Genomic DNA, 115,343 nt, shown 5'->3' on the forward strand with positions numbered 1-115,343 from the left:
CGATGAAGAAGACTCCGATTACCGAGCTCGATATTGATAGTCTTGATGAAGCCACGCTGATGGAATTGAACCGGCACATCGTTGAGCGATTGCAGTTTCTCCATCAACAAAAGACAGCCGCTGTGCTGCAGGAGATTAAGATCGGCAGTGGCGTGATGTTTGAAGGGCCAGATGGTACGATGGTTCGAGGCTTTGTTATTCGTCGCAATCGCAAGACGGTGACGGTGCACACGGATGACGACAAACAGTGGAATGTTTCACCGTCATTACTGAGCTTGACGGGTGGTCATATTATGGATGAAGCACCAACAAGAGCAGGTCGGGTGGTGCCATTCTCAAAGCCTGACAGTCGGAAGTAAGTGGGATCAGGCTTTGGCGATAATGAGGCCTGCAAGCTCCGGAATGGCTGTTTGTTGACTGGATATACCAAGCCGGTCGCCGAGATAATGCCAGAAGGAAAGCCGAAGCTTTTTGCAGGTCTTCATAAGGCCCAGCATGGTATCGCGGGCAATGCGTCCATCGTTGCTCATGGTGCCACCCGAGATTTTGCGTTTGGTGACGCAACTGCGCAGATCGTTCTCGGAGGCGTTGGTGTGCAACGGAATTTCCGGGCGTTCGAGAACCTTGAGCAGTTCTTCCTTGCGGCGTAGCAGGCGTGCCAACAGCTTGTCCAGCTCCATACAACCCGTCCGGATAGAGAAGATGCGGTCAAACCGTTGCCGGAAAGCGCTGATTGATCCTGGTGAGGGGCTCTTCTGCCTGAATGCCTTGAGCGCCTTGTAGAAGCTCCAAATGAGATCGCGTATATTTTCCACCCACCGGACGTGCTGTGGCGTCGCCGGCATCAGCTTTTGCAGCAGCCGCTCCGCATGCACCCAGCACAGCGCATGATTGCCAACCCGGAACTGGCCGGCATCGTCGGAGATAATGACGGCATTGCCCAGCAGGCCGTGGTGGCGAACAGAACCCCAGATGCCCGCTTCCGCGACGACCCGAACCATGTCCTTATCGAAGATGTCGACACCTTTTTGCGCCAGGTGTTCCAGAAAGGGGACCTGGTTGCTAAAGCGTTGAGGCGTGCGTGTTTGCAGCCTGGCGATGACTGTCGGATCCACGCCATGTCGCGTCTTCAGATAATCAGAAGTAGCATCGTTAAGCACATAATCCTGATAATTGCCGCGCAAGAGCGACAGGAAGTTCAGGCGGGATTTTGTTTTCGTGGTGCGAAAGACGGTAAAATGCTCGCCGCCAATATGGGTGGTATAGAAGTTATCACGCGCATGACGGGCCCCGGTGTCATCGACCGTTACATAGGCTTCCGACACCAGGCCAGCATGCAGAACGGCAGCATCCTCAGCAACAAAGCCATCCAGCCCCTTGGTGAGCAAACGCACAACCTGGCGTTTGGAGATGTCCATGCCGATGTCATTAAGCAGGGTCGACAACCGTTGCGCTGTGACCTGACCTTGCGCATGCAGCATCAGGCAGAGCCGCCTGAGGTTTGGGCCATAACCACCGACGATTCCGGCAGGTAACGGCGCAAGAATAGTCTTACCGTTCGGAGCAACCCAGCATTCGCGCCGGTAGTGAATAACCTCAGCGCGCAAAACTATATCGCGCACGTAATAGCTCTTGTAGCCCTTGAAGCGTGAACCGTCCGGAACACGGGCATGAAGAACCACATCCCGATCAACGCGCTCGACATCCAGTTTCGGTCCACGCGGCTTCTTCTTGCCCGCCTGCTTGTCCTGAGCTTTCGCGTCCGTTGCCTTATCCATGCCCGACGGTTTGAACGGCGGCCGTGGCGGCAGGTTTTTCAGTCGCGCAATTTCATCGCGAAGGAGTTGGTTCTCAACTTTAAGCCGGGTGTTTTCCAGACGGAGCTCGGCATTCTCCTTACGGAGTGCTGTATTCTCAGCTTCCAGTTTTTCAAGCCGAGCCTCTGCACGTTCGGTTTTCTCAACCAAACCCGTGACCAGACTGCGCAACGCGTTCAGTGAAAGCGTGTCAGCATGCTTGGGCGAGGGAAGCATTCTCTTCGGCATCGCAAAAGAGAATCATGATTTGCCAAAATCAGGAATCCCATAGCCATGAAATATCGATGCGGAACTCACGATATGCACAGTGTTTAATTTTTCTGACTTGGAATCAGAAACAGGGTCTTGGCCACCAAATTTGCCCCGCTTACCCGACAGGGTAAGCGGGGCATATCCGTTGGCGGTGCCATTTTGTTGTGCAGTTGCACGGTGAGTTGCAATCTACCATAATTCCTTTTGCCCAAGAAGGTCGTATAGATTGCACGATGAAGAAGACTCCGATTACCGAGCTCGATATTGATAGTCTTGATGAAGCCACGCTGATGGAATTGAACCGGCACATCGTTGAGCGATTGCAGTTTCTCCATCAACAAAAGACAGCCGCTGTGCTGCAGGAGATTAAGATCGGCAGTGGCGTGATGTTTGAAGGGCCAGATGGTACGATGGTTCGAGGCTTTGTTATTCGTCGCAATCGCAAGACGGTGACGGTGCACACGGATGACGACAAACAGTGGAATGTTTCACCGTCATTACTGAGCTTGACGGGTGGTCATATTATGGATGAAGCACCAACAAGAGCAGGTCGGGTGGTGCCATTCTCAAAGCCTGACAGTCGGAAGTAAGTGGGATCAGGCTTTGGCGATAATGAGGCCTGCAAGCTCCGGAATGGCTGTTTGTTGACTGGATATACCAAGCCGGTCGCCGAGATAATGCCAGAAGGAAAGCCGAAGCTTTTTGCAGGTCTTCATAAGGCCCAGCATGGTATCGCGGGCAATGCGTCCATCGTTGCTCATGGTGCCACCCGAGATTTTGCGTTTGGTGACGCAACTGCGCAGATCGTTCTCGGAGGCGTTGGTGTGCAACGGAATTTCCGGGCGTTCGAGAACCTTGAGCAGTTCTTCCTTGCGGCGTAGCAGGCGTGCCAACAGCTTGTCCAGCTCCATACAACCCGTCCGGATAGAGAAGATGCGGTCAAACCGTTGCCGGAAAGCGCTGATTGATCCTGGTGAGGGGCTCTTCTGCCTGAATGCCTTGAGCGCCTTGTAGAAGCTCCAAATGAGATCGCGTATATTTTCCACCCACCGGACGTGCTGTGGCGTCGCCGGCATCAGCTTTTGCAGCAGCCGCTCCGCATGCACCCAGCACAGCGCATGATTGCCAACCCGGAACTGGCCGGCATCGTCGGAGATAATGACGGCATTGCCCAGCAGGCCGTGGTGGCGAACAGAACCCCAGATGCCCGCTTCCGCGACGACCCGAACCATGTCCTTATCGAAGATGTCGACACCTTTTTGCGCCAGGTGTTCCAGAAAGGGGACCTGGTTGCTAAAGCGTTGAGGCGTGCGTGTTTGCAGCCTGGCGATGACTGTCGGATCCACGCCATGTCGCGTCTTCAGATAATCAGAAGTAGCATCGTTAAGCACATAATCCTGATAATTGCCGCGCAAGAGCGACAGGAAGTTCAGGCGGGATTTTGTTTTCGTGGTGCGAAAGACGGTAAAATGCTCGCCGCCAATATGGGTGGTATAGAAGTTATCACGCGCATGACGGGCCCCGGTGTCATCGACCGTTACATAGGCTTCCGACACCAGGCCAGCATGCAGAACGGCAGCATCCTCAGCAACAAAGCCATCCAGCCCCTTGGTGAGCAAACGCACAACCTGGCGTTTGGAGATGTCCATGCCGATGTCATTAAGCAGGGTCGACAACCGTTGCGCTGTGACCTGACCTTGCGCATGCAGCATCAGGCAGAGCCGCCTGAGGTTTGGGCCATAACCACCGACGATTCCGGCAGGTAACGGCGCAAGAATAGTCTTACCGTTCGGAGCAACCCAGCATTCGCGCCGGTAGTGAATAACCTCAGCGCGCAAAACTATATCGCGCACGTAATAGCTCTTGTAGCCCTTGAAGCGTGAACCGTCCGGAACACGGGCATGAAGAACCACATCCCGATCAACGCGCTCGACATCCAGTTTCGGTCCACGCGGCTTCTTCTTGCCCGCCTGCTTGTCCTGAGCTTTCGCGTCCGTTGCCTTATCCATGCCCGACGGTTTGAACGGCGGCCGTGGCGGCAGGTTTTTCAGTCGCGCAATTTCATCGCGAAGGAGTTGGTTCTCAACTTTAAGCCGGGTGTTTTCCAGACGGAGCTCGGCATTCTCCTTACGGAGTGCTGTATTCTCAGCTTCCAGTTTTTCAAGCCGAGCCTCTGCACGTTCGGTTTTCTCAACCAAACCCGTGACCAGACTGCGCAACGCGTTCAGTGAAAGCGTGTCAGCATGCTTGGGCGAGGGAAGCATTCTCTTCGGCATCGCAAAAGAGAATCATGATTTGCCAAAATCAGGAATCCCATAGCCATGAAATATCGATGCGGAACTCACGATATGCACAGTGTTTAATTTTTCTGACTTGGAATCAGAAACAGGGTCTTGGCCACCAAATTTGCCCCGCTTACTTGGTTATGCGTGTTCGGTAAGACGATGCTCGCAGGAGTGCTATGCAAGAGAAGAAGCGGGCGACGGCTTCATTGCATATGGCCATTGCTATCTCTGGCTGCGAAGAGATGCGTTATGCCAGGCTCATGCTTTCAAGCTGCATAGGCTGTCCGTTCGTCAGCCCTGCTCTCTTTGCCTGGGCCGACAAGTGTTGAGCGTAGGAAAAATTGTAGGGAGCGCTTGTCAGCAATGGCGCGCCGAACTTCGCCACGTCCTTCGGTACCAATCCAAATCGCGCCTTGAATGCCTTCGTAAATTGTGTACCGTCATTAAAACCGCATTGATAGGCTATTCTTTTCAGCGAGGCCGACGGTCCTGTCTGCCTCACCAGCGTTTGGTATGCACTGTCGAGCCGTTTATCGCGAATGACCTTCGCGACGCCTCCATCGGGTTCAAAAGCGCGATAGAGGTGTGAGCGCGAAACGCGAAAGTTTCGCATGATGGATTGGGGGCTGAGCGAGGGGTTGTTCAGGTTTTCATTGATGTGAGCGAGGATGCATTTACGCATCGTGAGGTTCACGGCTGCATTTTCGATGGCGTCGCCTTTGATGCTGGCATTCAGCAGAGAAAGCATCGCTTCTTGCGCTGAATAGACCTCTGACGCACTCAATTTGCTGGCTACGTCGTGCAGTCCTCGTAAATAAGCAAACAGCAGACGCGTCATTGGTTCATGGGCACGCAGAACGACGCCGTGCAGATTTCGCCACCCAACCACCTTTTCCAGCTCGTCGCGCGCAAGCATCACGGTGATGCGGCTTCCTTCATATGCCGTGCTTTGAACTGTCTGTGTGAAATCTATGATGACGATATCGCCAGGCTTGGCCCAGACGTCGACGCCGTTGAAATCGCCGCGTAAATCCCCAGCGGTTATGAGCTGGAGAATATATTGGTCGAGACCTCCATGTGCGATGATCTTAGGCGTGCGTAGATAGTTTTGGGTGTTGAAACGGGTCGAGCCAATTTGAAGGGAAGAGCTGATCGCACTGCCCCTTGCGAAGCCAAAAAGCTGATAATTTCGTATTTCTCCATCCAATGTGATTTCATACATTGGCTTCAGAACTTCACGCCAAAAATCGTTACGTAATTGATCTTCGATCATATCTGTCGAAAAAGAGATCTGATTCATTATGGCTTGCCGACATGCCCAATCCGAGAAACAGTGGCTATCATAGCCCTGTTTATAGGGAGTTTGGAAGATCGATTATTGGTTCAGCTGCAAACGGATTGCTCGGGATCGCGTCGTCGTCATTTTGGCGTTTCAGGAGCTGCAATTTTTGATGTAATGAGGCTGCCAATTTGATCAGTTCTTCGTTCTTTCCTGAAGACATAGTCAGCACCGGAGCGGACATGCCGGTGCCAAACGTGTTCTTAGGCAGGTGGTCAGCTGCTTTCGCATAAGCCGAGACACGTTCGGTGAAGCAAAAAAATGGGGCCGCTGAGATGCAAACTGATATTGGTACAGCTAATTTTCAGTATATAATAATCTAGAAAATTATTGCTCTATTCAAGATAGATGTACTTGTTCAATATAAGTCAAATAAAAAGAGGAGAAATTAATAAATATAGAACGAGTATATAATCTTTTATATATATAATTTTTATTTATAAATCATTTTAAGCTAATTGATGATCATCAATCGATGATAGTATAATTGCAGAATTATTTAATGCCATTGTAATGATGGAATTTTTAAAAGGGAGATTGCAATGAATAAATTTGCATTGATGCCATTGGTTATTGCTTCCATCCTTTGGGGAGCTGGCGGAGCTTTCGCGGTAGAAATGAGCAATATGAGCGTTCAAGTTGTGAACACATCAACCCAGAATAGCTCTTTTGCGCAGATTGCCGATGGTAGCAATCAACAAGAGTGCCGGCAAAAGGCGCGAACCATTTGCTATCCGTTGAGAGAGGTGCCCCACGAATATAATAACTGCATCAAGCGTGAAGTGGCAAAATGCATGGGCACGCCCTTCAAGTTCTGATCGGATACTTGCTTCAGGATGAATGAATGCCTGGCACCGGAACTCCGGTGTCAGGTTTTGCCGAATCGTACCCAATTTATGAGGCGGCAGATGACGCAGTTGAGCTCCCACCGCCTCGATTGCTTCTGTAATGCCTGCAATCCTGTGAGCAGGCAGACTATCTAAACAAGCAGAAATCTTATCGACCCGCGTTTCGCATCGATCGGATCATGCTTTAATTCTTCGAAACGGTGGTTAGCGGAACGACGATCTCTTTCCAGAATTTGTCTTCATCGATGTAGTTCTGAATGGCAGCTTTCTGAGTGCCGACCGGTCCCGGTTTTGCCTCCGCATTACCTCCTATATCATTGTTGGTGAAAGCAAGGCTTCGGCCATAGTCGAGACCCATCTCGGTGTTCACGTCGACATAGACACCGGTGGCAGGTACAGCTGCGCCATCTTTGGGGCGAGGGGCGTTGTTCCAGGCAAGGACAATCGACGGGTCGATGACATAGGCGGCCGCAAACAGGTCCCAGACGTTATCGGGTCCGAATGTGGTTCCGCCTTGCGCCTTGATCTGTTCTTCGCGTGCAAGCCAGAGTTTCTGAATGCCGGGAGGGCTATTGTCGACCATTTTCCGATAGAGGTCCTCCGGCATTCCTCCCGTATGTTCATTGGCTTCCAGACCGGAGATCACCTGATTGCCATATGCCTTGAAGGATTCGGAATTCGGATCGCCCCATTTCGACCTGACACTGATCTTGGCGGCTTCAGGGTCTGCCCACCAGTTGAACTCTGCCGATGCCGACGAATTCCCCGGAACGTAGAAGGCGCCGCCCATATAGACGATTTCAGCGACCTTCGATGGAAAGCTCGGATCCTTCAGGATGGCGCGTGCAATATTGGTGAGTGGACCAATTGCCACCAGCTTGACCTGGCCGGGATACTTGTTGACGGTGTCGACGAGAAAATCCACAGCGTCTCTGTTGCCATCCGGGTCCGGATTATCCAGGCCATACACCCGTTTATAGGATGGGGCCTCGCCATATTTATGCTTGTAGACGTCGGACCATTTTGCCGTCGGATCGGCATCGATCTCATTGCCCGCATCCGGCCGCAGATAACCGCCCCAACCGGTGATAGGGCTGATTTGCAGTTCGGCTGCCAGCACTTCCGGGGTGGCTTTGTTTCCTCGCCAGTTGCGAATGCCGTAACGGCTGCCTTCGTAGATTGGCACCTCAGAGCCGAGCGCCTCCAGTTGTCGCGCGCCCGCGGCGACACCGGCTGGCATGGGTGTGTTTCCTGAAACGACGGTTACGCCCAGCAGGTCGATGTTGGGAGCGCGCTCCAGTAGAAGCATGGCGGTGCCATCATCGAATAGCTCGACCATATCCGCGTCTAAAATGACTTTCGTGCGCGTTTCTTGAGAAAATGCAACGCCTGATACTGCCAGCGAACAAGTCAAAGTCCAGGCAAAGATAGACGGCCTGATATCCATTCTGTCCTCCCTTTGTGTTGATCGGTTCTCACAGATCGAAACAGGATGAATAAAATATTACACAGTTTTTTTGTCAACATGAGGCGGTGATGTATAGCGAAACATTATAGAACAAATCAGCAGTCTAAATTATGGAGTTACAGTTAGAGTTTGGTCTGTGTCTATTAGAGTGCCGACGCGCCTACATATTCTGTAGCAATTATTTTTTCAGTGAAGGTTGCTACGGAGTTTCGGTTTTTTTGAAGTCGAGCGTCCCGGGCGTTTGTTGCATACTGGCGTCAGTTCCGGCGAGGCGAAAAATACTCTAACGAAATAGTCCAATGATTTCCGTCGTTTATGAAGTGGCTGGATATTGATGGATGCTATCCCGAGAGAACAAGAGGCTGTTTGGGATAATTTCCGCGCCAGCAAATTCAATGACTTACGTTTAGAAAATGCGAACGGGTTAAATTGAGACAGTTAAACGTACCATTTAGCCCTCTGCCGGAACCGACCCAATCAGCAAATGGAAAGCGTCTTTGGCTGCCGGGCGCTCGATCGTATGCTGAGCTGTGTACGTACCAATTCCGTTCGCACCCATGCACTAACGTCTTATTACTCCTTTTCGCAGGCATATTTTCCATTACCTGAGCAATATATGCACAGCGAGGTTCCGCAGGCTGCTATGCAATCTTGCCAAGTCTTATATTGACAGACTCGTGGCTTAGCAGCTTCCAGCTGCGCTGACGTTGCCCCATGGACGATTGTCTCTGCTGGATCAGTCGATGGTAATGTGGACGTGCTTTGTAATGCTGTGTTTGAACCCGCATAAGCAATTGTGGCATTCATTAACGCCAATCCAGCAACAACGAATAGTGAGTACGGTTTCATGATGGTCACCTTACTGTTTCTGAAGAGCCTCCCGTTCTCATATTATGCGCCCGCTGTCTTGCGAACACACACCCAAGTCTGCGGTAGTGTGTCGTATGATGAAAAGATATATCTGGCCAACGTGGGGCAAAGCCGAGTATCTCTTTGTGTTGGCCAAACTGGGCAGGGCTAAGGCCGACGGTTCTTGATCCGCTTGCATTTTCTAAACGTAAGTCATTGAATTTGCTGACGTGAAAATTATCTCAAACAGCCTCTTGTTCTCTCGGGATGGCATCTATCAATATCCAATCAATCATAGATGTCGAAAATCATTGGACTATTCCGTTAAAGTTTTTTCCGCCCCAGCCGAAACCGACCCAATAATCCGATCTGCTTCAATCAAATTGAATCGCACCCCGATTGTTTGACGGGCACAAGACATTCTCCGACATAAAAACGTTTTTATTTTTCTTGAAAACGTTTTTATATGTTGTTACCGTTTTGATATGACGATTGTGGGAGCTTGAAATGTCGAGGTCGATTGACCGAATAAAAACGCGTGTGCGACCGACGATCAAAACGCTCGCGGAACACACGGGCTATTCGATTGCGACGATTTCGAAGGCATTGCACGGTTCGCCGGTCGTGACGGAAGAGACACGCAAGATTATTCTCTCCGCTGCAGACGAGCTTGGCTATCAGGCCAATGCCCGTGGCATGGCGTTGCGTACCGGCAAGACCTATCAAGCCGCCGTATTGATGCCGATGAATTCGGTGGCGGGTTATGAATGGGACGGTGTCGAATATACGCAGATTCTCAGCGGTCTCAGCCAGATTCTCGATGATAGCGATTATCAGCTTTCCGTTTATGGCTATCGCAGTTTTGACGATGCCTGTGCCATCACGCGCCGCATCGTCGATCAAAGCCTCGCCGATGGTCTGATCTTTTCAGGCGTTCTGGCCGACGATGCGCGCATCGACATGCTGGTCGAGGCTGACTTTCCTTTCGTGTCCCTGGGGAGATGCCGCAAATCGCTCGTTTATGCCCATGTCGACGTGGACAATGAATGGGCCGCACATGCCGCAACTGCACGACTGATCGCTGGCGGGCACCGGCGCATCGGTCTGGTGAATGCGGATGCGCGTTTTTCCTATGCTCTCGACAGGATCGATGGTTTTACGCGTGCCTTCACAGAGGCAGGTGCTGCGCCATGTACCGATCTGGTTATCGGCGGCGACTTGTCCACACGCTTCGGACGCGATTCTGCGCTGGCTCTCCGGGAAGAGCGTGATCCACCGACGGCGCTGGTCTGTGTCAATGAAGCGACAACGCTCGGTGTGTTGTCCGCATTGCGGTCGCTGGGGCTGGAAGTCGGGCAGGACATCGACGTCATCGCCTATGACGACATCAATGTCAGCGCCTATTTCACTCCGCCGGTCACGACCCTCTATCAGCCGATCGAAGTGTTGGGGCAACGGCTGGGGGAATTTCTGTTGCGGCGTATGGGAGGGGAAGACCCTGCGCAATTGAGGGAGGTTTTTCGTCCGGAGCTCGTCGCGCGTCAGCCCGACGATCTGGGCGGGAAGCTTAATTCCTAGAGCGGTTTGGCCTTCTCACGGGGTGGCGGGAACCGCTCCGGCGAACAGCTTTCAATGCTGTTTCAGAGGCGCAACCGCTTCGTGCATTCGTCGAAAGTGTTCTAATGGGAGGAGTACACATGAAAAAGACAATTCTGACTTTGGCGCTCGCGCTGATGTCCTCTGTCGCCGCACATGCGGCCGATCTTGAGGGAAAAATGCTCAAGGTCGGTTCCGACACGACCTCGCCGCCGATGGAAAGCGTCGATCCGGCTACGGGGCAGATCGTCGGCTTCGATGTCGACGTGGTGAATGCAATCTGCGCCAAGATCAATTGCAAGGCGGAATTCGTGACCACGGGCTGGGATGGCATTTTCGCGGCTCTGGAGCAGGGCAATTTCGATCTCGTTGCATCGGGAGTCTCGATTACCGATGAACGCAAGAAGGCGATGGATTTCTCCGAGCCTTACATCGTCAACAGCCAGGCCGTTTTGATGCGTGCCGAAGATGATGGCCTGACACTTGATGACTTCAAGTCGAAAGGCAAAAAGCTGTCGGCGCAGGCGAATACGACCGACGCTCAGGTAGCCGAAGGTATTGTCGGCAAGGATAATGTTGTTGCCTATGACAGTTTCAGCGCCTCCGTCATCGCGCTCAAGAACAAGGACGTCGACGGCGTGGTGATCAACGGGGCCAATGCACCCGCCTATGAAAAGGAATTCGCAGGCGAGCTCGTCGTTCCAATTCGCGACCTGCAATCCGATCCGCTGGGGCTGGTCTTCCGCAAGGGCGATGAAACTGCTGCCGCCTTCAATGAAGGGATCAAGGCCATCAAGGAAGACGGCACGCTCGATGCACTCATCAGCAAATATTGGGGCGCAAAATAGTCCGGAACATTTCTGGCGGTGAACCTGCGAAAGTAAAGCACGTGCTGCCGAGATGATGCGCAAAACCAAGAAGGTGAGCCTATCCCGAAGAACGCATGGCGGTTTTCGGGATAGGCAAAACAGATAGAGCAGTTCCAACGACTCCAACTCCGTTGGCCTTGGCCCACACGCAACGCCTCTGGAACATCGCATCCAGAGGGTCGGGAGACGGTTCAAATGTATTTTTTGATGCGCTTGCGTCCGAGCAACATGATCGTGCTCGCCGCACTGCCATTTGTCGTCTATCTCTTCGCCAGTTCAAACGACTACCAGCGTTCGCTTCTGGCTATCCTGGGCGTCGAGCCGGGATCATCAGCTTTCGTGCCGGGTTTTGTGCTGCTTTGCGCAGCCTTTGCCTCCGGTCTTGCCACGATGTTGTTCATGCGCAGGAACAATACGCGCTGGGGGATTCCTTGCGCGGCGCTCAATCTCCTGTCGGCTGCCGCGCTCGTGGCAACACCTGTTGTGTATCCCTATCTGCACTCGGTTGTGGCCAATGGGGTCGATCCGTTCACGTCCGATCTCGTGGTGAAAGGCGTCACACCGCGGCGCCTTACCGAGGCCGCGGCACTAGCGACGGATCGGTACGGGTTCATCATCCTGTTGAGCTATCTCGGTGCGACCGTTCTGGGTCTGCTCCTGAGCCTGACGGGGCGATCCGGGAACGGATTGTCGGGATCGCGCAAGGCGGGTTTCATCCTGCTGGCAACGATCAACGGGCTTGGATTATTTCTTGTCCTCTTTGCAGCGCATGTGGCATTTGCCGCCGGGGTTGCAACGACCATTCGGGCGGCCATTTCGGCCTATATCATTGCGGCGCTTCTGGCCCTGCTTTGGGTTGGCCTGCAAAAGCTTCAATATAGCAGCCGGGGAGACTTTATCTTCATCGGCCTGACGTTGCTGATGGCCTGCATGGCTGCCTGGTTTCTGTTTCAGCCGCGCCAGGCCTATACGCTCGCCGGCACCCTCGACGGCAAGATCGGCGTGGTAACCGGCACGCCATCGAGCATGATCGGTACGGTGCGATACGGCCAGTTTCCCGATGGTCCCGAAAACGAAGTGCCATTGCGCACATTTCGCGGTCCGCCTGAAGCGCTCGCCGCCCTTGGCAAGAAGGCGGATGTCAGCGCGGTTCTGCTTCCGGCGGCTTCAGTCCCGGCGAACGTGCCTGTCCTGTGGCAGACGGAAGCGTTGAACGACCGCGACAAGTCGGCGGGCATTGCCTTCGTCGTTCTGGCCATTGCGCTCGGATTGCTGACGGCTTGCGGTCATATCCATCGCCGTCATCCTCTCTCCATCGGCTCAGAATTCATCGTGGATACGATCCGGGGCATTCCCATGCTCGTCATCGTACTCTATGTCGGCCTGCCCTTGAGTGGCGCATTGAAGGACGCCACGCAGGGCGTGATCGATCCGCCGAATATGGCTCGCGGTGTGGCGGCGATGGCGCTGGCCTACTCGGCCTATCTGGCGGAAATTTTCCGCTCCGGCATCAACGCAATTCCGCGGGGACAAATCGAGGCGGCGCGGAGCCTCGGTCTCAACGGCTGGCAGACCGCCCGTCTGGTGATCCTGCCACAGGCTTTCCGTATCATCATCCCGCCGCTCGGCAACGAACTGATCGCTATTCTCAAGGACACGTCGCTTCTGTCGATCCTGTCCATTCGGGATATCACGCAGCGCATGCGCGAGTTCCAGTCAGCAAGCTTCCTGCCGTTCGCGCCGTATAATTCGGCTGCGATCTTCTACATCCTCCTCACGCTGGCTGCGGCCAGTCTCGTCAGCACAATCGAGAGAAAATATGATGCCAACAAACATCGTTAAAGCCCGCCAAGACCTGCAGCAGCGCGCCTCCGGACTGGTCTTTCCGAAGGACTTTGCTTTTGGTGCCGCGACCTCGGCCTATCAGATCGAAGGCGCCCCTTATGAAGACGGCAAGAGCGAGAGCATCTGGGACCGTTTCTGTAAAAAGCCGGGCGCCATCATCGACCAGTCCAGCGGTGACGTTGCTTGCGATCACTACCATCGCTGGCGCGAGGACATTGCGGTGCTGAAAGCGATGGACCTCAAAGCCTATCGCTTCTCCCTCGCCTGGACCCGGATTCTGCCGGGGGGGTACGGTGCGGTCAATTCCAAGGGAATAGGCTTTTACGACCGTCTCATAGACGATCTGCTGGAGGCGGGCATCGAACCCTATGCGACGCTTTATCATTGGGATCTGCCGCAGGTCTTGCAGGACAAGGGCGGCTGGTATGTTCGGGAGACTGCGGATGCGCTGGCCGAATATGCCTCGGTTGCCGTTCGCAGTTTCGGTGATCGCGTCAAGAAGTGGACGACGCTCAATGAACCATGGACCTTCTGTTGGTCAGGCCATGCCAGCGCCGAAGATGCGCCGGGCTTGGCTGATGGCGTAAAAGGCGGGGTCACGTCAAGCCATCATGCACTGCTTGGCCACGGCAAGGCTGTTCAGGCCATTCGTGCAGAACGCGCGGATGTCTCCGTGGGCATTGTGTTCGATCTCAACGTGGCGGAACCGGCCAGCGACGATCCGCGCGACGTTGCGGCAGCGAAACGTTTCGATGGTGCACAGAACCGCTGGTTTCTTGATGCCGTTTTCAAGGGTGCCTATCCGCAGGACATGCTGGAGCTTTACGGCGATCTCCTGCCGCCCATCCATCCGGAAGACAACAAGACGATTGCGGAGCCGCTCGATTATCTGGGCGTTAACATCTATCGCCGGTCTGTGATCGCGGCAGGTGACGAACTGCCACCGCTCAACTATCGTCGCGTACAGCCGGAAGGCACCTATTCCGCAGTTGGTTATGAAGTCTGGCCGCGCTGCATCTATGACATTCTTCATTATGTAAATGACGGTTATGCGCCAAAGGAAATCTATATTTCCGAAAGCGGCGTGGCAACGCGGCCGGAAGATGTGGGGCCGGATGGAAACGTCTGGGACGATCTGCGAGCGAAATATTATGTCGATCATCTGGAGCAGGTGGCCAAAGCCATTGATGAGGGCGTGCCGGTGAGGGGTTACTTCGCTTGGACACTGACAGACAATTTTGAGTGGGCCTTTGGTTACACGACACCGTTCGGCATTACCCATATTGATTTCAAAACCCAGGAGCGTCGCGTCAAATATTCTGGCGAGGTTTATGCCCTCATTGCAAGGCAGGACGGAAATATTGAAACGAGGAGCGCGGCGATTGGCTGACAACGGGCACAGGACCGTCCTCATTACTGGAGCCACACGCGGCCTTGGCCGCGAACTGGCATGGCAATATGCCAAGGATGGCTGGCGTGTGATCGCCTGCGGTCGTCGGCCGCCTGAAACGCCATGCGCCCCCGGTATCGAGTTTCAGATGCTCGATACGGCTGACCCGGTTTCGGTGGCAGCGCTTGGTGATCGTCTGACCATGCGTTCTCTAGACCTTGTCATCAACAATGCGGCTGTTCGCAGTCGCATTGCTGGCCTTGCGCCGCTCGATCCGGATGATTTCATGGCAGTCGTCAGGACAAATATGCTCGGCCCTGTTCTGGTAGCGCGCGCATTGCGGAACTGCCTGGTGCGTGGCACGGAACCGATGATTGCCAATATCAGCAGCCGGGCCGGCTCGATCTCAGAGGGTCTGCTGGACGATGACGATGACGATTATGCCTATCGGTGCTCCAAAGCCGGATTGAACATGGCGACCGCCCAACTGGCCTTGGATCTTCGGGCTGAAGGCATAAAGGTGATTGCACTTCACCCCGGCTGGGTAAAGACGGAAATGGGCGGTGAAGGAGCAGTCGTGAATGCGGAGAACAGCGCGTGTGGATTGAAAACGGTAATCGCCGGTGCTCCCAAAACCGGGGCCTTCCTGTCCTATAATGGCGACAAAATCAGTTGGTAAGCTGAAAGATCAGGACACTACGCCCGGCCATCATCTTCGACAAGAAGTGGGCGACGGCCGCTACAATTCTCCGAGTTTGGTTTTCAGTTGCTCCTTAAAAGGAGTTTGAGCCGGGCATTTTCGGCTGCCAACGCTTTCGGTTCTTCAATTTTGTAACGAGACGTTTGCCGGTAGTCGCATCGTCGGGCGACCTTCCTGCTCGCGCTGGAATGGATTGAATAGATGCTGTTTGTCTAAGACAGGCGGCACGACGGCCTCAGCGACGATAACCGATCACAGCTGCTTGAGCGGAACGCAAGGAACGTGTTGGTAGAACTTGCCTCCAGTGAGACGATACGGATTCAATCACAAGATTCATGATTATATCGATTCACAGTTCAGTGTATTTATTCAATATAATAAATATAATTATTAGTAATCTAAGTTTTACAATAGAATTGTTTTTTTATTGGAATGGTGGATTATACTCATATACATTGATCAAAAATCAATTATTTTCTATGGAAATATTATGAGCAAATTATATACTTTATTCTTAAATAGCGCATCATATTTGGCTCTGGCCATTTCCGTTGTGTCTCCACTAACGGTTGCGCCTCTCATTGGCGGCGTCAGTATCGCTTACGCTGACGATTTGCCGGGGAGTGCCGGAGGAACGGGAGATACCTTGGATTCGTCGAGTCTGCCGGATTCATATTCGGCCGCAGGCGGCAAGGGGAATGGCTATGGCGGCGGCGGTGGTGGCCTTGATGCAATTAACAGGTTCGGTGGAGCAGCTTCTGTTGACGGGGTAGGTGGGGACGGTGCTACCTCTATTATGAGTGGTGTGATTACCGCCGGAGGTAAGGGCGGCGACGTTGGGGCGACAACCGTAGGTTCGGATCCGGTCAATCTCCAAGGCGGAAAAGGCGGTGACGGTGTAAAGAATAGAGGATCCGGCGGCGGCGGCGGCGGAGCAGGGTTGTTTCTCAAAAACAATGATTCCTATTCACTGTTGAGTGGTTCAACCGTAACCGGCGGTGCCGGCGGGCTTGGCGGCGTGGGTGCTTATCAGAAAGCTGCAGGCGGCGGCGGTGGTGGTGGTGCCGGCGTTGTCTTGCGCGGGGCAGCACTTAGAATATCCACTGGAGCTACAGTATCCGGCGGTGCCGGTGGCGCGGGTGGTTCCTCGCCGGCAGCCTACAAGGCTGGCGGCGGCGGTGGCGGCGACGGCGTGGTTGTGCAATCCAGTTCTCTTATAAACGGAGGTTCCATAACTGGTGGCGCTGGAGGGAACGCCTCGAATGATTCCTCTGACGTTAACCCTGGAGCTCACGGGGGAGCGGGCGGTAGCGGCGTATATGTAGCAGGCGGAAACTTCATCAATCGGGGACAAGTCACCGGTGGCCACGGTGGGTTGGGTTATCAGCATGGTGTAAAGGGTGCTTCCGGTTCTGGTGTTCGCATCGATTCTGATGCGCATGTCGTCAACGAAGGTGTTATTTCTGCAGGCGGGGCCGATGCCAACGCGATCGATATTCTCGGCAGCAATAACACATTTGAGATTCATGATGGCTCGTCCATCACAGGAAACGTTGTGGTGGCAGGTGGCACACAGGGAAATACCTTTGTGCTTGGCGGTTCAGATGACGGCAGTTTCGACGTATCTTTGATTGGTACGCAGTATCAAGGATTTCAATCCAATCGCAAAGACGGTTCCGGTACCTGGACACTGACCGGAACAGGCAATTTTACTCAAGGTTTTACCATTGCCGATGGTGTGCTTTCCGTTTCTTCGGATGCGAGCCTTGGTGCGGCTGCTGCCGGTCTGACGCTTGACGGCGGCACGCTGCAGGTGACGGGTACGAGCTTCACCTCCACCACCCGGTCGCTGAATTTGGGTGAGCATGGCGGCGGGCTTGATATCGCGGATGCTGGTAACACCTTCACTGTTTCACAGGCATTGTCGGGCAATGGGTATCTTCGCAAGCAAGGCGATGGCACTTTGGTATTGTCCGGCAATAACAGCTTTACCGGTGGCCTGACTATTGAGAAAGGGACAGTTCAAGCTGGAACTGCCGATCATGCTTTCGGTTCAGGTCTGTTGACCGTCAATGAAGGTGCGAAGGTCGATCTCGCGAATTTCAATACGACGACAGGTGGTCTTGCCGGTGCGGGCGATGTCGCCATGGGCAGCGGCAATCTCAACCTTGACCAGAGTTTCGATACGCTGTTCTCCGGTGTGGTCGATGGCTCCGGCGCTTTGACCAAGACTGGTTCCGGCACACTTACATTGGCTGGCGTCAATAGTTACACAGGCCAGACGGTGGTTTCCGGCGGCACTTTGAAACAGGGCGCACAAGGCGCTTTCAACGCATCATCTTCGGGCTATGAAGTTGCCAGCAACGGCACACTTGATCTTGGTGGCTACTCCACTTCGCTTGCCAGCCTTGGCAACACCGGGAACGTCAATTTCGGCGGCACAGGCGGAACCGTGCTCAACGTTGCGGGCAATTACACGGGCAATGGCGGCATGATGACCGTCAATACGGTTCTGGGTGGCGATGATTCCAAAACCGACATGCTGAAGGTCGATGGTGATACATCGGGGTCGACAAAGCTATATGTGAACAATGCAGGTGGTTCCGGCGCACAGACTGTCAACGGCATCAAGGTTGTCGATGTGTCAGGCTCATCGAATGGCTCGTTCTCGCTGGCAAACAGCTACAAGACCAAGGATGGCCAGCAGGCAGTTGTCGGCGGCGCCTATGCCTACACATTGCAGCAGGGCAGCAAGAGGACGCCGACTGACGGTGACTGGTATCTCGTCAGCCATGTCGATGGACCCAATTCCGGCTCCAACCCGAGACCCCGTTACAGCGCTGGTGTTCCTGTTTACGAGGGCTATGTTCAAAACATGCTGGCTCTCAACAAATTGCCCACCCTCCAGCAGCGTGTCGGCAGTCGTTACTGGACTGGTGAGAACGGCAATGGTTCAGACAACGGCGCAACGGTGAATGAGTATGGTGTCTGGGCACGCGTCGAAGGCGGGCATAATCGTCTTGAGCCAGACACGTCAACGTCGCAGATGAAGCAGGACATCAATACTGTCATCATGCAGGCCGGTGTCGATGGCCAGTTCTATGAGGGCGAGAATGGCAAGCTGATTGGCGGCATCACCGGACAATACGGCCATGCCCGCGGCGATGTCTCTTCCTTCCATGGCGATGGTGATATCAGCACGGATGCATGGAGCCTTGGAGCGACCGCGACCTGGTACGGCAATAACGGCTTCTATGTTGACGGTCAGGGTCAGGTGACGTGGTTCGACAACGACCTCAACTCCTGGACCGCCAATACCGGCCTTGCCGATGGACGCAAGGCGACAGGCTATGCACTGAGCATCGAAGCCGGGCAGCGTATCCCGATGCAGGGCAGCTGGGCACTCACGCCACAAGCACAGCTGATGTGGTCATCCATTGATGCAGATGAATTCAGTGATACATGGGGCAGTCGCGTCAGTTTGCATGATGGTGACAGTCTTTTGGGACGCCTGGGCCTCGCAGCGGATTATCGCTCGGACTGGAAAGGCAATGACGGACTGATGGTCAATACCAGCGTCTATGGCATTGCCAATGTCTATCAGGCATTCCTTGGCGGGACGACGGTCAACGTGTCCGGCATCGACTTCGAAACCGACAATGACCGGACCTGGGCTGGGATCGGCGCTGGCGGCACCTATGCCTGGGCAGACAACAAATATGCTGTCTACGGCGAAGGCTCTATCAACACTTCCCTCAATCACTTCGCCAACAGCTATGCCGTCAAGGGGAGTGTTGGCTTCAAGGTGAAGTGGTAGGTGCTGGCTTCGACGATAACCTTCGCAGCATGAGACTCCCTATCTCCATCAATGATATGGGAGTCTCATTCTCGCACTCTGGAAAGATTAAAAGAAAAATGCACCGCCATCAACGCGATGGGGAGTATAATCTCGATATTGAAAGAGTTTGAGCGGGAGCAGCAACTACCTCATTCTATTCAGCCTATCGAGACAAGCTCTTGTGAAAGAACGTTCATGGTTTCAGCGCCATCGGCGGTGATGAGGAACTGTTCTTCGATCATGAGGGCTCCTAGTCCGTTTGCGTAAAACGGCGCCTCCACGGCCAGCACCATGTTCGGTTCGATGGCCATGTCGTTGCCATGCGAGATGAAAGGCCATTCCTCGATCCCGAGCGCCGAGCCGACCGAGTGCCCGAAATGCCCACGATAATATTCGCTAAAGCCATGACGACGCATGGTGGAGAGCATCGCTTCGTGAACCTGACCGAATGTGTTGCCGGGTTTCAGCAGAGCTGTTCCGGCTTGAAAGGTCTCCTGGAGCGCTTTGTAAATCTGCTCTGCAAGAGGAGCAGGCTTGCCATAGACGAAGGTGCGCGCGCCATCCGAAGAATAACCATTCACAAGCGTGCCGACATCGGCCTTGATGAGGTCGCCTTGCGCCAGTTGTGCGGCAGGGTTTTGAAGGTTCGGCCCGACCGAAATATAGGCCCAATGGCCGGACAGGCTCTGGCCGTTTGCTTTGGCAGCATTGGTCGCTCCGGTCAGCCAGGCATCGGAAAGCTCGGCGGCTGTGGAGCCCGACCGCGCTGCAGTCGCCATATTCTGCAACCCGCTTTCCGCATAACGGGCGGCATTGCGTAGATATCCAATCTCGCGGGGGCTCTTTATCAGGCGCAACCGCCTTACGATGCTGGAAGCATCGCGCCATTGGGCAAAAGGCAGAATTTCTTTCAACAACACAAAATCAGCCACAGGCATGAATTCAAGGTCGACGCCGAGGCTGGCTTGAGCGAGACCACGTTCGGCAATCATATCTGCAAGCAGTTGAAAGGCTGCTTTCTGGTCGAAGGTTTCCGGGCGGGGACCGATATTACCACTGTTGCGATAGGCAGCGTTGAGGTCTTCTATCGAGTGGGCGTCTCGAACCGTGACGGCGTCAATCCAGATTCGATGCGAGCGGAAGTCGATCTCATCAGCCGTTGCGCGTGCTGCTGTCAGCGCCTGATCGCTGACAATAGCGCCAGGACGTGCCGAGGCATCCGCTGGAACCAGCGCTATGGCCGAACCGGCGCGCCCCCACATTGTCGCCACGCCCGCAGCAATTCCGGTGGCATAACGAAAGTTTTCCGGCTGAAAAAGCACCAGTGCATCCAGTCCTTCTGCAGTGAGCAGATCCTGTACGCGGTTCCGATCCATATAAGTCATGGCTGATCTCTTGAGGTTATGCTTTGTCAGTGCGCCTTATATCGGACGGCTTGTGCTGCAGTCCGGATGGTTTGTCCAATAGATTGACTCTTTATGGAATAAATTTCTAATAATTCTCGCTATCTCACGGTGCCACCGCTTACCGATGCTCTCGCGGTCGCGGTATAAGCGTTGCTAACGGAGAGCCTGATAGGGCGCTTTCCACGCAGGAGAATAATATGGGCGGCTTCAACATTCGTGATCGCAAATCTGGATTGGCTTACTGGAGCTTGAGCGCGGCATTGGCCGTGACGCTCGGTATCGGATCGTTCAGCCAGGCGTTGGCGCAGGAAAGCGACCCGGACGCGACAATCAATATCGGCTCGCTCTACGAGCCGCAAAACCTCGACAATACCGCCGGTGCAGGGCAGGGCATCAACGAAGCCTTCAACGGCAATGTCTATGAGGCCCTGTTCCGGCTTGCCGACGACGGCAAGGTCGAGCCGGTCCTGTCGAAGGATTACAGCGTCAGCGACGACGGGCTGACCTATACGTTCAAGCTGCAGCCGGGCGTGACTTTTCACTCTGGAGCGCCGTTGACTTCCAAGGACGTCAAATTCTCCATCGAGCGCGTTGCCGCGCCGGAATCGAAGAGCTCACGCAAAAGCAGCCTCAAGACTATTTCGGCCGTTGAGACTCCGGATGATGAAACCGTTATCGTCAAGCTGTCTTCGCGCTCAATCTCGCTGCCGTACAATCTAAGCTATGTATGGGTGGTGAACGACGAAGCGAAGGATCTGCAGTCGAAGGAAGACGGAACCGGACCTTACGAGCTGGAAGACTGGCGTCGTGGGTCGTCTCTGTCGATGAAGCGCTTCGATAAATATTGGGGCGCCAAGCCGAAAAACGGCGAGGTGGTCTTCCAGTATTTCACCGATGCAAGCGCGCTGAACAATGCTTTGCTGACCGGTTCGGTTGATATCATCACGTCGGTTCAAAGCCCGGATTCGCTAGCCCAGTTCAAGGACAATCCCGATTTCACCGTCAGCGAAGGGCAGTCGACCACCAAGCTGCTGCTGGCCTATAACGACCGTATTGCGCCATTCGACAATGTCAAAGTGCGCAAGGCGCTCGCCCGTGCAATCGACGACCAGAAGCTTTTGAAGGCTGTGTGGGGCGATTATGGCACGCTGATCGGCTCATTCGTACCGCCGACCGATCCGTGGTATGTCGATCTCACCAAGGTCGACGCCTATGATCCTGAAAGTGCCAAGGAACTTCTCAAGGAAGCTGGTTACCCGGATGGCTTCACCTTCACTATCGATACGCCGAACTATGATCCACACCCGATTGCCGCGCAGTTCATCCAGAGCGAGCTGGCCAAGGTCGGCGTAACCGTCAAGATCAACGTCATCACTGCCAATGAGTGGTACACGAAGGTCTATAAGGCACACGATTTCCAGGCCACCTTGCAGGAGCATGTGAACCATCGCGATATCGTGTTCTATGGCAATCCCGATTTCTATTGGGGTTATAACAATCCGAAGGTTGTCGAGCTCATCAAGGAAGCGGAAGCAAGTGCTACGACGGATGAACAGACGGCCAAGCTGACTGAGGCGAACAAGATCATTGCCGAAGATGCGGCCAGCAACTGGTTCTACCTCTATCCGCAGATCGTTGTTTCGAAAAAATCAGTGAGCGGCTACCCGATCAACGGCCTGAACTCCCAGTTTTCTGCCTATGACATTGTGAAAGCGGAATAATAACCGCCAGTCGATATCGAGAACATCAACTCGACAGATCGCGCCGCCTGAATTAATTTCCGGCGGCGTTGTCGCATTTGCATGAGGGTCCGAGCGCTGCCCTGACATCGGAGAGGTAAACGCTATTTTCGCCTATATCATACGCCGTTCAGCCATATTGGTTCTGTCGGTTTTCATCGCATCGATCGTGTTGTTTCTGCTGTTGCGCCTTCTGCCGGGCGATCCCGCAAATGCGCTTGTTTCTGTCGGCGCGGATGCGGCGCAGATCGAGGCAGCGCGCAAGCAGGTCGGTTCGGACCTGCCTCTCTACGAGCAGTTTCTGCGTTTTATCGGTAGCCTCCTGCGCTTTGATCTTGGTAATTCCTTTGTGAGTGGAGCACCGGTTCTTGCCGAAATCGGCAAGCGGCTGATTGTGACCGTGCCTTTGACGCTGATGGCATTCGTCGTTGCGATCATGATCGCGGTGCCACTCGGCATTCTGTCGGTTGTGCGCCAGAACCGCTGGTATGGAACGGTGATATCCGTCATCTCCCAGCTCGGCATCGCCGTGCCTGTGTTCTGGATAGGCATTCTGCTGGTCTGGTTTTTTGCAGTTAAGCTGCGGTTGTTTCCTTCGGGTGGTTTCCCATCACGAGGATGGCAGTCGGCACCAGCTGCTTTTCAATCGCTGGTATTGCCAGTCACAACCATTGCCATCGTCATGTCGGCATCGTTGATCCGTTATGTCCGTTCGGCCACGCAGGACGTGCTTGGCAGCGACTATCTTCGTACCGCACGGGCGCTTGGCGCGACATTCTCGCAGGCTCTTGTCCGTCACGGTATTCGCAACGGCGCGGTGCCGGTGATCTCGATCCTCGGTATCGAGCTTGCCTCGACTTTGCTTGGTGCTGTGGTGGTCGAACGTGTGTTCTCGTTGCCGGGTCTCGGTTCGATGCTTCTGCTCGGCATAGAGCAGCGCGACTATCCCAATGTTCAGGGTGTTCTGTTTGTATCGACGCTTCTGGTGCTGCTGGTCGGCTTTGCCGCAGATCTCCTGCAACGACTGATTGACCCGCGCTTGCGCCAGCGGTCTGCGGGAGATCGTGCATGACGGAGCCTGCTGATATGACGCCTGCCGTCGGGGATGAAAAGCCGGCTTACCGACTGCCATGGCCCCTTATTGTGGGTGGATTGCTGCTGGGGTTGCATCTGGCCGTCGCTCTTCTCTCGCTGGTCTGGACACCTTACGGTGCTGGCGAAATGGTCGGTGGACGACTGGAGGCTCCGTCCTGGCTGCATTGGGCCGGTACGGATCGTCTGGGACGCGATTTGATGACACAAATCATGATCGGTTCGCGCATTGCGCTTATCGTCGGCTGTGGAGCCATCGCACTCAGCGCAGTGATTGGCGTCACGCTGGGTGTGCTTGCGGCGTTTGCAACGCAGACGCTTGATGACGTGCTGGCGGCAACGCTCGATATTCTCATCGCCTTCCCAACCCTGTTGCTGGCCATGTTGATCGTGGCTTCCAGCGACGGTGCAAGCCTGACGACCGCCATCATGGCCATCGGTATCGCCGGATCGGCCATCGTGGCACGTCTGACCCGCATCCTCGCAAAGCGGGTTCTGGCGATGGATTACATTACGGCATCGCGCATTTCCGGCACATCACGGCTCGGGTTGGTCCGCATCCATGTGCTGCCGAACATCTGGCCGACGCTGATCGTCAATTTTGCGCTTCAGTTCGGTCTGGCGGTGATCGCGGAAGCATCGCTTTCCTATCTTGGTCTTGGCGCTCCACCGCCCAATTCATCCTGGGGACGGCTTCTGCAGGAGGCGCAGGCGTCGGTTTATACGGCGCCGTTCGGTGCCATAGCACCCGGTCTGGCGCTTGTCTCATTGGTGATCGGGCTCAATCTGTTTGCCGACGGGCTGCGTGACGTGGCCGACCCAACACGGAGGAGACAACGTTGAGCATTTTGCTGAATGTGGAGAACCTCCAGATAGAAACGGCTGGCAGGTCTCTGGTTTCCGGCGTCTCGCTGTCGGTTGGACAGAGTGAACGGGTCGGTCTGATCGGTGAATCCGGTTCGGGCAAGTCGTTGACGGCTCTTGCCATCATGGGACTGTTGCCGGACGGCATGCGGGCAAGCGGATCGATCACGCTCGACGGCCACCAAGTGATAGGGGCGCGAGACCGTGAGCTGGTGCCATTGCGCGGGCAGAGCATTGCAGCGGTTTTTCAGGAACCGATGACGGCGCTCGACCCGCTGATGCGGATTGGCAAACAAGTCGGTTTGGTCGTCCGTCGCCGCGCGCTTCGGGATGGTCGCAGAATTGGGCAAGCTGACGTGAATGCCGAGGTTCACTCGCTTCTGGAGCGTGTATCCCTGCCGGACCCGGAACGCATTGCCCGTTCCTGGCCACACGAAATATCGGGCGGTCAACGCCAGCGTGCGGCTATCGCAATGGCTCTCGCCTGTCGCCCCAAGCTTCTGATCGCGGACGAGCCGACGACGGCGCTCGATGTCACCACGCAGGCCGAGATTTTGAAGCTGCTGGAGCAATTGGTGCGGGACGAGGGAATGGGGCTTCTGTTCATCAGTCACGATTTGCCGGTGGTTGCGGCCGTTACGGAACGCGCGCTGGTCCTGCGATACGGAAAACTTATAGAAGAAGGGCCGGTTGCGACGCTTTTCACCGATCCGCAGCAGCCCTATACGCAGGGGCTCGTGGCCGCTGCACGGGCGTTCGATGCCGCTCTGGAGGTTGCGCGATGACTTTGATGGACCTTTCGGGCGTTTCCTTTGCCTATGCCGGTGGTAAGACGGTTTTGCATGACGTCGATCTGAAACTTGAGACCGGAAGCAATCTGGGCATTGTCGGTGAGTCCGGTTCCGGCAAAACAACCATGTTGAAACTGCTGCTTGGACTGCAGCGCCCGTCTTCGGGGAAAGTTTCGTTTCGCGGCAAGCCTCTGGATATTGGCAATCGCGGTTTCATGCGCGATTTTCGCCGTTCGGTGCAGGCGGTGTTTCAAGATCCCTATTCATCGCTCGATCCGCGCCAGCGTGTCTTCGACATCATTGCCGAGCCGCTGCGATCTTTGAAAATCGAGACCGATATTGCGCAGGCTGTTGCGCAGGCGCTCGATTCCGTCGATTTGCCAGCGGATGCCGCCCGCCGCTATCCGCACGAGTTTTCAGGTGGCCAGCGCCAGCGTATAGCCATCGCTCGGGCGATTGTCTCTAAACCTGAGCTCGTCATCGCCGACGAAGTGGTCAGCGCGCTCGATCTGACAACACGGGCCCGTATCATCGATCTCATGCGCTCTCTTTCAGAACGCACGACTTTTGTGGTGGTGTCGCACGACATCGCACTGGTTGCGCTCTTGTGCGAACGGCTGATCGTTCTGGAAAGTGGCCGGATCGTGGAGCAGGGCAATACGCGGGACATTCTGGCCGATCCGCAGCATGCCTATACGAGGAAACTGCTGACCAGTTTGCCGAGAATGCCTCAACCCGCTTGAGGATCGAAGCATCATTATATCATCGCGATGCCGGCTCATTGATCTGCAAATGATGTGATATTTTAGGTACATCCGGGCAACAAAGTTTCCGCCGCCGCCCTCTTGTTTCCAATGAAAGCGGGCGCGAGTTCCCCGCCGAAGCCAATGTTTTAAAACGATAAAAGATGAGTATTTGACGCATGTTTGTTTTCTCTGCCTGGAACTCTTCTAAATCATTGTGATTGCGCGATATTTTCCGGGCCTTTATCGCGTGAATGAGTGTCTGTTCGTCCGCAGATGCTGGAGCATATGTTTAGTTCGGAGCACGCGAACAAATGACTTCCCGGTTGTGGGATCTGGCAGAACTCTATGAAAGCGAGCAGATCAGTCTGCGGGCTTTTGTGCGTCGTATTGTCGGAAATACCGCCACGGCTGAAGATGTCGTTCAGCAAGCCTTCCTGAACCTGCTTTCCCGCTATGAAGATACGGCACAGGCGCCAGGTCCTGCTTATGTAAAGCGCACAGCGCGCAATCTTGCGCTCAATCACTTACGCGATGCCCGCCGCAGGGCGGATGTCGAAATCGAGGTCGATGAGCCCGAGCGCTTTGCCGATGCGCGACCATCGCCGGAAATGACGGTGCTTTATCGCAGCGAGCTTCATCGTCTTTTACATTCCGTCGCGCAGCTTCCGCCGCGTCGGCGCGAAGCCTTTGTTCTCAACCGGATCGAGGGGTTGAGTTATGACGAAGTTGCCGAGCGTATGGGAATTTCCCGAAATACGGTTATAACGCAGATCGTGTCAGCGCTGGCTGAACTCGACTGGCGGCTTTCAGAGTAATTATAAGCGGGAACATCAAGACGCCCATGAAGGAGTTTGAAACCGATCCGGTTTACATGAAGGCGCTGGAATGGTTTGTGCTGTTACAGGACAAAACCGTCAGCGCCGATGACCGGCGTGCGTTTTCAGCCTGGATTGCATCTGACCCTGCGCATCGAGTGGCCTATGAGCGTGCGCAGACGCTGTGGCAACGCTTCGATGCCGTGAAGCCTGAATATGACCGCATCCGCCAATCGGGCCATAAATCGGACGGTCGTGTGGGCCGGCGCGGCGTTGTTCTGGGTGGCCTTGCCGCTCTCGTTCTTCTGCCTGGCGCTTATCTCTTGTCGCGTCCCGGTCTGTTTGCGACTTATCAAACGGGTGTCGGTGAACGTCGCAGCTTTACGCTTGCCGATGGAAGCACTGTCGAGCTTGGCAGCTATTCGGCGCTTTCCCTCGATTTTTCGGGCAACGGGCGCAACCTTGTGCTCCATGAAGGGCAGGGGTTCTTTCAGGTCGCCTCCGATCCGTCGCGCCCCTTTGTGGTTAGCGCCAATGGCGGCACGATCACTGCGCTCGGGACTGCTTTTGACGTGAAACTGATCGATCGGGCGGTCACTGTTTCAGTGGTTGAGCATGCAGTTTCAGTGGCTTTTGGTCAAAGCGATCCGGTGCGCCTTGATGAGGGCTGGCAGATAACTTATGGCGGTGATGAAGCGGCTTTGCCGCAACGGGCCGACCCGCAGACGGTTGAAGCCTGGCGCAATGACAGGATTATCTTTGAGGACGTTCCGCTCAGCCGCGTACTGAGCGAGCTGGAACGCTATCGTCGTGGCAGGATTTTCCTCACCGACACAGAAATCGGCAATATGCCGGTTACGGCAATTTTTGATACGCGTGATGCCGAAGCGGCTCTTGCAACCATTGCCGAAACCTTGCCGGTCAGAGTCCTGAACGGTTCCGGCTGGGTGACCGTCGTTACACGGCGATAATAACTGGATTAAAAAAATCAAATTTTTTAAGCTACCGATCATTAGATCGCGTTTCCGAGGTGTCTAATCCTCTGAGGGGCTGCGTGGCAGCCATGAAGTAACAGGAAAATCCTGCCAAAAGCAGGGGTATCAGACATCGGGGATTAAACTATGCGCGTCGATATGAAGAGCCGAACTCAGACTGGTCGTGGCCAAGGTTCTCAGGCTCTTCTTAAAACCGGGCTGTCAGCGCATCTGCTCGCGGCAAGTGCGCTGGTTGCGGTCGCGGCACTCACGCCAAGTACGGTTTGGGCGCAAGCCGCTGCAAATAGCCAGGTGCAGCGCACGTCGTTTGATATTGCAGCACAGCCGTTGTCCAAAGCGCTGGTGCAATACTCAAACAAAACCGGCGTTCAGCTCTTCTTTGATGCAAATATTGTGCGCGGCAAGAACTCCGGCGGTGCACAAGGTTCGCTGACACGTTCGGAAGCACTGGGCCGTATTCTTTCCGGTTCTGGCCTCACATATAGCCTGCGCGGCAATACTGTCACGATATCGGTGCAGCAATCAGTTAATGCTGGCGCAACTGTCCCTGAAGGGGCTTTGCTTCTCGATACGATTACCTTTGAAGGCAATAGTGGCAGCGACACGTCGAGGAGCGTTGTCGTTGAAAGCTCTGGCGGAGCCACCAAGACCAATACGCCGCTTATCGAGGTGCCGCAGTCAGTATCTGTTGTCAGCCGCAAGCAGATCGAGATGCAGAATGCGCAAAGCGTCACGGAAATGCTGCGTTATGTCCCCGGCGTAAGCATTGAAACCTATGGTCCGGATCCAAAAGGCTATGACTGGATTTTCATGCGCGGTTTCAACGCGCAGTCGACCAGTTCCTATCAGAACGGCCTGCGTCAGCTCTCCAATTCCTACACCTTCTTCCGTACCGATCCATACGAGCTGGATTCCATCGAAGTGCTGCGTGGTCCTGTTTCGTCGCTTTACGGACAGAGCGATGCTGGCGGTCTGGTCAATCGCGTTACCAAGAAGCCGCAGGCTGAAGCTTCGCATGAAGCATCGGTCGAATATGGCAGTTTCAATCGCAAGCAGATTGGCGTCGACCTGACCGGGCCGGTCAATGAAGACAAGACGCTGCTCTATCGTCTCATCGGCGTGGTTCGCAAGGGCAACACGCAGTTCGAATATTCCAATGGCGACGAGGTCAAGGACGATCGCTATATGATCGCGCCTTCGCTCACCTGGGCACCCGATGCGGATACGTCGTTGACGGTTTCGGGCCAGTTGCTGCGCGACGATAGTGGCGGCAGCGTGCTGCCTGCGACGATTAGCAGCCTCTATCCGAATTACCCAAACATTCTGGTTGGTGATCCTGATTTCAACCGCAGCGTCCAGAAGCAGGGCAGCATCGGCTATGAGTTTGAACATCATATCAACGACACCTGGACGGTGAAGCAGAACCTTCGCTACGGACAGGTCAGTTTCCTGCTCGACAATGTGCTGGCGCTTGGGCTCGGGCCGACCGGGATCACGCGGCAGGCGCGTCGCTTCGATGAGAATATGAGCGGGCTGGTGGTCGACAATCAGGCCATCGCAGAATTTGAAACCGGCAATATTTCGCATCAGGCACTGTTCGGCCTTGATTACTCCTATTCGGATTCCGATGTGACGCAGTATCGTGATCCGGCCCCAACGCTGAACCCGTTCAATCCGTCTTATGGTATTCCGATTTCTGTTCCGACCACGGTAACGCAGAGCTATCGCCAGAAATACAACCAGACCGGGCTTTATGCGCAGGACCAGATCAAGTTCAACGACAACTGGATTATCACTTTGGGCGGGCGCTATGACTGGCTGGACCTCAATAGTCATAATCGTCTCGATTCCAGTGATACAGATCAGAATATCGGGAAATTCAGCGGTCGTGCAGGTGTCACCTATGTGACGCCATGGGGCATCGCGCCCTATGTCAGCTATTCGGAATCCTTTGTGCCCAATCTCGGCGCGGATAACAGCGGCAATACTTTCGATCCGTCGGAAGGTCGTCAGTGGGAAGTCGGCGTAAAATATCAGCCAAAGGAAATCGACGCGCTGTTCACGCTGGCGTGGTTCGACATCGTGAAATCGAATGTCGTTTCCTACAGCTATATCGATGGGCCACAGGCGACGGGCGAGGTGCATTCGCGCGGGCTGGAACTCGAAGGCAAGGTCGATCTGAGCTATGGCTGGGATTTTGTCGGTTCCTACACCTATACCAAGGCGGAAATCACCGAAGATGCTGCGGCGTTTATCGGCAAGCAGGTGACGATGGTGCCGGAACACCAGGCTTCGGCTTGGCTCAACTACACGTTCAACAGCGGTATGCTTGAAGGTCTCAGCCTTGGCAGCGGCGTGCGTTATGTGGGTGCAAGCTATGGCGACAAAGCCAATACGATCAAGGTCGATGGCCGAACGCTCGTCGATGCTGGTGTGAGCTACAAGTACAAGGACATGACCTTCCAGGTGAATGCCACAAACCTGTTTGACAAGAAGTATTTCACCACCTGCGAGGATGCGTTCAGCTGCTACGAAGGCGATCGCCGCTCGGTCATAGGCCGTGTGAAGGTCAGTTTCTGAGGCGAGCGTTTTGCTGACACGTCGCCAGATAATGTTCGGTTCGGGCCTCGCGCTTTGCGCGGGGCTTTCTGGCTTTGGTTTCAGAGCCGCCGCCGCATCTCCTCCACGTGTGGTGGCGATCGACTGGGCAGCGGCAGAAGCCATGCTTTCATTCGGGATTGTGCCCGTAGGGCTTTCCGATACAGCATTCTATCGTCAGCGCATGGCAGCACCGGTTTTGCCGGAAACGGTTGTTGATGTCGGGCCGTTCTGGGAGATCAATCTTGAAGCCCTTGCAGCGCTGAAGCCCGATTTTGTGATAGCAACGGATTATAATCTCGTGATGACGCCGCGCATCGCGGATGTTGCGCGTGTCGAGCTTGTACCGAGTATCACAACGCCGAATGTCGAACGATACCAGTTGGCGATCGAGATACTGAACCGCGTCGCGGACTTGTGCGGTGTTTCGCCTTCCGTGCCGTCTTCTGTGGTTGAGGACGCGGAAAGCCGTTTTGCAAAGGCGCGTGAGACTGTCTCGAAGCATGATTATGCGGTGGGTATCATGCTGCCTGATATCGGCGGGCGTGAAATGACCATGTACGGCGAAGGCACGCTTCCCGATGCCGTGTTGCGAAAACTCGGACTTGCGAATGTCTGGAAAGGCCCGGTCAATGGAACCGGCATGGCGCGTGTTGGACTTGATCGGCTGATGGAAAGCGCTGATGCGGCGTTTCTCGTCGTGGATATTCCCTCGCAGCGGGTTCAGACCGAACGCTCCTTACAACAGAACACGATGTGGAAATTGCTCCGACCAGTGCGTGACGGGCGCGTGGCATGGCTCAATCAATTCCATCCTTTTGGCGGTGTACCTTCTGCGGCCCATCTGGCGGATCTCATCGCCTCGGCATTGGAGAACATGGCGTGAGCGGCCTTGAAGCAACCTGCGGCCACACGCGACATTCCCCGCTGCGCTGGGCAATGCTGGCTTTGTCGGTCGCATTTGTATTGTTGCTCGTTGTTCAGGGCTTTCTCAGCATTGCTGCGCCGGCGGAATGGCTGCGCATCGTGGCAGCTCCCAATCTGGACGATCCACGCCATGTGGTCGGTTATTACAGCTTTCTGCCGCGTCTTGCGGTTGGCCTGCTTGTGGGTGGTACGCTCGGGCTTGGTGGCGCAGTGTTTCAAACCGTTCTGCGCAATCCGCTGGCTGAACCCGGACTTCTTGGTGTTGCCTCCGGCGCACAGATCGCACTGGCTTTCACGCTGGTTTTCGCACCCGGCCTATGGATTGCGGGCAACGAAGTCATCGCGCTCATCGGTGCCGGAGTGGCACTCAGCCTTTCGCTGTTTATCGCCTCTCGCGGACGATTTTCATCGACAACTGTGGTGCTGGCCGGCTTGATGGTCGGGCTTTATTGCAATGCAATCTTCAGCCTGCTCGTACTTTTCAATCATGATTACCTCATTAACCTGCTGACGTGGCAGGCCGGTTCTTTGCAGCAGGGGGGCTGGGAAGTCTGTCTTTATCTTCTCCCGCGTCTCCTGCCGCTTGCTGCACTCATCTTCATCCTGCAACGACCGCTCAATCTTCTTTCGCTTGGCGATAATCAGGCGAAGGGACTTGGTATTTCGCCAGCAATGATGCGGCTGGTTCTGCTGGCTGCAGCGGCGGCGATGGCTGCGGTTATCACCAGCAGTCTTGGGCTGATTGGTATGATCGGACTTGCCGGACCAAATCTTGCACGCACTTTTGCGCCCGGACAGGATGGACGCAGGCTCTTATGGTCGACCTTGCTTGGCGCGTTGTTGCTTGTCGGTATCGATCAGCTGCTGCGCGCCGTAGCGCCTTTCATCGGCAACATTCCCGCGGGTGCCGCTGCAGGCCTTTTCACAGGCCCAATTCTTGTCATTCTGGCAAGCCGCGTTCGTCTGCCTGCTGTGCCTTCAACGCAGGAAATCACCCCGGCGAGAGAGCAGATCAAGAAACCGCTTCGCCTGCTTTTAGCGCTTTCATGCGCTCTTGCCCTTTGCATGATCATATCGGTGTTGGTGTCGAGAACACCTGAAGGCTGGAGCTTTGGCGCACCAGAGGCCGTAACATGGTGGCGTGTGCCACGTATTTTTACGGCGGCCGGCGCAGGCATATGTCTTGCGGTTGCGGGCCTTGTTCTACAGGGTACGCTCCGAAACCCGATGGCCAGTCCCGACTTGCTTGGCATTGGTTATGGCGCGGGCTTCGGGCTTGCAATCGCAGTGCTCTTCATTGGCGATGCAAGCGGCCTTTCCAAGCTTGTGGTTGCCACCATCGGCGCTTTGGTGGTGCTCAGCGCCATTGCCGGGATCGGCTGGCGTATGGCGTTCCAGCCAGAGCGTGTTCTTCTTGTCGGCGTCGGCTTGGGAAGCATGTTCCATGCTCTGATGATCCTGCTTCTTGCCAGCGGCAATCCACGTGTAGCTGGCCTCCTGAACTGGTTTTCCGGTTCCATGGGCAATATCGGCTGGAATGATGCGGCCTTGGTTTGCATCTGCGCGATTATCGTTCTGCTTGCGGCTCTTCTTTTCAGGCGCCCACTCGACATCTTTCCGTTGGGCGATGTGACAGCGCGCGCTGTTGGCCTCAAAGTCTCGTCAAGCCGTGCGATCCTTCTTGCTCTTGCAGGTGTTGGAACAACAGCGGCAACGATCACTATCGGGCCTGTCAGTTTCATCGGTCTTATGGTGCCGCATTTTGCTGCCCTGCTCGGGTTCAAAAGCGTGACGACGCGCCTGCTGGCCAGCGCTCTGCTCGGCGCATTGCTGCTCGTTTTTGCGGATTGGCTTGGGCGCAATCTCGCTTATCCGTGGCCCATGTCTGCAGGGTTGCTCGCATCCCTCATCGGGGGCGGCTTTTTTCTCAGGTTACTTTCCAAACCAAATTAGCCAAATCAAACTAGCCAAGTAAAACTAGCCAAGTAAAATTGGATTGACCTTTAGTCTGAAAACCATTCCGGCTTTCAATCATTCCAGACAGATTGAAGAAGTGGGTGACACTATTCGCTTTTCGCGTAAGGTCGACTGACTTCTACTGGATTTCTAGAACTCGCATTCATCGGCAAAAAATCCGTGACGAGATAATCCATCGGAGGGGCTTGACTGACAAGGACCCGATACAGAAAACCTAAACCATAAAAAGATGCATGCCTTCTGAGAAACGGGAGAAATAAACTTTGGCAGTCGGTCGTCAATCCATGCCGCCGCTCAACGCGCTGGTAGTTTTCGACAGTGCGGCTCGGCTCGGGAGTTTCTCTCGCGCAGGTTTGGAGCTCGGCCTCACCCAAAGCGCCGTCAGTCGGCAGATTGGCAAGCTGGAAGCCTTCATAGGCTCGAAACTGTTCAATCGTCTGCCTGTCGGCGTGCAGTTGACTGCTATCGGGGAGAGCTATGCCTCGGAGGTAAGCCGACTTCTGGGCGATCTGAGCGCTGTCACAGACGGCTTGCGGGCATGGATTGGGCCGCGACAAATCACGATCGCCTGTTCACGCGGGATTGCCGACCAGTGGTTCCTATCGCGAATAGGCAGGCTGAAGGCGGAAATTCCCGGAATCGAAATCCGGTTGCGTGTAACGGATGACGTGGCACATCTGCGCCTGGACGAGTTTGATCTCGCGCTATTCTATCGCAAGGAGCGGCCCATCGGGGTCAATCTGACCGTGCTGGGTCGGGAGGAAGTCGTACCCGTCTCAGCGCCAGGCGTGCCCGGCATCATGGAACAGGAGGCACCGGTTCTGCTCGCCATTGAAGACACGATGCGCGAGTGGCAGGGTTGGCCGGAATGGTGGCATGATGCCAGACTTTCTCGTCCAGCCGGTGCACTGGAATGGCGGCTCGGTGACTATGGTCTTTGTGTTGCCGCCGCAACGCAGGGCATCGGTATCACGTTAGGCTGGACTTGGCTTATCAAGGAGCAGCTTGCGAGCGGAACATTGGTCCCGGCGCATAGCCACATGATGCGGTCGGACGCCTATTTCTATCTCATGCGACCAGCTGATCGTCACCAGCGTAAAATCGTGCGGGAAGTGTCCGACTGGCTGATAGCAAGCAATGGAACAGATCCAATCACATAAAGATGATCGGATCTGTTAAACATATCATTCCTGCGGAAGAGCGACGCGGCGACGCGCAACCATGCGGAAACGGATGTATCCGATAACGGTGATGATCAGCCAGGCAACCTGTGAGATGAAGGAGCCGAGGTTGAAATTCCAGGCAAGCGAATAGATCAGCGCGACCCCGCCCAAAACATTCAGCAACGGAATGACCGGATCATCGACGGTAAAAATACGCAATTGAATCAGCGCATAGCCCAGAAGGTAAAAGAACGCGCCCACCAAGCCGACCACATCCGGCAAACCCATTTTCGATCTCCAGGATCATCAAAATCTGAAAAAGCAGGGATTGCTTTCCTGAACGAAAAGCACCCCTGCCATCACTGTTGAACGCTCCTTTATTCCTGTTCGTGCAAATGCCAAGACACACATTTCGCATGGGGGTATGCACAAAAGTCATACCCAGAAATTCGACATCAACCCTTGAAAATAAGGGCTCCAGTGAGCTACCCCACCCGCAAAAGCCAATAAGCTATGACTTAAACACAGGGGTACAGAATGCCTGAGCAAAAAAGCCAGTTTCAATTGACACGCCGCTCTTTCATGTCGGGCGCAGCCGGCTTTGGCCTTGTTGCGGCAAGTGGCATGAGTGGCCTTATCAATTCTGCAATGGCCGCAGAAGGTGATGGCACACCAAAGAAAGGCGGAGTGCTCAAGCTCGGCATTGGAGGCGGCTCCACCACAGATAATTTCGATCCGCGCCTGCTGAAGGATTGGGTTCCGGTCAATCAGGCTTACATGCTGATGAACGGCCTTGTCGAAATCGACGCCAACAACAAGGCTGTGCCTGAGCTGTTTGAAAGCTGGGAACCGTCTGCCGACGCCAAGGAATGGACCTTCAAGGTTCGTCAGGGCGTGACCTTCCACAATGGCAAGACGCTCGACGCTGACGACATCATCTATTCGATCAACCTGCATCGCGGCGAAACCACATCCGGTGCTCGTTCGCTCGCTTCGGAATTTACCGATGTCGTCAAGGTTGATGCCGCTACAGTCAAGATTACGCTGACGAGCGGCAACGCCGATCTGCCTTACATCCTGTCCGATTATCACTTCCTCGTGGTTCCCAAGGACTGGACCGATTTCAACAAGCCGGTCGGCACCGGTCCTTTTGTCTTCGAGCGTTTCCAGCCGGGCGTGCGTTCGCGTTTCACGCGTAATGAAAGCTACTGGAAGCCCAATACGGCCTGGGTCGATGCAGTTGAAGTCATCGTCATCAATGATGTGTCGGCCCGTACCAACGCCATGATGTCCGGTCAGGTGCACGCCATCAATCAGCTTGATTTCAAAACCGTCGATCTGCTCAAGCGCAATCCGAACCTCAACATTGTCCAGTCGTCCGGCGGCCAGCATTTCTCCTTCCTGATGGACTGCACGCAGGTGCCGTTCACCGACAACAACGTCCGCCTTGCCGTCAAGCACGCCATCGACCGGGAGCAACTGCTCAAGACAGCCTTGCGCGGCTACGGACGCTTGGGTAACGACAATCCGATCCCGAGCACCGACCCGTTCTTCGACGCTGCACTGCCGCAGCGTGCCTATGATCCGGAAAAGGCAAAGTTCTATCTGAAGCAGGCTGGTATGGATTCGCTGAAAATTCAGCTTTCGGCTTCTGACGCAGCCTTCACTGGCGCCGTCGATGCAGCCGCGATCTTCCGCACTGCTGCAGCCAAGTCAGGGATCGAGATCGATATCAAGCGTGAGCCAGCCGACGGATATTGGGACAATGTCTGGATGAAGGCACCGTTCTGCATGTCTTATCGTGGTGGTCGCCCGACTGCTGATCAGGCCCTGTCGGTCGCTTATGCATCCAACGCATCGCAAAACGATACGCATTGGAAGAGCGCTGATTTCGACGCCAAATTGCTCGAAGCCCGTGCAATGCTCGATCAGGCCAAGCGCAAGGAAATCTATGCCGAGCTGCAGGCCATGATCAGCAATGATGGCGGCGCGCTAATCCCAATGTTCGGCGACTATCTCGACGCCACCTCCAAGAAGCTCAAGGGCGTCACCACGCATCCGATGTTCAATCTGATGGGCGCTCGCCTTGCCGAAAAAGTCTGGCTGGAAGCATAATGTTCGTTCTAATTCTCAAGCGTGTGGGGCTCGGGCTCCTCACGCTGTTCCTCGTGTCGGCGTTGATTTTCGCCGGCACGCAGATTCTGCCGGGTGATGTGGCGTCCGCCATTCTCGGTCAGAATGCCACGCCGGAAGCGCTTGCCACTTTGCGCGAAAGCCTCGGTCTCAATCAACCGGTCCTCGCACGCTATTTCGCGTGGCTTGCAGGTTTCGTGACCGGTGATCTTGGCACCTCACTTGCCAACCAGCAGCCAGTTGCCGATCTTTTGTGGCCACGCTTCTGGAATACGATGGCACTGGCAGCCTTTGCCGCGGTCGTCAGCGTTCCAATCGCCATCCTTCTCGGCCTTGTCACCGCGGTCAAACGCGGCGGTATTTTCGACCGTGTTATCAACATTGTGGCGCTGGCCTTCGTTTCACTGCCTGAATATTTCCTCGGCCTGTTGCTGATCCTGTTCCTGTCGATCCGCTTCAACCTGCTGCCAAGCCTCGCCGACACCTATGAAGGCATGACCTTCCTCGAATGGATTCAGGCCACGGCCCTGCCCGCATTGACGCTGGTTCTCGTGACCGTTGCGCAGATGATGCGCATGACCCGCACGGCCGTTTTGTCGGTGATGGATCAGGCCTATGTCGAAACGGCATATCTCAAAGGACTTCGCACCAAGCGCGTTGTGACCAAGCACGCCTTGCCCAATGCGGCGGCGCCTATCGTCAATGTGGTGGCGTTCAACATCGCCTACCTCATCACCGGTGTGGTGCTTGTCGAAGCTGTTTTCAACTATAACGGCCTTGGCCGCTTCATGGTTGATGCCGTTTCAAAGCGTGACCTTCCGCTCGTGCAGGCTGCGGCCCTCGTCTTTGGCGCGGCCTATGTCATTCTCAATATCATCGCCGATGTCGCTGCCATCGCGCTCAATCCGCGTCTGAGGCACCCCCGATGAAAAAGTCTATTCCCCTGACGGCGTGGGTCGGTCTTGCGATCGTCGCGCTCTGCCTCCTGATGTTTCTGTTCGGCCCGCTAATCGCGCCTTATGGTCAGGAAGAAATCGTTGGTGCACCGTTTGATCCGCCATCGGCACAGTTCTGGTTCGGTCTCGATCAGAATGGTCGCGACATGCTCTCGCGCTTGCTCTTCGGTGCGCAGATGTCGATTGGCGTGTCGCTCGCAGCGTCGCTCCTGTCGTTCAGCGTTGGGGTGCCGCTCGGCTTCCTTGCAGCCATCTTCGGCGGCTGGGTCGATACGATCCTTTCGCGCATCGTCGATACCGTCATGTGCATTCCGGTGCTCATTTCGGCGCTCGTCATCCTGCAGGCGCTCGGCTCGTCACTGCCGGTTCTGATCATCACCATCGCATTGCTTGATTCCACCCGCGTGTTTCGTTTGGCACGCATCGTGGCGCAGGGCGTCAATGTGCTGGAATATGCTGAAACCGCCCGTCTCCGTGGCGAAGGTCTTGGCTGGTTGATCTGGCGTGAAATCCTGCCGAATACGCTGCCGCCGCTGATTGCGGAATTCGGCCTGCGTTTTTGCTTCACCTTCCTTTTCGTGGCCGGTCTGTCGTTCCTTGGCCTTGGCATTCAGCCGCCATTCGCGGACTGGGGCGGCATGGTGAAGGACAACCAGCAGGCTATTCTCTACGGCCTCTACGCACCGCTTTTCCCGGCGGCTGCAATCGCCATCCTCACCGTTGGCGTCAACCTCGTCGCTGACTGGCTTTTGGCCGGACGCACGACCACGCAGGGAGCTGATCGATGAGCAAGGATATCGTTCTTTCAATCTCCGACCTCGTCGTCAAAGCACCCAATGACGCAACGCTTGTCGATCATGTCGATGTGACGCTGAAGCGTGGCGAAGTGCTTGGCCTTATTGGCGAGTCCGGCGCAGGCAAATCCACCATTGGCCTTGCCGCGATGGGCTATGGCCGTGGCGGCTGCAGGATCGCTGAAGGCACAGTTGTCGTTGACGATATTTCGTTGATGGACGGCACCCGCGAGACCCGTGAAAAGGTGCGCGGCGCACGCATCGCCTATGTGGCACAAAGTGCGGCGGCGTCGTTTAATCCGGCGCACCGCATCGGCGATCAGATCATGGAAGGCCCGCTCTATCACGGCCTCATGACCAAAGCCGAAGCAAAGAGCTGGATGCTGGAGTTGCTGCATACATTGCAGCTTCCCGATGCCGAAACCTTTGGCGATCGCTATCCGCATCAGGTTTCCGGCGGACAGTTGCAGCGCGCGATGGTTGCTATGGCCATGTCCTGCCGCCCGGATATTCTGGTGCTGGACGAGCCGACAACCGCGCTTGACGTCACGACCCAGATCGAAGTGCTGGCACTTCTGCGCAGCCTGATCCAGCGTTACAACACTGCCGCTCTTTACATTACGCATGACCTTGCAGTCGTGGCCCAAATTGCCGACCGCATCATGGTTCTGCGTCACGGCAAGATGGTAGAGCTTGGTTCTGCAGAAGAAATTCTCGAAGCGCCAAAGCAGGACTATACCCAGCGTCTGGTGTCTGAGCGTGAATCGAGTATTTCGGGCGAGCAGGCCGAACACAAGACCGGCGAAATCCTGCTCGAAGTGAAAAACGCAACCGCCTATTACGGCAAGAAGCTCGTCCTGACCGATGTGGGTTGCTACATCCGTCGCGGCGAAACGCTCGCGGTCGTGGGTGAATCCGGTTCCGGAAAATCAACGCTTGCGCGCATTATTGCAGGCCTGCCGCCACACTCAAGCGGTATCATCACGCTTGCCGGGCAGCGGCTGGAAGCGAACTACAAAAAGCGCACGCGCGAAGAACTGCGCCGCATTCAGCTGGTTTACCAGCTTCCGGACGTGGCATTGAACCCACGCCAGACCGTTGGTGAGATCATCGGTCGTCCGATGAAGTTCTATTTCGGCATGAATGAGGACCAGCGCGAGATCGAGGTCAAACGTCTGCTTGAACTCATCGGCCTGCCTGCCGACTTTGCGAACCGCCTTCCGGGCGCACTTTCAGGCGGGCAGAAGCAGCGTGTGTGTATCGCCCGTGCGCTGGCAGCAAAGCCTGATCTCATCATCTGCGATGAAGTCACCTCGGCGCTCGATCCGCTCGTGGCTGAGGAAATTCTCAGACTTCTGCGCAAGTTGCAGGACGAATTGCACGTGTCATATCTCTTCATCACCCACGACCTTGGCGTCGTCCGTCGGCTCGCCGACCGCACCATGGTGATGCAGAAGGGCAAGGTGGTCGAAACCGGCACCACGAAGGCAATCTTCGAACCGCCTTACGAGCCCTATACGGAGCAGCTCATCACATCCGTTCCGGAGCTGCGCCGCGACTGGCTGGACGACATACTCAAGGCTCGCGCCGCCAGCTAAACTACCGATGCGGCGCTAATGCCGCACCGGCTCCTCTTTATTGAAATTGGAACCGATCATGACCGTCAATATCACCGAGCACCTGTGGATCACTCTGAAAGATGGCACCCGTCTTGGCGCGCGCCTGTGGCTGCCTGAAGGTGCCGAGGCAAATCCCGTTCCTGCCGTGCTCGAATATATTCCATACCGCAAGCGTGATGGCACCCGTGGCCGCGATGAGCCAATGCATGGCTATTTCGCACAGAACGGCTATGCCGCAATCCGCGTCGACATGCGTGGTACGGGCGAATCCGATGGACATATGGCTGACGAATACATCCAGCAGGAGCAGGATGACGCGCTCGAAGTCATCGCCTGGATTGCGGATCAGCCTTGGTGCAGCGGCAATGTCGGCATGATGGGCAAGAGCTGGGGTGGCTTCAACGGTCTTCAGGTCGCAGCCTGCCGTCCACCAGCATTGAAGGCGATCATCACCGCCTATTCGACCGACGACCGTTTCCGCGACGACATCCACTACATGGGCGGCCTGCTGCTCAACGATAATCTGTGGTGGGGCACCATCATGCTCGCCTATCAGTCGCGTCCGCTCGATCCGGCGATTGTGGGTGCCGGTTGGCGCGATGCATGGATTGAACGTCTGGAACGCCTGCCATTCTTCCCGGCGCTCTGGCTTGAACACCAGCATTACGATGAATACTGGAAGCATGGCTCGGTCTGCGAAGACTGGTCAGCAATCCAGTGCCCGGTTCTCGCCATTGGCGCATGGGCCGACAGTTACACCAATGCTGTTCCGCGCCTGCTCGAAAACCTGCAGGTTCCTGCGCGCGGTATTATCGGCCCTTGGGGCCATGTCTATCCGCAGGACGGCCTGCCGGGTCCGGCAATCGGCTTCCTGCAGGAAGCAGTGCGCTGGTGGGACCAGTGGCTCAAGGGCAAAGACACCGGCATCATGGACGAGCCGAAGCTGCGCGCCTATGTCTGCGACACCATTGAGCCGACTGGCTCCCGCGACTTCACCAATGGACGCTGGGTTGGCGAACAGAACTGGCCTTCGACGGAAATCACGCCTAAGTCCTTCGCGCTTGGTGCAGATTTCACGCTGGGCAAGGCCGATGCCGCCAAGGCTGTGCTTTCGATTTCCTCGCCAAACAGCCACGGTAAGGCTGGCGGCGAATGGATGGCAACGGGTTGCCCTGGCGAACACCCGACCGATCAGCGTCTTGACGATGGCGGCTCGCTCAACTTCGACACAGCCGTCCTGACCGAAGACCTTGAAATTCTGGGTGCGCCGGTTGCTCGCCTGACATTTACCGTTGATCAACCGGTTGCACAGGTTTCGCTGCGCCTGAGCGACGTTCTGCCGGATGGCCGCATCACCCGCGTCAGCTATCAGGTCTTCAACCTCAACCACATCAACGGCCATGACAAGCCGGAAATGCTGGTGCCGGGCAAGACCTATAAAATCGCGATCAAGCTCAACGATAGTGGCTATAGCTTCAAGAAGGGCCATCGCATCCGTCTTTCGGTTGCAACGGGTTACTGGCCGATGGTCTGGCCATCGCCAAAGCGCGTGATGCTGACGCTCGACACCGCCACATCGGTTCTCGATCTGCCCGTGCGCCTGCCGTCTGCTGACGATGCGAAGGTTTCCTTCCAGAAGCCAGCGCATGGCCCGGCAACACCGATGACCCAGCTTGATCCGGGCAGTGTGCGCCGCTGGACCGAACAGGATCACGTCACCGGCGAAACGCTCTATGTGACGGAAGGCATCGGCGGTCTGTTCGGCGAAGGCATCTTGCGCTTTGACGATCTCGGCACACAGTTGAGCCACAGCCTCAAGCGCGAGCTGCGCGTCAATGACAATGACCCGCTGTCGGCATCCTATGTGCTGACACAGGCCTATCAGATGGGTCGTGAAGGTTGGATGATCGACATCGAAAGCATCACGAAGATGCATTCAGATGCTGAGAGTTTCTACATTTCCGGCGTACTGACGGCGAAGGAAAATGGTGAGACGGTCAAAATCCGCGAATGGAACCAGACTATTCCGCGCGACCATCTTTGAATGGTCACCACCAGCGTCAGTCCACTTTATTGGATTGACGCTGGTGATGAAACGTATGCCGGACAGCACAATGCCAGTTCAATTCAGCTGAACAAAACGTCGTCGGACGTCAACTCGCTCAGCAAGACACCTTCAATTACAATCCCATTCGTTGCGCCATCGATGCTGACGAAAACACCGTCTGGTGTATCAACTGACGCCGCGACGAAGCTGGCGAAATCAGTTATGACCTCAGTATCCCGGAACAAAAGCACATCGCCACCTTGGACATCAAAGTCGGTGACGTGATCAATATCGTTGGATTGCAGTGATGCATTGTCCCAAATGAATGTATCGGCTTCAGTTCCACCGCTGAGAGTGTCTGCACCGGTTCCGCCCAATAATCGGTCAGAGCTTGCGCCACCATACAGTTTATCATCGCCCTCGCCACCGAGAAGGCTGTCCAGCCCAAACGCTCCATGGATCACGTCGTTGCCCCCGCGACCATTATAGGTATCGTTCCCACTCAAACCTTCACGATAACTCTCGATGCTGACGATGCGGTCGTCGCCGTTTCCGCCGAATACCTGAGCACCCTGATAGGCGGAGATGACGCTGATGTTGAACACCTCGGTCGAGTTATAGTCGGCGGCGTCGAATTTGAAACCGGCTGCCACATCGTCGAAAGTGACGGCCAATGTATCAATACCGTCGCCTCCATCAATGGTGCCAAGTCCTCCATCCGAATAGATCGAAAACGTGTCGTTTCCGGCACCGCCGTGCATTTCAAACCAATAGCCACTATAGCCGCTGTCTATTGATCCTGCGGTGAAGTAGTCGTTTCCGTCGCCTCCAAACAAGGTATCGCCGTCCGTGCCCGTGTTTTGTAAATAGTCGTCGCCTGCTCCACCCAATAATATGTCGGTTCCAGCTCCGCCGTAGAGACGGTCATTGCCATCTCCTCCATTCAGCGTGTCGTTACCTTCGTCGCCCATCAGGGTATCGTTTCCCCTGCCGCCGCTGAGCTTATCGTTGCCATCATTACCGGACAGCGTGTCATTGCCATTACCGCCGTCGATCACATCATCACCGCTGCCGCCCTTGATCTGGTCGTCACCATCCCCGCCCAGTAGATTGTCGTGGCCCGCTCCACCAGTTATCTGGTCGTTGCCAGTACCGCCTCGCACATAATCATTGCCCGCGCCTGCATGTATGTTGGCAAACTGGAAGCCCGTAGCGTCGATAGTATCATTGCCCGCGCCGGTCTTGAGGTTGAGGCGTTCCAGATCGGTGAAGTAGAGGTGATCAAAGCTTGAGCTGCCATCTCCCCAATAGGCATGCCCCTGCATTGCGTTAAACGCAACTGAGTCTGAACGATTGGATAAATCGGTAACGAGCGTATCAACCCCTTCACCACCTCTTGCCGCACCGCCCGAAAAATTGAATATGAGGCGGTCGTTGCCGCTGGCGCCGTTTAATTCATCGAACTCCGGCACATTGCGCCATGTTGTTGTCAGGACGTCATCGCCCGCACCGCCGTCGATGATATCGCTACCAAGACCTCCGTCGACGATGTCATTTCCCGCAAGGGCCCAGATGCGGTCATTCTCTTCCGTGTCAAATATAGTATCGGCGTCATTGGTTCCAACGATCTTCGGCATCGCATGTCCTCCTACTGAAGATAGCAGAAGTATGGGCGAATATTTCATCATAGTTAAATAAGATAATATTACATTCAAAACTATTTTGATTATCAAAGTAATTTAATGATAGATATTATGGTATACGGAAGGTAATTGTAAATTATAAGTCGACTTGGTTGTTAGCCGATATTCTCATCGAAGCGAAGTGCGATTTGGAACGGGAACTTCGATTATTTTCATCCAGATGGATGCTTCATCGACCGCAACTGACCGGTGTATGGACGGTACGATTAGGCTTCGTACTCAGTCCCTATTGCAATAGCAGTGCGCGCTTGCTTAATTGAAAAAATGGCGTTTACCCTGCGGCAGTTACAATATTTCATCGCTGTGGCCGAACAGGGGTCTGTGACCCGTGCGGCGCAGAAATTATCCATTTCCCAATCATCTGTCACGGAAGCCGTCAAGGAACTTGAGACGGACCTGAACGTAGAGCTTTTCGAACGACACCCTCGCGGCCTCACTGTCACACATAACGGTCATCAGTTTTTGCGCTACGCAACGAAAATTCTGGCAGACGTATCGGATGCCCGTCGCTCCTTCACGGACAATCGCATTCAGGAAAAAGGTAAACTCAATCTCGGCGTCACCTCGCTCGTCGCGGGTTATGTGCTGTCGGACCTGCTTGCCCGCTATCGCCGGGCTTTTCCCGGCGTTGAAATCAGTGCCATCGAGGATAATGGTTCCTATCTTGAACATCTCCTGGTCGGTGGTGAACTGGACGTGGCAGTGATGGTTATCTCCAATCTCCGGGACCGTATGGCACTTCACGCGGAAATTCTCGAAACCTCGCCCTATCGATTGTGGTTGCCGCTCGGCCATCCGCTGGTCCCGACGGACAGCATTTCGGTAAGCGACATTGCGAAAGAGCCGCTGATCATGCTGACAGTGGATGAAATCGAGGAAAATACCGGCAAGCTGCTTGCCGCTCTCGGCGCCCGTCCGCATGTGGCTTTCCGCACGCGTTCAGTGGAAGCCGTGCGCAGTTTGGTAGCCACCGGTGCAGGCATCGCGCTCCTTCCCGACCTTGTCTATCGCCCATGGTCGCTGGAAGGCGATCGCATCGAAAGCCGCGATGTTTCGGGGTCGCTGCCCGTCGTGCAGATCGGCATGGCCTGGCGCAAGGGATCGAGCCTGCCCCAATCCGCGCGTGACTTTATTGGCATTGCCGAAGCTGCCCGTTCCGGCAGGCTGCGTTAGTCTTCGATATCGGAAAAACCGATATCAGCTTTTCGATAAATGAATTTGCGAAAGGCAAGGTTTCAGCACACCATCCACTCCGGGAACAAAATCACTGAATGTGAAAAAACGGGAGTGGTCGATGAAAAAGATTCTGCAATCCTGTACCGCTTTGATGGCTGTCGCAAGCTTTGCGACGCAGGCCATCGCCGCCGAACCGCTGAAAGCGATCGGCGAAGGTGAAGGCGCGCTGAGCATCGTGGCCTGGGCGGGCTATATTGAACGCGGCGAGACCGACAAGAACTACGACTGGGTTACGGATTTCGAGAAGGAAACCGGCTGCAAGGTCAGCGTGAAGACCGCCGCCACTTCCGATGAAATGGTCGCGCTGATGAATGAAGGTGGCTTCGATCTGGTCACCGCTTCCGGTGATGCCTCACTTCGCCTTGTGGCTGGCAAGCGTGTTCAGCCGATCAATACCGACCTTATCCCAAGCTGGAAGACCGTAGACGAACGGCTGCAAAATGCGCCGTGGTTCACCGTCAAGGACGTGCATTACGGTGTGCCCTATCTCTGGGGGCCGAATGTGCTGATGTACAACACTGATGTTTTCAAGGACGAAGCGCCGAAGAGCTGGAACGTGGTGTTCGAAGAACAGAACCTGCCGGATGGCAAGTCCAACAAGGGCCGCGTGCAGGCCTATGACGGGCCGATCTATATTGCGGACGCTGCCCTTTATCTCATGAAGCACAAGCCGGAACTCGGCATCAAGAATCCGTACGAACTCAATGAAGACCAGTATAAGGCAGCACTTGATCTCTTGCGTGGACAGCGCAAGCTCGTCAGCCGTTATTGGCATGATGCCATGATCCAGATTGACGATTTCAAGAATGAAGGCGTCGTGGCTTCCGGCTCATGGCCGTTCCAGGTCAATCTTCTGAAATCGGAAAACGCAAAGATTGGCTCGACTTTCCCGGAGGAAGGTGCGACCGGCTGGGCCGACACCACCATGCTGCATGTGGATAGCGAGCACCCCAATTGTGCCTATAAGTGGTTCGAACATTCGCTAAAACTGAAAGTTCAGGGCGATGCCGCAGCCTGGTTCGGTGCTGTACCGTCCGTTCCGGCAGCCTGCAAGGGTAATGCGCTCCTGACCGATGAAGGTTGCGCGACCAATGGCTTCGATAATTTCGCCAAGATCAGCTTCTGGCGCACGCCGACAGCCAAATGCGAAAGCCAGGGCGAATGCGTGCCCTATCATCGCTGGGTATCGGATTATATCGGCGTCATTGGCGGTCGCTGACATCGACTATCATAAGCTCGAAGATCGCCCTTCCTTCTGTTGAAGGAAGGGAACGGAAAGACGTGCCCGCCCGCCAACAGAGGCTGGCGCTCCATGATGGATAGAACCATGACAGCAGCAGTTCGTTTCGAAAATGTGAGCCGTTACTTCGGCGAAGTCCGTGCCGTCGATCATGTCAATTTGACCATCGCGTCCGGTGAATTCTTTGCCATGCTAGGCCCTTCCGGTTCTGGCAAGACAACCTGTCTGCGGCTAATTGCAGGCTTCGAGCAGCCGACTGACGGCAAGATTGAGATCTTTGGCGAAAGTGCTGGCGGCGTGCCGCCCTACCGGCGCAACGTCAACACGGTCTTTCAGGATTATGCGCTGTTTCCGCATCTCAGCATTCTTGACAATGTGGCCTATGGGTTGATGGTGCGGGGCGCCGGAAAGGCCGAACGACACCGTGCCGCCGAGGACATGCTGGAACTGGTCAAGCTGCCCGGTTATGGCGCACGCAAGCCGAGCCAGCTTTCCGGCGGACAGCGACAGCGCGTCGCGCTGGCCCGAGCGCTGGTCAACAAGCCGAAAGTGCTGCTTCTCGATGAGCCGCTTGGTGCCCTCGACCTCAAACTGCGCGAGCAGATGCAGGAAGAGCTGAAGAGCCTGCAAAAGGCGCTTGGTATCACCTTTGTTTTCGTGACCCACGATCAGGGCGAGGCGCTGTCCATGGCGGACCGTATCGCTGTCTTCAACAATGGTCGTATCGTTCAGGCCGGAACGCCACAGGAAATATATAACCGCCCGCAAACCAGGTTTGTTGCCGATTTTGTCGGCTCCTCCAATGTGGTCGCGCCGGAGGTTATGGCTGCATTCGGCGGCGAACGACGTTGGGCAAGCCTCCGACCGGAATCCATTCGCCTTGCAGACAAGAGTGATAAGGTTGGGGTCGCGGCGCGGATCGAAACCGCCAGCTTCCTTGGGTCAGCTACACGTCTCGGTGTTGAAGCTGAAGGCGCCAGACTGCATGTCATGCTGCCTGCTGGTGCAACCGTTCCCGAGACCGGATCGGATATCCGTATTGTCTGGAATCCGGGTGACGTTCATTACATGGATCAGGCGGCATGAGCGGCGCGCAGGCTTCCACACTCGGAAACTCCGGAGCAAATCCGACCTCCATCATGCCGCAGCGCGGCGGACTCTTTGGGCGCTTGTCGGACCTGTTCTGGCGTCGCCCTGGCCTGCTTTTGTTTCTCATGATTACGCCACCACTGCTGTGGCTGGGCATCATCTATATCGGCTCGCTGATAGCGCTTCTCTTGCAGAGCTTCTTTTCGGTCGATGATTTCTCCGGTCTGATCGACTATAATTTCACGCTCGCCACCTATGCTCAGCTGCTGAATTCCGCCAATCTCGACATCATCATACGCACCGTCCTCATGGCTACGCTGGTCACGGTCGCTTCGGCTTTCGTCGCCTTTCCCATCGCCTATTATGCCGCCCGTTACGCACGCGGACGCTGGAAGGCGCTGTTCTATCTCGGCATCATGCTGCCACTCTGGTCGAGCTATCTGGTCAAGGTCTATGCGTGGAAACTGATCCTCGCCAAGGAAGGCATCCTGACCTGGATATTCGCAAAACTGCACCTGTCCTGGCTGCTTGACGGCATCCTGTCCTTACCCGTCATCGGTGGCAATTCGCTGTCGGTCAGCTATCTCGGCACCTTCATCGTCTTCGTCTATATCTGGCTGCCCTATATGATCCTGCCGACGCAGGCAGCACTTGAGCGTGTGCCCGGCAATCTGGTCGAGGCGTCGTCCGATCTCGGCGCGACGCCGGCGCAGACTTTCCGAACCGTGCTCATGCCGCTTGCCATGCCGGGCATCATCGCCGGCTCGATCTTCACCTTTTCGCTGACACTTGGCGATTACATCATTCCGCAGATCATCGGTTCGTCGCGCCTGTTCATCGGACAGGCCGTCTATACCCAGCAGGGAACGGCAGGCAATGTGCCGCTGGCGGCTGCCTTCTCCGTCGTGCCGATCGTCATCATGGCCGTCTATCTCTGGATCGCCAAGAAACAGGGGGCTTTTGATGCGCTCTGATCGCAACAACCGCGCTTCTTTCGGATTGAAGCTTGCTGCCGGATTGGGCCTCGCCTTCCTGCATCTGCCGATCCTGCTCATCTTCGTCTATGCCTTCACGACGGAAGAAAAAAGTTATCAATGGCCGCCGCCGGGCTTCACGCTGCAATGGTTCGCAGTGACATGGAACCGTGCCGATGTGTGGTCATCGCTTGCGCTCTCCGTGCAGGTGGCCACGATTGCGACCGTGATCGCGCTCGTGCTTGGAACGCTTTGCGCTGCCGCCGTCAGCCGAACCCACTTCTTCGGACGCGAAAGCATTTCGCTGCTGGTCATCCTGCCCATTGCTTTGCCCGGCGTTGTAACCGGCATCGCCTTGCGCTCGGCCTTCTCGCTGTTCGACATTCCGTTTTCGATGTGGACCATCGTGCTCGGTCACGCGACCTTCTGCGTGGTGGTCGTCTACAACAACGCGGTTGCACGTTTCCGGCGCACCTCCGGTTCGCTGATTGAAGCCTCGATGGATCTTGGCGCCAACGGGTTCCAGACATTCCGCTATGTGATCCTGCCGAATATCGGAACGGCCCTGCTCGCAGGCGGCATGCTCGCCTTTGCACTGTCCTTCGATGAGGTGATCGTCACCACATTTACTGGCGGCCAGCAGATGACCCTGCCGATCTGGATGCTTCAGGAACTGATCCGTCCACGCCAGCGCCCCGTCACCAATGTGGTGGCTATGGTGGTGGTTCTGGTGACCTTCCTGCCCATCCTCGCAGCCTACTATCTCACTCGTGATGGCGATCAGGTCGCCGGTCACGGGAAATGACACAAGGGAGAACGACATGAACACCGAAATGTTGATTGGCTCGCGCTTTGAAGCGGGTACGGAGACGGAAGAAAACGTCCTCAATCCCAAGACCGGAGAGACCGTTCTCAAGCTGCCCGAGGCATCGCTAGGACAGATCGACGCTGCAGTCGCCGCAGCAGACAAGGCATTCAAGACCTGGTCACGCACCACACCCGCCGAACGTTCCAATTATCTCCTCAAAATCGCCGATGCGATTGAGCGAGACGCTGAAGGGTTCGCTACGCTGGAAGCGCTCAATTGCGGCAAGCCGATCAATGCTGTCATCAATGACGAGATTCCGGCCATCGTGGATTGTTATCGCTTCTTTGCGGGTGCAGTGCGTAATCTTCATGGACCGCTTGCCGCCGAATATATCCCGAACCACACATCGATGATCCGTCGTGATCCGGTTGGCATTGTCGGCTCCATCGCTCCTTGGAATTATCCTTTGATGATGATGGCATGGAAACTGGCGCCAGCCATTGCGGGCGGCAATACGGTGGTTTTCAAACCGTCCGAACAGACCCCGCTGACCGCGCTGAAAATGGCCAGGCTGCTGGCGGATATTCTGCCCGAGGGCGTCGTCAATGTCGTTCTGGGGCGCGGTGAAACCGTGGGCAATGCGCTGATCAACCATCCGCGGATCGACATGGTGTCGATCACTGGCGATGTCGCCACCGGAAAGAAGGTCTTGCAGGCCGCGGCCAAGACCGTGAAGCGCACTCATCTGGAGCTTGGCGGCAAGGCACCGGTCATTGTTTTCGACGATGCGGACATCGAGGCTGTTGTCAACGGTATCCGCACCTTCGGCTATTACAATGCCGGACAGGACTGCACCGCTGCCTGCCGCATCTATGCAGATGCACGCATTTACGACCGTTTCGTCGCTGACCTGTCGTCGGCCGTTTCCAGCATTCGCTACAATCTGGACGACGACAGCCAGAACGAGATCGGACCGCTCATCTCCCGCCGGCAGCGCGACCGCGTCGAAAGTTTTGTGGCTCGCGCTCGCGAGCACAAGCATATCGAAGTGACGACCGGCGGCAAGACATCGGGTGCCAATGGCTTCTACTTCGAGCCGACCGTCATTGCAGGTGCATTGCAGGAAGACGAGATCGTGCGACGCGAAGTATTCGGACCAGTCGTATCGGTGACGCGCTTCAGCGATGTCGATGAAGCCGTGCGATGGGCCAACGACAGTGATTACGGCCTTGCCTCGTCGGTCTGGACCAAGGATGTCAGCAAGGGCATGCAGGCCGCAGCCCGCCTGCAATATGGCTGCACATGGATCAACACCCACTTCATGCTGACAAACGAGATGCCGCATGGCGGCCTGAAACAGTCGGGCTACGGCAAGGACATGTCGATTTACGCGCTGGAAGATTACACTGCCGTGCGTCATGTCATGATAGCTCATTAGGGGAAATGCCGGGAAGTGAGAGGCATTGTTCGGAACGAGATGCGCACCCAAAACCAAAATAGTTAGGGCGTTGATCCGATTGTAACAGATCGACGCTCTAACGCTCGCGACGGATGTGTTGATCGGTGTGGATAGCGGCGGGTTCCGCTGCTATCCACAAGTCGTTAAGCGCGCATATCTGGTTTTGCCATGAATTTCATCAGATCAGAAGTATACTTATATCCGTGTGTAATTTTTCTGAGATTTAGTTAATTTATTATAAGTTTTATTTATATTATACCATTCTAAATTTGTGATAATTAAATTTAATTATGTATTAAGTATTCAATATTGTCATTATCTTCGTAATTATTTTGATAAATCGACGATGCACCTCAAGTGATATTCAAGGTATCCGCTTTGAAGACCGCTGAATAAAGTCGAAAAGTCAATCCGTGATGATATTTTCCAATGTTTCAGAGCCGTCGCGCTTTGCAGAAAATCAATAAGTAACACGTGTTGGACGGGTTCTGTATAGACATTGCATTGCCTGATCGTGCAGGAGGAGAGCCGCCGAAAGGCGGACCTCCTTATAGTTCAATGTGGAACCACACATTGCATTTGCGAGCGTTACAGTTCCCATGGCAAGGGAGGTAAGCAAAATTTGTCAGTTTTGAGACTATTGATCTGGTTAGTATTTTCAATTAAGCTATTGGTGGTTCTATTTAATAGATTTCTCCTATTTGTTAGGCGAGATTGAGTATCGTTATAGTTAAATATGGACCTTTCATGAAAATCATGAATTTGCTCCCGCGACATACCATCCCTAAATCTGGGACGTAAATTATTGGCGCGATAGTTTAGTTCTCTAGACAGAGACTCTACATCATTGTTGGCAACAGAATACTGATTCAGAAGTTTGCGGCGTTCATTGTGCAATTGATTTATATTCTTTTCAGGCACATGATCGCTGCCACTGCCACCCGGGGCATCGCCACCGCCACTGCCACCCGGGGCATCGCCACCGCCACTGCCACCGGGAGCATCGCCACCGCCACTGCCACTCGGGGCATCACCGCCGCCACTGCCGCTTGGAGCGTCACCGCTGCCACTGCCACTCGGGGCACCGCCACTTGGCTCGTCGGGTCTGGATTTTTTAGCAGGCGGTTCATCGCTGTCGACGTCTTTTGCGGCATCTTCCGCGCCATCCTTCAGAGCCCTGTCACCGGCTTTCTCGGCATCTTTTACCAGCGGTTCCTCATCGCCATCTGCCACCTCAGCTGCTTGAACGCCAACTCTAACTGCGTCATTCAACACCGGCGCCACGGGCCCTAATACTTTATCCTCGACATCCACTACATCTCTTTCAACTCTTCTTACATCTTTCCTTATCGCTTTAAATACACGGATATGCCCGGTTGGATCGGTGTTGTTGATTGGATCGCCCGCACAATAGGCATAGGGATTGATGCCGCCTTGACCGAAAGGACTAAGACTGTCGGGAGCTGTGAAGCGGCGCAATATGGGGCTGTAGAGCCGATATCCATTGCCCAGATGATAGCCGTCGAGGAGCACAGATTTGCGTTCGCCATTGTAACCAAGCAGGCTGGTATCGTCGGCATCAGTCGATTGCTCCCCATGCGGACCATAGGTCAGGGGGTGGGACGTATTGCTGCTGTCAACGCTGAGGATGGATCCGCTGGCATCAGCACCTGAAAGCCAAACACCTGCATTGCTGCCCGTGCGCACCTGAGCAAGATTGCCGCCCGGCCCGGCAACGAAACGCACGTTGTTGGCATCCTGGATTTGATTGACGAGCGTGGAGCCCCGATAGAACAGTTTGGTTCCATCTTCATCGATGAGGCGGCCCAGGGGGTCATGGGCCAGGTTCGATGTCTGGCCTGCTTTCGTGACAGACAGGAGCGCGCCGCAATTGATGCCGATATCGTAAGTAAATATACGCCCCTCGCCATCGTTCACAAGACACCCGGCTTCATCATAGATGAGCGTGGTGACAACGGGCATTGTGGTCACGCCGAAAGAACTCGTCTGTATATGGGTGACGGTTTTCAGTTGACACGGATCGGTAGCGTCGTAGGCGCAAAGCATTTGATCGTACGACTTGTCCTGATAGGTCGTGGAAAGTTGCGTGATGTTGTCGTATGGATCATAAGTGAACGTCTGTTTTTGTATGGCCAGTCCCTTGGAATCCTGGGCAGGCTCTGTGCCGCTGCAGTCATACTCAGTGAGACGATTGCGCGCGTCGTAAGTGTAGGTTTCAACGCGAACTGAGTTGCCATTGCGCTTCAATGTTTTGCCGGCAAGCTGATGGTTGACATTATAGGTGGACGTAAGGGACCAGCTATTTCCAGATGAGCTGCTGGTGACCGTCCGGGTGTCTTCACGATCAAGCGTGTCCCAAGCGAGCGTTGTGGTCAGGGTTGGTTTATTGCCGGTGGAAAGATCGGTCGCTTTCCAGCAATTGAGGCGGCCCAGCACATCATAAGACAGGTCAAGCTGGACATCCGTGTCAGCCACTTGTGTCGGGCGGCCATAGTGGTCACAATTCTTGATACTCCATGTAACGCCGGTCACATCGGTATAGCTTTTTGTCTTTCCTGCTGTGGTGTAGGCGTATGCGGTAGCAGCAGAACCACCCTGAGAGAAAGTTTCACTTTGAAGGCGGCCCGTTGCCTCAAATGTGTTGGAAATACTGGAGCTGCCTTGCGCGTTCGTACTCGTGGCGGTTTCCAGTGCTCCGGTCCATTTTTGGTAGGTCAGGGTTTTGCTGTCTGCGCCCGGACCGGTGTTACCTGTTACTGAACTGGACGCGATCTTTTTGCTGGCAAGCTTGCCACCCAATTCCGCTTGGTAGATATAGTCTACGGTTACGCCATAAGGCGAGGTGACAGAGGCTGGCGCAGTCAGGCTGCCGCAATCACTATCGTAGGCTGCTGTAAAGCTGCGGCCGCCTGAGGTCTGGCTGGTACAACGCCCTAACCCGTCCACAACACGCTTGCCCATCGAAACGCCATTCACACAGATATCAATCAGAATTTGCGCTGGAGAGTCCGGACTGTATGCGCGCGTCACCACAGTCGCGCTCGTCTCTCCATCCGCCTGCGGTAATGTCGTTTTGATGACCCGATCAAAAGCGTCGTAATCGTAGGTGGTTGTCCGACCGAGCTCGTCCGTGCTTGAGCGCAACCGGTTCCATCCGTCATATTTCTGGGTCACGGTGCTATAGGCTGATGCACCACTTGCAGCATCGGATGGATAAAGTGCGGTGTGGGTAGCGTATAGGGAGACATCCTGCGTCGAAACTGTTTTGCTGGTTTTCTTGTCGTCGTTCGTAGTATCTTCATACAAACTATCTTCATACACACTATACTTGGCTTTTGTCAGTGCAATGGGATCCATTGAGGCAAAATGCTGGATATTCAACGCAGTCGTGCAATCGGAATTGCCCCAGTCATCATAATTCGTGCTTGTTGTAATCTGGCCATAGAAGGTGGTGCTGGTAAGCAGATCAAAATCCTTGCTGGTTGTGCTCGTCAGGCGACCGGCATCATCATAACTGCGCGTTTGCATGACTTGCCAGTCCGAACCGCCCTTCAGCATTACCTGCCCGGTAAGGAAGCCACCCAGCCCATCCATTACGGTCTGGCCTTTATTGCCGAATGCATCGGTCGCCGTGATTGTATACGGGGCAGTACTATTGCCGATCACATAGTCGAACGAACGGGTATTTTCGTAATCCGTTCCAACGGCTGTTGTAGCAGCTACAACGCGGCCAAGCTTGTCATAACTTGCCTGCGAGACAACGCCGAGGGCGTTGACGATTTCCGTAACACGACCTGTAAACCGTGAAGCCGTTTGCTTCTGACTGGTGCCGATGCCGTCGTGTGTCGTGACGGTTGTGGTGCGCGTGATTGTAGGGTCAGAGGGCGTCGTTTTCATAACCGCAGTGGTCACATAACTATCGGAAGCCTCTCCTTGCGGATAATGGGTCTCAACTGTCTGCAAAAGCCGTCCGAATTCGCTGCTGGTGCTGTCATACGTATATTCTATTTTTGCCAGAAGCTGATTGCCGCTGAAATGCCGTTCTTCAGCCTTGAGGACGGCATAGCTGTCGAGGCCGGCTGTTGTCGCCTGGGCGGGAAAATTATACTTCTCATAACGATATTGCACCACGTGGTTCTGAACATCGCTGTAAGATGTGGTCGCCGGCGTGGTGGTTTGTGTTTTGATGAAACGGGGAATGTTGCTTGTGATATTGAAGGGATTGGGATCGGCCGGGCAGCCGAGGCCATTTTTGTCATCTTGATCTTCGCCAGACGGCTCGTAATAAGCGTAAGTGATCTGTCCCAACGAAACAGAGTTTTGGGCCGCATCCTGCTTGGTGGAACTTTGTGTCACCATGTTGCCGAAATCGTCATAGGTGAAACTGGCCGTTTCCTGGCGCGACTGGGTTACAATTTTGCCGTTTTCTGTTGTGGTGCGGCTCCAGGTCGTCGTGCTTGCCGTAGGGAACTGGTAATTGGCGGGCTGGCCAGTCACTGGAGTATTCGCGGTTGTGTTATACGTCGTGGATTTGGTGACCGAGCAGTCTTTTTTCTTCGTCACCTGTGAAATCATTTGGTGAAAGCGGTTATAGGTTCGCGTAATAGTCGCTTTCACCTGATCGGCATCAGTGAATGTTTCTGCTGATTGATACGTGTACTCGTTCGCACAGTTTAAAAGCGTGTCCTGTGATGCGTCCCAGGAAAAGACATTCGGCGCACCAAAACCAAGGAAATTGTTGCCGGTGCTGTCGGGATCATAATCATAGGTAAGCGTCAAATCGGGCTGTTGAGCCCCTCCACCTGGCTGGCGCGTGAACTGAGTGACATAAGGCAGCCTCAAATTTTGCATAGAGGTTGCATTCGTGGGAAAGCGGTGACCTGAGCTATAAGTGGCTGTTTCAATCAGACCGCCGGGGCTTGTCAGCTTGTATGCCCATTGGCCAGGCCACTTGGAGCCGAAGCCGGTATAATCTATTGCCCACTCCAAGGTCTTGTCTGACCCACCCAGTGCGTCACAACTCGCATTGAGCAAATAGCCATTATCAAATGATAGAGTGACATTGTATCCTTCTGTTGTTCCCGGCCGTACAGAAAGGACCGTCTGGAGACTGCTGGCATCAGGATACTTGATCGAAAGCAGAGATGTTCCTGCTTCATCCTGAATAGATTGCAAGCGCGGCGGGTTCTGGCTGTAATTCCAGCTCAGGGAGACATAACGGCCTTCAGGGGAGAATATCTTTCGCGTCACCTTGACGGCATTGGCAGTGCCCGGCCCGTCAAGAAGCTCAACCGTGCCGTTCTTGTAAAGGACTTTGTAGTTTTTGCCGTCATTCTGAAGCGAAACTGCCTGAAGCCTGTTTTGCTTCAGAATAAGATTCGTATCCGTATAATATTGTTCTCCACTCGATAACGACAACAGTGTCTGCTGCGTGTCATAACTGGACAGGCCAATCGAAAATCCAATGCCGAAACCCATATTGCCCGTATTCTGAGGCGAGTAACTCAGCCCTAGGGGAATACTGGGACCTAGCAAGTCATTGGCGTTCAATGTGCCGATCGCCAGGTTGATCGTATACTGCCCCATGCGCGGGTCGACGTTACCCGAAAGCGCCGAAGCAAAATTCGTCGCCCTCGTGTAAAACTGAGATGCTAGACTGGTCATGAAATTTTACCTTCAATATTGATGTAAATATAGAACTCACATGTATAAATTTACTGCATATAGTATATTGGAGTTCTGTTATGGATTAGATCATCTGACAATTGTATGAGGCGGCTTGAAGCCAAACGAAAAGGCCGAATCTCCGATATCAAGTCCGCTGACCGACTTCCGCTCAGCCATTATTCGCCTAGGTGCCTCAGCGCCCATGATCGATGTTGATGACGACGGTCTGAAGGATAGGCTGGCGTCATCGCGCGCATAAAACTCGTGCGATGACTGCTTTACAGGTCGTCCCTATCTACTTACAGGTATCAAGTGATACGGTTCGGGACCTCTATTTGGCATCCAGTTTGCTCTTAATGGCTTTATCGAAATAACCATTCGACCATTGCCGTACCTTCGTCATGTATCAGAGATGAACCAGACCGTGGTTCCCTTCTGGGGGTCCATCCCGGTGCTGGAATAAGCTCCCAAATAAACATTATAATAGCCACTATTTTCATCCGAAATGACTTGTGACATATCCACTGTCAGGTAAAGTTCTTCTTCTTGGTTGTATATTGCAAATGCTTGTGAAGGCCATATTGGTAAAAAGCTATATAATATGTTTTGTTGCCAGTTATACTGAATATCGGTAGAATAAAAAGACAATGTTAGGCTAGGAATTACAGGGTTACTGTTTCCATTTGGAATGTATTGGATTTCTGTTTCAATCATGTACTGGTTTGTTTGTACGTTATTTATATAAAATGAAAGAGAATTATAGGTATAATAATACCAACTGGAAGTATTAGGATTTGCAACTATACTGTCTTTGACGATAAGATTTTTTGTCGGCTGATTTCCATTCAATTGTAAGCATGCGTATAACCCCGCTGGGGTTTTCATGGACATGGAGCCTTTTCGGTGATAAGTATTAATAGCGCCGGGGGTGCCGGATGGAATGGCGATGGCCGTCCATGCGGGCGTGTTTGGAGGTGGGGCCGCCAGATCCGTATAGATCGGAAGAGCGACTGAAGGGGCAAAAGCCCCAGAATTTCCGAACGGATCATAAGCTGTAATGATATAGTCGCAAGTCATGTCAGTGAAATTTCCAGGCACATCACGTACAAGACTTGGGCTGAATATCAGCGTACCTCTTATGGTTTTGAGATTTGCCATAGTAATATCAATAGACATGTAATCTGTGTAGCCGGTAATTTTTATACCTTGTTGTGAATCGGCGTTCTGTGGCCATATATATGCTGTCGTATTGTAGCCATTTTTAGATTTATTAGCGTAAGGTGCAAAGCCAGGTGGATAATTTAATGCGATATTCAGCATTTCTACATTGGGATATATTCGATAGATAACAGATTCCTCTATATTTAAAGTAATTCCAAAATTATACTGACGCCATATCTGTGGAGAGAAATCTGTATAATTGGTTGGTGGGGTTGCCGAGAAGCTGTCAGTCTCACCATCGTGATATTTATGTTCCAGAGTGCAAGAAAAATCACCTGCTCCATACACTCGGGGAGATTGTGCTATAATTTCTTTTGGACCATTGTTGCCTAAATTAGACAATCCGTTCCTATAGTACTTAAGAAGATCACCATCAGTGGGCTGTATCTGAACGCCGAGCGCAAGAGTAGGTGGATTGGGGTTCGTTGCATTGCATAGAATATAGAACGTTACGCAACTTTGGGAGCTGTCATCAATTTGCCTCGACGAAGCCCCTGTACCTGGGGTTATAAAATCGTTGGCCGTTTGGGTTTGGGCCCAACTCTTGAAGTTCTGAAATTCAGGGGACGAAACAGGGTTATCAGGCGTTGGCGGTGTCGCTAGAAATAGTATTTCCATACCTGTATTATAGTCGATCAACCGGGTAGCTGAATTTAGGATGTCTTGAGGAGCGGAAGCTGGTATTGGTGCATTTCCCGGCCCATTTGAATAAGTAGGTGTGAACCAGACATCGACACGCACCATATTATAACCATTGGAATAGAGAGTTTGACTGTAATCTGGATCTATTTCAAGGTTAGTGACAGAATCCCATAACATGGCGCCGTCATTCAATTCGCGATATTTTTTAAACATTAGTTTCCAATCTGCTTTAATGAATTAATAATAATACTATAATATTAAGTATATTTTATTTCTGCATCGTAATAGTTTGATAGGCATCTTTATTTAAATATCTTCTCGTATTTTTAATACTAGCATGGTTTAATATTAGAGATAACTGTTATTAATTCGGGTTTCGATATAGTGAACGCGCACTGTAACTCTACTCGCATAAAGCCGACCTTGGTATCGCGGTGCTTCGGATCAGAGCTTCAACCGCGAACTGCATTTGAAATGAAATGCGGCTTTCCGATCAGGCGCTGACATAGAGTATGGCAGCATCTACGATCATTCATCAATATTGTTGAACGATATCTTCCATGTTAGAACTTGTCCGTCATAGAATACGCGGTGGCGTATCGTGGCGATCCAAACGCAAGAGAACGACAGAGCGCTTCATGAAGATAAATTCGATCGCGCCGCGGCCTGCCGATGCCGCTGCTCGCATGGCCGTCAAACCAGTGATCTGTTATCCGGTCGATACGCTGCCACGACCTGATCTCGATGCCTATCGCGCCCTTCGCGACAAACTTGTTCTTGTCGAGCGCATCACCGTGCAGCCGAGGGATGCAGAGTGCTGGTCCGTTCCGGCCGGGCATTTCTGCCGTATCGTATGCAGCGAGGGACCGCAGGTCGGTGATCTCAACCTGTTCAATGCGGACGACCTCAACGAGAAATTCTATAGCGGCAAGACGCGCGCGCTCAACGGAACCCATGTGGGGCTGGGAGACCAGCTGTTCTCCAGTTTTCCTTACTTGCGTCCGATGGCCACCATCACTCACGACAGTCTGGACTGGTATGGTTTCGACGAATTTGGCGGTGCGGTGCATGACGTGATCGGCACGCGCTGCGATCCTTATACCAATAATCTTCTGAGTCATGGCGGGCAGTACCATCACTGCTGCCATTCCAACCTTACGCGCGCTTTTGCGAAGCAGACGGGCAAGCCGCTGCACGAGGCCGAAACCTATATTCACGACGTGCTCAATGTGTTCATGTGCACGGGCTTCACCCGGGATACTGGGCAATATTTCATGAAGGCAAGCCCTGTGCGACCGGGCGACTATCTGGAATTCTTTGCCGAGATCAATCTTCTTGGCTGTCTGTCAGCCTGTCCCGGGGGAGACTGTTCGGCGGAACATTCTTCCGATACTGCCGCCTGCTATCCGATGGTGGTAGAGATTTACAAGCCAGAACGTCTGCCGGAAGGCTGGGCGGCGCCCGCTCTCAACGGATATGATCGCACACACGGTTTCTGAACCAATAGCAGATCAACAAAAACGCCGCGATCAATCGCGGCGTTTTCTTTCGATTGCGGAGAATTCGACGCTTCAGTCGGCGGGAGCGTAACTGCCATCTTCGCGGTGCACTTCATTGCCAGCCAGCGGTGGCGTGAAAACGCAGACCAGCACGAGGTCGCCCTTGGTGGCGCGCAGAATATGCGGGTCGTTTTCGTTCAGCGCATAGATGGTGCCGGGGCGGATCGGAAACACTTCGCCGCTCAGCTTGTGTTCGACTTCGCCTTCACCGGAAAAACAATAATTGGTTTCGAAGTGGTTCTTGTAGTGCAGGTGCAGTTCAGCGCCTTCCTTGACGCGGGTCTCGTGGACCGAATGGCCCATGCCGTCGTCACGCACGATCATGCGGCGGCTTTCCCAACCGGGTCCGGAAGCATCGCGTGCGGTGCCTGCGATTTCATCGGATGTCACGACAATCATAGTATTCTCCTCATTTCAGTGTCAAAAAAGGCTGTTAAAACTTGGCGGCCAGCGGCTCGAGTACTTCTGCGATGGCCAGTAGCGTCTCGTCCTCGCCGCGCAGTCCGGTCAGCATGAGACCGGCAGGGTGCTTCCCGATTGGTAGCGATATGCTGGGCAGATCAAGACGATTGGCGAATTCTGTCAGCGAGAATGCACGCCGGTTGAGCGCCAGATAGGTTTCCTCGTCTGCAAGCGTGGCCAAGGCGGGCGGCAGCATAGGAACGGTCGGCAGAATGAAACCGTCAAAACCCTCGATTTCCGCGTCGAACTGCTCACGGCAGGCAGCAAGGGCGTTCAATGCATTCACATAGAGATAGGCGGGATTTTCCCGACCTTTTTGAATGCGCGTTCCGACCAAGGGATCGTAACTGTCGAAATCGACGGCGAGCCGCTCGCGATGAAGCGCGTAAGCCTCGGCACCGATCATCCCGCCATCGACGGCAATCCTGGCACTCTCGATCAAGCTTGGAAGTTCGATATCCTGGACGACAATTCCTGCTGCTTCCAGAGCGGACCGGCAAGCCCCGAAAAGATCTTCAACGGTATTGTCGAGAGCGGTTTCCGAAAGCAGGCGGGGAACTGCCAGTCTTATCTGCTTTGAGCGCCGCGGTTTCCTTGCCGGGATGCCGGTGGCAACATCATCGATCAGGCGACAATGGGCGACGGAAGTGCTGATGATCCCCGGCACGTCAAAGCTGGTCGACAACCAGTGCATTCCATCGGTTTCGTAGCGTCCGCGGCTTGGTTTGAAGCCCACGACGCCACAGAAAGCCGCTGGAATGCGCGCTGAACCGCTGGTATCGGAGCAGATGGCGAAATCGCTATATCCGCGCGCGACGGCCACCGCTGCACCAGAACTAGAGCCGCCGGCGATTGCCTCTCCGGCAGGGTCGAGCGGTGTGCGTGGCGTGCCGAAATGTGTGTTGACCCCCAGCGCGCCATAAGCGAATTCGGTCATGTTTGTCTGCGCGAGCAGTGTTGCGCCACCCATGCGAAGCCTGCGCACCAGAGCGGCGCTTGCACTTGCAGGAGCCGCCTCTTGTAACGCTTTCGAACCACAGCTTGTCACCCAGCCTTCTGTGTCGAAGCAGGCCTTGACCGTCATCGTCAGTCCTGCAAGCGGCGGGAGTTCACGATTGGTTTCACTGAGCGCTTGCCAATGGCCGAGCTCGGTGCGGGCCGCCTCGAACCGCCGGTTGAGAAAAATCTCTCGCGCATCCCAGTCCCGCGCCGCGTAGTCGGACAGCGCCAGGTCGAGCTTTTCAACCCGGTTGCAAGCCATGGCAGATCCCAATCCGGATTTGTCTTGCGGATCGTGTTTCATAAAGCATGTCCCGTTAGAGCATAATCCGACCGAAGTGAAACGAGGATCGATAAGATTATGCTTGAAATATAAGAGGTTAGAGCGCCGATCTGCTTCAATCGAAGCGAAACGCGCTCTATCGCAATCGGCTGCGATCAGTTCCGGACCAATGCCGTCAGCATTTTCTCTGAATCCGCCAGATAGTTCTCAAGCTGATCGGCGGCGGCTTCGCAGTCACCCGCTGCGATGAGGCGGCAGATTTCGGCTTCTCTTTTCAACCAAGGTTCATGGAAAGCCTGTTCGTTGCCGGTGACGAAAACCAGACGCAGCTGGGTCACGAGCAGGGAGAACATCTGATCGAAGATAGGACTACCATGCAGCGATACGATTTCCTGGTGAAAGAGAAGGCTCTGGCGGGCCACCGCCGTCCAGTCCGCGCGGGCGGTCGCTTCACTTTCATTGCGGATCACCTCGTTGAGCCTTTCCAGCCAGTCGGCGGGAACCGAGTTTCGCCCACGGAGTGCGCCGAGCTCGACGACCCGGCGCACCACGAAGATGTCGCGAATGTCCGTTTCCGTTAGCCTTTTCACGCGGACGCTCTTGTTCGGCTCCTGCGAGACCAGTCCCTGCTGGCGCAGAAGCTGCATGGCTTCGCGCAGGGTGTTGCGCGATACATCGTAGACATTGATCAGTTCGGCCTCGATCAGGCTCGTGCCGCTCAACAGGCGGCCTTTGAGAATGTCGTCGCGTATGGCATTGGCGACGCGAATGAATGCGGGATCACGAAGGGTGGCAGGCTGGTTCATGTGTCAGACCGTCATATTCTTCAGGAAAGGTTTCAGCTGCGGATAGATACCGGATTTGAGTTTATCCGGCGTATCGTCGCAGACGACCTTGCCCGCGTCCATAAAGAGAATTCTGTCGGAGACTTCGAAAGCGAAGTTCATTTCGTGGGTTACGATGACCATCGTCACGCCTTCGCTTGCGAGCGAGCGGATAGCGCCCAGCACTTCCTCGACGGTTTCCGGGTCGAGTGCCGAAGTGGGTTCATCGAACAGAATGATGCTTGGCGACATCATCAGGGCGCGAGCGATTGCAACGCGCTGCTGCTGACCGCCCGAAAGCTGGTGCGGATATTTTTCCGCATGGGCGGCCATGCCCACCTTGTTCAGATAATGAAAGGCTTGCCGCTCAAGGTCGGCTCGCGCACCGATCTTGTGGTACAGAGGCGCGAGGAGCATGTTTTCAAGCACAGTCTTGTGATTGAAAAGATTGAAGCTCTGGAACACCATGCCGACATCGCGGATCAGGGAAACGTCTTCCCGGAAGACATGCTTGCCCGATTGCGTCAATTCGGCCGAGATGAACGGCGAGCCGTGCAGTTTTACTTCACCGGCATCGAGACGTTCCAGTCCGTTGAGCAGGCGAATGAAGGTCGTCTTGCCCGAGCCCGAACGACCGATGATGGAGATGACCTCACCGGATTTCACCGTCAGGCTGACGCCCTTCAACACTTCATGCGAACCATAGGCCTTGCGAAGTTCAGTTGCTTCCAGGGCAATGGTGTCGGCTTGCTGGGATTTGCCTTGCGCGCGATCGACGGGAGCTTCAGTGCCGGACAGTTTTGCCGCAACCTCCTGTGGCGACAAGGTGCGTGCCTTCTGACCGCGCCGTATCACATCCGAGCGGCGTTCCAGCATTGAAAGACCGCGATCAAACAGCGTGACGATGAGGACGTAGAAGAAGGCGACGACGGTGAGCGTCTCGAGCACCAGAAAATTCTGCGTATAGAGCCGCTGGCCGACAAGCAGGATTTCGGCAAGCGAAATGACGGAAACCAAAGAGGTAAGCTTGACGATGGTGACGAGTTCATTCGACATTGCGGGTAATGAAACCCGGATTGCCTGTGGAACGACGATCAGGCGCTGGATACCGAGGAAGCTCAGACCCAGCGCACGCCCCGCCTCGATCTGGCCTTTATGAATGGCGAGCAAACCACCCCGATGGATTTCTGCCATATAAGCGGTTTCACTGATGACAAGCGCGATCAGGCCAGCCGCGAAAGCATTCGACAGGAGGGTGCGAAGGACCGGAAAGACCTGCGGCAGGCTGTAGATGAAAATCAGCAGTACCAGAAGCGGAAGGCTTCGGAAGAACCAGATATAGGCCCGCGCGGGACCGTTGATCACCGACCATGATGATTGCTTTGCCAGTGCCAGACCGAAGCCCGCAATCGCCGCCAGAAGCCAACTCAGCAGGCTGAGCTTGATCACAACCCAGCTCGCCTCCCAGAAATCCCGGTCTGCAAGCAGACCGAGCGCGTAATGCCAATCGTAGTTCAAGCGAAGCCTCCCGTTTCGGCCATGCAGAGGGAAATGGGGCCAGTCCGCCCCGCTTCCGGTTTATTGAGCCGTGGAAACGACCGCTTTGATTTCATCGTCGGTGACAGGCTCCATGCCATAGGTTTTGACGAGCGCGTCATAGGAACCATCCTTTCGCATCTGGGCGAAGGCATCGTTCATGGCATTGAAAAGCTCTTTGTTCTGCGGGGTGGTGGCTACACCCACCATGATCGGATAGATGAGCGCACTGGATGTAACGGCATAATCGTCGGGGAACTTCTTCAGCAGTTCGGCAGCAACGACATTATCCATGAATTCCACGTCGACCGAGCCGCTGCGCAATGCCTGCGTGACCTGCGCATCTGTATCGAATTCGCGTGTCTCGATGGCGCCGAGATTGTTCTTGGCGCAATAATCTTCCGACAGTGCCTTCAGCTTCGGGAGCCAGGACGCTCCTTGCATCGACCCGATGATCTTGCCGCACAGCTCCTTTTCGTTCGCCGGGCGGAACTTGGCGTCCTTCAGCACGAGCAGGGACGAGCCAGCCTTGATGTAGGGGATGAAGTTGAGAATCTTCTGCCGCTCAGGCGTAACGTAAAGCGCCGATGCAATGACGTCGAAATGGTTGGCGCGTGCACCGGTGATGAGGCTGGTGAAGCGCGTGTCCTTGAACTCTGCAGCAAGCCCAAGCTGCTTTGCCACCCCTTCCATCAGTTCAACATCGAAACCTGCCGGCTTGCCGTCCTTCATGTAGACGAAGGGAGGATAGGTCAGGTCAGATCCGACCGACAGTGTGTTTTCCTTCACGGTTTGAGGCGCGGCTGCGGCCTCATGTGGTGCCAACGCAACGACGGCAAATGTGGCGGCGAGCAAGGCTGATTTCAGTTCAGTCACGCGTTTTGAGATTGTCGGAGCAGGCATATCGTTCCCTTTTTTGTTCAATAATATTGTTGAACAATTAAGAGATGGGCCGTGCGATGTCAATATGTCTTCACGCGGGAGCGATGAAGACACGTATGCTCATCTCTTCCGATGCGATTAGGCGGTATCGGAGTTTCATTTCCCGGAACTGGTTTCCAAAACTGGTCTTGGCAAGTTTTGCAGACTTTTGAAGGGTAGCTTTTCGCCAGAGCGCTCCCAGTTAAAGCGGAGTCGCTGAAACCGCCCTAAGTATTTGGTTCATTGCATTTGCCTCACGCAAAACCGCTCCGCACTTTTGCTGGAAATGCTTTAACTTTCGAAGTCACCAAAAATATCCTGGAGACGGGTCAGGCTCTGCACTCTTTCATCCACCTGACTACCGAGCTGTATGATGATATGCGAAAGCATGAGGTCCATGATGGCAGTCATCGTTGCGGCACCGTCCCAAAGTGGACCGTGAGAACCGGGTACGATCAGCGCAATATCGGCCACCTCGCTTGCCCATGGGCAAAATTCATCGGTAAAAAGTATCACTTTTACGCCCATTCGGCGCGCTTCAATGGCTAGAGGGCGGGCTTTTGACGCGAAACGGCGGACATCGTGCAGAAACAGAACGCGGTTTTCCCTGGAGCCATCCAGGACTTCTGCATAGGTGCCGTTCAGCCCGTCCATGAAGGACACTCCCGGACGCGAATAGGAGAGCTGTGACGCAAAATATTGCGCGATGCCGCGCACATTCTGATAGGCTGCAACATAGACCTCGCTTGCCCCGATCAGTGCGTCGATGGTCTCCTGCCATTCAGGACGGGTAGTCAGCTCGTAGACGGTGCCGAGATTCTCGATCTGCTGTTGCACCAGACCGGCAAGCAGTTTGCCTTCGCGAAAATCCTGCTGGAGCCGGGCAACCGGCCCCTTGACCTGCCATGCGGGGTTGGAACGACCGCGCCTTAATGCTGTTTTTAACTCCTCCAGCCCGTCGAAGCCGAGCCGTCGCAAATAGCGGCCGACCGTCATCTGAGAAATGCCAAGACGCTCGGCGATGGACTTTGCCGTTTCGAATGGCAGTTCTGCCAGATTACGCTCGATATAGCTTGCGATCAGCTTGTCGGCCTTGGATTTGCGTAATTCCGCACTTTGGAGACGTATGAGAATTTCTTTAGACAAACTTACCCCTCCCGCTTTGGCTCCGACCCTGATGATGAAGACCGGAGCCAGCACAACAGCTTATTGCGCTGTTTTTACCTTTGTCCATGCCCGGTCGAGCTGGCGCACGCCGGAACCCAGATCCTCGAAGATCTGGAGCCGTTTCATCGTTTCGTCTGTCGGATTGATTTCCGTGCTGTTCTTGATGTTGTCAGGTGTCAGCTGACGTGCCGGCACATTGGGCGTGCCGTTGGTCTGTTGGGCTACGTTGAGCGCGGCGATTTCTGGGCGCGTGTAAAACTGCATGAACTTGATGGCATTGTCCTTGTTAGGAGCTGTTTTGAGAACGCACATATCTTCCTGGTACATGGTCGCACCTTCTTCCGGAATGACGTAACCCAAATCTTTCGGATTGCCTAAGACATCCACCATGCTGCCGATAAAATAATGCGCGGCGGCAACGTCGCCCGCGCCGACCATGGGACGGGAATCATAGGTGAAAGCAGCCACATACGGTTTCATTTCGATGACGGTGTCTGCGGCCTGCTGAAGTTGCTTCGGGTCGGTGGAGTTTACGGAGTTTCCGTTGAGAAGAAGCCCAACACCCAGCACCTCACGCATGTCATCGAGAAGCGTGATCTTGAGACCCTTTTCCTTGACCGTCGCAAGCAGATCCTTCCAGCCGGTCACGTCCTTGCCGAGCACGCGACGGTTATAGAGAATGCCCACCGTGCCGAAGGCGTAAGGCAGGCAATATTCTCCGTTGGGGTCGCTTTTGGCGCGCAGAAAGCGCGGGTCGATGTTCTTGAAGCCCTCATATGTATTGATATCGGTTTTCGCAAGCAGATCGAGCTTGGCCATGATGTCCTGCATATGCACGGACGGAAACACGATATCGTAACCGCTGGCGCCACCCTGAATCTTGGCCAGCATTTCCTCATTGGAGGAGTAGGTCGATAGATTGACCTTGACCTTGGTCTCTTCTTCGAATTTCTGAAGCACCGCAGGATTGATGTATTCGCCCCAGTTATAGATGTTCAATTCATCTGCAAAGCTATTGCCTGCAGACATGCCCAGAACGGTGAGCGCAATCAATCCAAGGCGCGGAACGGCACCATTGAAGATCGTCATTGTAGTTCCCCTTGTCATATTTTTCCCCGCAGCCCGCTTTCATTTCTCTGCCTTGGCAGGGATGCAAAGTACGGTCTTCGAGGCGTTGACTTGTACTGGAAAATGATATCAACATAACCAAATCACGCAAGAGTTAATTAAATAACATTTCGGGGAACGAAAATGCGGGATGCGATTGTACGGCTGGTTTCCGCGGCCAAGACCTTTGCGAGTCCAGAAGGCGGCGAGGTCAAGGCACTGGACGGTATCGATCTGGATATCGGCCGTAATGAATTCATCACTTTGCTGGGCCCGTCGGGCTGCGGCAAGACGACTTTGCTACAGGCGATCAGCGGGTTCGCTGCGTTGGATGCCGGACGGATCGAGATCGACGGCGTCGACATGACGGATCGTCCACCTTATCGCCGCCCGGTCAATACGGTCTTTCAGAACTATGCGTTGTTTCCGCATATGAGTGTGGGGCAGAACGCCGGATATGCTCTGGAAGTCGCCGGTATCGGCAAGGCGGAGCGCACGGAGCGTGTCAGGGCTGTTTTGCAGATGGTGGGGCTGGCTGGTTTGGAGGCCCGCCTGCCGCGACAGCTCTCGGGTGGCCAGCAGCAACGTGTGGCTCTGGCCCGGGCCATCGTGGCCCGCCCTAAGGTGCTGTTGCTCGATGAGCCGCTGTCTGCACTTGATAAGAACCTGCGCGAGGCGATGCAGTTCGAACTGAAGACCTTGCAGCACGAACTGGGCATTACCTTCATCTTTGTCACGCACGACCAGCAGGAAGCGCTGACAATGTCGGATCGGGTGGCGGTACTCTCGAACGGGCGCATCCAGCAACTGGACGCGCCGCGGGTTGTGTATGATCGCCCGGTCAATGCCTTCGTCGCCAATTTCGTTGGTGCGAGCAATCTTCTGGAAGGACAAGTCGACGCCAACGGCTTTGTGCTGACGGATGGAACGGTTCTGCAGCACGATGGTGAAGACAAAGCCAAAGGCAGGGGCACCGCACTTCTGCGTCCAGAAAATTTCTCGCTTATCGCGCGCAATGAAAGACATGGGGCGCTTGATGTCACGCTCGACCAGATTGCCTTTATCGGTTCGTCTTTCGAATTGCTCGGACACCTCGCTTCTGGGCGCAAGCTGACGGCGCAGATTCCGGCGGTGGACCGAAACTCGGTCAATGATCTGCAGCCGGGGCAGGCCGCGCGCTGGTATTACGATCCGGCCACAGTCCATCTTCTTTGCGAAGAGGAGGCTGCGTGATGAACCTCGCGAGCTTGCGGCGTCTTCAGCTGGCAGTTCTTCTCGGACCGGCGACGCTGTTCCTGATCGTTTTCTTCGCCATTCCGCTCGCGATCATGGTGGTAACGAGCTTTCTCGCACCTGGCCTTTATGGTGGTGTCGAATGGGAGTTCTATCCTCATAATTTCGGGCGTATCCTCGGTTTTGCGGATCCGGCATTTGAGGAATTCGACCCGATCTATCTGGCGATTTTCTTCCGCTCGGTGAGGATCGCCATCGTGACGGTCATTGCCGCATTGCTGGTCGCTTATCCGGCCGCCTTTTATATCAGCAGGCTTCCCGACAAGTGGAAGAACTTCTGCATCTTCCTCATTACCTTGCCATTCTTCGCCAGCCTGATTGTGCGGCTGTTCGTATGGGTGATGATCCTGCGCCCGACAGGGTTGCTCAACGAGACCTTGATGTCGCTCGGCATTATCTCGCGTCCCCTCGACATGATCTATACCGACGGCGCTATCGTGCTGGGCATGGTCTATGTGTTCCTGCCGTTCATGTTCATGCCTGTCTATGCAAGCATTGAAAAGCTGGACTGGCGTCTGGTGCAGGCGTCGCTTGATCTGGGGGCCGGCCCGGTGCGGACATTCTTCCGGATTGTCCTGCCGCTGACCACGCCCGGCATTGCTGCCGGTTCGGTAATTGTCTTCATTCCTGCGCTCGGAAACTTTGTCGTGCCTGCAGTGCTGGGCGGAGCCAAGGTGATGATGCTCGGCAATCTGATCGAAGGACAGTTCCTGTCGGCGCGCAATTGGCCGTTCGGGTCGGCGCTCGCGATGATGGTGATGGCCGTCATGTTGCTGCTGCTGTTTGGCTATGTGCTCTTTACGAACCGGCGCAATGCCGCCGAAGCGTTGTCGCGGTAAGGGAGACGCAACCATGAAAATCGCCCGTTCCCTCTTCAATGGCGGATTGCTGCTCTACGTCGCGCTGTTCTTCGCCTTCATCTATATCCCGCTGGCACTTATCATCGTCTATTCGTTCAACGCCAATCCGGTGAACATGATGGTGTGGAGCGGCTTTACGACCGACTGGTATGCGCAGGTTCTGGGCTTCAAGACAGTGGTTTCGGAAAGCGCACTCTATATTGAATCGACGGATCAGCTTGTGGCAGCTGTCTTCAACAGCCTGAAGATTGCGACTTCAACGACACTGATATCGACTGTTCTCGGAACTGCGCTGGCGCTGGCCATGCATCGCTACAATTTTCTGGGAAAGCGGTTCTATCAGGTGACGCTTTTCATGCCCATGCTGATGCCGGATATCGTGCTGGGCATTGCGCTCCTGATCTTCTTCGTCAACGCGGGCATTCATCTGGGGCTGACCACGATTATTATCGGCCAATGCACTTTTCTGATCTCTTATGTCTTCATTGTCGTTTCGGCCCGGCTGGCCGGCATGGACCGCACGCTGGAACATGCATCGGCCGATCTTGGCGCCAATGAATGGACCACGTTCCGCAAGGTCGTCATGCCCCAGCTCATGCCCGGCATTCTCGGCGGCGCGTTACTTGCCTTCATCATTTCCATGGATGACCTCGTCATCACCTATTTTATCGCAGGCGTTGATGTTACGACCCTGCCGATGTTCATCTTCGCCATGCTGCGTCGCGGCATCAAACCGGAAATCAATGCGATTGCCGTGATGATGCTGACCTTCTCATTCGTTGTGGCTTCGCTCGGTCTCTATCTTCGTTCTCGGCAGAAATAATATGACTTCACAAACACCTACACGTAAACTGCGCGCTCGCGATCTGGGGCTTCCTTTCACTGGTGTGACCGGTCCGTACAACGCGATCACCGATGTCGATGGCGTTGGCGTCGGCTTTCAGACCATTATCGAGAACGAGCCGCGCCCCGGCCGCAAGCGTCCGGCGCGTAGTGGCGTGACCGCCATTCTGCCGCATATGCAGTCTGAAACCCCGGTTCCGGTTTATGCAGGCGTCCATCGCTTCAACGGCAATGGTGAGATGACCGGAACGCACTGGATCGAAGATGGCGGCTACTTCCTCGGCCCTGTCGTTATCACCAACACGCACGGTATCGGCATGGCACATCATGCGACAGTGCGCTGGATGGTCGACCGCTATGCCTCGACCTACCAGACCGACGATTTCCTCTGGATCATGCCGGTTGTCGCAGAAACTTATGACGGTGCACTCAACGACATCAACGGCTTTCCTGTGACGGAAGCGGATGTGCGCAAGGCGCTCGACAATGTTGCATCCGGCCCGGTGCAGGAAGGCAATTGCGGCGGCGGCACCGGTATGATCACCTATGGCCTCAAGGGCGGCACAGGCACGGCATCGCGTGTGGTCGAATTTGGCGGGCGCAGTTTCACCATCGGTGCGCTGGTGCAGGCCAATCACGGGCAGCGCGATTGGCTGACCATTGCCGGTGTGCCGGTAGGGCAGCATATGCGGGATGGCACGCCGCAGAGCCAGTTGCAGGAGCGCGGCTCGATCATCGTCGTGCTGGCGACCGATCTGCCGCTGATGCCGCACCAGCTGAAGCGCCTTGCGCGTCGTGCAAGCATCGGCATCGGCCGTAACGGAACGCCGGGCGGCAATAATTCCGGCGATATTTTTATCGCTTTTTCCACCGCCAACCAGCGACCTATGCAGCATCGTTCCGCGCCCTTTCTGGACGTCGAGATGGTGAATGACGAGCCGCTTGATCCCGTCTATCTGGCGGCGGTAGATAGTGTGGAAGAGGCAGTGGTCAATGCGATGATCGCGGCTGAGGATATGGGGGGAACACCCTATGACCGGCTGCTTGTTCAGGCCATAGATCACGAACGTCTTCGTGCTGTGCTGCGCCAGTATGGGCGTCTTGCCTGACTCTTCGTAGGATAAGGATTGGAACTCCAGTTCCATCTGATAGCGATCTGGTTCGTGTCACGCGGTTTCCGTCATGCAGGACGGAAATCGCGAATGTCTCCCTTTATCTTGCCGTCTTGACAGTATTCTATCGACGGCACTACGCTACAGTAACACGGCAGATTTTACTGAAGTGAAGGGAGGAATTCATGACTAAAAGTTCAATTATTACAGGGCTGGGTCGAGTTTCAATTTCACGACGCCAGTTTATAACATCGAGCGCACTGGGCGCCGGTGCTCTGCTTCTACCGTCCCTGCCATCTTTTGCAGCTGACAAGCCCAAAGTCGGTCTGGTCATGAAGTCGCTCGCCAACGAGTTCTTCAAGCAGATGCAGGCAGGTGCGGAGGACTACGCCGCCAAGAACACCGACAAGTTCTCCTTTGCCGCTGTTGGCATGAAGGACGAACGTGATTTTGCCGCACAGGTCGATGCTGTGGAAAATTTCATCACGCAGCAGTTCAATGTGATCGTGCTGGCTCCGGCGGATTCCAAGGCCATGGTGACGCCGGTTAAAAAGGCTCTGGAGGCCGGCATCAAAGTCATCAATATTGACGTGGCGCTCGATGAAGAGGCGAAAAAGCAGGCGGGTGTTGACCTTGCCTTTTTCGGTCCGGACAATCGCGAGGGCGCAAAGCTTGCCGGCATGGCGCTTGCCAAGGAGCTCGGCAAGGGCGGCAAGGTGGTTATCCTTGAAGGCAATCCTGAGGCAGACAATGCCAAGGAACGCAAGAAGGGCTTTGACGATGCCGTGGCCGAAGGCGGTTTGACACTGCTCGATTCCAAGACTGCCCATTGGGAAACGGAAGAAGCCAACACGCTGATGACCAATTTCCTGACCCAGTATCAGGACATTCAAGGTGTTATGGCGGCCAACGATTCTATGGCGCTCGGCGTCGTGAAGGCGCTGGATGCCGCCGGAAAATCGGGCCAGATCAAGGTCGTGGGCTTCGACAACATTCCTGCTGTCCAGCCTTTGATCAAGGAAGGCAAGATGCTCGCAACCGTCGATCAGTTCGGCGCACAGATGGCGGCCATGGGCATTGATTACGGCCTCAAGGAACTGGCAGGCGAAAAATTCTCCGGTTGGGTCAAGACGGACATCAAGCTCATCACGGCCCAGGATCTCTGAAAACCGGGATCTTCCAAACATTGCCAATTGTGGGCGGCGCTCCAAGTGCCGCTCCTCTTCACCCGGCAGGCAGGAACAGATATGCAGTCAGCCGACGCCATTTTGAGATTGGAAAATGTCGGCAAGACCTTTCCGGGGGTGGTTGCTCTAAACGGTATCACGCTGGAGCTGCAGCGTGGCGAGACGCATATCATTCTGGGTGAAAACGGTGCGGGTAAATCGACTCTCATCAAGCTTCTTGCTGGCATATATCAGCCCGACACAGGCGAGATTTTTCTGAACGGCCGGCCCTACAAGCCAAAGACCCCGCATGACGCGCAGGTTCAGGGAATCCGCATCGTTCATCAGGAACTCAACCTGCTGTCGCATCTTTCCATTGCCGAAAACCTGATGCTGGAAAGCCTGCCGAGACGTTTCGGCATCATGGACCGAGCGACATTGAACCGGCGCGCCGAAGAGCTTTTGGCCGAGGTCGGTCTGGCGGTCGATCCGCGTATGCCGGTTTCGGAGCTGGGCGTTGCGCAAATGCAGTTGGTCGAGATTGCCAAGGCGCTCGGTTATGACAGCAAACTACTTGTTCTGGATGAGCCGACGGCGACATTGACACCGCCGGAAATCGAACGGTTGTTTGCGATCATCAAGCGGCTGAAGGCAAAGGGTGTCACGATCATCTACATCTCCCACCGTCTGCACGAGGTCTTCGAGATTGGCGACCGCGTGACGGTGCTGCGCAATGGCCGTCTGGTCGAGACGCGCGACCTGCAGGGGCTGAGCGTGCCGGATCTGGTACGCATGATGATCGGTCGCGACATTGCGGATGAGTATGGCTTTAATGCCGATATCAAGCTTGGTTCCGTCGCTCTGGAAGTGAGGAACGTGAAGCGCAACAGCGGCGCTCCGCCGGTTTCGTTTTCGGTGCGTCATGGGGAAATTCTGGGTGTTGCCGGTCTGGTCGGGTCGGGCCGTACTGAAGTGATGCGCGCAATTTTCGGCGCCGATCCCAGATCAGCAGGGCAAATCGATGTTGACGGTCGGCCGGTGACTATCCGTGACCCGCGCGATGCCGTGCGTAATGGTCTGGGTTTTCTGACAGAAGACCGCAAGAGCCAGGGGCTGCTGCTTGATATGCCCGTGTCCGTCAACACCACGATCACCGACCTGAAGAAAATCTCGCACGGTGGCCTGCTGGATAGCCGGGTGGAGAAAGGTGCGGTAACGGAGCTGGTCGAGCGGCTGCGCGTCAAGACTGCGTCTATCGATACGCCGGTGCGTAACCTCTCCGGAGGCAATCAGCAAAAGGTGGTTCTGGCAAAATGGCTGTTTCGCGGGTCATCCACATTGATACTGGATGAACCGACGCGTGGGGTCGATGTCGGCGCCAGACGCGAGATTTATCAACTTCTGTGGATGCTGGCTGCGAACCAGAAGGCCATTATCATGATTTCCTCGGATCTGCCCGAGCTGATCGGCATGTGTCACCGCATCATTGTTTTCTCGAACGGCAAACTGGTTGGGGAACTGGACCGGTCGCAATTTGATCAGGAGCGTATTCTTTCGCTCGCCTATCAGGAGCATGTTCACGCATGACGGAACCCATTTCTCCATCTGCCCAACACCCCGGTGCTGCCGACCGTCAGAAGCTGAAGCGCTTCCTGTTGCGTGATGCCGGCGTATTCTTGGCGTTGATCCTGATAACGCTGGTATTTTCCGTCACTGCGCCCTATTTCGCAACATCGGGCAACGCGCTGAAGATCTTCGTTCAGATTGCGATCAACACAGTCCTTGCGGCAGGTATGACTTTTGTCATTCTGACTGGTGGCATTGACCTCTCAGTCGGCTCGGTTCTCGCCTTATGCACGGTCGTCGGTGCGCTTATCATGACGTCCGGTCTGGAGCCTGCCTTGTCAATTCCGCTGGCTGTTCTGGCATGTATCGCCGTTGGCGGGCTTTGCGGCTTCATCAACGGCAAGGTGTCAACCTACTGGAAAATCCCGTCGTTTATCGTCACGCTGGGCATGCTGAACATCGCCGCCGGTGCGGCACGGGTGGTTTCCAACAACTCCACCATTACCGGTCTTCCGCAGGGTTTTGTCGATTTCGGTAATCTGATTGTCGGCGGCTTTCTGCCGTCAATTTTCTTGATCGCAGTGGCCGTGATCGCTGTCGGCTGGTTCGTTTTGCGCTTTACCGTCTTCGGTCGCATGATCTATGCGGTTGGCGCCAATGATGAGGCTGTGCGCCTGTCGGGACACAATCCCGACACATACAAAATCGCTGCGTTTGTCATTTCCGGCGTCACCGCTGGTATTGCCGCGATTGTCTATCTCCTGCGCCTGAACATCGGCAGCCCGATTGCAGGGGTTGGCTATGAACTGAACGCGATTGCAGCCGTCATCATCGGCGGGACGAGCCTTTTCGGTGGTAAGGGCTCAATCGTCGGCACATTGGCCGGGGCCTGTATTTTGCAGGTGCTCGCGACCGGGCTGCAATTGCTTGGTATCGGCGATAATTACAAGCCGATCATAATTGGCACCGTGATCATCCTCGCCGTGATTGTCGATACCTATCGTGAGAGGCTGTTACGGCGTATTCGCTGACACCGATACTCGAGATGCAGCCACGACCGAACTCAAAAGAAGGCTTCTTGTCCCGCTAACGCATCACGTAATCGGGACGAAGCCATCTTATGCTGGAGTTCAACTGCAGTTAGATATTGATGTTGCCGCGATCTCCGGTCGGAGCCTCCATTTTATTTATAGATGCTCGGCAGGATCGGAGGGAGATTTCGCTGTAGTGGCAAGAGACGGCAAAGCTGTGAGTTTCTCAGAATATTCTTTGCTCCGAATCCTAAGGAAATAACACCATATTTCTCATGAGGCGTAATTTATATATTATAAATTACTGATACTTAAAGTAAATTACAGGAATTGATTTTAACATAAATCAGGTTATACGTTTCAAATAAGCCATTATGAGATTCTCATGGATGAGAATTATTCAATGAATTTCCAAGCAGGCGTCAAATGTTTGGAAATTATAAACAAAATTATTAATCGTCAAGAATTATATTAATACAGAAATTATTAATATAATTATTTTCGGAGAAATTAATATGCATTCCCGTCTGAATTCATCCATTGCGAGTAATATTATAAGTCGGGATGTATTGAGATTAACTTCTGGAATCAGCGCAATAAGTATTCCATTGCTTTTTGGTGTTTTGTTTTCTACCCATGTTAACGCCACGGACTATACAGCACCTGTAACCACCAGCCTTCAAAACGGTGATACTGTCACGATTGTCGGTAATGGCAATGAGGTGAGGGCGCTGTCGAGTGCAAATGGAACAACGCTGACGCTGCCGGGAAATAACACCATAACTGCAACTGGCCCCGCAGCCGCCGGGCTTTATGCCACCGGAAGCGGTTCGGTAATCAATGCTACGGGGGTTGTTGTAATCACCACTGGTTCCAGCAATTCATTCGGCGTTGGTGCCGTCAGTGGTGGGGTCATCAATCTTTATGGCGCGCGAATTTCGACCTCGGGGACGGGAAGCCATGCACTGAAGATCGGTAGTGCTGGAAGTAATGTTACGACCGACAAGAATACGAAAATTTCAGCTTCCGGTGCCAGCGCCTACGCGATTCAGGTCTATTCCGGTGCAGTGAAACAATACGATAAGACATTACCTGCCAATGCTCTGGCAGGAGAGATCAGCGCAACCGGGACCGACGGCGCGGCATTTCAGGTAACTGGGACCGGCTCAAGGCTTATTTTTAAAGATATTGATTTCGCCAACGACACGAAAATCACGCTTGGCAACTCGTCATGGACAGGAATTGTCGCATCAAACGGGTTCATGCAGTTTCAAGGTAATAGCAGCGCCTCCAATTCAAGGTTCCTTGTCGGCACGGGAACAATAGGTTTCGCTGGGAATTCCACTGCACAAGGCAGCCAGTTCACGTTGAACGGTTCGAGCTCTATTCTGGATCTGCGGAGTTATACGGGGACGTCGGATTTTAATGTTGCCAGCATTGACGGGGCTACTGGCGCACGCATTCTGATAGGCAGCAACACATTTGTGGTTGACGGAAGTACGTCAAGCACTTTCTCCGGTACCATCGATGGCACCGGGCGCCTGGTGCGCGGTGGAAGCGGCACTCTTACACTTTCCGGCACCAACACATATTCCGGCGGAACTTTTTTCAACTCCGGAGCCATTGCGGTCAGCAAGGATGCCAGCCTCGGCGCATCAACTGGAGGGCTCAACTTCAATGGCGGTACGCTTCAACTGACCGACAGTTTCGTATCGGCGCGTTCTGTCACACTGGGTGCTCAGGGAGGTACGGTTCAAACGGCGGCAAACGAGATTAACGAGCTCTCGGGCGGTATTGTCGGATCAGGCAAGCTCATAAAGACGGGTGCCGGTACGCTGGTTTTGTCGGGTTCCAATACCTATAGCGGCGGCACCGTGATCAATGGCGGCACTGTATCGATCAGTGCCGATAAAAACCTAGGCGATGCCACCGGCACGTTGGCCATGAATAACAACGCCACGCTTCTGCTGGTTGATAGTTTCGACAATAGCCGGGCGGTTACGCTGGGCAGCGGTGGAGGCACGGTTCAGACCGTCATGGGCAAAAGCAACGCTTTTGCTGGCGCAATCGACGGCTCAGGCCCGCTGACAAAATCGGGCGATGGCACGCTGACGCTTTCGGGCACCAATACTTATAGCGGCGGGACCTTTATCAATGGCGGTGTTGTTTCGGTTGGCGCGGATAGCAATCTTGGGGCTTCGAGCGGCACGCTTTCGTTCGACGGCGGCACGCTGCACCTGACGGGCAGTTTCAACAACAGCCGTGCGGTGACGCTTGGCGCCGGAGGCGGTACGATCCAGACAAGCCTGCTTCACAGCAATGAGTTTTCGGGGACGATCGGCGGTACAGGCAAGCTGACGAAGAACGGCGCGGGTACGCTGACGCTTGCAGGCGACAACAGCTATACGGGCGGCACGGTTGTCAATGCCGGTGTTTTGTCGGTCAGCGCCGATAAAAACCTTGGTGATTTGTCGGGCGGAGTGCAGCTCAATAGCGGCACGCTGCGGCTGACGGGCGATGTTACGAGCGATCGGGTGGTTGCGTTTGATGCGGCGGGTGGAACTATTGATGCGGCGGCTGGTACCAACAGCACATTCTCCGGGCTGATTGATGGACTTGGCTCATTGACCAAGACTGGCGCAGGCACACTGGTACTGTCTGGGAGTAATGATTATCTGGGCGGGACCGTTGTTGAAGCCGGCACACTGTCAATCAGTTCGAATGACAATCTCGGCGATGCAGCAAGTAACTTGACCTTCAATGGCGGTACGCTTCGAGTTGCAGATTCTATCACGACTGACCGCAATGTTGTTCTCAACGCAAATGGCGGTACGATCGAAACCACTGCAGGTACAAGCACCTCTTTCACGCAAGGCATTACCGGCACAGGCAAACTGAACAAGGATGGTGACGGCACCCTGATCCTTACAGGCAACAATGTCTATGCCGGTGGAACCCACGTCTCGAAAGGTGTTCTTCAGATAGGGGCAGGCAGTACGGTTGGACAGATCGGCGGCAATGCCCAGGTTGATGCGGACGCTGCTCTCGCTTTCGATCGATCCGATGATATTATATTTGCCGACGTTATCAGTGGGGAGGGCGCCCTCCGTCATGATGGCTCAGGAAAACTGACGCTTACCGGCGAAAACAGCTTTACTGGCGGGACCACGATTTCGGCAGGCACGCTGCAGATCGGCAATGGCAGCACCACCGGCAGCATTGCCGGCAATGTGGACAATAACGGCACGCTGGCGTTCAATCGCAGCAACACGCTCGACTTCTCCGGTGTCATCAGCGGCACGGGACTTGTTCAGCAGAATGGTGCGGGCAGCCTGACACTGAGTGGCGACAGCAGCGCTTTCGGCGGTAGCACCTCCGTTGCAGCGGGCACGCTTCTTGTTGACGGTTCGCTTGGCGGAACTGTGAGTGTCGCCAGCGGTGCCAGCCTCGGCGGCGGCGGAACCATCGGCGGCAATACGACGGTTGCCGACGGCGCAACATTGGCGGGCAGTGGGGCGCAGACGCTGACATTTGATAAGAACCTCAGCCTTGGTGCTGCTTCAGTGGTTTCTGTCAGCTATGGCACTAGCGCCGGTTCATCGCCTTTCCTTGTGAAAGGCGATCTCGCCCTTGGAGGCGTGATCAATGTCACTGACTTCGGTCACAATGGCCCCGGCATCTATCGCGTGTTCAGCTATGCGAATAATCTGACTGGCACGATTGGATTAGGCAGCCTGCCAACCAATATAACCGATCCGTCTACTGTTACTCTCCAGACCACGGATGATGCAGTCAATCTGATCAACACCGTTGGTCTGGTTCTCAATTTCTGGGATGGACAGGCTGCAGGCCATTCTTTGAATGGTCAAGCCAACGGCGGTAGCGGCACCTGGAACAAACAGAACAACAACTGGACGGGCCTGCCGGATTTCCAGTTGAATGGTCCATGGTCGACAGGCGAGTTCGCCATCTTCCAGGGCGCGAGCGGCATCGTTACAATCGACAACAGCGCCGGAACCATTTCAGCAGCGGGTATGCAGTTTACAACCGGTGGCTATGAAATCACAGGCGACGACCTCACATTGGCATCGACTGCGGCCAATGCCGGCGATACGCCGATAATCCATGTTGGCGATGGCTCCATTAATGACGACACCGAAGTGGTGACGATTTCGACGCGAATTCTTAGTACAGAAGGTATTGATAAAACGGGCTTGGGTACGTTGGTGCTCACCGCAGACAATAACTATACGGGCGGTACATTTGTCACGGGTGGCATCTTGCAGCTTGGCGACGGAACATCTGGCGGTAAGGGCGGGGTTGAAGGTGAGATCAATCTTGGCTCTACAGCTGCTTCCGCAGGTACGCTTGCAATCAACCGTGCTGGCTCTGTTACAATTGACAATACCATTACCGGCTCTGGTCATGTTGTCATCGACAGTCCTGGCGAGATCGAGTTCAATCAGACGAATTCTTATCTGGCTGGTACTTTTATCAAGAATGGCGTTTTGATTGTCTCCAGTGACGACAATCTCGGGGACACCAACAGTGATGTGCAGATTGAAGGCGGATCGACACTGCGTTTCAAGTCTGCTTTCAGCAGCAGCCATAACTATGTGTTGGGAACAGGTGGCGGTTCGATTGAAACAACGGGCACCAACATCAACAAGATCCTGACTGCCGTTACGGGCGTAGGCTCTCTAACCAAGACCGGCACCGGCACGTTGGTTTTTTCGGGTGATAATGATTATGTTGGTGTCACGACGATTTCGGATGGCACTTTGCAGATTGGAGATGGCGGCGGCACGGGCAGTGTTGTCGGCGATATCACCAACAATGCGCGTCTGGCCTTCAACCGCAACAATGCTTACGCTTATAACGGTTTGATTTCCGGTACGGGCTCTGTTGTGCAGGCGGGGACCGGTACTACGACGCTGACAGGCCAGAACACCTATGCGGGTGGCACGGTTGTGTCTGCGGGCGTCCTTCAAGTGTCCAGTGACAAAAATCTCGGTGCAAGTTCGGGCAACCTGACCATTGACGGCGGTACTTTTGCCAACACGGCTGCTTTGACCAGTGCACGCGCTGTCAATGTCACTGCAAATGGCGGGTCGATCCGCACGGATGCCACTTTGACCCTGACCGGAGCCTTTGATGGTTCGCCGGCTTCAGACTGGCACAAGACCGGTACCGGCCTTCTGGTGTTTGACAGCAGTGCGACCGGTGACGTTGGCGCTGGAGCCAATGTCGACGCTGGCAAGATCGTTGTTGAGGGCAGCCTCGATGGAAGCTTCGCTGTAAACAGCGGTGCGACGCTTGAGATCAGTGGCACGCAAGGGGGCGATGTCAATGTGAACGCCGGTGGCACATTGATGGGGTCCGGTCAGGTCGGCCAGAATGTCGTGGTCGCGGACAATGGCAATTTGCAAGGCAAATATGGCCAGACGCTTCAGATTGGCGGCAATCTTGCTCTTGATGCCAACAGCCAGGTCAATGTCACACTCGGCATGCCGAGCCAGACCGCCCTTTACGATGTGCAGGGCAATGTCACTCTGGCCGGGTCGCTGAACATCACGGACGGCGGCGGCTTCGGTCCGGGCCTTTATCGTCTCATCGACTATCAGGGCAACCTGACGGACAATGGGATGACCATTGGCACGGCTCCGGGAGGTGATCCCACACGGATGTGGATCGATACGGATGAGGCGAACAAGCAGGTCAATCTGATGAGCAGCTACGGGGTCAGGCTGAACGTCTGGGATGGCGGCAATGGTGCCTGGAACCTTGTGTCCGATCATTCCAATGATGTCTGGACGGATAATGCAGACAATATCAAGGGTCCTTATGATCAGGGGTCGTTCGCCGTGTTTCGGGGTACGCCGGGTACGGTGACGATCAGCAATGCCGCAGGCAATGTGACGGCATCCGGTCTTAATTTTGCAACCGATGGCTATGTTTTGGCGGGCGATGCGCTCGATCTCGACAATACCGACCAGCCGATTATCAACGTCGGTGACGCCACCGATGCAAGCAAATCGATGACGGCAACTATCGCGGCGACGCTGACGGGCAGCAAGGGCATCAACAAGACCAACTACGGCACCTTGGTTCTGACGGGTGCGAACAGTTATAGCGGCGGGACGACGGTGACAGGTGGTGTCCTGCAGATCGGTGACGGTGGCAATACGGGCAGCATCAAGGGTGACGTTGCGGTTTCGAGCAGCGCCTATGGTGACGGCACGCTGGCCTTCAACCGGAGCGATGATACGGAGTTTGACGGCAACATCACCGGTGATGGCAAGGGTGGTGTGGTCCAGAAAGGCACAGGCACAACGACGTTTACCGGCGACAACACCTTCTCGGGCGGTCTGACGGTTGAGAATGGCGGGGTCAAGGCAGGTGTCGCTGGCCATGCCTTCGGCACGGGCACCTTGAAGGTCAAGGCGGGTGCAACGGCCGATCTCGGCGGCTTCGACACGACGGTCGGCGGTCTTGCGGCCTTCGACGCGAGCGGCACGACGGGCGATGGCGATATTGCACTTGGATCGGGCAAGCTGACGGTCGAACAAAGCTTCGACAGCAAGTTCTCCGGTGTAATCTCTGGTGCTGGCGATTTGACCAAAAGTGGCACTGGTACCCTGACCCTCAATACGGCCGGCACCTATACCGGTGCGACCAATGTCGATGGCGGCACGCTGAAGCAGGGCGCAGCTGGTGTCTTCAACAATGCATCGTCGGGCTACACTGTCGGTACAGACGGGACGCTCGATCTTGGCGGTTTCGATACCACGCTGGCCGCGCTGTCGAATGGCGGTCTCATCACGATGGGAACACAGCAGACGGCAGGTACGACACTGAGCGTGACCGGCAACTATACCGGCACCGGTGGCACGGTCGTCATCAATACGGTGCTCGGCGACGACAGTTCCAAAACCGATCGCCTGAAGGTGGGTGGTGACACATCCGGCACGACCAATCTGAAGGTCAACAATCGCGGCGGACTGGGGGCACAGACTGTCAACGGCATCGAAGTGGTCGAGGTTGCCGGTCAGTCGAACGGAACCTTCTCGCTTGTCAGCGACTACACCACCAAGGACGGTCAGAAGGCGGTTGTGGGCGGTGCCTATGCCTATACGCTGCAACAGGGGGCGGGCAGCGGCAACAAGGACGGCAACTGGTATCTGACCAGCCAGACGACACAGGAACCGCCGGCCCCCGATTGCCAGCAGACCAATACCTGCCCGGTCGATCCGGACAACCCGCGCTATAGTGCCGGTGTTCCGGTCTATCAGGGCTATGCGCAGAACATGCAGGTGCTCAACAAACTGCCCACGCTGCAGGAACGTGTCGGCAATCGCTATCTGACGAGCGGGAACGACAACGACGCGAGCAATACAGGCAGCAGCACTGTCGACAGCCGCGGGATCTGGGCGCGCATCGAGGGCGCGCATAACCGGCTTGAGCCGCACAGCGCGACCGGCATGAAGCAGGATATCAACAGCTTCATCATGCAGACCGGTGTCGACGGGCAGTTCTATGAGGATGCCAACGGGAAGCTGATTGCCGGGATCACCGGGCAATATGGTACGGCGCATGGCAATTCCAGCTCGTTCTTCGGTGACGGTTATACCGACACCAGCGCCTGGAGCCTTGGCGCGACCGCAACCTGGTATGGCAATGACGGCTTCTATGTCGATACGCAGGGCCAGCTGACATGGTTCGACAATGATCTCAACTCCGATACGGCCAATAGCGGGCTGGCCGATGGCGCAAAGGCCTTCGGCTATGCGCTGAGTGCCGAGGTGGGGCAGCGGATTGCGCTCGACGAACATTGGTCGCTGACGCCACAGGCGCAGCTGATGTGGTCGTCACTCGATGCGGATGCGTTCCACGACATCTGGGGCAACCGCGTGCACATGCAGGATGGCGACAGCCTGACGGCACGCATTGGTCTTGCCGCCAACTATCAGGACAGCTGGCAGGGGGATGACGGCCGCATGGTCAACACATCGGTCTATGGCATCGCCAATGTCTATCAGGAGTTCCTCGGCGGCACCCGCATCAATGTGGCTGGTGTCAACGTCGATACCGACAACGACAAAACCTGGGCCGGCATCGGCGCCGGCGGCACCTATGCATGGGCCGACAGCAAATATGCAATCTACGGCCAGGGCTCCATCAACACCTCCCTCAACCACTCAACCGACAGCTATGCCGTCAAGGGGAATATAGGGTTCACAATACGATGGTAGCCGTTGTGAAAAGATAGCCAATGAAGAAGCCCTTCGGGGCTTCTTTCATTTTCTGGTGCGTGTGGGACGTTGTGACAGTCAACTGTTGCTACTGTGGCTCGAGCCAAGGCCAAGGCTTTGCAGGTGAATTCAAATGATCTTAGGTTTCGAACGTCTGTCCGAGTTGTTGGCGTCAATAAAACCCATAATCCGTTGGGCCGGAACCGTCTGATTCTGGCAAGCGATGTTTGATGCTATTTCATGTACGATCTAATCGGTGCCTGTTGTAGAGTGATTTCTCTCGATGACGGTTCCGCTGCCGGATGTATGGGAAAAAGCTTTCTACTCTTTCCGCTCGACGAAAATCAGATATCACGTGGGATGATCAGTTCCGTCGGTATCATTTCCGGTAGGTCGGTTGTTTGAACTGGTTCGTCCAGAAGCTTAAAGGCGCGTTCGATCATTGCTTGAACATTTTGCCGGACCATCACAACCGGGAAGTGGAGAACTTCGATGAAGGGATCCCAGTCGAAACATCCGATGGAGCACTCCCGAACCTCGTCAACCGGCAGTGTCTTGAGAAAACTGACGACGCCCTCAAAGGGACTCGTCGAATTAACGAACAATGCCTCTGGCAATCCATTCAACTTGCCATAAATGTCCCGGATCGTCACTGCGGCGGTATCGGGACCATATCCATTCGTGACGATGGTGTCGGCATGAATGGCGATGTTCAGTGCGGCTAGCTCATCTTGATAGCCGAGCACGCGTGCGCGTGTATTATGGTCACTGTCCACGCCACCGATGAAGTAGAAGCTGTTTTCCTTTCGATGTGACCTGCGACTGGCAATCTGTTGCGTCAGCACGCGGGCGCCTTCATAATTGTCACTGATTACGGATGCACCGTGCTTCCCGGGAAGGTCCACATTTATATGTTTCAGATGAGCCTTTTCGCAGAGTTCGGCGACACTGTCCGGATCGGTTGCGCCCGCGATCAGCAAAGCGTCGACATTGTGGGCAATCAATGTTTCCACAGTGCTGCGTTCCTGTTGTGGATCGCGCAATGTGCTGGCTACGACGGGAATAAGATTCCGTGAGCGTGCTACCGTCTCAAACGACGCGGCCATGGAGCTGAAGTAACGGTTGTCCAGCATCGGCAAGATCATGCCGATCAAACCCGAATTGGATATGCGTAACCCGCGTGCTTGAAGGTTGGTGGTATAGCCAAGTTCACTCGCTATTACTCGGACTCTGTCAGCTGTTGCTTTTGTAATTCTCCGATTTTCCCATGAGCCATTCATAACGGAAGCAACCGTAGATGCGGATACACCAGCTCGCTCCGATATATCATAAATGGTTACTTTGCGGGGAATGTTCATTAGGACTGCTTTTCGTCTGGATTGGCCCCTTGATCTTAGCGGTCCGATAGCATTCGCTGCAAGTAGGGGAAGACGTAATCCAATCCATTCCTCTGTCATTTTTCCCCTTGACCAGATGCCAGATGTTGAGCGATGGTTATGCTGCACTATCGATGGTGCAACTTGATTATATGCCGAGAGGAGCGGTGCACACATGCCGAGGCCGGGAAAAAGGCTTCCCTTCATGCGTGACAAGCCCTGTGAGTATTGTTCGATTTGATTGCCGTGCCGCAAAGCAAGACGGCACCGGAATACAGGAGTCCGAGGGAGCCGGAGGTCGCTATAGGGAGGACATATGGGGTGGAATAGCGAGATAAAATTTGTCTGCAAGTTTACGTAAAATACAAAATTAAAACCCAATGGGAGTGAGACATGAAGAATATACTTGGTAAAGCAGCTTTTGCTGCAGTGGTGCTGTCGTCGTTCGCGGGCAATGCGCAGGCAGAAGTGAAGGATGCAGTGGTCGGCTTTTTGATGCCAGACCAGGCATCGACACGCTATGAGGAGCGCGACTATCCGGGCTTCGCCGCAGAGATGAAGAAAATCTGTGAAAGCTGTAAGGTGCTTTATCTCAATGCCGATGGCGATGCGAGCAAGCAGCAGCAGCAGTTCAACTCGGTCATTTCACAGGGTGCGAAGGTGATCGTGCTCGACGCGGTCGATACGGCGGCGGCAGCTTCGCTGGTCAAACTCGCCCAGTCGCAGGATATCAAGGTCATCGCCTATGACCGTCCGATCCCGGATGCGACCTCCGATTTCTATGTGTCGTTCGACAATGAAGCTATCGGCAAGTCGATTGCGGAATCACTGGTCAAGCATCTGAAGGACAAAGGCGTTGCGGGTGATAAGGGCGGCGTTCTGCAGATCAACGGTTCGCCGACCGATGCTGCAGCCGGTCTCATCAAGAACGGTATTCATGCCGGCCTGAAGGATAGCGGTTACAAGACGCTTGCCGAATATGACACGCCGGAATGGGCGCCGAGCAAGGCTCAGCAGTGGGCGAGCGGCCAGATCACCCGCTTCAACGACCAGATCGTCGGTGTGGTCGCTGCCAATGATGGCACTGCTGGCGGTGCGATTGCAGCTATGAAAGCGGCTGGCATTGATCCGCTTCCACCTGTTACCGGCAACGATGCGACGATTGCCGCACTTCAGCTCATCATTTCGGGCGATCAGTACAACACGATCAACAAGCCGTCTGAAATCGTTGCAGCAGAAGCCGCCCGCGTCGCAGGTCAGCTTCTGAACGGTGAGACCCCGAAGGCTGAAGCTACGCTCTACAATACGCCGTCGAAGCTTTTCGTTCCGGTGGTTGTGACGGCTGATAACCTCAAGGCGGAGATCATCGACAAGAACATCGTTTCAGCTGAAACGCTGTGCGTCGACCGTTACGCCGAAGGCTGCAAGAAGCTCGGTATCACGAAGTAACCCAACCATGGCGTCCGGCTTGGGCCGGACGCTTTCTTTCCCCGCGCGTGTTATCTTGCGCGGTGGACGTTGGGGAAAACTGCGACACCCAGGGAAAAGCGAACATGTCCCAAGATCACAATGCCGCTACAACGTCGCGGCAGCCAGTGCTGCGTCTAAGCGGAATATCCAAGAATTTCGGCGCCGTTTCAGCGCTGACAGATATCAATCTGGAAGTCTTTCCGGGCGAAGTTGTCGCTCTTGTCGGCGATAACGGCGCGGGAAAGTCTACCCTTATCAAGACGCTGGCAGGCGTCCATCAGCCGACATCCGGCACTATCGAATTCAATGGCGAGAAGGTGGTGCTTTCGTCGCCGGGCGTTGCGCTCGATCTCGGCATTGCGACGGTCTTTCAGGATCTGGCGCTGTGTGAGAATCTCGACGTCGTTGCCAATATTTTCCTTGGCCGCGAAATGAGCCCCTATCGCCTTGATGAAGTGTCCATGGAGATCAAGGCGTGGAAGCTTCTGAACGAGCTTTCCGCTCGTATCCCGAGCGTACGTGAGCCGGTCGCCTCGCTTTCAGGTGGTCAGCGCCAGACCGTCGCGATTTCGCGTTCGCTATTGCTCGATCCCAAGCTCATCATGCTTGATGAACCAACGGCGGCACTGGGCGTTGCACAGACGGCCGAGGTTCTTGATCTTATCGAGCGTGTTCGCGACCGAGGACTGGGCGTCTTGATGATCAGCCACAATATGGAAGATGTGCGCGCAGTTGCTGATCGCATTGTGGTGTTGCGCCTTGGCCGCAACAACGGCGTTTTCTACCCGGATTCCTCGAATGAGGAACTGGTCGCGGCCATCACCGGCGCGAGCAGCAATTCCGTTTCCCGTCGTGCCGAACGGCGTCAGGCGCAGCATGAAGCCGATCATACCCATGATCGGGGAGAAGCATAATGAATCAGGCAAGCGGAAATACCCCTCTCGACCGTCAGGATACACGCGTGCGCCATGATGAAGGCGTTTCAGGCGCGCTGCGCAGTTTCTTTGATCGTGTGCGTTCAGGCGATCTCGGATCACTGCCGGTTATCATCGGACTCGTCATCATCTGGACTGTTTTCCAGACGTTGAACCCGGTCTTCCTGTCGAGCAACAACCTTGTCAATCTGCTGTTCGACTGCTCGACCATCGGCGTGATTTCGCTCGGTATCGTCTGCATCCTGATGCTGGGCGAGATCGATCTTTCGGTCGGTTCGGTTAGCGGTCTGGCGTCGGCAATCGTCGGTGTGCTCTGGGTCAATCATGGCTGGCCTGTCGGCTTTGCAATGCTGGCGGCACTGTGCACTGGCGCGCTGATCGGCCTGCTTTACGCATTCCTCTATAACCGCTTCAGCATGCCGAGCTTCGTTTCCACGCTGGCCGGTCTGCTGGCCGCGCTCGGTCTCCAGCTTTATCTGCTCGGTAATACCGGCTCAATCAATCTGCCTTACGGCTCCTGGCTCGTGAGCTTCGGCCAGCTTCTGGTTATGCCGCGCCCTGTGTCCTACGCATTGGTGCTGATTGCCGGACTTGCCATCTTCTTCACCGGGTTCCGTTCTGCACAGCGTCGCCGCGAAGCCAGTCTGTCGGCGCCTTCGTCGGTTGGAATTGCGTTCAAGGCTATCGTCATCACGGTCATTGTCGGTGGCGCGGTATTTTATCTCAACCAGTCGCGCGGTGTGCCGTGGATGTTCGGCCTGTTCGTGGCGCTAGTCATTGCGATGAATTATGCACTTACCCGCACCCAGTGGGGGCGTGCCATGCAGGCGGTTGGCGGCAATCGTGAAGCAGCGCGCCGTGCCGGTATCAATGTGAACTTCATCTACATATCGGCCTTCGTAACTTGTTCGATCTTGGCCGCAGCAGGTGGCATCTTGGCCGCTTCGCGTCTTGCCTCATCCAGCCAGCAGGCCGGCACCGGTGACGTTAACCTCAACGCCATTGCGGCGGCTGTCATTGGTGGTACCAGCCTCTTCGGCGGACGTGGCAGCGCCTGGTCGGCTCTGCTGGGTATCATTGTCATCCAGTCGATTGCCAGCGGTCTGACGCTGCTCGATCTGTCATCTTCGCTTCGCTACATGATTACCGGCGCAGTGCTTGCTATCGCCGTTATTGTCGACTCCCTTGCCCGCCGCTCGCGCCAGTCGCACGGCCGCGCCTAAACCTTCAAGGACTGAAAAATGGCTCAGGATCTCAACGGAAAAGTTGGCGCCGTTACTGGTGCTGCCTCTGGCATCGGCTTCGAATGTGCAAAGCACATGATCGAAGCGGGCATGACGGTGTTTCTTGTCGACCGTGATGACAAGGCGCTTAAGGAAAAATGCGCCGAGCTTGGCGACAAGGCCAAACCGTTGGTCATCGATCTGCTCAATCCGGCGTCTGTCGCCACGATGATGCCGCAGATACTCGAACAGGCGGGCCAGCTCGACGTGTTCCATGCCAATGCGGGCGCTTATATTGGCGGACCTCTTTGGGAAGGCGACCCGGATGCATGGGACCGCATGCTGAACCTCAACATTAACGCGGCCTTCCGCACCATTCATGCCGTGCTGCCGCATATGATGGAACGAAAGACCGGCGATATCATCATGACAAGTTCCGTTGCGGGTGTTGTGCCGGTGATCTGGGAGCCGATCTATACGGCATCCAAACACGCCGTTCAGGCCTTCGTGCATACGGTTCGCCGTCAGGTCGCCCCGCATGGTATCCGCGTTGGCGGCGTTCTGCCGGGACCGGTTGTGACCGCACTCATCAGCGACTGGCCGAAGGCCAAGCTTGATGAAGCACTGGCCGCAGGCAGCCTGATGGAACCTAAGGAAGTTGCGGAGTCGGTGATGTTCATGCTGACCCGCCCGCGCAATATCACCATTCGCGATCTGGTCATTCTTCCGCAGAGCCTCGATCTGTAAATGGGAGCGACCATGACCAGCTACTATCTGGGCGTCGATGTCGGCACCGGTAGCGCCCGCGCCGGTCTGTTCGACGCGAGCGGCACCATGCTTGCTTCAGCCAAGCGCGATATCACCATCTGGCGTAAGGCGGGCAGCATTGTCGAACAGTCGAGTGCCAATATCTGGCAGGCTGTTTGCGAAAGCGTGCGTGAAGCGGTCGCGACCGCCGGTGTCGACCCGACGGATATCGCCGGTATCGGTTATGACGCGACCTGCTCGCTGGTTGTGCTGGGCGAGGGCGGCAAGCCGCTTGCCGTAGGTCCATCCAACGATCCTGCGCGGGACATCATCGTTTGGATGGATCACCGTGCTATCGGACAGGCCGAGCGTATCAATGCGACCAAGGCGAAGGTTCTTGACTATGTTGGCGGTGCCATTTCCCCCGAGATGGAAACGCCGAAGCTGTTGTGGCTCAAGGAAAACAAGCCCGAAACCTTCGCTGCTGCCTGGCAGTTTTTCGATCTTACCGATTTTCTCACATGGAAATCCTGCGGCAGTCTTGCTCGTTCAGCTTGCACGGTCACTTGCAAATGGACTTATCTCAGCCATGAAAAGCGCTGGGACGAGGCTTATTTCCGTGAAGTCGGCCTTGGCGAACTGGCGGATGAAAATTTCGTCCGTATCGGTACCGACGTTCGCGCTGGTGGCGAAAACCTCGGTGGTTTGAGCGAACAGGCTGCGGCAGAACTTGGCCTCAAGCCGGGTACTGCAATTGCCGCCGGTCTGATCGACGCTCATGCGGGCGGCATCGGCACAGTTGGAGCGCGTGGTTCGGAAGGCCAGATATTGTCACGCATGGCCTATGTGTTCGGCACTTCGGCCTGCACCATGACCACGACCGAACAGCCTGTTTTCGTGGACGGTGTGTGGGGCCCGTATTATTCGGCAATGGTGCCGGGTCTCTGGCTCAATGAAGGTGGCCAGTCAGCAGCAGGTGCTGCTATTGATCACCTGATCCATATGCATCCCTTCGCGGCAGAAGCTGAAAAGCTGGCAGCAGCTCAGGGCAACGGTTTAGCCGACAGTCTTGCTGCTGAAGTTGAGGCAAGGGGCGGCGTTGAAAAGACGGCCATGATCGTTGGTGACATTCATGTCGTGCCCGAATTCCTCGGTAATCGTGCACCGTTCGCTGATCCCGATGCGCGTGCGATCATTGTCGGGCTCGATCTCGACGCCGAGATCGATAGTCTGACGGCGCTTTATCTCGCCGGTCTGTGCGGTCTCGGCTATGGTGCGCGGCAGATCGTCGAGGCACAAAAGGCAAAAGGTATCGTGACCGATACCATCGTCGTTTCAGGTGGGGCTGCGCGTTCGCATCTGGTGCGACAAGTGCTTGCCGACACAACCGGCCTTGTCATCGTCGCCTCCACCTCGCCAGAGCCGGTTCTGCTCGGCTCTGCCATGCTGGGCGCTGTGGCGTCAGGGGCATATCCTGACCTTGCCTCTGCGATGCATGCCATGTCGGAACTTGGTGAGGTGAACAGACCGGATGCCGGGCGCGCCAGATGGCATGACAGGCGTTTCGAGGCTTTTACACTGTTGCAGGCAACTGCGCGGAAAATCCGCTCTATGGATGGCTCGAACTAACTTGAAAATAAACAGGCGGCGACAGGAAGTTTCCTGTCGCCGCCTGTTTATGCATTAATCTCACGCGACCTGTTGTCGCCTTGTCAGAATGAGACCTTGAGACCGACGGTGCCATTTACGCCGAAGCTATCGCTTGGATGCGCAAGGCTGGTCTTCAACATGCCTTCTCCGTAAAGCGAATATTTCCCGCCAGACCAGCTGTAAGTGCCGCCAAGGCCGACGCCGCCCCAGAATCTGTCGTTCTCGGTGCTGAGGGCTGTTCCTGCAAGATTGACACGAGCGCCATCTAGAAACTCATAGTAGAGATTGGCGATGCCATATACGTTGGTGCTGGAAATCAACCCGTTCGCAGCCTGCCAGCTTTTGCGATAGTCAGCTGATAGGCCAAGGCGACCATTGAGGCTGTCGCCGTCTTTCAGCGATACGCGTGCACCAAACCCATCGTTAAAGCTGTCAAAATCAATCGACGAATAGATCAGTTGCGCTTGTGGCGTCAGCGTCCAGCCAGGGGCAACGGCAAACCGTTTTCCGGTTTCCATGCCCAGCGCATAGCCAAAGCCCTTGTTGCTATCGGTCATGCCTCTTTCTGCTGTCACAGAAGAAAGATCGCTGTCGAACCAGTTGGCCTGAACCTGACCGTCGACATAAATGCCATTGTCGCCATACCATGTCAGTGTCGCGCCAAGCCCGTAGCCATCGGTATCGATGGTACCGTCACCGAATACTGACCAGACGTCTGCAGATGCCTTGCCATATTGCGCCGTCAATCCGCCGATCAGTCTACCGCTATCGCCGTCGAAGAACTGGCCATCGAGGCCAGCCTGCATTTTGTAGGTATCGACGTCGTACGATGTCAATGTCGTCGTCGAGTTGGGCGTGAGGCGGTTATGTGCGCCTTCAATTCGACCCCATACCGACGATCGGGTCGTGTTGCTCGTGCCCCCATTCTCGTCCGTAGCCCAATAGCGATCACCAACCCGCTGTTGCAGCGTAGACAGGCCGTTCAATGCCTGAAGCACCTGCGGATAAGCTTCATAGAGCGGAGCACCCGCCTGATAGAGCGGCTTTGAAGGGCTTGTCGGTGTTACCGGATCGACCGTTTTGGGCTTTAATGCCGAACGCAGGTACCAGTCGCCGTCGGTCGGATTGGTTTTACCGTTCTTGTAGAGCTGATAAGCGTATGCTCCAGCTACAACAGCCTGCTCGCCCTGGATTTCATAATCGCCCTTGAGTGAAAATTCGCCGTCGGACACTCCGCCGATCTCAATAATTTTAATCCCCTCGACGGTCGGCGCACCTTCGCCTTTGAGATTGTTAACGTTGACTGTGGAATTGCCTGAAGTGTCGCCGGTGACCACGAGCCTATCCGTAGCAGAATCATCGCCTCCAAGATCGGTGTTCAGGATAAGCAGACCATCGTTGCCAGTATAGTTTCCGGCAATCATCAATGTTGTTCCGGGCTTCGTGCCAAATTTCAACGTGCCTGCATTTGAAAAACTGGCGATGGATTGATTATAACCACCGAGATCGAGTGTGGCTCCTGCGGCCAGATCAACGGCGCTGGCTGCACTGAAAGTGTTTGCAGCGCCAGCCCGCAGCGTGCCAGCCAGCACATTCGTGGAGCCGGTATAAGTGTTGGCGCCCGCAACGATCAGGGTGCCGTCTCCTTGCTTGGTGAGGGAACCGTCGCCGCTGATATCACCGCCGAGCGTTTCATTGAAAGTGCCGGTATCGATTGCCGATGTGTTGCCGCTTGCAAGAATGATGTCATTCTTAATCACCAAGTCATCGACGAGGAAGCCGAGTGCGGCAGTGCCTTGCATGTTTACCGCACCGCTGCCCAATGCCTTGGCATTGCCAACGTACAGATGGGCGCTGTTGATATCTGTGCCACCACTATAAGTGCTTTCTCCGGAAAGAACGGTAGTGCCTTGCTGCAAGATGAGCTTTCCGGTTCCCGAAATCTGTCCGGCAAAGTCGTTCCCGCCTTCGTTCAAGGTCAGATTGCGTGCGCCGAGCACGATGCTGCCATTGCCGGTCAGGACGGCCACGCTGGTGCCTCCCGGAATTCCCGAAGGGTCATACTGACCGTCGGCGGTCGCAGAAATATCGAAAACACCGTCGACACGAACAACGCTGGAACGTCGCAGGCTGGCAGTGCCTATCAGAGCCAGTGTTCCCTGTTGGATCCAGGTGCTTCCGGAATACTGCGCGGGCGAGTCAGTGAATGCCGAATTATTGGTGTATCCTTCGATAGTCAGAAGCCCTGCGCCAGTCTTGACCAGATTTCCCGAACCAATAATTTCATAACCTCCGGTTACATTCATTAGGTTGGCTGTGTTGACTGGATCAAATGTTACAGTATAGCCGTTTGTCTCAAGAAATCCTGTCGTACTTCCTCCGGCCGGAGGAGCAGAAAAGTTAAATCCGCCCCCGGCTTCGTTGGTCGCCTGAATGGATATATTCCCGCCTACATTTGTTCCGCGGAAAAAATTTATCATCTGCGCGGCATCTGTTCGAACACCGGCACCGTCAATGCCGTTGATTGTAATTGCAGCAGAAACTGAGGACTGATTGAACGTTTTCAGGGCGCTGGTTTGGGTTATCCATATTGAACCGATAGCGCTTGCAGCGGGGATAATACCGGTTGCAGATCCCGCAATAATGGCCCGGTCGCCGCCGCCGGGAAGCTTGCCTTCCGCCCAGGACGCAGGCCTACCCCATCTGTCTAGAAGGGAGTGTGTGCCGATATAATGATAATCGTCAGCCCGAACGGGATTGGCAGCGACTATTGTCGTCACTCCAGCCAACGCAATTGCAGAATAGGAGACGGTCGAGCACAAGTACTGCGAAAGACCGTGAGCCAATGCCTTTATGCGCCTTTGCGTAAGCTTGGCGGATGAGGTGGTGCAATCTGTTCCGGTTGAATGTTTCATACTGCTCCTGCCGCTCAACGAATTTGCAAGACAAGCAGTTTCGTCGAAAATATTGCAATCAATTCATAAGTCACTAATTGAGTATAGATTATGGATTGGCAACAGCCCTGAAGTTGTAATGAGCGCCGAGTTTTCTATATCTATATTTTTAGTTGATTTAGAGACTTCTTAAATAATAATAAATAAGAATGTGCTAAATATATATATTTGGTTATCATTGATAATGAGCGAGCGAGAATTGTCTTGGAAAGCAAGCTGCCGGAACAGAACTCACCTATATAGCCGAGAACGCGCTGGTATTTTACAGCCTTTATCCGTCCGACTGGGCGCAGCAGTTTGAAAGCAGACCATGAAGAAGATCGGATTACTTCCCCAAGATGACAAGACCAACGGCTGGAGCGCACTTCTGCCAGCACGGCAACCGAAGCCGTCATTGCGCGGTGATATTGTCGCCGATTTTGTTGTCATCGGTGCCGGATTTGCCGGACTTGGTGCTGCGCGTCGTCTTGCGGAGCTACGGCCAGATGCAAAGATTGTGATATTGGATGGCCAGCAACTTGGCGAAGGATCATCCGGGCGTAATTCCGGTTTTGCCATAGATCTCCCGCACAATGTCGGGTCATCTCTGGAGGAACTGGCGAAGGGGCATGCTTATCTGCGGTTGGCACGGGCAGGCATCGCTTCATTACGCGATAGCGTTACAACATATGGTATTGACTGCGACTGGAGTGAGGACGGCAAATATCATACGGCTTCGTCGGAGCGTGGCGCGAAAGAGATTCTGCAGCCGACGCTCGAGATGTTGAAGACGCTGAATGAGCCCTATGAATGGCTGGATGGCAAAGAAACGACGAAACGTCTGGGCACGTCGCATTTCGCGGCCTCGATCTATACGCCCGGTACGGTTCTGATCAATCCGGCTGCGCTCAATCGTGGGTTGGGCGACGCATTGCCAGAGAATGTGACACTCTTTGAACAGTCTCCGGTTCTGGAGGCGGATTTCGGTTCGAAAGTGCTTCTGCGGACTGCGGAAGGAACTGTTGCCGCTCCGAAAGCGATTGTGGCGGTTAACGGCTTTGCGACGCGCTTCGGTTTCTGGAAGGGACGACTTCTGAACTTTGCAGCCCATGCCAGTTTCACGAGACCTCTGACCGAAAAGGAACAAGGTATTTTCGGTAATATCGGGTCATGGGGCTCAACACCTGCCAACGCCTTTGCAGGCATTACCATGCGCTATACAAACGATCGCCGCATCCTCATCCGGCAGAACATTGAGTTCAGCCCCGGCATGCGCCAGTCGGATGCGCGCCGGGCTTCGGTTCGGCAGGATCACCAGCGTCTTTTTGACGAACGGTTTCCGATGCTTCGTGGCGTCCATGTCGAACACACATGGACTGGCTACATCTGTCTTTCGCGCAATGGCGCGCCGGGTTTCGGGAAGGTCGCTCCGAATGTCTGGAGCGCCGTTTGCCAGAATGCTGTCGGCATCGCCAAGGGCACGATCAGCGGGAGACTGGCCGCCGAAATGGCGTTGGGCGAGGATAATGGGTTGATATCGGATATGCTCAGCCTCGGAACGCCATCAGCTGTTCCGCCAAGGCCGTTTCTCGACATTGGCGTGCGTGCAAGATTTGCCTATGAGCTTTATCGCAACCAGCACGAAGCGTGATCGAGTTTCAACGGCCTCCAATTTTCCAGACTGCAGCGCCGGCGAGCATTCCGGCACCGGCTGCCGATAAAAGAAGCCGCTCACCGGGCTGAAAAGGCCGTGATTTCGATGCCAGCGACAGCGAAAGCGGAATCGTCGCCGCCGACGAATTGCCGAATGTATGGATCGTTCTTGCCGCGATAGAAGCAGGCAGATGCAGTTGGTCGCAGACTTTATCGATCATGCGCATATTGGCCTGATGAGGAAAGAACCTGTCCACATCGGCGGCGGCTAACTTTGCCTGTTCAAGCACATCCGCTGCACAACGCGTCATCATGCGAACGGCCTGCGTAAAGACGGCTTTGCCGTCTTGCATGGTCATTCTTGTATCACCGGCGGGAATGGAGATCAGGCCATAATTCCCGCCATCGGATATGAGTGCTGATCCCCGCAGTCCTTCATGCGGGTCGTTTGACGGTGCGAGCAGAACGGCTCCAGCAGCGTCCGCGAAGAGAATTGCCGTGTTGCGCTCCTCCATGCTGATGCGACGGCTCAATATATTGGCTGCGACCACCAGAACCGGCTTTCGGAAGTTTTTGACGAAGCCGTCGGCCAGCACAAGTGCATAGAGAAAACCTGAGCAAGCGCCCGCCAGATCGATCCCGCCGCAGTTTTCCAGCCCCAGCTTGTGCGCGAGAAGGGGCGCGGAAGGCGGCAGAAGATGATCCGGCGTCGATGTGGCGAGAATGACGAGCGCCACCGAACTGTGTGGAACACCGGCATTGTCGAGCGCCATTGCACCGGCCTTCATTGCCATATCCGTCAGCGTTTCATCCGGCGCCGCCCAGCGTCGTTCGCGGATGCCGGTGCGTCTCTCGATCCAGCCAGCTTCAAGCCCAAAACGCTGCTCCAGTTCGGCATTTGCAACACGGCGGTCTGGCACATAATGACCAAAGCCCGCCATACGGCTCGAAATGCTCATCGCGCCCCGCCCCTTATCATGTCCGCTGCCGCGTCGATCGCGTCATAGGCGAGGTCCAGATCAGCTGGCGTCACGCAATAGGGTGGCATGAGATAAATCACATGGCCGAGCGGACGCAGAAGCACACCCCGTTCGCGGAAGAAGGCTTTCAGTTTCGGCCCCGCATCGGAGAGATAGCCGGTTTGTTCGACCGCGAGATCGAGGGCAGCAATGGTCCCTTGCTGGCGCAGATTGGTAAAACGAGGATCACCCTGAAAGCGTGAAAGTCGTTCGGAATGCCATTGACCGAGCGTCTTGATACGATCCGCAACGGGTTCTGTTTGCCAGACTTCGATATTGGCACATGCTGCCGCGCAGGCAATCGGATTGGCGGTATAGGAACTGGAATGGAAGAACGTGCGGCTGCGATCTTTCGAAAAATGCGCATCGAAGATTTCAGCAGTACTGAGCGTCGCAGCCAACGGAAGAGCGCCGCCAGTAATACCTTTGGAAAGACACAGAATATCCGGTGTGATGGAGGCCTGTTCGCAGGCGAACATGGTGCCCGTGCGCCCCCATCCGGTCATCACTTCATCGGCGATGAGAAGTGTTCCGTGGCGCTGCGTAATCCGCCGGAATTCAGCCAGCAAATGCGCGGAATAGATTTTCATGCCGCCTGCACCCAGAACCAGCGGTTCAATCAGCAGGGCTGCAACCTCGCCATTGCGGCAGAAATGTTCCAGCGCATCAAGCGTTTCCTGCTCTCGCCCCGCCGACGGAAACGGAATGGTGTCGACCTGAAACAGCAAGGGTTCATAAGCGGCGTTGAACACGCCGCGCGCGCCGGTGGACATGGTGCCGATCGTATCGCCGTGATAACTATGCTCCATCACCACGATGCGTGAACGCGGTTCGTTTCTGTTGTGATAGAAGCCGAGCGCCATCTTGATCGCGACTTCGACCGCTGTGGAACCGCTGTCGGAATAGAACACATGGGCGAGGCCCTGCGGGGCGAGTTTGACCAGCTCTTGCGCCAGCCTTTCTGCCGGTTCGTGAGTAAACTCGGCAAAGATGATCTGATCAAACCGTTCCAATGCGTCCCGGATTGCCGCCATGATCTTTGGGTGGCGGTGCCCATGGGTAATCACCCACCATGACGATATGGCATCCAGCACGGACTTGCCGGTTTCATCTAGCAGATAGGCACCGTCAGTTTTGACGATCCTGCGGAAAGCCGGTTCGGTGGCGTGTTGGGTGAAAGGATGCCAGACGGGAGACGAATGCGCGGTCATTCGGAAGCTCCGCCAAAAATGTTTATGTCGAAATGCTCGCGAAAGGCTTGGCGGAGTGCGTCCGGATCAAGTTTCGCAAGGCGGGGCAGCCGCCCCAGTCTGCGCACGCCGCTCAGTTCCGGGATGATCTTCTCTGTATCCGGTTGATGATCGCCGACGAAGGCAATGCCGAGCACGGGAATATTGCGTCGGTTCAATGCCTCAAGCGAAAGCAATGTGTGATTGATGGTACCGAGCCCGGTTCTTGCACAGAGGATGACCGGCTTCCGCCAGCGCGCAAAAACATCGATGAACGTCGTGCGCCGCGTCAGCGGTACATGCAATCCGCCTGCACCTTCAATCACCAGAGGCGCATCGACCGATGGTACTGCAAGTGCATCCGTATCGATCTCCACCCTGTCGATCTGCGCCGAAAGATGCGGTGAAGCAGGCGTATTCAGGCGCCAGCTTTCGGGGATCACGTTCCGACGTGATAGCCCGGCAAGCTGGACAACGGTTTCGCTGTCAGTTGCCTCTTCCAGCCCCGACTGAACCGGCTTCCAGTAATAGGCGTTGAGCGCACCCGCAAGGGCTGCGGAAAAGACGGTCTTGCCGATACCCGTATCGGTGCCGGTGATGATGAAGGTGCGGTTCATATCATTTCCTCTGCCATGATCGCGGCAAGGTGCTCGAACATGCGCGTTATCGTGGGTTCGTCGACATTGAGCGTGATGGTGATGCGCAGTCGCGCCGTGCCGGCAGGCACTGTTGGCGGGCGTATGGCGCGCATGTCGAAGCCCTCGGCCTGCATGCGATGTGCAATACGCAAAGTGCGGTCGGCATCGCCAATGACGAGCGGCAATATCTGCGTTCCGCTGCCGGACCTGCCGAAGCGATTGGCGAATTGCGCGTTGGCGACGTCGATAAGCCGATGCAATTCGTGCCGCCGATGTTGTTCGGCGGCCATGGTTTTGAGCGCACGCCGTGTCGCCGACACTTGCAAGGGTGAGGGCGCGGTCGAATAGATGAAAGGCCGCGCGCGGTTGACCAGAAAATCGCGCAGGATTGGGTCTGCTCCAACCAACCCGCCGGCGCTTCCCATCGCCTTGCCGCAGGTGTGAAGCGTAATAACATTCGGTCTGTCTTCCAGTCCGGCAGTAAAACCGCGCCCGTCCGATCCGTGCACGCCTGTGGCATGGGCTTCGTCGATGAAAAGAAATGCATCGTGGCGGTCTGCTATCTCAATGAGATCGGAGAGCGGCGCGCGGTCGCCATCCATCGAATAGAGGCTTTCCACCACAATCCAGGGGATGCCAATTCCTCCCTTCTCGCGCCATGTGCGGATGGCTCTCTCGAATGCATCCGCATCGTTATGCGGGACGGAGACGATGTCGGCCTTTCCGGCTCGCATGCCTTCGTGTGCGCTGGCATGGATAAGCTCGTCATAGACGATCAGATCGCCGCGCAGCGGCAAGGTCGAGAGAACCGCGAGATTTGCCGCATAGCCATTGCTGAAATAAAGCATCGACGGCGCCCGAAACCAGGTAGCGGCTTCGGCCTCCAGAAATTCGTGTTCCAGGTGATTGCCCCGCAACAGCCGGGAGCCGCCAGACCCGGCGGCAAGGCCGTTTTCCAGCTCGGCAATCAAAGCATTGCGGATCGACGGTGATGCGGCAAGGCCCAGATAGTCGTTCGAACTGAAGTCTGCGCCCTTATTGCCCGAAAGCGTGCGCAGATGCCGCCGCCGCTCAAGGTTTTTCAGCTTGGCGGCGTAACGGGCCAATGGATCCGTGTTATGCATGGTTGTCCAGCGTGTCGGCGGTCAGGCCAAGCCGCCGCATAAGGCTTGTGTCGCGGTCTTCGCCCGGATTGGCGGCGGTCAGCAGCGTGTCACCGATAAAGATCGAATTTGCGCCTGCGAAAAAACACAGAGCCTGCATTTCATCGCTCATCGAATTGCGCCCGGCTGTCAGTCGCACATGCGATTGCGGCATCATCAGGCGGGCAAGCGCGATGATGCGGACAAAGGCGATAGGGTCGACGGGCGATGCTTTCTCCAGCCGCGATCCGGGCATCGGGATCAGCATATTGATTGGCACGCTTTCCGGTGGTGTCGGCAGATTTGCCAACGTCACGAGCATATCGATGCGATCATCTTCGGTTTCTCCAAGGCCGAGAATGCCGCCGCTGCAAACCTTGATTCCGGCTTCACGAACATGGGCGAGTGTTTCCAGCCGATCATCGAAACTGCGCGTCGTGATGACCTGCGGATAAAACCGCTCCGACGTATCGATATTGTGGTTGTAATAATCAAGTCCCGCTTCCGCAAAGGTCTGCGCCTGATCCGGGCTCAACATGCCAAGCGTCATGCAGGTTTCCAGGCCGAGCGCTTTCACCTGTTTGACCATTTCGGCAATCGCCGGTTCATCACGCGGCTTTGGGCTGCGCCAGGCCGCGCCCATGCAATAGCGGGTTGCGCCGCTATCCTTTGCCTTCTGCGCTTCTTCGAGAACCGTATCCAGGCTCATCAGTTTGGAGGCTTTCAGACCCGAGGCATGATGCGCCGATTGGCTGCAATAGCCACAATCTTCGGGGCAGCCACCGGTCTTGATATTGAGCAGTTTGCTGAGCTGAACGCGGTTCGGATCGAAATTGGCACGATGAACGTTCTGTGCCTCGAAAAGAAGATCGTTGAACGGAAGATCGTAGAGCAGACGCGCGCTTGCGAGCGTCCATGCATCTTGTTCCGATTTGGACGCCGTTTTCTCAACGCCTTTCGGGTTCGATTGCACCATATTGAGCATGCCTTCTCCACTTTATCTATAAAAATAGAAAGAATCTATGAAATATAGATTATTCGCATGTATGCTGGCGACTCAAGTGAAATTATTATAGATAAAAAGGCGTGTTAAATGACGCACTGCATTGTGACTGCGCCAGAACGAAAAACGCCGCGATCGACGGATCACGGCGCTATAAAATCAGTGGGGCAGAGAAGTCAGCAAAAGCCTGTTGCAGCGCAGGCGGCTATCCGTCTGAGGGTTCGAGCTGCGTTTCAAGACGTTCTTGACGGAGGCGATGACGTCCCAAAGGCAGCATGATGGGGCGACCGGAGGTCGGGTCGGTCATGATGCGGCTTTCCAAATGAAAGACATCGCGGACATTTTGTTCCGTCAGCACTTCGTCAGGCGTCCCGGTTACGTGTAGCTGTCCGTTAGCCATTGCGACCAGAAAATCTGCATAGCGGGCAGCAAGATTGAGATCGTGCAGAACCATGACGATTGTGGTTCCGCGCTCCCGGTTGAGGTCGGTGAGGAGGTCCAGAACCTCAACCTGGTGACTGATGTCGAGAAAGGTCGTCGGCTCGTCCAACAGGAGGATGTCGGTCTGCTGCGCCAGTGCCATCGCAATCCACACGCGCTGGCGCTGGCCGCCGGAAAGTTCGTCTACCGGTCTGTCAGCCAGTTCGGTTGTCCTAGTTGCTTCAAGTGCCGCTGCGATTGCTTCGTCATCGGCCCGCGTCCATTGCGAGAAAACGCCGTGATAGGGGTTTCGACCTCGGCTGACGAGATCGGCGACCAATATGCCTTCTGGCGCCACCGGCGATTGCGGCAGCAGACCGAGCGTCTGTGCCAGTTGCCGGGAGGGGAGGGTGTGGATCGACTTGCCGTCAAGCAGCACCTGCCCGTGGCGCGGGACCAGAAGCCGGGACATCGTTCGCAAAAGCGTGGATTTTCCACAGGCATTCGCTCCGACTATCGCGGTCACCTTGCCGGAGGGGATTTCAAGATCGAGACCGTCCAGCACAAGCCTGTCACCATAGCCGGTGGTCAGCTCACGCACGATGAGAGTGTGATCGGTCATAGGGATGCCCCGCTGCGATTGGCACGTATGATAAGGTAGATGAGATAGGGAGCGCCCAGAGCTCCGGTGACGACGCCAACCGGATAGCGGCCCGGCAGCAGGAATTGTCCGCAATAGTCGCCAGCGAGAACAAGTATGGCTCCGATCAGCGCAGACGGGACGAGCAGGGAACCGTTACTGCCGATGATGCGTGCTGCAATGGGGCCGGACAGAAAGGCGACGAAGGCGATGGGGCCTGAGACGGCTGTGGCGAAGGCTATCATACCGACGGCGGCAATGATGATGACGATCCGGGTTCGCCCGACATTGGTTCCCAATGCTGCAGCGCTGTCGTCGCCCAGCCGCAATGCTTCGAGATCGCGAGACCGGCTCAAAAGCAAACCGCCTAAAACGATCAGGGCGATCAGAAGCGGAAGCATCTGGTCCAGCCTTGCGCCGTTGACGCTGCCGGTGAGCCAACGCATGGCTTCCTGCAAGCTCCATGCCGGAGCGCTCGACAGAATATAGGCGATGAAGCTTTCGAGCATCGCCGAAACGCCAATGCCGACAAGGATAAGACGGGTTCCGGCAATCCCGTTCCTGAAGGAAAGTCCATAGACGGCAAGCGCTACGGCAAGCCCAGCCACAACGGCAAAGATCGAAACAATGGGGCCGCTCAGCGAGAGCACAACGATTGCAAAAACAGCTGCAGCACTTGCACCGGAACTGATGCCGATAATGTCGGGGCTTGCGAGCGAATTGCGCAGCATAAGCTGGAATGCGACGCCGCCGAGGCCGAAGCTCAGCCCTGCCAATACGGACAGGACGGCGCGCGGCAGGCGCAACTTCCCGACCGTGAAGCTTGCGCCTTGAACATCTTCGCCCAGAAGCACCCGCACAACATCTTTCGGCGGGGTGAAAGATTGGCCCAGCATCAAAGTGAGGAGGAAGAGGGCGACGAGAATGACCAGAAGAAGGCCGATCACAAGATTGCGCTTGCGGGTGCGGCTGCGACGGTTTCGGGCGATGAGATCAGCGGTGGCATGCAGCATGGTTACAACTCGCGAACCCGTTGGCGTCTGACGATCCAGATGAAGAACGGCGCACCGATCAGGGCGGTGACGATCCCGACATCGAGTTCGGCAGGACGGGCAATGAGGCGTCCGACAATATCGGCAACAAGCAGGAGACAGGCTCCGCTGAGGGCCGAGAACGGTAACAGCCAGCGGTGATCCACGCCTACCAGCAGGCGACAGAGATGCGGCACAACCAGACCCACAAAGCCGATGGGACCGCAGATGGCGGTGGTTGCGCCACACAGCAGAATTGCGCCGAGCGCCGCAACTGCGCGTGCGAAGGCAACCTTTTCTCCCAACCCGGCGGCAAGTTCGTCGCCGAGTGCGAGCGAGTTCAGTTTGCGCGCCAATAGAAGGCTGACAATGAAACCGGCGGCGAGAAACGGCAGCACATAAGAGAGTCGGTCGAAAGTTGCACCGCCAACGCCACCGATCTGCCAGGCGCGAATGCCGCCGGCGATGTCGTTGCGGGGTAGCACGATGGCGATAACCAACGAGGAAAATGCCACCGACGTGGCTGCACCGGCCAGCGCGAGCTTGAGCGGTGTCGCGCCACCACGGCCAAGCGATCCGACCATATAGACGAAGACGGCGGCACAACCGGCACCGAATATTGCTGCCCAGATATAAGCTGGTGCAGAAACGATGTTGAACCACGCAACGCCGATGACGACGGAGAGCGACGCGCCCATATTGATGCCCAGAATGCCGGGGTCCGCCAGCGGATTGCGGGTGATGCCTTGCATGATCGCGCCCGCCAGTCCGAGTGCCGCACCGGCGAGAACCGCCAGCAAGGTGCGCGGAATGCGCATGGCGACAGCGGCCTGTCCGACGGTGTCCATATGGCCGCGCAGGGCCGCGACAATGTCAGACCACGGCACTTCACGCGTGCCGAGCGACACGGATAGAACGCAGAGGATCACGAGAAGAAGGACGACGGCGCCGAGCCAGCCGGTCCTTGCTTTGTTGGACCGATATATAGTGATCGGCTGGCTTGAGCGCCGGACGCGGGCGAAAGTCATTTTGCTTTATCGGCCGCGCCGGCGAGAAGGGCGACATAGTCCTTCAGTACCCAGGAAATGGAAAGCGGCGTGGGATTGGCAGCGGTCCCGAGCGGATTTCTGCCCAGCATGACCACTGCATTGTTTTCGACCACTGGCATTCTGGCGAGAAGCGGATTGTGTTTCATGGCATCCAGCAATTCCTGACTGCCATAGGTCACGACGATGTCCACGTCATCGAACATGTCGACGCGCTCGGCACTGATGGAGCCAGAGAACTGGCCCGGCTTGGAGGCGTCGACCACGCTTTTGGGGGAGTTCAGGCCAAGGTCCTTGAAAAATCTCACCCGCGTATCGTTGGTGGTGTAGAAATTGACCGTGCTCAGGTCTGTCGTGTCGAGATGCGTGACGAACATGGCCGACTTGTCCTTCAGGTGCGGATACTGGCTGACCGTCTCGGCAATCTCGCCTTCGATCTTTGTGATCAGCGCTTCACCTTCTTCCGCCATGCCCATGCCGGCGCTGTTGAGGCGGATCATGTCGCGCCAGTCGGTTGACCAGGGCGCTTCGGGATAGGCAACGACGGGGGCGATCTGGCTGAGTGTCTCGTAGTCGGACCGGCTCAGGCCGGAATAGGATGCGAGGATGACGTCGGGCTGCGTTTCGGCCACGGCCTCGAAATCGATCCCGTCGCCCTCATCGAAGAGTACTGGCGTATCAGCGTCGAGTTCCCTCAACTTTGCGGCCACCCAAGGCAAGAGACCATCATTGTCCTCATCACCGAAATTGGCTCGCGCAAACCCAACAGGAACCACGCCGAGTGCAAGGGGGACCTCATGGTTCGCCCAGGCAACGGTGACAATCCGCTTCGGCTTTTTCTCTATCGTGGTTGTTCCGAAAGCATGTTTGATAACAATCGGGTAGGCTGTCTTCTCATCAGCTTGAACCCCTTGCGGCGCGATGATCGCCAAGCAGGACAGGGCAACGAAAACGAGAGAGCGAATGGACCACGTCATCCGGCGCATTCTCCTTGTGTATAAAGTGGCCTTTCAGTCTCAAGTTAAGCTCATCGCGTCAAGGCCGAAGCTCGCACCTTGATAAAGCTGTTGCGAATTAACCGTGATTTCCTACAAAAAAGCAGTTTTCTACAATACTGGACAAAGCTTCTCAAGTTAGTGGCGATCCGGGGACAATTTCAGTTTCTTGATTGCTTCGACGATCGGGCTCATCCGGTCGTTGATCGCAACGCTGGTCGATGTCTCCACACTTTGAAAACCGTCGCCGAAAGCGATCGCCGCAAACTGCATATCGGACCTGACCATGGACATTGAAAAGACCGCTGAGATGAAGAAAACCACCCAGGTTCGCTACCGCAGGGCAATTCTTCTGGGGTGCACGGCGCTTGTCGTTTCCATGCCGGGTCTGGCTTTGGCGCAGCAGGCGACGACAACGGAAACGCCGACGGTGCTCAAGACCATTACAGTTGATGGGACTGGCGGGCGCGACGACGATTCCAAGTCGATTGTCGCGACGAGAACCACCGGCGGCGGCAAGATGGCGACGGATATCATGGATACGGCAGCCTCCGTATCGGTGATCACCGCCAAGGAAATACAAGAGCGCAACGCCCAGACCGTCGAGCAGGTGCTGCAATATACGGCGGGTGTCTCCACCAATTTCTACGGGTCGGATGACCGGTTCGACTTTTTCCAGATCCGCGGTTTCGATGCCAACACTTATCGCGATGGGCTGTCCCTCGGCCGTCCTTTTGGCGGCATACGCGAAGAACCCTATGCGTTTGAACGCATTGAAGTTCTGAAAGGCGCGAGCTCCACGGCTTTCGGTGTTTCCGATCCGGGTGGCATGGTCAATTACGTGACCAAGCGACCGAAGCGCGAGCGCTTCGGCGAAGCCTATGTCACGGGCGGCTCGTTCAATCACAAGGAAGTCGGCTTTGATTTCGGTGATAATCTGACCGGCGACGAAACGCTGTCCTATCGCCTAACCGGCAAATTCAAGGATTCTGACGCCGAATATGATTATTCGCGCGATGATGAAAAGTTCATCATGGGCGGGCTGACGTGGCGTCCGAGCGATGCGACCAATCTGACGGTGATCTTCGATCATCTTCACCGCAATGGCGTGCCCGGAAGCGGCGGTCATCCGGTCGGCACTAGAGCGTTTCCCTGCCTGATTGAATCAGCAGGCTTTGCAAATCAGTTACTTTCTGATTCAAGCTATCTGCCGATGGAGGTCGGCAGATATGTCGCGAGCCCTTTCCATTGATCTTCGAATACGTGTAGTTGCTGCCGTTGATGGCGGTGCATCGCATCGAGAGGCTGCTGAGCGTTTCGGTGTAAGCGCAGCCAGCGTTAGCCGTTGGCGTAACCTTCAACTCCAGCAGGGAAATGTTCGACCCGGTCCACTGGGCGGCGACCGCAATTCTCACAAGACAGAAGCTCATGCTGATCAGATCATGATCTGGCTCGCCGAACACAGGGACGGTACTCTCTTCGAACTTCGCAGTGATTTGGCCGCCCAAGGCATCATAATCAGCAAGTCGGCACTGCACCGCTTTCTTGTCCGGCACGAACAAACGCGTAAAAAAAGACTGGCCATGCTGTAGAGCAAAGCCGTCCAGACGTTCTGGAAAAGCGGCAATGCTGGTTCGAGGAGCAACTTGATCTCGATCCAGAGCGGCTCGTGTTCATCGATGAGACCTGGACAGCGACCAATATGGCCCGTAGTCATGGGCGGTGCCGCAAGGGTGAGCGGTTGCGAATGGGTTTTCCTCACGGCCATCGCAAAACGACCACGTTGGTTGCGGGGCTGCGCAATACGGGAATGGTCGCGCCACTTGTCATCGACGGCCCCATCAACGGTGATTGGTTCGAGGCGTATGTCGCTCAGGTGTTGGTTCCAACATTGAAACCAGGTGATATTGTCATCCTCGATAATCTGTCCAGCCACAAACGACCGGCAGCAAGAGAATTGATCGAGGCGGTCGGCGCGACAATGATGTTCCTTCCACCTTACAGTCCAGACTTCAACCCGATCGAAAAGGCCTTCTCCAAGCTGAAGGCGCTTTTACGAAAGGCTGCCGAGAGAACAGTCAATGGGCTTTGGGATCGCATCGGTCAGATGGTTGAACTCATCGAACCGCAAGAGGCTCAGAATTACTTCAACTCGTGCGGATATGATCCAACTTGAAAGGGAAACGCTCTAATTTCAACAGAAGCCGCTTTTTCGGCGAGCCGGATTTCAACTATCGCGGCACCGACAGAAATACCGTCAGCGCCATGTTCGATCATGATTTCGGCAATGGTTTGAGCATGAGCGCCAACGGGCGTTACAGCAAGCAGGACACCGATTTCGGCTATGCCTATATTGCGTCCACACCGACCGATGGTTCCACGATTGCCAAGCGCGACTTCTTCGGCAATGAAGCTTCAGCCGAGAACTTCGTGGGCGATGCGAACCTGAAATATGAGACAAGCTTTGACCGGTTCGAAAGCCGGACGATGGCGGGCGTCGAATACAATAATTATTCGGCCACCAACAAGACGCTCTGGGGCCCGGCACCGAGCATCGACTGGACCAATCCTGTCTTTACCGGTGCTCCGGTCAATCTGCCTCTTATCGGCAGCACGTCAACCAAGCAGAAAACCAAGGCGATCTACTTTCAGCAGGATCTGACATTCGCGGAAAAGCTGATCGCCAGTGTCGGTCTGCGTAATGATTGGCTCGACCTGTCGCAGACGAACAATCTCAGCAACAAGACGACAGATGGCGATCTGAGCGAGTTCACCAGCCGCTTCGGCCTCACCTATCGGGTAACGGATGAATGGGCGGTCTATACGAGCTATGCTGAATCGGTCGCTCCTCCGGCCATTGGTGTCGATCCTGAGCGGGGCGAACAGATCGAAGTCGGCGTGAAATACCAGCCAACTGCATTTCCGGCCCTGTTCACCGCGTCCGTTTATGATCTGACCAAGAACAATATCTCGGTCAACAATCCTATCACACTTCAGCCATCCACGATTGGCGAGGTTCGCGTTCGCGGTATCGATCTGGAAGCCAAGGCCGAGCTGACGAACAATCTCAACCTGATCGCGGCCTATTCCTATATGGACCCCGAGATCGTAGAGAACGGTACCGGTGGCAATGAGGGCAACCGCCCGCAATTTGTTTCTAAGCACCTCGCTTCGCTTTGGGCGAACTACAAGATCGAGGGCAGTGGTCGTCGCGGCGACATGACAATCGGTGTCGGCGGTCGTTATATTGGTGCGTATTACTTCACGCCAGCCAATACGTCGGGCACCAGCGGCAATGTCGTGTTCGATGCCGCATTCACTTACGAGTTCCTCGATAATTCAGCGCTGCAGGTCAATGTCAGCAATCTGTTCGACAAGAAATACGTCGCCTATGGCGGTTTCGGAGCGGATTTCTACAATCCCGGTCGCGAGATCACGGCAACGCTTCGCCGCACCTGGTAGGATGAGCAGCTCCGCCGGAAACAGGCGGCGGAGCTTACAATCCGAAATTGGTCAGCGGTTCGACTGGAAGCGCCGCCATGCGGCTGGCGTTTCTCCCACCACCTGACGGAAAGCCTTGGTCAGATGAGCCTGATCGGTGAACCCGAGCTGTGCTGCGATGCCAGCGACGGTCAGGTTGCTATCTGCCAGCAATTGTTGCGCCAGATCGATGCGCTTCGCCATTTGCCATTGCAGCGGAGTTTTCCCGGTTGTCTGCTTGAAGACATTGGCAAACCAGCTTTCCGACAGACCCACCGCTGCCGCCATTTCGGCGACGCTTAACCGGCGATCACCGCAACTGTCGAACCGTGCGTTCAGCTTGTTCATCTGCGCCATGGTGAGGCGGCCGTAGCCCTGCTTGTTATCCTCGTTCGGTATATCGAGAAGCCCGGTCAGAATGCTGCCGATGAGGTTTTCCGCAAAAAGCCCGTGTTTTACCGGATTGGCTGTTTCATCGACGAGCAGGCGGGCAAGCATTTCTATGGCGCCAAGGTCCTGAATTTCCACCGGACTGCGCATGGCGGCCATGGCCATAGAGGTGCCGAGTGTCGGACTTAGATATTTGAGCAGCCGATCCTTGTGAAAATGCAGGTTCAGGTGCGAAAACCGGTGAAGCGAAACCGTATTCGTCCACATCGGTACGCCAGCGGGTATGTAGATCGCACGCGTCATCGGGCGGTGATGCTGGGTAAGGACGCTGCTGTCGTTCGATATGCGAATGTTTGACGAAACATCCTGAAAAAAGATCATGATGCGGGGATCGTGCGACAGGAAATAGCCATTGGCTCCCGTCTGGCTTTCAGCCTCCCAATAGACACTGACCAGCCCGTCCAGTACGCGCCATTGAACCGGCGCAACCACCCGGATGCCTTCGGCTTGCCAGATCATCGAATGCCAGAAGCCCAAAACGTTCCGATCCGTATGCGACAGCGTTTCATTGGAATTCCGGCTTCATGGCCGGACATGTTTCGTAAGAAATGCGCCCGGATACCGTCGCATTAATATGACTAAAATTATCATCTTTGAAGGCGAAGACAAGATAATTCTACCAAAATGCGGGGGAGACGTTGCCCCTATTTCACTCGAGGTCCTCCTGCTCGAAATGTTGGGTAACGTGAATATCGGTTGTTTCCAGACGCCCGGGCCCGAGATTGATGAACTTGTGCGGTATGTTTGCCGGACCGAAGACAACCTGTCCCTCCGTCGCCTCGATCTGTTCATCGCCAACAATGAACAGGGCATTTCCCTGACGGACGATGAAAATCTCGTCATAGGGGTGCCGGTGCAGTTTGGGACCATGCCCTACAACATCGGTCGAGAAGAATATGATCGACGCATCGGTGCCAAATCTCTTGCCTTCGACGCGCCCAGACCAGGCATCATCACGCCTCGCCCATTCTTCTCTTTTCAAGACAACGGCTTGTTTCGTCAAAACGGTTCTCCCGGCTTTTCAAGGCACTGGAATTTCGACCCTGCTGTTGGCATTTCCCGATTGGGAACGGAAGGTCAAATTCTAACGAGACCGGAGCGCTTCAACAACCCCATCAGAACCAAGGGCAAAAGCGTGGTGATGAGAATGGCGATGAATGCCATGGCCATGCCGAGGCCGACTGAGCCTTGCTCGAACTGACGCCAGATGAAGATCGAGATGGTCTGCATTCCAACCGGAGCCACCAGTATCGATGCGACGAGCTCACGCGTGGCGACGGCAAAGACGAGCAACATCGCCGTTATCAGGCTGGGGGCGATCAGAGGCAGCATGATGCGCCGGAAAGCGGTAAAGCTGTTTGCGCCGCACACTCGTGCCGCAGCTTCCAGATTGTCGCCGATCTGGTGGAAGGCAGCCGATGCATAGCGGATCGGCTGCGGCAGAAGAATGCAACAATAGGCAAGCAGCAGGATCAGCGGCGTATTGTAGGGCGAGACAGGCAGCATCGGCTGGTTCCATGCCAGAATGAGACCGACGGCCACAACGACGCCGGGCAGGGCATTGGGCAGGACGGTCAGTATGTCGAGCCAGAAACGCCCGCGAAAGCGCATCTTCACCACGGCATAGGCGGCAACCGCGCCGAGCAGTCCTGTCAGCAGGGCACTCGCAACACCGAGTGACAGGCTGTTGACCAGTGCACGCATGCCACCTGCGCTGTCTTCGGCAATGGCTGCAAAATTGTCGAAGCCGAGGTTCGATGGGGTCAACCCGCCAGATACGGTTTTGGAAAGAGCGGTCGCCAGAATGGCCAGCAGAGGAATGCCGGTCGCAGCAAAGGCGATGATGGCGAACAGAACCACCACCGGAATTGTAAGGGCCCCAAGCGGACGCTTGTCCTTTGCCTGCGGCTTGCCGCCCGTCGTCACATAGGAGCGGCGCGTCAGTATCCAGCGCTGGACGAGAAAGGCGGCCAGCGACAGGCATACAAGCGCCAGCGAAAAGACGGCAGCTCCTGCAAGGTCGATAGGCCAGTCGGAAATGCGCAGATCAATTTCCGTTACCAGAACGTCAAAGCCGGAACGGCGTCCAAGGGCTGCTGGCGTACCGTATTCCTCGATAGCTGCCGCGAAAACCAGAAGAAGACTTGCCGCGAGGCCCGGCGTCGCCAGGGGCAGGGTAATGCGGAAGAAGGAGCGCCACGGCGAAGCCCCGAACACCCGTCCGACATCGGAATAACGAGCGCCAACTGCTTCAATCGTACGCGACACCGCGAAATAGACGAGCGGAAACGTGTTCAGCGCCATGACGAAGCTCATGCCTGCGACAGAAAACAGGAATGGAGCCAGATTGAAACCTGTGAGCTGTTCAAGATAACCGCGCGGCTGCAGGGTCATTATCCAGCCAAGCGTGGCAATATAGGGCGGGATCATGAAGGGCACGAGCATCAGCACGTCCCATAATATGGCGAACGGCACCTTGTAGAGTGCCCGGAAAACTGCAAGCGGTACGGCGATGAGGGCAGAAAGCACAACCACCGAAAGCCCGAGCAGAACGGTATTGCTGCTCATGCGCAAAAGCTTCGGGTCTTCAAACAGGGCCGAGAGATGCAGAAAAGGCTCGGCCAGCGAGCCTCTCCCCAGTTGCGGAAAGATTGCCTGAAGGACGATGAAGACAAACGGCACCGCGACAATGAATGCAAGCCCGGCTACCGCAACAAATCCGAGCGGGTTGCCAGCCGCCGCACTGCCTGTCTTCATATCTGTCTGTCCCCCAAGTATTAGTTGCTGGCTGCGAAAGCGGCGCCGAATTCCTTCAGCGTATCGTTGCGCTTGCCATAGACTTCCTTGGCGTCGATCGGCAGGATTTTCAGGTCGCCGATCAGCGGGCGATTGGCCGGAATGTCGGTGCGCGACGGCATCAGATAGGTGTCGGCAACCATTTTCTGGCCTTCGTCGGACAGCATATAATCGATGAACTGCTTGGCTTCGTCCTGGTTCTTCGACCATTTGAGGATCATGGCCGGTCGCGGTGCAATCACTGTGCCGGATGTCGGGAAAATGACGTCGATGGATTCACCCTTGGCCTTGCCCGCGAGCGAGATGTAGTCGACGGCACCGAACACGGCGGCCTTGGCGCCCTGAAGGACGGGGTTCAAAGCTTCTGCATTGGCACCGGCGACAGTTGCGCCATTTTCGTGCAGGTTCCGGAACAGGTCCCAACCCTGTTGCGCCTGAAGGGCGGCAACGAGCTCGAAGGTTGCTCCCGACTGTGCCGGGTCCGGCAGATTGACGAGATCCTTGTATTCAGGCTTGGCGAGATCCGCCCATTCGGCGGGCTTCGGCGTCTTGCTGGCAGGGTTCCACGCGATACCGAGGGCAGAGACGCCCTGCGCGACCGCTGTTTCATTCTTGAGGAAATCCGGCACTTTTTCGGCGTTCAGGCTGGTATAGGCGACCAACCAGTCACGCTTGGCGAAGTCGGTTGCCGTATCCCATGAGGCCGAGATCAGAACGTCGACAACCGGATTGGCGGCTTCCGCTTCGATGCGCGCCATGACTTTGCCGGTCGTTGCCTGAAAGACATTGACCTTCGCACCGGTCTTGGCGGTGAAGCCTGCGGCAAGCTTTTCGATCAGGCTGCCCGGACCAGCCGAGTAAACCGTGATATCTGCATAGGCCGCAGTGCTGGCCAGCAAAGCGGTGACAAGCGCAAGCCCCGCGCCGAGAATGGATTTTTTCATGTTTGCCTCCTGAGATATTCCTGATGGAATGGTCTATTTTGAGAACCAGCGCAGCTGGCTGGCATCGACGGAGATGCCGACCGGAACGCCGGGTGAAAGACGGATGCTGTCGAGATAGGTCAGTTCGTGGCCGTCCTGCTGCGAGCCGATGCGCACTGTGGTCAGATGACCGTCGCCGCGAAACTGCGAGCGCAGGACCGTTGCCGGGATTGCAGCTTCATGGACGGGCACGCTGCGAACCGAGCGCGACGGCAACAAGACATGCGTTGCCTGTCCCGCATGAGAGCCATGGGCGATGTGGATCTCGGTGCGTGCAATCCTGTAGGCGTTTTCACGCCGCTCCACCGGGACGACACAGCCGAGCCGCAGAAAATCTGCGACTTCCGGTGTTGTCGGTTCTGCGACAAGCGCCTCGGGGGCGGCGAGCTGTTCGATCACACCGGCGCGCATGACAGCTACCTGATCGGCAAGCGAGAAAGCTTCGCTCTGGTCGTGGGTGACATAGATCGCGGTCAGGCCGAGATTGGCGACAAGCTGTCCGATCTCGGTGACCATGTTTTCGCGCAGTTCGCGGTCGAGATTGGAAAGCGGCTCGTCGAACAATACCAGTCCCGGCTCGGCGACGATGGCGCGGGCAATGGCGACGCGTTGCTGCTGGCCGCCCGACATATCGCTGATGGCACGCTCGCCGAAGCCCGAAAGACCGACGCGGTCGAGTGCCGAGGCAACACGCTTTTCGCGCTCTGCACGGCCGAAGCCGCGCATTTCGAGCGGAAAGGACACATTGCCGAAAACAGTCATATGCGGCCAGAGCGCATAATCCTGAAACACCATGCCGAGATGGCGCTTCTCAGGCGGAATGAACGATCCTGTCTTGGCATCGGCGACGGTGACGCCGTTGATTGTGATCGAGCCCTTCGTCGGGGCGAGAAGGCCAGCCACGAGACGGAGCAGCGTTGTCTTGCCGCAACCGGATGGCCCGAGCAAAGCGAGCGTCTGTCCCTTCGGCAGTGAAAGATCGATATTTTTCAAGATGGTGGCCGTGCCGTAGGCCAGATTCAGCCCTTCGGCCCGAACGGCGACATCCGCTTTAATATTCGAGGAATGCAACATTTTCCCACAATCCAAATAGATTGGGAGCTTCTATTCCGATTGCATGACAGTGGCATGACGCTGCGGAAGCTCATCTTGTTTACCGTCGGGAACCAATCGCCATCGCATCGGTTTGTCCCTTCATGCGACAAAGGAAGGGAAGACAATGAGATTTGGAAAGCTTGCTCTTGGTCTGACAGGATTGGCGGTAGGATATGCGCTGACACGGGCAAGTTCGCCGCAAATCCCGCAGGGTATCGTGCCGGTAAAACCCTTCGATCTCACGCGTTATCTCGGCAAGTGGTACGAGATCGGGCGGCTTGAAAACCGCTTCGAGCGCGGTTTAACCCGGACGACGGCGGAATATTCATTGAATCCCGATCAAACCGTAAAAGTGGTCAATCGCGGCTTCGATCCATGGAAAGCGCGTTGGACACAAGCCACAGGAATCGCTCGCTTTGTGCGATCTGCCGATGAAGGCGCGTTGAAAGTTTCATTCTTTGGACCCTTCTACGGGGGCTATAATATCGTGGATATCGATGAAGACGACTACCAGTGGTCGATCATTGTCGGTTCGACGCGGAGCTATTTCTGGGTGCTTTCGCGCGAGCCCGAGGCAAGCGGAGAGCTGAAGGCGCGAGCGGTCGCACAGGCCCTCCTGTTGGGGATCAATCCAGACACTATTTTGTGGGTGCCGCAATAAGCGCGAAAACCCTGCATCAAAAGGCCCGCCGAAGCGGGCCTTTTGGTTCTGATCTATGCCCCGTATGGCACCCAGATATTCTTCACCTGAATGGCACGGCGCAGATAATCCCGGCCCTGTCCTTCGGTCTTGTTGAACCAGTTCGGCAAGCGGCCATTGGTGACCCATGTGGCCTTGAGGTTTCCGGCTGACGCCTTTTCGGCCATTGCGCTGCCCTCACGTGAACCAAAATACCAGAGCGCAGCAACGTCATCATGTTCGGCAAGTGTCTTCGTCAGAAGGTCACGCTCGCCAGTGACGATGTTGACCACGCCGCCGGGCACGTCGGACGTGTCGAGCACCTGATAGAAATCACCTGCGATCAGCGGATGACGGCTCGATGGTACAACGACCGTCCGGTTACCCATGGCAATGGCGGGAAGTACCAGTGAAACGAACGAGAGAAGCGGCGCTTCGTCGGGGCAGACGATGCCCATCACGCCCCATGGTTCGTTCATCGCCAGTGTCACATGACGCGACTTGGTGGAATGAACCGCTCCGTCGAACTTGTCGGCCTGTGCGGCATAATAGAAAATCCGGCGCAGCGCGGTTTCAAATTCCTCTTCCGCTTTCTTTTCGCTGACGCCGGTGCTTTCGATCAGCCGTGCCACGAAGTCCGTGCGGCGTGCATCGAGGTTTTCGCCAAGATAATAGAGCACCTGAGCCCGGTTATGCGCAGTGGCTGCGCCCCAGCTTCCAGCCTTGCTTGCAGCTTCCACCGCATTGCGGATGTCCTTGCGGTTGCCGATGCCAGCCTGACCGATGACCGAGCCGCCCTTGCCGGTGACCGAATAGCTATAGCCGCCATCCGGACGTGCCTGCTTGCCGCCAATATAGTTCTTCATCGTGCGGTCGATACCGTTGATGGTGATCTTGTCGTCGCCGGAGGGCGAAGCTGATGGCACGAAGGCTTCCGCAATCTTGGTCGCGGACAGTGCCTTTTCCCAATCGGAGACGAGATATTCGTACATGCCTTCGCGTGCGCCTTCGCGACCGAACCCGCTTTCGCGATAGCCACCGAAGCCTGCGCCTGCATCCAGCATGTTTGTGCAGTTGATCCAGACGACGCCGGCCTTCACCCGCGCAGCAAGATCGAGTGCGACATTGATGTTTTCGGACCAGATCGAAGCGGCCAATCCGTAACGTGTGTTGTTGGCGAGCGAGACGGCTTCGTCCGGTGTGCGGAAAGTTGTCGCCGCCGCAATCGGTCCGAAGATTTCCACCTGACAGACGGTTGATGCCTGATCCACTTCGGTGAAGAAGCCGGGCGCGATGTAATTGCCCTTTGCGGGTAGCAGGTTCGGCGTCTGCCAGAGCTCGCCGCCCTCCTCAATGCCCTTCTGGATCAGATCGGAAATGCGCTTCACCTGACCGGGTGAAACGATGGCGCCGACATCGGTGGATTTATCCAGCGGATCACCCACGCGCAATGTCTCGAGACGCTTTCTGAGTTTGGCATAGAAGCGCTCGGCAATGCCTTCCTGCACGAGCAGGCGCGACCCGGCGCAACAGACTTCGCCCTGATTGAACCAGATGGCATCGACCACGCCTTCAACTGCGGCATCAAGATCGGCATCTTCAAAGACGATGAAGGGCGATTTTCCGCCCAGTTCCAGCGACAGTTTCTTGCCCGATCCGGCAATCTGTTCGCGGATGACGCGACCAACCTGTGTCGAGCCGGTGAAGGCCACCTTGTCCACGCCGTCATGGCCGCAGATTTCCGCACCGGTGCTACCATCGCCCTGCACGACGTTGACGACACCGGCGGGCAGGCCGACTTCATGGCAGATCTCGGCAAAGGCAATGGCCGAGAGCGGCGTCAGATCGGCAGGTTTCAGCACGACCGTGTTACCGGCGGCCAAAGCTGGTGCGATCTTCCAGGCAAGCATG

The 115,343-nt window shown here is 55.4% G+C and carries 82 protein-coding genes and 2 pseudogenes (1 of these 84 running past the window's edge); 50 read left to right on the forward strand and 34 right to left on the reverse strand.

From position 1 onward, the window contains the following. Positions 1-2: 2 nt before the first annotated feature. The gene (locus OANT_RS14295) at positions 3-359 is read left to right on the forward strand and encodes a hypothetical protein (RefSeq protein WP_011982512.1); all 357 of its coding nucleotides are present in this window, start codon (positions 3-5) and stop codon (positions 357-359) included. A gap of 6 nt (positions 360-365) precedes the next feature. On the opposite strand, the gene OANT_RS14300 is transcribed toward OANT_RS14295, so the two are convergent. Then, positions 366-2,045, reverse strand: a complete 1,680-nt coding sequence (locus OANT_RS14300; protein ID WP_011982513.1) for an IS66 family transposase — start codon at positions 2,043-2,045, stop codon at positions 366-368. Positions 2,046-2,302: 257 nt separating this feature from the next. Between OANT_RS14300 and OANT_RS14305 the strand changes: the two genes are divergently transcribed. Then, entirely contained in the window at positions 2,303-2,659 is a 357-nt protein-coding gene (locus OANT_RS14305; RefSeq protein ID WP_011982512.1) for a hypothetical protein, read from the forward strand. A gap of 6 nt (positions 2,660-2,665) precedes the next feature. On the opposite strand, the gene OANT_RS14310 is transcribed toward OANT_RS14305, so the two are convergent. Together OANT_RS14310 and OANT_RS14315 are read right to left on the reverse strand one after the other, a co-directional pair. Then, the gene (locus OANT_RS14310; protein WP_011982513.1) at positions 2,666-4,345 is read right to left on the reverse strand and encodes an IS66 family transposase; all 1,680 of its coding nucleotides are present in this window, start codon (positions 4,343-4,345) and stop codon (positions 2,666-2,668) included. Positions 4,346-4,601: 256 nt separating this feature from the next. After that, on the reverse strand, positions 4,602-5,657 hold the full coding sequence (locus OANT_RS14315; protein ID WP_454068064.1) for a helix-turn-helix domain-containing protein: 1,056 nt from the start codon (positions 5,655-5,657) through the stop codon (positions 4,602-4,604). Positions 5,658-6,235: 578 nt separating this feature from the next. Here OANT_RS14315 and OANT_RS14320 point away from each other — a divergent pair. Further along, complete coding sequence (locus OANT_RS14320; RefSeq protein WP_011982515.1) at positions 6,236-6,511, forward strand: hypothetical protein; 276 nt, start codon at positions 6,236-6,238, stop codon at positions 6,509-6,511. A gap of 214 nt (positions 6,512-6,725) precedes the next feature. Here the strand turns inward: OANT_RS14320 and OANT_RS14325 are convergent, their stop codons facing one another. After that, complete coding sequence (locus OANT_RS14325) at positions 6,726-7,880, reverse strand: nucleoside hydrolase (protein WP_235819992.1); 1,155 nt, start codon at positions 7,878-7,880, stop codon at positions 6,726-6,728. A gap of 1,485 nt (positions 7,881-9,365) precedes the next feature. Between OANT_RS14325 and OANT_RS14330 the strand changes: the two genes are divergently transcribed. From OANT_RS14330 to OANT_RS14355, 6 genes are all read left to right on the forward strand, one after another. Then, the gene (locus OANT_RS14330) at positions 9,366-10,436 is read left to right on the forward strand and encodes a LacI family DNA-binding transcriptional regulator (protein WP_011982517.1); all 1,071 of its coding nucleotides are present in this window, start codon (positions 9,366-9,368) and stop codon (positions 10,434-10,436) included. A 119-nt stretch (positions 10,437-10,555) separates the two neighbouring features. Further along, complete coding sequence (locus tag OANT_RS14335; protein WP_011982518.1) at positions 10,556-11,302, forward strand: transporter substrate-binding domain-containing protein; 747 nt, start codon at positions 10,556-10,558, stop codon at positions 11,300-11,302. A 216-nt stretch (positions 11,303-11,518) separates the two neighbouring features. Next, complete coding sequence (locus OANT_RS14340) at positions 11,519-13,165, forward strand: amino acid ABC transporter permease (protein WP_011982519.1); 1,647 nt, start codon at positions 11,519-11,521, stop codon at positions 13,163-13,165. Further along, complete coding sequence (locus OANT_RS14345) at positions 13,143-14,558, forward strand: GH1 family beta-glucosidase (protein WP_235823030.1); 1,416 nt, start codon at positions 13,143-13,145, stop codon at positions 14,556-14,558. Before OANT_RS14340 ends, OANT_RS14345 begins: the two co-directional genes overlap by 23 nt. After that, positions 14,551-15,237 (forward strand): SDR family oxidoreductase, encoded by a 687-nt coding sequence (locus OANT_RS14350; protein ID WP_011982521.1) that lies wholly within the window; start codon positions 14,551-14,553, stop codon positions 15,235-15,237. The genes OANT_RS14345 and OANT_RS14350 overlap by 8 nt, the downstream gene beginning before the upstream one ends. A gap of 511 nt (positions 15,238-15,748) precedes the next feature. After that, positions 15,749-19,075: an autotransporter family protein gene (locus OANT_RS14355; protein WP_011982522.1), complete on the forward strand. Its 3,327-nt coding sequence runs from the start codon at positions 15,749-15,751 to the stop codon at positions 19,073-19,075. Positions 19,076-19,254: 179 nt separating this feature from the next. Here the strand turns inward: OANT_RS14355 and OANT_RS14360 are convergent, their stop codons facing one another. Next, entirely contained in the window at positions 19,255-20,481 is a 1,227-nt protein-coding gene (locus OANT_RS14360) for a M24 family metallopeptidase (protein ID WP_011982523.1), read from the reverse strand. 218 nt (positions 20,482-20,699) lie between these two features. On the opposite strand from OANT_RS14360, the gene OANT_RS14365 reads away from it, so the two are divergent. The 11 genes from OANT_RS14365 to OANT_RS14415 all read left to right on the forward strand — a co-directional run bounded on the left by OANT_RS14365 (position 20,700) and on the right by OANT_RS14415 (position 34,206). Beyond that, positions 20,700-22,223, forward strand: coding sequence for an ABC transporter substrate-binding protein (locus OANT_RS14365; RefSeq protein ID WP_010660522.1), 1,524 nt, complete (start codon positions 20,700-20,702; stop codon positions 22,221-22,223). A gap of 157 nt (positions 22,224-22,380) precedes the next feature. Further along, entirely contained in the window at positions 22,381-23,313 is a 933-nt protein-coding gene (locus tag OANT_RS14370; protein WP_011982524.1) for an ABC transporter permease, read from the forward strand. After that, positions 23,310-24,176, forward strand: coding sequence for an ABC transporter permease (locus OANT_RS14375; protein WP_011982525.1), 867 nt, complete (start codon positions 23,310-23,312; stop codon positions 24,174-24,176). The genes OANT_RS14370 and OANT_RS14375 overlap by 4 nt, the downstream gene beginning before the upstream one ends. Further along, positions 24,173-24,982, forward strand: a complete 810-nt coding sequence (locus OANT_RS14380) for an ATP-binding cassette domain-containing protein (protein ID WP_011982526.1) — start codon at positions 24,173-24,175, stop codon at positions 24,980-24,982. The genes OANT_RS14375 and OANT_RS14380 overlap by 4 nt, the downstream gene beginning before the upstream one ends. Further along, positions 24,979-25,731 carry an ABC transporter ATP-binding protein gene (locus tag OANT_RS14385; RefSeq protein ID WP_011982527.1) on the forward strand — a complete coding sequence of 251 codons (753 nt, stop codon included), beginning with the start codon at positions 24,979-24,981 and terminating at the stop codon, positions 25,729-25,731. The genes OANT_RS14380 and OANT_RS14385 overlap by 4 nt, the downstream gene beginning before the upstream one ends. A 314-nt stretch (positions 25,732-26,045) precedes the next feature. Next, complete coding sequence (locus tag OANT_RS14390; RefSeq protein ID WP_011982528.1) at positions 26,046-26,549, forward strand: RNA polymerase sigma factor; 504 nt, start codon at positions 26,046-26,048, stop codon at positions 26,547-26,549. 26 nt (positions 26,550-26,575) lie between these two features. Next, positions 26,576-27,520: a FecR family protein gene (locus OANT_RS14395; RefSeq protein WP_011982529.1), complete on the forward strand. Its 945-nt coding sequence runs from the start codon at positions 26,576-26,578 to the stop codon at positions 27,518-27,520. 150 nt (positions 27,521-27,670) lie between these two features. Then, a complete protein-coding gene (locus OANT_RS14400) occupies positions 27,671-30,124 on the forward strand; it encodes a TonB-dependent siderophore receptor (RefSeq protein ID WP_011982530.1) in 2,454 nt (817 codons plus the stop codon). A 10-nt stretch (positions 30,125-30,134) separates the two neighbouring features. Further along, positions 30,135-31,028, forward strand: coding sequence for an ABC transporter substrate-binding protein (locus OANT_RS14405; RefSeq protein WP_231771532.1), 894 nt, complete (start codon positions 30,135-30,137; stop codon positions 31,026-31,028). Beyond that, a complete protein-coding gene (gene fhuB / locus OANT_RS14410) occupies positions 31,025-33,022 on the forward strand; it encodes a Fe(3+)-hydroxamate ABC transporter permease FhuB (protein ID WP_011982532.1) in 1,998 nt (665 codons plus the stop codon). The genes OANT_RS14405 and fhuB overlap by 4 nt, the downstream gene beginning before the upstream one ends. A gap of 287 nt (positions 33,023-33,309) precedes the next feature. Continuing rightward, complete coding sequence (locus tag OANT_RS14415; RefSeq protein ID WP_010660512.1) at positions 33,310-34,206, forward strand: LysR family transcriptional regulator; 897 nt, start codon at positions 33,310-33,312, stop codon at positions 34,204-34,206. A 24-nt stretch (positions 34,207-34,230) separates the two neighbouring features. On the opposite strand, the gene OANT_RS14420 is transcribed toward OANT_RS14415, so the two are convergent. Next, positions 34,231-34,497, reverse strand: a complete 267-nt coding sequence (locus OANT_RS14420; protein WP_011982533.1) for a CBU_0592 family membrane protein — start codon at positions 34,495-34,497, stop codon at positions 34,231-34,233. A 249-nt stretch (positions 34,498-34,746) separates the two neighbouring features. Here OANT_RS14420 and OANT_RS14425 point away from each other — a divergent pair, with 249 nt between their 5' ends. The 5 genes from OANT_RS14425 to OANT_RS14445 are packed head-to-tail and all read left to right on the forward strand — an operon-like array spanning position 34,747 to position 41,755. Continuing rightward, on the forward strand, positions 34,747-36,324 hold the full coding sequence (locus OANT_RS14425; RefSeq protein WP_011982534.1) for an ABC transporter substrate-binding protein: 1,578 nt from the start codon (positions 34,747-34,749) through the stop codon (positions 36,322-36,324). Continuing rightward, positions 36,324-37,271, forward strand: coding sequence for an ABC transporter permease (locus OANT_RS14430; RefSeq protein WP_011982535.1), 948 nt, complete (start codon positions 36,324-36,326; stop codon positions 37,269-37,271). The genes OANT_RS14425 and OANT_RS14430 overlap by 1 nt, the downstream gene beginning before the upstream one ends. After that, a complete protein-coding gene (locus tag OANT_RS14435; RefSeq protein ID WP_011982536.1) occupies positions 37,268-38,086 on the forward strand; it encodes an ABC transporter permease in 819 nt (272 codons plus the stop codon). The genes OANT_RS14430 and OANT_RS14435 overlap by 4 nt, the downstream gene beginning before the upstream one ends. Then, the gene (locus tag OANT_RS14440; protein WP_011982537.1) at positions 38,083-39,690 is read left to right on the forward strand and encodes an ABC transporter ATP-binding protein; all 1,608 of its coding nucleotides are present in this window, start codon (positions 38,083-38,085) and stop codon (positions 39,688-39,690) included. The genes OANT_RS14435 and OANT_RS14440 overlap by 4 nt, the downstream gene beginning before the upstream one ends. Before the next feature lie 58 nt (positions 39,691-39,748). Then, positions 39,749-41,755 carry a CocE/NonD family hydrolase gene (locus OANT_RS14445; protein ID WP_011982538.1) on the forward strand — a complete coding sequence of 669 codons (2,007 nt, stop codon included), beginning with the start codon at positions 39,749-39,751 and terminating at the stop codon, positions 41,753-41,755. Between the two features lie 83 nt (positions 41,756-41,838). Here OANT_RS14445 and OANT_RS27350 read toward each other — a convergent pair whose 3' ends face one another. Next, positions 41,839-43,395 (reverse strand): calcium-binding protein, encoded by a 1,557-nt coding sequence (locus OANT_RS27350; RefSeq protein WP_011982539.1) that lies wholly within the window; start codon positions 43,393-43,395, stop codon positions 41,839-41,841. A 330-nt stretch (positions 43,396-43,725) separates the two neighbouring features. Between OANT_RS27350 and OANT_RS14455 the strand changes: the two genes are divergently transcribed. The 6 genes from OANT_RS14455 to OANT_RS14480 all read left to right on the forward strand — a co-directional run bounded on the left by OANT_RS14455 (position 43,726) and on the right by OANT_RS14480 (position 50,246). Next, positions 43,726-44,634, forward strand: coding sequence for a LysR family transcriptional regulator (locus OANT_RS14455; protein ID WP_011982540.1), 909 nt, complete (start codon positions 43,726-43,728; stop codon positions 44,632-44,634). 121 nt (positions 44,635-44,755) lie between these two features. Beyond that, complete coding sequence (locus tag OANT_RS14460) at positions 44,756-45,916, forward strand: ABC transporter substrate-binding protein (RefSeq protein WP_011982541.1); 1,161 nt, start codon at positions 44,756-44,758, stop codon at positions 45,914-45,916. Between the two features lie 108 nt (positions 45,917-46,024). Then, a complete protein-coding gene (locus OANT_RS14465; protein WP_040128787.1) occupies positions 46,025-47,023 on the forward strand; it encodes an ABC transporter ATP-binding protein in 999 nt (332 codons plus the stop codon). Continuing rightward, on the forward strand, positions 47,020-48,000 hold the full coding sequence (locus OANT_RS14470) for an ABC transporter permease (RefSeq protein WP_011982543.1): 981 nt from the start codon (positions 47,020-47,022) through the stop codon (positions 47,998-48,000). Before OANT_RS14465 ends, OANT_RS14470 begins: the two co-directional genes overlap by 4 nt. Next, positions 47,990-48,805 (forward strand): ABC transporter permease, encoded by an 816-nt coding sequence (locus tag OANT_RS14475; RefSeq protein WP_011982544.1) that lies wholly within the window; start codon positions 47,990-47,992, stop codon positions 48,803-48,805. The genes OANT_RS14470 and OANT_RS14475 overlap by 11 nt, the downstream gene beginning before the upstream one ends. A 16-nt stretch (positions 48,806-48,821) precedes the next feature. Next, positions 48,822-50,246, forward strand: a complete 1,425-nt coding sequence (locus tag OANT_RS14480; protein ID WP_011982545.1) for a gamma-aminobutyraldehyde dehydrogenase — start codon at positions 48,822-48,824, stop codon at positions 50,244-50,246. Positions 50,247-50,855: 609 nt separating this feature from the next. Here the strand turns inward: OANT_RS14480 and OANT_RS14485 are convergent. Next, on the reverse strand, positions 50,856-55,952 hold the full coding sequence (locus OANT_RS14485) for an RHS repeat-associated core domain-containing protein (protein WP_011982546.1): 5,097 nt from the start codon (positions 55,950-55,952) through the stop codon (positions 50,856-50,858). 402 nt (positions 55,953-56,354) lie between these two features. Beyond that, positions 56,355-58,031: a hypothetical protein gene (locus tag OANT_RS26480; RefSeq protein WP_011982547.1), complete on the reverse strand. Its 1,677-nt coding sequence runs from the start codon at positions 58,029-58,031 to the stop codon at positions 56,355-56,357. 425 nt (positions 58,032-58,456) lie between these two features. Between OANT_RS26480 and OANT_RS14490 the strand changes: the two genes are divergently transcribed. Then, positions 58,457-59,317, forward strand: a complete 861-nt coding sequence (locus OANT_RS14490) for an urea carboxylase-associated family protein (protein ID WP_011982548.1) — start codon at positions 58,457-58,459, stop codon at positions 59,315-59,317. Between the two features lie 72 nt (positions 59,318-59,389). On the opposite strand, the gene OANT_RS14495 is transcribed toward OANT_RS14490, so the two are convergent. From OANT_RS14495 to OANT_RS14525, 7 genes are all read right to left on the reverse strand, one after another. Next, positions 59,390-59,776: an ectoine synthase gene (locus tag OANT_RS14495; RefSeq protein WP_010660497.1), complete on the reverse strand. Its 387-nt coding sequence runs from the start codon at positions 59,774-59,776 to the stop codon at positions 59,390-59,392. A 34-nt stretch (positions 59,777-59,810) separates the two neighbouring features. Beyond that, the gene (locus OANT_RS14500; RefSeq protein ID WP_011982549.1) at positions 59,811-61,142 is read right to left on the reverse strand and encodes an amidase; all 1,332 of its coding nucleotides are present in this window, start codon (positions 61,140-61,142) and stop codon (positions 59,811-59,813) included. Between the two features lie 134 nt (positions 61,143-61,276). After that, positions 61,277-61,927, reverse strand: a complete 651-nt coding sequence (locus OANT_RS14505) for a GntR family transcriptional regulator (protein WP_011982550.1) — start codon at positions 61,925-61,927, stop codon at positions 61,277-61,279. A gap of 3 nt (positions 61,928-61,930) precedes the next feature. Further along, positions 61,931-63,463, reverse strand: a complete 1,533-nt coding sequence (locus OANT_RS14510; RefSeq protein WP_011982551.1) for an amino acid ABC transporter permease/ATP-binding protein — start codon at positions 63,461-63,463, stop codon at positions 61,931-61,933. Positions 63,464-63,523: 60 nt separating this feature from the next. After that, complete coding sequence (locus OANT_RS14515; protein WP_010660493.1) at positions 63,524-64,384, reverse strand: ABC transporter substrate-binding protein; 861 nt, start codon at positions 64,382-64,384, stop codon at positions 63,524-63,526. A gap of 309 nt (positions 64,385-64,693) precedes the next feature. Then, positions 64,694-65,548: a MurR/RpiR family transcriptional regulator gene (locus OANT_RS14520; protein ID WP_010660492.1), complete on the reverse strand. Its 855-nt coding sequence runs from the start codon at positions 65,546-65,548 to the stop codon at positions 64,694-64,696. A 60-nt stretch (positions 65,549-65,608) separates the two neighbouring features. After that, complete coding sequence (locus tag OANT_RS14525) at positions 65,609-66,658, reverse strand: polyamine ABC transporter substrate-binding protein (RefSeq protein WP_036588306.1); 1,050 nt, start codon at positions 66,656-66,658, stop codon at positions 65,609-65,611. A gap of 162 nt (positions 66,659-66,820) precedes the next feature. Here OANT_RS14525 and OANT_RS14530 point away from each other — a divergent pair, with 162 nt between their 5' ends. The 8 genes from OANT_RS14530 (at position 66,821) to OANT_RS14565 (ending at position 82,799) form a co-directional block, all read left to right on the forward strand. Further along, a complete protein-coding gene (locus tag OANT_RS14530; RefSeq protein ID WP_011982553.1) occupies positions 66,821-67,909 on the forward strand; it encodes an ABC transporter ATP-binding protein in 1,089 nt (362 codons plus the stop codon). Next, positions 67,909-68,808, forward strand: a complete 900-nt coding sequence (locus OANT_RS14535; protein ID WP_011982554.1) for an ABC transporter permease — start codon at positions 67,909-67,911, stop codon at positions 68,806-68,808. The genes OANT_RS14530 and OANT_RS14535 overlap by 1 nt, the downstream gene beginning before the upstream one ends. Before the next feature lie 13 nt (positions 68,809-68,821). Beyond that, positions 68,822-69,652, forward strand: a complete 831-nt coding sequence (locus OANT_RS14540; RefSeq protein ID WP_011982555.1) for an ABC transporter permease — start codon at positions 68,822-68,824, stop codon at positions 69,650-69,652. Between the two features lies 1 nt (position 69,653). Continuing rightward, complete coding sequence (locus tag OANT_RS14545) at positions 69,654-70,781, forward strand: DmpA family aminopeptidase (protein ID WP_011982556.1); 1,128 nt, start codon at positions 69,654-69,656, stop codon at positions 70,779-70,781. 188 nt (positions 70,782-70,969) lie between these two features. Then, positions 70,970-71,950: a sugar ABC transporter substrate-binding protein gene (locus OANT_RS14550; RefSeq protein ID WP_011982557.1), complete on the forward strand. Its 981-nt coding sequence runs from the start codon at positions 70,970-70,972 to the stop codon at positions 71,948-71,950. 81 nt (positions 71,951-72,031) lie between these two features. Next, entirely contained in the window at positions 72,032-73,537 is a 1,506-nt protein-coding gene (locus OANT_RS14555; RefSeq protein WP_011982558.1) for a sugar ABC transporter ATP-binding protein, read from the forward strand. Then, positions 73,534-74,547: an ABC transporter permease gene (locus OANT_RS14560; protein WP_011982559.1), complete on the forward strand. Its 1,014-nt coding sequence runs from the start codon at positions 73,534-73,536 to the stop codon at positions 74,545-74,547. The genes OANT_RS14555 and OANT_RS14560 overlap by 4 nt, the downstream gene beginning before the upstream one ends. Before the next feature lie 515 nt (positions 74,548-75,062). Beyond that, on the forward strand, positions 75,063-82,799 hold the full coding sequence (locus tag OANT_RS14565) for an autotransporter-associated beta strand repeat-containing protein (protein ID WP_011982560.1): 7,737 nt from the start codon (positions 75,063-75,065) through the stop codon (positions 82,797-82,799). 344 nt (positions 82,800-83,143) lie between these two features. On the opposite strand, the gene OANT_RS14570 is transcribed toward OANT_RS14565, so the two are convergent. Further along, on the reverse strand, positions 83,144-84,157 hold the full coding sequence (locus tag OANT_RS14570) for a substrate-binding domain-containing protein (protein WP_040128491.1): 1,014 nt from the start codon (positions 84,155-84,157) through the stop codon (positions 83,144-83,146). 411 nt (positions 84,158-84,568) lie between these two features. Between OANT_RS14570 and OANT_RS14575 the strand changes: the two genes are divergently transcribed. The 5 genes from OANT_RS14575 (at position 84,569) to OANT_RS14595 (ending at position 90,179) form a co-directional block, all read left to right on the forward strand. After that, positions 84,569-85,624, forward strand: coding sequence for an ABC transporter substrate-binding protein (locus tag OANT_RS14575; protein WP_011982562.1), 1,056 nt, complete (start codon positions 84,569-84,571; stop codon positions 85,622-85,624). A 104-nt stretch (positions 85,625-85,728) separates the two neighbouring features. Next, on the forward strand, positions 85,729-86,559 hold the full coding sequence (locus OANT_RS14580; RefSeq protein ID WP_011982563.1) for an ATP-binding cassette domain-containing protein: 831 nt from the start codon (positions 85,729-85,731) through the stop codon (positions 86,557-86,559). After that, on the forward strand, positions 86,559-87,803 hold the full coding sequence (locus tag OANT_RS14585; protein ID WP_011982564.1) for a sugar ABC transporter permease: 1,245 nt from the start codon (positions 86,559-86,561) through the stop codon (positions 87,801-87,803). Before OANT_RS14580 ends, OANT_RS14585 begins: the two co-directional genes overlap by 1 nt. Positions 87,804-87,821: 18 nt before the next feature. Next, positions 87,822-88,550, forward strand: a complete 729-nt coding sequence (locus OANT_RS14590; protein WP_011982565.1) for an SDR family oxidoreductase — start codon at positions 87,822-87,824, stop codon at positions 88,548-88,550. Positions 88,551-88,562: 12 nt separating this feature from the next. Then, positions 88,563-90,179, forward strand: a complete 1,617-nt coding sequence (locus tag OANT_RS14595) for an FGGY-family carbohydrate kinase (protein WP_011982566.1) — start codon at positions 88,563-88,565, stop codon at positions 90,177-90,179. An 83-nt stretch (positions 90,180-90,262) separates the two neighbouring features. Here the strand turns inward: OANT_RS14595 and OANT_RS25140 are convergent, their stop codons facing one another. After that, positions 90,263-92,506 carry an autotransporter family protein gene (locus tag OANT_RS25140; protein WP_158304332.1) on the reverse strand — a complete coding sequence of 748 codons (2,244 nt, stop codon included), beginning with the start codon at positions 92,504-92,506 and terminating at the stop codon, positions 90,263-90,265. Positions 92,507-93,464: 958 nt separating this feature from the next. On the opposite strand from OANT_RS25140, the gene OANT_RS14605 reads away from it, so the two are divergent. Next, entirely contained in the window at positions 93,465-94,784 is a 1,320-nt protein-coding gene (locus tag OANT_RS14605; protein WP_011982568.1) for an NAD(P)/FAD-dependent oxidoreductase, read from the forward strand. A 7-nt stretch (positions 94,785-94,791) separates the two neighbouring features. Here the strand turns inward: OANT_RS14605 and OANT_RS14610 are convergent, their stop codons facing one another. From OANT_RS14610 to OANT_RS26755, 10 genes are all read right to left on the reverse strand, one after another. Beyond that, a complete protein-coding gene (locus OANT_RS14610) occupies positions 94,792-95,745 on the reverse strand; it encodes a beta-ketoacyl-ACP synthase III (protein WP_011982569.1) in 954 nt (317 codons plus the stop codon). Further along, positions 95,742-97,016 (reverse strand): adenosylmethionine--8-amino-7-oxononanoate transaminase, encoded by a 1,275-nt coding sequence (locus OANT_RS14615; RefSeq protein WP_011982570.1) that lies wholly within the window; start codon positions 97,014-97,016, stop codon positions 95,742-95,744. Before OANT_RS14615 ends, OANT_RS14610 begins: the two co-directional genes overlap by 4 nt. Next, positions 97,013-97,651: a dethiobiotin synthase gene (gene bioD, locus OANT_RS14620; protein ID WP_011982571.1), complete on the reverse strand. Its 639-nt coding sequence runs from the start codon at positions 97,649-97,651 to the stop codon at positions 97,013-97,015. The genes OANT_RS14615 and bioD overlap by 4 nt, the downstream gene beginning before the upstream one ends. Next, positions 97,648-98,796 (reverse strand): 8-amino-7-oxononanoate synthase, encoded by a 1,149-nt coding sequence (locus OANT_RS14625; RefSeq protein ID WP_011982572.1) that lies wholly within the window; start codon positions 98,794-98,796, stop codon positions 97,648-97,650. The genes bioD and OANT_RS14625 overlap by 4 nt, the downstream gene beginning before the upstream one ends. Then, positions 98,789-99,799 (reverse strand): biotin synthase BioB, encoded by a 1,011-nt coding sequence (gene bioB / locus OANT_RS14630; RefSeq protein WP_011982573.1) that lies wholly within the window; start codon positions 99,797-99,799, stop codon positions 98,789-98,791. The genes OANT_RS14625 and bioB overlap by 8 nt, the downstream gene beginning before the upstream one ends. Before the next feature lie 223 nt (positions 99,800-100,022). After that, a complete protein-coding gene (locus OANT_RS14635; RefSeq protein WP_011982574.1) occupies positions 100,023-100,859 on the reverse strand; it encodes an ABC transporter ATP-binding protein in 837 nt (278 codons plus the stop codon). Then, positions 100,856-101,890, reverse strand: coding sequence for a FecCD family ABC transporter permease (locus OANT_RS14640; RefSeq protein WP_011982575.1), 1,035 nt, complete (start codon positions 101,888-101,890; stop codon positions 100,856-100,858). Before OANT_RS14640 ends, OANT_RS14635 begins: the two co-directional genes overlap by 4 nt. A 2-nt stretch (positions 101,891-101,892) precedes the next feature. Next, positions 101,893-102,936 (reverse strand): FecCD family ABC transporter permease, encoded by a 1,044-nt coding sequence (locus tag OANT_RS14645; protein ID WP_011982576.1) that lies wholly within the window; start codon positions 102,934-102,936, stop codon positions 101,893-101,895. Beyond that, positions 102,933-103,931 carry an iron-siderophore ABC transporter substrate-binding protein gene (locus tag OANT_RS14650; protein WP_011982577.1) on the reverse strand — a complete coding sequence of 333 codons (999 nt, stop codon included), beginning with the start codon at positions 103,929-103,931 and terminating at the stop codon, positions 102,933-102,935. Before OANT_RS14650 ends, OANT_RS14645 begins: the two co-directional genes overlap by 4 nt. Before the next feature lie 156 nt (positions 103,932-104,087). Continuing rightward, positions 104,088-104,243, reverse strand: coding sequence for a hypothetical protein (locus OANT_RS26755; protein ID WP_158304333.1), 156 nt, complete (start codon positions 104,241-104,243; stop codon positions 104,088-104,090). Here OANT_RS26755 and OANT_RS14655 point away from each other — a divergent pair. The 3 genes and pseudogenes from OANT_RS14655 to OANT_RS14670 form a co-directional block, all read left to right on the forward strand. Beyond that, a pseudogene (locus OANT_RS14655) lies at positions 104,236-105,090 on the forward strand (TonB-dependent siderophore receptor); the annotation flags it as partial. The gene OANT_RS26755 and the pseudogene OANT_RS14655 overlap by 8 nt on opposite strands. 88 nt (positions 105,091-105,178) lie before the next feature. Continuing rightward, positions 105,179-106,125 (forward strand): IS630 family transposase gene (locus OANT_RS25760; RefSeq protein ID WP_011982578.1). Its coding sequence is split into 2 segments (ribosomal slippage): positions 105,179-105,518 and positions 105,518-106,125, totalling 948 coding nucleotides; the frame shifts between segments, so codons are not numbered across the junction. Positions 106,126-106,136: 11 nt separating this feature from the next. After that, a pseudogene (locus OANT_RS14670) lies at positions 106,137-107,411 on the forward strand (TonB-dependent siderophore receptor); the annotation flags it as partial. A 51-nt stretch (positions 107,412-107,462) separates the two neighbouring features. Here OANT_RS14670 and OANT_RS14675 read toward each other — a convergent pair. From OANT_RS14675 to OANT_RS14695, 5 genes are all read right to left on the reverse strand, one after another. Next, a complete protein-coding gene (locus OANT_RS14675; RefSeq protein WP_040128488.1) occupies positions 107,463-108,356 on the reverse strand; it encodes a helix-turn-helix domain-containing protein in 894 nt (297 codons plus the stop codon). A gap of 172 nt (positions 108,357-108,528) precedes the next feature. Continuing rightward, positions 108,529-108,882 carry a cupin domain-containing protein gene (locus tag OANT_RS14680; RefSeq protein WP_011982580.1) on the reverse strand — a complete coding sequence of 118 codons (354 nt, stop codon included), beginning with the start codon at positions 108,880-108,882 and terminating at the stop codon, positions 108,529-108,531. Between the two features lie 74 nt (positions 108,883-108,956). Beyond that, the gene (locus tag OANT_RS14685; RefSeq protein WP_011982581.1) at positions 108,957-110,636 is read right to left on the reverse strand and encodes an ABC transporter permease; all 1,680 of its coding nucleotides are present in this window, start codon (positions 110,634-110,636) and stop codon (positions 108,957-108,959) included. 20 nt (positions 110,637-110,656) lie between these two features. Further along, positions 110,657-111,619 carry an ABC transporter substrate-binding protein gene (locus OANT_RS14690; RefSeq protein ID WP_011982582.1) on the reverse strand — a complete coding sequence of 321 codons (963 nt, stop codon included), beginning with the start codon at positions 111,617-111,619 and terminating at the stop codon, positions 110,657-110,659. A 33-nt stretch (positions 111,620-111,652) separates the two neighbouring features. Next, the gene (locus tag OANT_RS14695) at positions 111,653-112,732 is read right to left on the reverse strand and encodes an ABC transporter ATP-binding protein (RefSeq protein ID WP_040128487.1); all 1,080 of its coding nucleotides are present in this window, start codon (positions 112,730-112,732) and stop codon (positions 111,653-111,655) included. 145 nt (positions 112,733-112,877) lie between these two features. Between OANT_RS14695 and OANT_RS14700 the strand changes: the two genes are divergently transcribed. Then, the gene (locus tag OANT_RS14700) at positions 112,878-113,414 is read left to right on the forward strand and encodes a lipocalin family protein (RefSeq protein WP_011982584.1); all 537 of its coding nucleotides are present in this window, start codon (positions 112,878-112,880) and stop codon (positions 113,412-113,414) included. A 53-nt stretch (positions 113,415-113,467) separates the two neighbouring features. Here OANT_RS14700 and OANT_RS14705 read toward each other — a convergent pair whose 3' ends face one another. Beyond that, positions 113,468-115,343 carry the 3' portion of an aldehyde dehydrogenase family protein gene (locus OANT_RS14705; RefSeq protein WP_011982585.1) on the reverse strand. 521 nt of this gene lie beyond the right edge of the window, so only the last 1,876 of its 2,397 coding nucleotides appear in the window; its start codon lies beyond the right edge, outside the window; it ends in the stop codon at positions 113,468-113,470.

This window comes from Brucella anthropi ATCC 49188, assembly GCF_000017405.1.
In the GTDB taxonomy this organism is placed as follows: Bacteria; Pseudomonadota; Alphaproteobacteria; order Rhizobiales; family Rhizobiaceae; genus Brucella; species Brucella anthropi.

Excerpts from the sequence above, each read along its gene's own strand:
- OANT_RS14375 (WP_011982525.1), top strand. The coding sequence starts at position 23,310 with ATGACGGAGCCTGCTGATATGACGCCTGCCGTCGGGGATGAAAAGCCG.
- OANT_RS14625 (WP_011982572.1), bottom strand. The coding sequence starts at position 98,796 with ATGCATAACACGGATCCATTGGCCCGTTACGCCGCCAAGCTGAAAAAC.
- OANT_RS14360 (WP_011982523.1), bottom strand. The coding sequence starts at position 20,481 with ATGACTTATATGGATCGGAACCGCGTACAGGATCTGCTCACTGCAGAA.
- OANT_RS14335 (WP_011982518.1), top strand. The coding sequence starts at position 10,556 with ATGAAAAAGACAATTCTGACTTTGGCGCTCGCGCTGATGTCCTCTGTC.
- OANT_RS14640 (WP_011982575.1), bottom strand. The coding sequence starts at position 101,890 with ATGCTGCATGCCACCGCTGATCTCATCGCCCGAAACCGTCGCAGCCGC.
- OANT_RS14480 (WP_011982545.1), top strand. The coding sequence starts at position 48,822 with ATGAACACCGAAATGTTGATTGGCTCGCGCTTTGAAGCGGGTACGGAG.
- OANT_RS14465 (WP_040128787.1), top strand. The coding sequence starts at position 46,025 with ATGACAGCAGCAGTTCGTTTCGAAAATGTGAGCCGTTACTTCGGCGAA.
- OANT_RS14385 (WP_011982527.1), top strand. The coding sequence starts at position 24,979 with ATGACTTTGATGGACCTTTCGGGCGTTTCCTTTGCCTATGCCGGTGGT.
- OANT_RS14420 (WP_011982533.1), bottom strand. The coding sequence starts at position 34,497 with ATGGGTTTGCCGGATGTGGTCGGCTTGGTGGGCGCGTTCTTTTACCTT.
- OANT_RS14550 (WP_011982557.1), top strand. The coding sequence starts at position 70,970 with ATGACTAAAAGTTCAATTATTACAGGGCTGGGTCGAGTTTCAATTTCA.
- OANT_RS14440 (WP_011982537.1), top strand. The coding sequence starts at position 38,083 with ATGAGCAAGGATATCGTTCTTTCAATCTCCGACCTCGTCGTCAAAGCA.
- bioD (WP_011982571.1), bottom strand. The coding sequence starts at position 97,651 with ATGAACCGCACCTTCATCATCACCGGCACCGATACGGGTATCGGCAAG.
- OANT_RS14535 (WP_011982554.1), top strand. The coding sequence starts at position 67,909 with ATGAACCTCGCGAGCTTGCGGCGTCTTCAGCTGGCAGTTCTTCTCGGA.
- OANT_RS14695 (WP_040128487.1), bottom strand. The coding sequence starts at position 112,732 with ATGTTGCATTCCTCGAATATTAAAGCGGATGTCGCCGTTCGGGCCGAA.
- OANT_RS14530 (WP_011982553.1), top strand. The coding sequence starts at position 66,821 with ATGCGGGATGCGATTGTACGGCTGGTTTCCGCGGCCAAGACCTTTGCG.
- OANT_RS14340 (WP_011982519.1), top strand. The coding sequence starts at position 11,519 with ATGTATTTTTTGATGCGCTTGCGTCCGAGCAACATGATCGTGCTCGCC.
- OANT_RS14700 (WP_011982584.1), top strand. The coding sequence starts at position 112,878 with ATGAGATTTGGAAAGCTTGCTCTTGGTCTGACAGGATTGGCGGTAGGA.
- OANT_RS14445 (WP_011982538.1), top strand. The coding sequence starts at position 39,749 with ATGACCGTCAATATCACCGAGCACCTGTGGATCACTCTGAAAGATGGC.
- OANT_RS14515 (WP_010660493.1), bottom strand. The coding sequence starts at position 64,384 with ATGCCTGCTCCGACAATCTCAAAACGCGTGACTGAACTGAAATCAGCC.
- OANT_RS14540 (WP_011982555.1), top strand. The coding sequence starts at position 68,822 with ATGAAAATCGCCCGTTCCCTCTTCAATGGCGGATTGCTGCTCTACGTC.
- OANT_RS14395 (WP_011982529.1), top strand. The coding sequence starts at position 26,576 with ATGAAGGAGTTTGAAACCGATCCGGTTTACATGAAGGCGCTGGAATGG.
- OANT_RS26480 (WP_011982547.1), bottom strand. The coding sequence starts at position 58,031 with ATGTTTAAAAAATATCGCGAATTGAATGACGGCGCCATGTTATGGGAT.
- OANT_RS14645 (WP_011982576.1), bottom strand. The coding sequence starts at position 102,936 with ATGACTTTCGCCCGCGTCCGGCGCTCAAGCCAGCCGATCACTATATAT.
- OANT_RS14455 (WP_011982540.1), top strand. The coding sequence starts at position 43,726 with ATGGCGTTTACCCTGCGGCAGTTACAATATTTCATCGCTGTGGCCGAA.
- OANT_RS14310 (WP_011982513.1), bottom strand. The coding sequence starts at position 4,345 with ATGCCGAAGAGAATGCTTCCCTCGCCCAAGCATGCTGACACGCTTTCA.
- OANT_RS14690 (WP_011982582.1), bottom strand. The coding sequence starts at position 111,619 with ATGAAAAAATCCATTCTCGGCGCGGGGCTTGCGCTTGTCACCGCTTTG.
- OANT_RS14430 (WP_011982535.1), top strand. The coding sequence starts at position 36,324 with ATGTTCGTTCTAATTCTCAAGCGTGTGGGGCTCGGGCTCCTCACGCTG.
- OANT_RS14435 (WP_011982536.1), top strand. The coding sequence starts at position 37,268 with ATGAAAAAGTCTATTCCCCTGACGGCGTGGGTCGGTCTTGCGATCGTC.
- OANT_RS26755 (WP_158304333.1), bottom strand. The coding sequence starts at position 104,243 with ATGTCCATGGTCAGGTCCGATATGCAGTTTGCGGCGATCGCTTTCGGC.
- OANT_RS14635 (WP_011982574.1), bottom strand. The coding sequence starts at position 100,859 with ATGACCGATCACACTCTCATCGTGCGTGAGCTGACCACCGGCTATGGT.
- OANT_RS14555 (WP_011982558.1), top strand. The coding sequence starts at position 72,032 with ATGCAGTCAGCCGACGCCATTTTGAGATTGGAAAATGTCGGCAAGACC.
- OANT_RS14365 (WP_010660522.1), top strand. The coding sequence starts at position 20,700 with ATGGGCGGCTTCAACATTCGTGATCGCAAATCTGGATTGGCTTACTGG.
- OANT_RS25140 (WP_158304332.1), bottom strand. The coding sequence starts at position 92,506 with ATGAATGTAACCGGAGGTTATGAAATTATTGGTTCGGGAAATCTGGTC.
- OANT_RS14595 (WP_011982566.1), top strand. The coding sequence starts at position 88,563 with ATGACCAGCTACTATCTGGGCGTCGATGTCGGCACCGGTAGCGCCCGC.
- OANT_RS14460 (WP_011982541.1), top strand. The coding sequence starts at position 44,756 with ATGAAAAAGATTCTGCAATCCTGTACCGCTTTGATGGCTGTCGCAAGC.
- OANT_RS14545 (WP_011982556.1), top strand. The coding sequence starts at position 69,654 with ATGACTTCACAAACACCTACACGTAAACTGCGCGCTCGCGATCTGGGG.
- OANT_RS14615 (WP_011982570.1), bottom strand. The coding sequence starts at position 97,016 with ATGACCGCGCATTCGTCTCCCGTCTGGCATCCTTTCACCCAACACGCC.
- OANT_RS14495 (WP_010660497.1), bottom strand. The coding sequence starts at position 59,776 with ATGATTGTCGTGACATCCGATGAAATCGCAGGCACCGCACGCGATGCT.
- OANT_RS14470 (WP_011982543.1), top strand. The coding sequence starts at position 47,020 with ATGAGCGGCGCGCAGGCTTCCACACTCGGAAACTCCGGAGCAAATCCG.
- OANT_RS14295 (WP_011982512.1), top strand. The coding sequence starts at position 3 with ATGAAGAAGACTCCGATTACCGAGCTCGATATTGATAGTCTTGATGAA.
- OANT_RS14570 (WP_040128491.1), bottom strand. The coding sequence starts at position 84,157 with ATGAACATTCCCCGCAAAGTAACCATTTATGATATATCGGAGCGAGCT.
- OANT_RS14585 (WP_011982564.1), top strand. The coding sequence starts at position 86,559 with ATGAATCAGGCAAGCGGAAATACCCCTCTCGACCGTCAGGATACACGC.
- OANT_RS14355 (WP_011982522.1), top strand. The coding sequence starts at position 15,749 with ATGAGCAAATTATATACTTTATTCTTAAATAGCGCATCATATTTGGCT.
- OANT_RS14325 (WP_235819992.1), bottom strand. The coding sequence starts at position 7,880 with ATGGTCGAGCTATTCGATGATGGCACCGCCATGCTTCTACTGGAGCGC.
- OANT_RS14580 (WP_011982563.1), top strand. The coding sequence starts at position 85,729 with ATGTCCCAAGATCACAATGCCGCTACAACGTCGCGGCAGCCAGTGCTG.
- OANT_RS14575 (WP_011982562.1), top strand. The coding sequence starts at position 84,569 with ATGAAGAATATACTTGGTAAAGCAGCTTTTGCTGCAGTGGTGCTGTCG.
- OANT_RS14400 (WP_011982530.1), top strand. The coding sequence starts at position 27,671 with ATGCGCGTCGATATGAAGAGCCGAACTCAGACTGGTCGTGGCCAAGGT.
- OANT_RS14500 (WP_011982549.1), bottom strand. The coding sequence starts at position 61,142 with ATGAAACACGATCCGCAAGACAAATCCGGATTGGGATCTGCCATGGCT.
- OANT_RS14610 (WP_011982569.1), bottom strand. The coding sequence starts at position 95,745 with ATGAGCATTTCGAGCCGTATGGCGGGCTTTGGTCATTATGTGCCAGAC.
- OANT_RS14475 (WP_011982544.1), top strand. The coding sequence starts at position 47,990 with ATGCGCTCTGATCGCAACAACCGCGCTTCTTTCGGATTGAAGCTTGCT.
- OANT_RS14320 (WP_011982515.1), top strand. The coding sequence starts at position 6,236 with ATGAATAAATTTGCATTGATGCCATTGGTTATTGCTTCCATCCTTTGG.
- OANT_RS14330 (WP_011982517.1), top strand. The coding sequence starts at position 9,366 with ATGTCGAGGTCGATTGACCGAATAAAAACGCGTGTGCGACCGACGATC.
- OANT_RS14685 (WP_011982581.1), bottom strand. The coding sequence starts at position 110,636 with ATGAAGACAGGCAGTGCGGCGGCTGGCAACCCGCTCGGATTTGTTGCG.
- OANT_RS14650 (WP_011982577.1), bottom strand. The coding sequence starts at position 103,931 with ATGACGTGGTCCATTCGCTCTCTCGTTTTCGTTGCCCTGTCCTGCTTG.
- OANT_RS14345 (WP_235823030.1), top strand. The coding sequence starts at position 13,143 with ATGATGCCAACAAACATCGTTAAAGCCCGCCAAGACCTGCAGCAGCGC.
- OANT_RS14565 (WP_011982560.1), top strand. The coding sequence starts at position 75,063 with ATGCATTCCCGTCTGAATTCATCCATTGCGAGTAATATTATAAGTCGG.
- OANT_RS14490 (WP_011982548.1), top strand. The coding sequence starts at position 58,457 with ATGAAGATAAATTCGATCGCGCCGCGGCCTGCCGATGCCGCTGCTCGC.
- OANT_RS14425 (WP_011982534.1), top strand. The coding sequence starts at position 34,747 with ATGCCTGAGCAAAAAAGCCAGTTTCAATTGACACGCCGCTCTTTCATG.
- OANT_RS14300 (WP_011982513.1), bottom strand. The coding sequence starts at position 2,045 with ATGCCGAAGAGAATGCTTCCCTCGCCCAAGCATGCTGACACGCTTTCA.
- OANT_RS14305 (WP_011982512.1), top strand. The coding sequence starts at position 2,303 with ATGAAGAAGACTCCGATTACCGAGCTCGATATTGATAGTCTTGATGAA.
- OANT_RS14505 (WP_011982550.1), bottom strand. The coding sequence starts at position 61,927 with ATGAACCAGCCTGCCACCCTTCGTGATCCCGCATTCATTCGCGTCGCC.
- OANT_RS27350 (WP_011982539.1), bottom strand. The coding sequence starts at position 43,395 with ATGCCGAAGATCGTTGGAACCAATGACGCCGATACTATATTTGACACG.
- OANT_RS14485 (WP_011982546.1), bottom strand. The coding sequence starts at position 55,952 with ATGACCAGTCTAGCATCTCAGTTTTACACGAGGGCGACGAATTTTGCT.
- OANT_RS14390 (WP_011982528.1), top strand. The coding sequence starts at position 26,046 with ATGACTTCCCGGTTGTGGGATCTGGCAGAACTCTATGAAAGCGAGCAG.
- bioB (WP_011982573.1), bottom strand. The coding sequence starts at position 99,799 with ATGCTCAATATGGTGCAATCGAACCCGAAAGGCGTTGAGAAAACGGCG.
- OANT_RS14605 (WP_011982568.1), top strand. The coding sequence starts at position 93,465 with ATGAAGAAGATCGGATTACTTCCCCAAGATGACAAGACCAACGGCTGG.
- OANT_RS14560 (WP_011982559.1), top strand. The coding sequence starts at position 73,534 with ATGACGGAACCCATTTCTCCATCTGCCCAACACCCCGGTGCTGCCGAC.
- OANT_RS14590 (WP_011982565.1), top strand. The coding sequence starts at position 87,822 with ATGGCTCAGGATCTCAACGGAAAAGTTGGCGCCGTTACTGGTGCTGCC.
- OANT_RS14525 (WP_036588306.1), bottom strand. The coding sequence starts at position 66,658 with ATGACGATCTTCAATGGTGCCGTTCCGCGCCTTGGATTGATTGCGCTC.